Source organism: Alphaproteobacteria bacterium, assembly GCA_024244705.1.
In the GTDB taxonomy this organism is placed as follows: domain Bacteria; phylum Pseudomonadota; class Alphaproteobacteria; order JAAEOK01; family JAAEOK01; genus JAAEOK01.
Genome location: JAAEOK010000112.1, coordinates 1 through 115,343 on the forward strand (window position 1 = coordinate 1; position 115,343 = coordinate 115,343).

The following is a 115,343-nucleotide window of genomic DNA, read 5'->3' on the forward strand; positions in this document are numbered from 1 at the left end:
AAGAGCAAACCGAGGCTCAACCCGGCACAGACGATGATGATCAGGATTGCAAGCAACGGCGCGGCGAAGAGCAGCCATCTGTCATACGGAACCCGCCCGATCGCCAATCCGCCCATCAGCACCACCGAGGTCGGCGTAAACAGCTCGACCATGCCGCTGGCCGACTGGAACGCGGTGACGACCAGGGAACGGTTGACTTCCGACACGTCGGCTAGATCAACCAGGATCGGCATCGTCAGTACGGCAAGGCCACTCGAGGAGGGGATCAAGTTGGCAAAGATCAGCTCGAATCCAAAGACGACATTGATGAAGACAATGTGGGGCAAACCGAAGATCCCTTCCTCTGCCCAGAACAGCAACGTGTCCGTCACATGGCCGTTGTCGAGGACGACGAGGACGGCGCGCGCCAGACAGACGATCAAGGCAACCGGCAGAACATCCTTTGCACCATCGACGAAAGTGCTGACGAATTCTTCCTCGCCGAGCCGAGCGACCACGCCAACGACGATTGCGGCGACAAGAAACAGGCCCGTCAACTCGGCCATCCACCAGCCGCCGACCGAAACTCCCCAAATCAAGACGGCGAAGCTGAGCGCGAAGACAACCAGCACGGCGCGGCGCGTCGGCGTGAATTCAATCACCTCCGCGTCATCGGGCTTTTCGCCAACGAAAAACGCGATATTGGCTTCCCGCCGGTTCGCCACCAAAGATCGCTCCGGATCCCGGCGGACCCGCTCGGCATAGCGCATGACATAGACCGAGGCCACGGCCCAGCACGCGATCAGGATCGCCAAACGAAGCGCAAGCCCATCGGTCAGCGGGACTTCGGCAATGTCGGAGGCGATGAGCGTGGAGAATGGGTTCACGGTCGAGCCAAGATTGCCGATACCGGCGCCGACCAGAAGCACCGCGACCCCGGTCAGAGCGTCGTATCCGGCGGCGATCATCACCGGTACGATCAGCATATAGAAGGCAAAGGACTCTTCGGCGAATCCGAATAGCGAACCGGCGGCGGCGAACAGCGCCATCAAAATCGGAATCATCCATTTTTCTCGACCCTCGAGGCGGTTAATCGCCCTTTCGATGACCGCAGTGATGGCACCGGTTCGTGCGATGACGCCCAGGTACCCACCCATGACGAGGATGTATAGCGCTATATCGATCGCTTGGGCTTCGTAGCCCAGCGGCTTGTAGAAGCCGCCGACGGGGGCCAAGATGACATCGAGAATCCCTTGCGGCTCGGGCTCCACGCTCCTATAGGTCCCGGGAATGGGAAGGCTATGATTATGGATGTCCGGATCGGTTCGGTCGTATAGACCGGCCGGAACGATCCATGTGAGACCGGCCGCGACGACAATGAGGACAAGCAGAATCGTGTAGGTCGTCGGACACCTGAATCGGATCCGCGCCTTCGCTGCTTGAGTGTCACTCATCTTTCGTTCGGATTTATTGACAATTGATGCCTCAGTATGCCGCGCAGATTTGCGAAGACTAATCCTTTTTGACATTCTGCCACTTTGGGTTCGGAATTATCGACGGTGCTAGAAACATCTGACACTAGGCGGGCAACCGCCCCGCTTGGCGGGTCTTTCATACCTTCATGCCGGGCGTCTGCCGGATACAATACCCGAGAGGGAAAGAAGGCAGGCACGACCAATGCCGTGTTATCAGCGCCCGGCGCCAGGGCTGTCCCTTGGCGTGGCCTGATAAGCCAAAGCATTGGAGCTATCCATGCAGAGAACCCATGAAACGCGGCGAGATCTTCTCGCCCTGAGCGGCGCTGTCATAGCGGCGCCAATTGCAGCGACCGCCCCCGCATCAGCCGGCAGCGACCCTATCTTGCCAATGATCGACAACACGTATCGCCTCCAGGCGCGAACGCAAATGCTCTGGCAGAAGGCGGTGAGTCTGCGGGCGGTTGTTGACACGCATCCCGAAAATCCCGGCCTTATGCCGCCCGCAGTCTACCCAGGTGAGACGGCGGATTGGATAAGGACTACCGTGAACCCGATCTGGAACAGGTTTGGCCTTAACCGCGCCTATGACGAGGCGAACGCCGCCGACACCGTGGCACGGCAAGCTTTCACCGACATGTGGAAGGTCGAGCCTCGGACGATTGAGGGCGCGATCGCCAAGTTGAAGGTCGCGGCGCATGTCGTCCACGGAAAACTTATGGATGGCGAACTGCCGCTGGACAGCCTTCACCCGGAGCTTTGGGTAAACGAGGTGTCCCGCGATCTTGCCGACCAGGCCATAAGCGAACTGGAAGCCGTGTGGAGGGTGTCATGACCCTCACTACGGACATTGACGCCTTCATTGCCCCGCTCACGGACATAGAGCGGACATAGAGCAGATACGAATTTGTTCAAAAATATGCTCCATCATAAATACCTGTTTTAATTATCAAAATTGGTGCGCCCGGCAGGATTTGAACCTGCGACCTACGGATTAGAAGTCCGTCGCTCTATCCAGCTGAGCTACGGGCGCATTGAACGGTCGTCGCCGTCATCGGTCGGCCGCCGCCGATCAACCCGGCGGCCGGTTCCAGCGGAAATTCGCGGCATAGCTCTTAGGTTGAATGCGGCGCTCGTGGGGCTCTTCGACCTCGTAGGCGATGCCGCGCCGTTCGGCATAGGCGACGGCCTCGTCCCTGGTCTCGAATGATAGCCGCCACTGCCGGTTCATGTCGTCGGAGCTTGTCCAACCCATAAGCGGGTCCCGCGTCTTCCGCGACTGCGGCAGGCTCTCGAGCAGCCATCTGTGGGTTTTGGCCCGTCCCGATTGCATGGCCGTCTTGGTGGGCTGATAAATCCGTGCCTTCATGTGTCGAACCTTCGTTCTCGGTCTGGTCGGGGCGCCCGGATTCGAACCGGGGGCCTCCTGCTCCCAAAGCAGGCGCGCTACCAGGCTGCGCCACGCCCCGATGGGCGGAAAATATGCATTTCGGGGTGCCCTGGCAACACATGCCTAGTATCGCCCATTTTGCGGCCATCGGCCATGCGGTTGAATGTAACGTCAGCCTGACTTACTTGATCGCGACTTCGCTTCAACATGGGAACCGGGATGGCCAGCCGAACACTCAATCTCAACGATGACCTTTACGATTATCTCGTCGCCGTATCGGTCCGGGAACACGCGGCGCAGGCGGCGCTTCGCGATGCCACCGTCGGCATGCGCGGCGAGATCATGCAGATTTCCCCGGAGCAAGGTTAAATCATGGCGCTTCTGGCCGAAATGATCGGCGCCCGCCGGGCACTCGAAATCGGTACCTATACCGGCTACAGCGCGCTTTCGGTTGCGCTGGCGCTGCCCCACGACGGCCAATTGATCGCCTGCGATATCAGCGACGAATACACCCGCGTCGGCCGCCCCTTCTGGGATCAAGCCGACGTGGCCCACAAGATCGACCTTCGTCTCGGCCCCGCCCTCACGACCCTCGACGAGCTGGTCGCGAATGACGAGATCGCCAAATTCGATTTCGCCTTCATCGATGCCGACAAGACCAACTACGACGCCTATTACGAGCGCTGCCTGACGCTGGTTCGGCCGGGCGGCCTCATCCTGGTCGACAACGTGTTGTGGAGCGGCGACGTCATCGACAGCGAAAAGCAGGATGAAGATACGGTTGCCATTCGTGCGTTGAATGAGAAACTGAAATCCGACGAGCGCGTTTCGCTCAGCTTGTTGCCGGTTGGCGACGGCCTGACCCTGGCCCTGAAGCGCTGAACCCCTCCTTCAGTCCGAAAAGATTCCGTGGGCGACGCGATCGCCCGGCGCGATGCCGAGCCGTGAGACCGTACCGCCATTGACCTCGAGAACGGCGCGAACCGGGCCGTCCGATGGAATCGTCGCCAGCGAATGGGGAACCGCCCGCTCGACGATATTCACGATTCGCCCGTCGCCTCCGATGAACAGTAGGTCCAAGGGAATGTAGGTGTTTTTCATCCACATCGCGACCGACCGCGGCGCACCATAGTCGAACAGCATACCGCCATCCTTCGGCAAGGATTGCCGGAACATGAGCCCCTGCATCTTTTGTGCCGGCGTGGTCGCGACCTCGACGGTGAAATCGACCTTGCCCGCCGCGGTCTCGATCGTCAGTGGCGTCAGCCCCGGATCGCTGCCCGACTGGGCCCATCCCATTTCGGACCACGCCTGCAGGACGAACAACAGAACGATGACTTTGGCGACTGCCAGCACGTCCAGGCGCATCGAAATTGTACTCGTAGGCGGCAACATATCCTCCGTTATTCCCGGGCATCATGACAATTGCAAGGCGGATGACGCACTCGCCGATGACCGGTCGAGGTTTCGCGCACTCTTCTCGGCGAGATCGCGGATTTCATGTCTAATCGGCCCGACACGGGGCGGATCGGACAATGTCGTAAACCAGTGTTGAGGCGGATTCCGGCCCGCGCTGCGCGACCAGCTCAGTTCACGCAACACGGATTCGGCAGCCGCCGGCAGGCGATCGGGGATTTCTCGTCCGTTGAGGATTCCCCAAATACCCGACCAGCATCTTCCGACCGACCAAGGATTGTAACCCCCGCCGCCGAGCACGAGCAGTCGGGAGGTCAGCGACTGCACGGCACGTACCACGTCCCACAGCGCTTTATTGGAAAGCGCGAGGCGGCTCAGCGGGTCATCCGCCAAGCCGTCCGCACCGGCCTGCAGAATAATGGCGTCGGGCCCGAAACCGGCAAGTGCCGGCATCACGATTTCGTCGCGCAAGAGCGCGAGCTCGTCGTCGTGAAACCCTTCGGGCACCGGCAAATTGATTGCTCCACCGTCACCCATGCGGCGCGATACCTGCCCGGTGTGTGGCCACCGCCCCGCTTCATGGATCGAAATCGTCAGCACGCGCGGGTCGTCAATCAATGCGTCCTCGACGCCGTCGCAATGGTGGGCATCGACATCGACATAGGCGACACGCCCATGGCCGTCGTCTAACAACGCTAGGATTCCCAATACCGGCTCGTTGAAATAACAGAACCCGCTCGCCCTGTCGGGCCGACCGTGGTGCGTGCCGCCGGCGGGGCTATGGACGACCCCGCCGGCCCGCAACATCGTCACCGCGGCCAGGGTCGCACCGCAGGCCGTGGCCGGGCGGCTGAAGACTTGTCCAAAGATCGGGTTTCCGTTGGCACCGATGTGATACCGGCGGCGGGCTTCAGTGCTGATCCTCTGGGTCCGTTCAGTTTCCTGGAGCGCCCGGATATAGGCCGGATCGTGAAATCGTCGCAACTGGTCGGGCGTCGCCTGAGGGCTATCGACATACTGATCGGCCTCGAGCCAACCGAGCGCGCGACACAGATCGACGACCGTGGACATCCGCGGAATCGCCAGCGGATGCTTTCCGCCGTAGCGTGAGCGCCGGTAGATCTCGCTGCCGATGAAACGGGGATATTGTCGAAACGGTACGCCGGTCAAACCGCGCAGCCTTGCCAAAGCGACCGCCAAATTCCATACTCCGGCCCAACCCCGGGGGGAGCCGCATGGAGCGGCTGAGAGGTTCCAATTCCGGAACGACCCCTCGAACCTGATCCGGTTAGAGCCGGCGGAGGGACGGGAACCATGCCGCAAGAATCAGTATCCAAGCCCATAACCGTTCTCGTTCATGGGGCACGAATCGATTATGGCGGATCCGCGCTGTTTGATAACCTCGATTTTACGTTGTCCGGCGGTCGCTGGACCAGCATTCTCGGGCCAAGCGGGGTCGGCAAGACGACTTTGCTGCGACTGATCGCCGGCCTGACTGATTTCGATTCCGAACAAGCGGTGACCTGCGACGATGGTCGGCCGCTCCACGGGCGGGTCGCCTACATGGCGCAGCAAGACCTCTTGCTGCCATGGCTGACTGCAATTCAAAACATCCTTCTCGGGCCATCGCTACGCGGCCAACGGTCCGCGCCGTCCCGGGAACGCGCTCGAAACCTTCTCGAACAAGTCGGCCTGAGCCATAAGGGGGACGCATTGCCGGCCGAGCTTTCCGGCGGGCAACGACAGCGTATCGCCCTGGCCCGCACGCTATTGGAGGATCGCCCGGTGGTGCTGATGGACGAGCCGTTTTCTTCGCTCGACGCGCTGACCCGCCTGCGCCTCCAGGATATCGCCGCGCGGCTGCTTCGGGGGCGGACCGTTCTTTTGGTCACCCACGATCCACTCGAAGCACTGCGTTTATCGGATGAAATCCAGATCATGAGTGGCGAACCGGCGACGATTACCGATGCACCCATTCCGCCTGGAATGCCGCCCCGAGCGGTCGACGATCGCGACATCGTTGCCCGGCATGTGGCGCTGCTGCGTCAGCTCCAATCCGAGGCGAAGAAGGCGGCATGACCGCCATGCTCCGTGTCTTGGTCATTGGCGTCGGGCTTATCGCCTTGTGGGCGGTGGCGGTCCTCATCGCGCGCCCGCCGCCATACATCATGCCGGGTCCGATTGAGGTCGCAGTCGCATTGTTCGAGCACGCGGAAACGATCTCTTACAATGCGGCCATAACATTGATCGAAATTCTTCTCGGGCTGTCGCTGGGCATCATCCTCGGCATCGCCAGCGCCTTGGTGATGGCATATTTCCGCCCGGCCCGCCGATGGCTGATGCCGGTGCTGGTCATCAGTCAGGCGCTTCCGGTCTTCGCCCTGGCACCGCTGCTTGTCCTGTGGCTGGGCTATGGCTTGGGTTCGAAGGTCGCGATGGCGACATTGATAATATTCTTTCCGGTCACGGCCACCTTCTTCGATGGTCTTCGGCGCACCGACCAGGGCTGGCTCGACCTGGCCCGGATCATGAACGGGTCACGCCTCGCCATTCTGCGGCGGGTCCGCATCCCGGCCGCCCTCCCCGCCTTCGGCGCCGGGCTCCGGGTCGCCGCCGCGGTCGCGCCGATCGGCGCTGTCGTCGGGGAGTGGGTCGGCTCCAGTGCCGGGCTCGGATACCTCATGTTGCATGCCAACGCCCGACTTCAGATCGACCTCATGTTCGCCGCCCTGGTCGTGCTCGGCGCGCTCGCCGTCACCCTCTATTACGTCATCGACATCGCGATGAACCGGCTCGTCTACTGGCAGCCGGAAACCGACGTCACGGAAATCGGATAAGGCTCTAACCTCATGAAAAAATCACTACGCCTGTTCTCATCCGCCGCCGCAATCGTCGCGCTCTTGGTCGCGCCCGCTCACGCCGCGGAAAAATTTGCGGTCATGCTCGATTGGTTCATAAACCCGGACCATGCGCCACTGTTCGTCGCTCTCGAGAAAGGCTATTTCGAGGAAGCCGGACTGGAGGTCGAGTTCGTCGAACCGGCCGACCCCAACGATCCGCCGAAACTCGTTGCCGCCGGCAAGGCCGATTTGGCGGTCTCCTACCAGCCCCAGCTCCATATTCAGATCAATGAAGGCTTGCCATTGGTGCGGGTCGGCACGCTGGTGGCCACCCCCCTCAGCACCCTGCTCGTCCGCGCCGACGGCCCAGTTGCCAACCTCGCCGACCTCAATGGCAGGAAGGTCGGATTCTCGATCGGAGGATTCGAGGACGCGATCCTGAAAGTCATGCTGGAACAAGCGGGCCTGAGCCTCGACGACGTGGAATTGGTGAACGTCAATTTCTCGCTCTCGCCGTCACTGCTTTCCGGCCAGGTCGACGCGGTAATCGGCGCGTTCCGGAACTTCGAACTCAATCAGATGGACATCGTCGGCGTACCGGGGAAGGCATTCTATCCCGAGGAGAACGGCGTGCCGCCCTACGACGAGCTGATCCTGGTTGCCAACTCCGACCGCCGCGACGACCCGAGCGTGTCGGCCTTCGTGCGCGCCGTCGAACGGGGTGTACAGTTTCTCATCAACCATCCCGATCAAAGCTGGACGCTTTTCGTTTCCGGCGACCGGGAATCTCTAGACGACGAACTCAACCGGCGAGCCTGGCGCGATACACTTCCCCGATTCGCATTGCGGCCGGCGGCATTCGACAACCGGCGCTATGAGATCTTTGGCGAATTCCTCAAGGCGCACGGACTCATCACCGAAACGCCCCCGGTCGCGACCTATGCGATCGAGCCCCGCTAAGTGCTGCCGCCAAACGCCGGCGCCCGTCGAAGCGGCGCTTGTTATTGGATGCTGCTCCTGTTGAAATGGCCTGTTGCCGTCACTAGCCTTGATTTCCTCGGGTACGGAGATTCCGCCAATGTCGATTAAGAAGATCCTTGTCCATCTCGCCGCCGACGCCAGTCATCTTGAACGCATGAAGGTGGCGATGGAGCTTGCGCGTCGGAACGATGCGCATGTCGAGGCGATTTTCTTCGTGAAACCGGTCGGCATGCCGGGTGAAATCACCGGCCGCGGCGCATCGGCCGCCTATATCGGCGCAACCGTCAGGGAAGCCCGCCGACGCGCGGAAGAATTGGAAAAGGAGTTCGTCGATACCTGCAAGCGGGACAAACTGAGCTACGAATGGAGCGTCGAGGAAGGCGACCCGGCGGAGGTCATCGAGGAGCACGTACACTTGGCCGATCTGGCCGTCGTAACCCAGGTCAAGCCCGACTATATCGACGAAGTCTTCTACCCGCCCATTCCGGATAAGATAACGACGCGAGCGGGCTGTCCGGTCCTTGTCTTGCCCGAAGACTGGACCTATTCGGAATTCGGCAAAAACGTGCTGGTCGCATGGAAAAGTTCACGCGAGGCGACGCGTGCGCTTCGCGAATCGCTGCCAATCCTTCACACCGCGGAAAAGGTCACGATTCTCACGATCGGCCCCAAGTCGACTCATTCACTGCCGATAAAGGAGGCGCAGGAATATTTGAGCCGCCACGGCATTGATGCGGAAACGCGAATCGATTTCCACGATAAAAGCCATTTTGGCGAGATCATGCTCAGCCACGCGCAGGAACTTGGCGCCGACTTGCTGGTCATGGGCGCCTATGGCCAGTCCCGGCTCAAGGAAATGCTGACCGGCGGCACGACCCGTCACGTGATGGGACACATGACCCTTCCCGTGCTGATGTCGCACTAGAAATCCTGGCGCTTAGCCAAACCAGATCAGCGTTACCAGCACGAAGATCGGGATCAGGATCAATACGCTCCAACCCATATAGCCGAAGAAACTCGGCATCTTGATTCCCGACTGTTCGGCAATCGACCGCACCATAAAGTTGGGCGCATTGCCGATATAGGTGTTGGCACCCATGAAGACGGCGCCGGCCGAGATGGCCAGGAGCGTCGAAGCCATTGGGCCCATGAGCGCTTGTGGATCGCCCCCGGCCGTGTTGAAGAAGACAAGATAGGTCGGCGCATTATCGAGGAAGCTCGACAAGATGCCGGTCGCCCAGAAATACATTTCGTCGACCGGTTGCCCATCCTCCGAGACCAACGAAATTATCGGCTCCAGGGCGCCCGCGGTGCCGGCGCGAAGTATCGCAATGGCGGGGATGATGGTTAGAAAAATGCCGGCAAAGAGTTTTGCGACCTCGACGATGGGGAACCAACTGAAGCCGTTCGCTTCGCGGCTCTCGAGACTGGTAACTTTCCACGAAACGAACGCAATGCCGACCAGGAGCAAATCTCGCGCCAGATTCTGAAGTTCGACGTGGACGTGAAAGACCTCGAACTCGATGTGCGGCCGCCAAACACCGCTCATCAGGACCGCGGCAATGATACCGCCGATCAGAATGATATTGAATTTACCTTCGAGGCCAAGTTTTTCGCCCGATTCGTCAGCCGCAGGGAGCCCGCCCTCCCGCCTGTAAAGAAAGCTGTCGAGCACGTAGAAGATCGCCAATAGCACGACCGCCACGAATACCATCGGCAGAAACATGTGCGTCGTCGGCCAGAAAAAATCGACCCCCTTTAGGAAACCGAGAAACAAAGGCGGATCGCCCAGCGGGGTCAATGATCCGCCGATATTGGCGACGAGAAAAATAAAGAAAACGACGACATGGACTTTGCTCTTACGTCCCTCGTTGGCTCGCAAGACCGGCCGGATCAGGAGCATCGCCGCTCCCGTTGTCCCCATCCAGCTTGCGATCACCGTACCGATGAGAAGGATCATCGTGTTTACGGCGGGCGTTCCGCGCAGCGTCCCGGTCAGGCGGACACCACCGGCAACGGTGAACAGCGACAACAGCAAAATGATAAAGGGCAGGTATTCGAGAAGCAGGACGTGGAGCACCTCGAACAGGGCGAGTTGGTATCCGAACACCAAGGTGAATGGGACCAGAAAGGCGAGCCCCCAGAAGGCCGAGATTTTGCCAAAATGGCGATGCCAAAACGTCGGTGCGACGAGCGGAAAGACCGCGATCGAGAGCAGGATACCGATGAACGGAACGACCCACAGCAGACCGAGCAATCCGCCCTCTAGGTGGGGGGCGCCGCCTTCGGCCGCGACGGCCGACAGCGGAATAAATGTAACGACGGCCGCCACGAGCAGACCGGCAACGATGCATCTTCGATCGGTCATGGTTCGCCGGTCTCTCCCCTGGTCGATTCTACGATCCGAACCGGATCTCGGACTTTCCCCGTAATCAAGGGTTAACATGATTGCCGCGCCCCCGCCAAGAGCCCGGTCGAACGAATTTCAACCGCCGAGGAAAAGCCGCGCGACATCGGCATTATCGAGTAGATCGGAGCCCGGTCCGGCGAGCGCGACCTGGCCCGATACCATGACGTAGCCGATGTCGGCAAACCCCAAACCCTTCTTGGCGTTCTGTTCGACCATGATGATCGTTTTGCCGTCGCGTTCCCGCAACTCCGCGAGGATGTCGAAGACCATGTCGATGTAGCGGGGCTCGAGACCGATCGAAGGCTCGTCGATCAACAGGATTTGTGGGTCCATGACCAGGGCCCGTGAGATTTCCAGCAGGCGCCGCTCGCCGCCGGAAAGGACGCGCGCCGGCTGGTGCCGTCGGCGCGCCAGCCGGTCGTACTTTGCCAACACTTTCTCGGCTGCCGCCTTGACCGCCTGCCGGTCCGGCAGGAGGTAGCCGCCCATCCACAGATTCTCTTCCACCGTCATATCGGGGAAGACGGAATTGTCCTGCAGGACATAGGCGATACCGGCCTGGCGCAATTTAGCATTGGGCGAAAGTGCTGTGACCTCCTCGCCGGCCACCGATATTCGCCCCCCAAATATCCGCGTGAAGCCGTAGATCGAGTGTAAGACCGTCGATTTGCCGGCCCCGTTCGGTCCGATCAGGCAGAGTGCCTGTCCGGCCCCGACTTGAAGGTCTACGGAGTGGAGGACTTCCATACGGCCATAGCCGGCGACGAGCCCATCGATCGTAATGAGGGCTTGACCGTCGACGAGGGCGGCCAGAGCTTCCGGCGTCGGCGCGTCCCGCGCCAGTTCGGCCGCTGCCCGTGCCACGTCGTCGACGGCAAGCACCGTATCGACGTCGCCCTCGCCATATCCACGATTGCCCTCGAGCCCGCCCATCACTGAACCCCAAGATAGGCGTCGAGCACGCGCTGGTCGTTCTTGATCTCTGCCGGGCTGCCCTCGGCTAGTAGCTCGCCATGGGCGAGGCAGTAGATATGGCTCGCGAGGTTCATGATAACGCGCATGTTATGCTCGATGACAAACAAGGTGATCCCGAGTTCGCGGTTGGCCCGCTTCAGGCGATCGATCAATCCATTGATGAGCGTCGGGTTGATTCCGGCGGTGGGCTCGTCGAGCATCAGCATCCTGGGGCCGTTTATCAGCGCCATAGCGAACTCGAGAAGCTTCTGCTGGCCAAAGGACAGATCGCCCGCGCGTAAATGGCGCTTGGCGAAGAGCCCGACAAATGACAAGAGGTCCTCTGCCCGCTCGATATCCTCATCGCCGACCCGGCCGACCATGGTGCGCAGCGAGGCCGAACTCTGCGGGATGCTGATCAGCATATTGTCGAGGCAGGTCATGCGGCGGTAGATGCGTGTCTGCTGATAGGTGCGCAGCAATCCGCGTCGCGCGACATCGGCAACGCGCAGCCGGGTGATTTCCTCGCCGAGAAACTGGATCGACCCTGCGTCGACCGGATGGGTGCCGACGATCGAATTGAAAAGAGTGGTCTTGCCCGACCCGTTGGGCCCTATCAGGCCGACAATCTGTCCCTCGCCGACCGACAGCGAAATGTCCTTGTTGGCGACGACCCCGCCGAACGCCTTCGACACGTCACGGACATCGAGCAGGCCGGTCATGAGCTCTCTTCCTCGACCCGGTGGCCAAAGGTCTCGGGCCAGCGCTCGCGCGCCCAGCCAAGGACCCCTTCCGGGAAAAAGATCACGATGGCGACGATGAAGCCGCCGAGCGCCACCCGCTGCCAGCCGAGCAAGTGGGTCCAAGTCAATTCCTGCACCAAGAGGAAAATAGCGGCGCCAATGACCGGACCCCAGAGCGTCCCCTTCCCGCCGAGAATAGCCATCAGCACCATCCATACGCCAAGCGTCGGGCCGGCGAACGCCGTATCGCGGGGATCGATGAACCGCTGCTGATTGCCGAAGAGCCCGCCGGCCACGGCCAGGAAAGTGGCCGCGATACACCACGCCACAATCTTGTATTGTGTCGTCGGCAGGCCCATCGATTCGGCCTTGTCCTCGTCGTCCCGGATCGCATTGGCGGCGAGTCCGAAGCGCGCAGCCAGGAGCCAGCGCAGCAACAGGAAACAGGTGACGGCCAACGCAAAGAACGCGTAATAGAGGAACGTGTTGCCGGCATCGATCGGACCCGGGAACCCCGGCGTCAACATCCCCGAACCGGCGCCAACATATTCCCATGCTCCGGCGATTTCTCCGGCCGCGATTCCCAGGCCCAGCGTAGCGATGGCGAAATAGTGACCGCGCAAGCGGAGGATTCCATACCCGAGCACGGCGGCAACGACGACCGCGATGACGATCGACATTGCGATGCCGGAGAATAGTCCTTCGAGATAGGCAAATCCGAAATCGCGCTGGGCGATAGCGGTGCCATACGCGCCGATACCGAAGAACAGGATATTGCCGAACGAATTGTACCCCATCTGTCCGCCGAGAAGGTCCCAGGTCAGGGCCAAGACAACCATCATCCAAAGCATGGAAAATTGAACGACATAGGCCGGCGCGACGAACGGCACGGCAAGACCGATGCCAGCGACCGTCAGCGGAAGGATGATATCGCTCGCCAGCGCCTTCACTTCAGGTACTGGCGTTTGCGAGCGGCCCACAGGCTACGCAGGACAAGAATAACGACGAGGAGCGAGAATACGAAGGCGAGCCGAAATTCCGAGCCGAACACGAAGTCGACGAAGTTCTCCGCCGTGCCTAGACCGAGCGCGGCGGCGATAACACCCGGCAAGTTGCCGAGCCCGGCGACGATCACGATCATGAATGAACGAACCGTATAGGCCAGCCCGTTGAAGGCCTGAATCACCCACGTCATCGCTACCAGACTGCCGGCGACGCCGCAAATCGCCGCATTCAAGCTGTAGCTCAGGGCGTAGACGCGGTCGGTATCGACACCCATGATCCGTGCGGCACGGGCATTCTGCGCGGTGGCTCTGACGGCTTGGCCGATCCGCGAATAGCGGAGGAACAGGAACAGGGTGACCGCGACCAATATGGTGATCGAAAAGGAAACCAACTTGATCCCGGCCACGGTAACGTCGCCGCCCAGGAGCAGCAGCGTCCCGAGCCCGGTATCAACCGATTCGGGATCGGCGCCGAACACTTGGTTCATCAATTGTTGCAAGAAGATACTGATACCGAACGTGGCGAGCAGGGATATGAACAGATCCCGGTCAACGATACGGAATATCGCCAATCGATAGATCAGCCAGCCGACCACGAACAAGACGACGGCCGCCGCAGGAATGCCGAAGAAGGGGTTGAACCCGGCCTTCGCCAACGCCACGGTGACGAAACCACCCAGCATCACGAATTCGCCTTGGGTGATATTGATTATGTTCATGACCCCCCAAACCAGGGCCATGCCATAGGCCGCCAGTGCAAAAATCGCACCGAACAGAATTCCATCGATGAGCAATTGCAGCGCGAAATGAGGCGCGACAACGAGGATGTCGATATTGCTCATGTCAAGTCCGGACCGGGCGGCCTTCCAATGACCGCCCGGTTACCCAAATCGGAGCCTATCGGTCTTTCCAAGCTGGGCGCGGATATCGCAACTTGGATGACGCCCACTTGGTTGGCGCGACGACCATGAATTCGCCGTCCTGAACCTGGTACAGCACCATCGGCTTGGCGACGTTCTTGCCGGTCTCGTCAAAATCGATGTTGCCATAGAAGGTTTGCATACTGGTCTCGGCAAGGGCGTCACGCACCGCTATGGGATTGAGCGAGCCTGCTCTTTCGAAGGCATCGACGAAAGTTAGGACCGCGGCCGTCGACTCTGCCGCCTGATAAGGCGGTGCATAGCCGTATTCCGCCTCGAAGGCCTGGGCGTAATCCTCGGCGGTGCCGAACCAATCGTCCTTGTAGGACAGCGCGCGGTCCCACTGCGATGCACATAGCGTGTCCTCGGCCGCGGCGCCGAACTTGCCGATGATGTCGGCCGAATCGCAATGCGTCAGCGCAAGCAATGGCACATCGACCTGCATTTCCTGGATCTGTTTGACCGCCAGCGTGGCGCCTTTGGCGTGGCCGGAAACGACAAGAACATCCGGCTTGAGGGCCTTTACCTTGGTCAAGGTTGCCGACATGTCGTTGAGTTCGGGCGGCAGTTTGTCGTCGATCACGATCTGCATGCCGAAGCGATTGGCGTCGTCCATGACGCCGGCGCGCACGTCCTGGGAGAACGGATCGTTTTCGAACGCCATCGCAACTTTCAGCGACGATGGATCGCGACCTTCCGCTTCGGCCTTTTCCGCCGCCAAGGCGATCGCACTGGCCAGATACTGCTCCGACGTGGACAACACGGCGAATAGGTATTTGTAGCCATTGTTGAACAACGACCGCGATGCCCCGTTGCCTTCGACCATCGGGATTTTGTGTTGCTCGGTTACCGGCGCGATCGCTTTCGTCAGTCCGGAACTGTAGGGACCGAGGACAAACTTGACGCCGTCCTGGTTGATCAATCGTTCAGTCAATTGCGCACCGCGGGCCGGCGTCGATTCATCGTCGTAATATATGACCTCCAAATCATAGGTCTTGTCGCCGACCTTGACGCCGCCGCCCTCATTGATGCGCTTGATCGCCAGATTGTATCCCTTTTGGGTATGGGCGCCGTTGGTCGAGTATTTGCCCGTCTCGGAGACGGCCGCGCCGAGCACAATCGTGCCATCGGCCGCCATCGCCGTTTGGAAGCCCGAAACCACAAGGACAGTGAGGGCTCCGGCTACTATGCTCACTTTTCTAGGTGTAACCATCCTGTTCCTCCATCGGGTTTGAATCCCGGACTGCGCGCACGGGTCGATTCCCCAGTGATCCGTGCACCATATCGTAGGAAATCATCGTCGGATCGCATTATGTTCTACCCCGAGTCTTCGCCCGGGGCCACCGTCCCGCGATAATTTCCGCCGATCCAAACGAATCACGGCCGGCGGTCGGTAGCCGGATTGGATCAAGCTTCCCGCCGCCCGTGGCTTGCCCAACCGCATCGGCCCCGGTAGGTTCAATTCGATGGCTTGAGTTTGACACAGGTTGCGGAAATGGAAATCACCGGCGAGTACCGGATTGGCGTGTTGCGGCAACGGGTTTGGGAGGGTCTGAACGACCCGGAGGTGTTGAAACAATGCATCCCCGGCTGCGAGGAGATCAGCAAGACGTCGGATACCGAAATGAGCGCTCGCGTTCGCGCCAAGGTCGGCCCGGTCAGCACCAAGTTCTCGGGAACCGTAATCCTTTCGAACCTTAAACCGCCGGAAAGCTACACCATATCCGGCGAAGGCAAAGGTGGTGCCGCGGGTTTCGCAAAGGGCTCCGCCGATGTTGCCTTGGAAGAAGACGACGGCGACACGATCCTCCGCTATACCGCTACCGCCCAAGTCGGCGGCAAATTGGCCCAAATCGGCTCGCGATTGATCCAGGGCACGGCCGACAAGATGGCCAATGAGTTTTTCGCCAAATTTTCCGAGGTGGTGACCGCGGGCGCCGCGCCTGCTGCGGCGACCGATGTCGAGGCGGAGCAAGCGCCGCCCCAATTGGCCGACGCCCCACGCCGCGGCCTCAGCCCGGCGGTATGGATCGGCGGTGTGGTCGGCATCGTGATCCTGGTGTTGCTGATCTTCGGTTGACGCCCGGCCGGTGATCGGGCGGCGGTGCCGGCCTTGTCTCGAATCGCACGGTGCCATAGGGCGGACGCCTCGAAACACCGCCCTTGACGCCTCTGCTAACGCCTTTAGACTTCGGGTCATAGTGGAACGCGCGCCGCCAGAAGCTGCGCGCCGAATATGGGAGGAAATCGATGTCGGTCACCGTATCGATGACGGTGAACGGCAAGGCCATCTCGGCGGAAGTCGAGGCTCGCACCTTGCTCGTTCAATTGTTGCGCGATGAACTCGAATTGACCGGAACGCACGTCGGTTGCGACACCAGCCAGTGCGGCGCATGTGTCGTTCACGTCGACGGCAAATCGATCAAGAGCTGTACCGTCCTGGCCGCCCAATGCGACGGCGCAGAGGTGACCACGATCGAAGCTCTGGCGACCGGCGACACGCTTCACCCGATGCAGGAAGCGTTCAGAACGAACCATGGCCTGCAATGCGGGTTCTGTACGCCCGGCATGGTGATGAGCGCCCTGGATTTGGTGGCGAACAACCCCGATCCCTCGGAAAGCGAGGTGCGCGACTGGCTGGAAGGCAACATTTGCCGCTGCACCGGCTACCACAACATCGTCAAATCGATCCTCGATGGCGCAAAGGCGATGAGGAGTTAGGATCATGCATGAACATGCAATCGGATTGCCGGTCACGCGCAAAGAGGATTTTCGCTTCCTGACCGGACACGGCACCTATACCGACGATATCAACCGCCCCAACCAGGTCTACGCGTACATCCTCCGCTCCCCCCATGCCCATGCGGCGATCAAGAGTATAGACACGAGCGCGGCCAGCGCGGCGCCCGGCGTCATCGCAATCTTTACCGGCGCCGATTGGGATGCCGGCGGCGTGCCTTGCGGTTGGCAGGTGAACAGCAAGGACGGCTCGCCGATGAATGAGCCGCCACACTATCCGCTATGCAAGGATCGCGTCCGTCACGTCGGCGATCAAGTCGCGTTGGTCATCGCCGAATCCCTGCCCCAGGCCAAGGACGCCGCGGAGTTGATCGTCGTCGATTACGAGGAATTGCCGGTCGTCATCGACATGGAAAAAGCGATCGCCGGGGACTCGAACCTGGTCTGGGACGAGGCACCGAACAACCTTTGTTACGATTGGGAGATCGGCGACGAGGCCGAGATCGACGCTGCCATCGCCGGGGCCGCCCAGGTCGCCGAGGTCGAAATCGTCAATAATCGATTGATTGCAAACGCGGTCGAGCCGCGGGCGGCGATTGGCGAATACGCCCGCGGTACGGGACAATATACGCTTCATACCACGAGCCAGAACCCGCACGTCATCCGATTGCTGATGGGTGCGTTCGTCCTGCAATTGCCCGAACACAAGCTCCGCGTCGTGGCTCCCGATGTCGGCGGAGGTTTCGGCTCCAAGATCTTCCACTATGCCGAGGAGGCGCTGGTCACCTGGGCCGCGCCCAAGGTCGGGCGCCCGATCAAGTGGACCGCCGAACGAAACGAATCCTTCATCTCGGACGCCCACGGCCGCGATCACGTCACGCGCGGCAAGTTGGCGCTCGATGCGGACGGCAATTTCGTCGCCATGAAGATCAGCACCATCGCGAACATGGGCGCCTATTTGTCGACCTTCTCGACCTGTGTGCCGACCTATCTCTATGCCACGCTGCTGGCCGGCAACTACACTACGCCGCAGATCCATTGCAATGTCCGCGCCGTGTTTACCAACACGGTCCCCGTTGACGCCTACCGCGGCGCCGGGCGGCCGGAGGCGACATATGTCGTCGAGCGCCTGGTCAACGAGGCATCCCGGATCACCGGCATCGATCCGGTCGAGATCCGGCGACGGAATTATATCAAGGCCGATCAGTTCCCTTATCAGACGCCGGTCGCGCTTATGTACGACATTGGCAATTACGAGCCGACTATGAGCAAGGCCATCGCCGCGGCGGACTATGCCGGCTTCGAGGCCCGTCGCGCCGAAGCAGCGCAGCGCGGCATGCTGCGAGGCATCGGTGTTGCCAGCTATATCGAGGCCTGTGGCATTGCACCGTCGCAGGTCGTCGGGTCGCTTGGCGCGCGGGCCGGGCTGTACGAATGCGCCAAGGTTCGGGTGCACCCGACGGGATCGGTCACCGTGTTCACCGGGTCCCACGCCCATGGCCAGGGCCACGAGACGACCTTTTCCCAAATCGTTGCCGATCGGCTTGGCATCCCCTTCGAAAATGTCGACATCGTCCACGGCGATACCGACAAGATACCGTTCGGGATGGGCACCTACGGCTCCCGCTCTTTGGCGGTTGGGGGCTCTGCGATCTACAATGCGATCGACAAGATCATCGCGAAAGCGACGGTGATCGCGGCCCATCTGCTGGAAGCGTCGGAGCAGGACGTCGAATTCGTCGACGGTCAGTTCCGCGTCGCCGGCACCGACAAGACATTGGGGCTCGGTGACGTGTCGCTGGCGGCTTACGTCCCTCACAACTTCCCCGAGGAACTCGAGCCGGGACTTGAAGAACAGGCGTTCTACGATCCGGCGAACTTTACCTATCCGGCGGGGACCCACATCTGCGAATTGGAGATCGACCCCGATACCGGCGAAGTCGAGATCGTCAGCTTCGTGGCCGCCGACGACTTTGGCCGCATTATCAATCCGATGATCGTCGACGGGCAGGTCCATGGCGGTCTGGCCCAGGGCATTGGCCAGGCGCTGCTCGAAGGCTGCGTCTACGATCAGGATGGCCAGCTTCTCACCGGTTCGTACATGGACTACACCATGCCGCGAGCCGACAACTTGCCGGCCTTTCAGGTCGAGACCAGTGTCACCGAGTGCACCCACAATCCGTTGGGCGTGAAAGGCTGCGGCGAGGCCGGTGCGATTGGCGCTCCGGCCGCAACCATGAATGCGATTCTCAATGCCTTGTCGCCCCTGGGAATCACCGACCTGGCGATGCCGGCGACACCACATCGGATATGGCAGGCAATTCGCAGCGCGACGCCGGCCGCCGCCGCCGAATAGGCGGAGCGAGGGAGAACGGACGATGTATGATTTTCAATACCACAAACCGAGCGATCTGGCGGCGGCGGCAAGCCTGTTCGGGCAGGCGGAGGATGGCCTGCTGATGGCCGGCGGACAGACCTTGATCCCGACCCTCAAGCAGCGGCTTGCACAACCGAGCGACGTTATCGATCTCGGTGCAATCGACGGCTTGGACGGAATCACTCAAGATGGCAATACCATCGTCGTCGGCGCAATGACCACACACGCCGAGGTCGCCGGCTCAGATATCGTCGCCGGTTCGATTCCCGCGCTCGCTGATCTCGCCGAAGCAATCGGCGACCCGCAGGTGCGGAACCGAGGTACCATGGGCGGGTCGATCGCGAACAACGACCCGGCCGCCGACTACCCCGCGGGGCTGGTCGGCCTGGGGGCGACGATCACCACCACCAATCGCCAGATTGCCGCCGATGATTTCTTTACCGGCATGTTCGAGACGGCGCTCGATGGCGGTGAGATTATCACTTCGGTTTCGTTTCCGATTCCGACCCGGGCGGCCTATATGAAATTGCCGAATCCTGCTTCCCGCTATGCCATTGTGGGAGTCTTCGTGGCCCAATCGGACGACGGCGTCAGGGTCGCCGTGACCGGTGCCGGTCCGTGCGTGTTCCGGGTCGCCGAAATGGAATCGGCGTTGGCGTCGAATTTCTCTGCCGACGCGGTCGCGAATATCGAGATCTCGCAAGACGGGTTGAATTCGGACATCCATGCCGGCCGCGACTACCGGGCCGCCATGGTCACCGTGATGGCAAAGCGGGCGGTGGCCAAAATAGGCTGACCGTCGGCACATTCGGACCTTGCTAGAGGGGCGATCCCACGCCATCTAAAAAGTGGGTTCGCCCCTTGATTCTTGCACTTCCGAAAGAACGGTCAATCGGCCATGCGACTACCGGATGACATCGGCGCAACCAAGCAGCTTCTCCAGGAGGGCGACTATATAGCCGACCGGTCGTTGGCGACCGCCGTATTCCTGGCGCTAAGTCTTGAACGCCCGCTGTTCCTCGAGGGCGAGGCGGGAGTCGGCAAGACGATGGTCGCGACCGTGCTCGCGGAGACCCTGGGCCGCCGGCTGCTGCGGCTGCAATGCTATGAAGGCCTCGACGTCGCTTCGGCCGTCTACGAATGGAATTATTCGCGCCAGATGATCGAAATCCGGCTCGCTGAAGTGGCCGGCGACGTCGATCGCGAACGACTAGGCAAGGACATATTTTCGCAGGAATTTCTTATCGAGCGCCCCCTGCTCCAGGCCCTTGAACCGCACGACGGCGGACCACCGGTGCTGCTCATCGATGAACTTGACCGCGCCGACGAACCGTTCGAGGCGTATCTGCTCGAGGTCCTGGCGGACTTTCAAATCTCGATCCCGGAAATTGGCACGATCAAGGCCGATCGGCCGCCGATCGTCATCATCACGTCGAACCGTACACGCGAAATTCACGACGCACTCAAACGACGTTGCTTTTATTACTGGGTCGACTATCCGACCGCCGAGCGCGAGCTCGAAATACTCAGACTCAAGGCGCCCAACGCCGATATCGCACTGAGCCGACAGGTGGTCGGTTTCATACAAAAGCTACGCGGCATGGACTTGTTCAAGCTGCCCGGCATCGCTGAGACGATCGACTGGACGAACGCGCTGACCCAATTGGACGCCTTGGCCCTCAATCCTGAAACGATCAACGATACCCTCGGCACCCTGCTGAAGTACCAGGATGACATCGCCAAGATCCGGGGTAGCGAAGCCGCCAAGATTCTGGACCAGGTCAATATGGAACTGGCGGCGGAACGCAAAGGGTGAGCGAGCGCCTCGACAACGAAAGCGCCGAGGGCGGCAAGCTCGTCGCCAATTTGATGCATTTTGCACGCGCATTGCGCGCGGCCGGTCTACCGATCGGTCCGGGACGCGTCCTCGACGCGGTGCGCGCGGTAGAAACCGTCGGCATCACCAATCGGCAAGATTTCTATTGGACCCTCCACGCGGTGTTCGTAAATCGCCACAGCCAGCGTGAGTTGTTCGATCAAACCTTTCACCTGTTCTGGAAAAATCCGCAAATCCTCGAAAAAATGATGTCTCTGATTCTGCCGGAAATCCGCGGAACCGAAGACGCCGACGCGCGTGATCGCGCGAGCCGCCGGGTGATCGAGGCGCTTCACGGTGGCAGTGAACCCGAGCTCGACCCTGCGGACGAATACGAGGTCGAATTCGACGCGGCACTCACCTATTCGCCTGCGGAAATGCTGCAACGGATGGACTTCGAGGAAATGTCGGCGGCTGAAATCGAAGCGGCGAAAGCGGCAATCCGCCGCATGCGCTTGCCACTCCACCAGGTCGCGACGCGGCGATTCCGGCGCGACCCGTCGGGGCCGCGGATCAACATGCGCGATACCCTGCGATCGGCCATGCGTTCCGGCGGCAGCAGCATCCCCTTGATCCGCAAGCGCCAGCGCCAGCGGCCGCCCGAACTGGTCGTTCTGTGCGACATCTCGGGCTCCATGAGCCGATACTCGCGCATGCTGCTTCATTTCATGCATGCCCTGACCAACGACCGGGACCGGGTCCACACACTGCTCTTCGGCACCCGGTTGACCAACGTCACGCACTATCTGCGCGAAAAGGACGTCGATGTTGCGCTGGATCGAATCGGCGAGGTTGTCGAGGATTGGTCCGGCGGAACCCGGATTGGGCACTGCCTTCATGAATTCAACCGCGACTGGTCGCGCCGCGTCCTGGCCCAGGGTGCGGTGCTCTTGTTCATCAGCGACGGTCTCGACCGCGACCCCAGCTCCGGCCTGGAAGCGGAAATGGAGCGCCTGCATAAGTCATGCCGCACCCTGATTTGGCTCAATCCCCTGCTCCGTTACGAAGGGTTTGAGCCACGCGCGGCGGGGATACGGGCGATTTTGCCGCATGTTGACCAATTCCGTCCGGTGCATAATTTGGAATCTTTGGAGCAATTGACCAAAGTCCTAGGCGAGCCGGTTTCGCGGCGTGCCGAAGGCGTCACGCAATGGCAGCGGAAAGCAGCATGAATCAGGAACGCCATGACACGCTCGATCAAGCCGCGGCCTGGCATGACGCCGGTCATGGCGTGGCCTTGGCGACCGTCGTCAAGACTTGGGGGTCGTCGCCGCGGCCCGTGGGGAGCCAATTGGCCGTCAATGATCGCGGCGATTTCGAGGGCTCGGTTTCGGGCGGATGCATCGAGGGGGCGGTGGTGCTCGCGGCGCTCGACGTAATCCGGGACGGCGAGGCTCGGCGGCTCGATTTCGGCGTTACCAATGAACAGGCATGGGAGGTCGGCCTGGCCTGCGGCGGCAAAATTGAGATCTATGTCGAGCGGCTGGAATGAGACGCGCCATCCTTGACGAAATACGCCGCGCACGGGACGAAAAGCGTGCCGTAGCGCTCGTCACAAACTTAAAGTCAAATCAGCAATATACTAAATATCTTATTGATTTAAAAAAAAATAACTCGGACATAGAATCGTATTTGGAAGCGGCATTCCGGTCCGATAGTGGCGGCGTATTTGCCGGCGAAGACGGCGACAATTTCGTTCAAATCATCAATCCTCCCCTGCGCCTGGTGTTGATCGGCGCGGTTCATATTGCCCAGGCCCTGGCGTCCATTGGCGCAGTGGCCGGTTACGACGTGACCATCATCGATCCACGGCAATCGTTTGCCAGCGATGCCCGTTTTCCCAACGTTCAGATTTGCACCGACTGGCCGGACGACGCGCTTAACGCCCTCGACTTGGACCACCGTACGGCCATCGCGGTTTTGTCTCACGACCCCAAATTGGACGACCCGGCGCTATCGGTCGCCCTCAAATCACCCTGTTTCTATATTGGCGCTCTCGGCAGCAAGCGCACTCACGCGGCCCGCGTCGAACGACTGATCGAGGCCGGGTTGAGTGATGATGATATCTCCAGGATACGCGGCCCTATCGGGCTGGATATCGGCGCCAAAACGCCTGCCGAAATCGCTGTTGCGATCATCGCCGAAGTCACGCGAGCCTTGCGCCGGGAGGGCTCGCCTTGAAGTTCGACGATATTTCCCTCGACGACGCCTTGGGCACCATCCTTGCTCATAGCCACCGCCTTGGTGACCGTGTGCTCAAGAAAGGCCACGTTCTGTGCGGCGACGACATTACACAGTTGAGCCGCGCCGGTGTTTCCCGAGTTATCGCGGCCAAACTCGAGGATGGGGATGTTGGCGAAGACGAAGCAGCCGCTCGCCTCGCCTCTGCGATCGGCGAGCCCGGCCTCAAACCGACGGCGCCCTTTACCGGGCGCTGCAATCTGGTGTCCGAAGGCGCCGGACTACTGGTCGTCGATCGCGACGGACTCGACCGGTTCAACCGGGTCGACGAATCGATTACGGTCGCGACTCTCCCGCCATATTCGAAGATTCGCGCGCGCCAGATGGTCGCAACCGTGAAGATCATTCCCTTCGCCGTTCGGAGCGACGCCCTGGAACGCTGTCTCGAGATCACCACCGAGAGCCAGCCGCTTATTCGCCGGCAGCCCTATATTTCCCATCGCATCGGCCTGATCCAGAGCCGTCTGTCCGGGTCGCAGGATAAGCTCCTCGATAAGACGCTCGACGTCCTGACGGCACGTGTGAAATCGCTCGGCGCAACGATCGAGGAGGAAATTCGATGCCGGCACAACGGTGCCGACGTCGATGAATCGGTGCGCATGCTGTTGCACAAAGGGTGCACGATGATCCTCATCGCGGGGGCGTCTGCCATCGTCGATCGTCGGGACATCGTGCCGGCCTCCATCGAACGGGTCGGCGGCACGATCGAGCATTTCGGGATGCCCGTGGACCCCGGCAACCTGCTACTGCTTGCCCACCTCGGCGATGTTCCCGTTATCGGACTCCCGGGCTGCGCCCGGTCGCCAAAGTTTAATGGTCTCGACATCGTACTCGAACGACTGTGCGCGGGATTGCCCATTACCGGGCGCGATATCATGGATCTCGGGGCCGGTGGCCTGCTGAAAGAAATGGCCGATCGGCCGCAGCCGAGAGAGAACCTCCCCTTAGAAACGGGTTCGGAAATGCCGCGCGTGGCCGCGGTGGTCCTGGCGGCGGGCCAATCGCGCCGAATGGGCGAGATCAACAAACTGCTCGCCGAAATCGACGGCACGCCGATGGTTGCCCGCGTGGTCGACACCGCGTCCGCCAGTGACGCCGACCCCATCGTCGTTGTTGTTGGCCACGAGGCCGAGTTGGTCCGATCTGTGCTTGGCGGGCGTAGTCTGCGCTACATTGAGAACCCCGATTTCGCCGACGGCCTCAGTTCCTCGCTTCGTGCCGGCATAGGCGCATTGCCCGATGATGTCGCCGCCGCATTGATCTGTCTGGGCGATATGCCCCGCCTTACCGCCCCCCAATTGAACCGGCTGATCGCCGCCTACGATCCGATGGAAGGGCGCGCGATCTGTGTCCCCACTTATCGCGGCAAGCGTGGCAACCCGGTGCTCTGGGACCGGCGATTCTTTGCCGACATGGTGGCGCTATCCGGCGATGTCGGCGCGCGCCATCTGATCGGCGCCAATGCCGAGGTCGTGGTCGAGGTCGAAATGGACGATGACGCAGTTCTGATTGATGTCGATTCGCCGGCCGCGCTGACCGCACTCGGCAAGACAGATCGACGTTAGAACGTCATGCGTTCTCTTCGGTTTGGGGCCGCGCCGGATGATCGAGCAAATTTGAAGACAGCGAGCGCTGCAGGAACTGTAGAATCACTTTGACCGCGCCGTGATCGTAGAGATCGTTGTGATCTGCCTGTTTGATAAAGACCCCTTCCTTTGGTTCCTGCGCCGCCTCGAATAGACGGCGTCCGAGTTCCACCGGCACAACCGAATCATGTTCGCCGTGAAAAATCAGGATTGGCACTTCGAGCCGCCCAATCTTGGACGCCGAATCGAACCGGTCGGCGACCAACCAGTCGGTCGGGTAAATCGGAAACCGTTTGCGGGCCACGCCGACAAGGGATGAAAACGGCGCCTCGAGAACGAGCGCCCGGGCCTGGCGTTCGATCGCCATCTGAACGGCGACCGCGCTGCCAAGAGATTCCCCGTAGAGTATGACCGATTCCGCTTCGAAGCCCGTTGCGGCAAGGAGATCGAGCGCAGCCCGCGCATCGGCGTAAAGGCCTTCCTCGCTCGGCGCGCCGCCGTTGCCGCCATATCCTCTGTACTCGGCCAAGAAGACGCCATATTCGGCATCGATAAAGGGACGCACCTTGGCGGCGCGATGGCCGATATGCCCGGCGTTGCCATGGAAAAATACGATCACCGGAGCATCGCGGTCGGCCGGGGGTTTGAACCAGCCGTACAAGTCGATGCCATCCTCTGTCCGGTACGCGACCTCCTCCATATCGGTGGCGCCGAATTCGGCACGCGAAGGCTCGCCCGTGCTGGGCACATAGATGAACTTGCGCTGGAGCAGATACAACGCCGTACCCACCACGACATAGACGACCAGCGCCGTCGTAATGATTGATTTCAACAAGCCGCCTCTCCGGTCGCGCGCCGACGGCGGGAAAATGCGGATGCCGAGCCCTTACCCTGACCTACGACTTCAACTAGCATGCGGCCATGAACGACGTCTCCGTTACGGCGCCTCGGCGACCGACGATTCGCCAAATTCGGCTGTTCACGGGTATCGTCCTGTTCGTCTATGTGACGACCCATTTCCTCAATCATGCCCTCGGTTTGATCTCGCTTGACGCGCTTGACGCCGGCCGCCGCGTGTTCATTGCCGTATGGCGGAATCCGGTGGGGACGATCCTGCTCTATGGGTCGCTCATCGTCCACTTCGCGCTCGCCTTGCAGGCGATCTACGCCCGCCGTCGGCTGAATCTGAGGGCGTACGAGTGGGTGCAGCTGCTGCTTGGACTTTCGGTACCGTTCATCCTCGCGCTCCATGTATTCGGCACAAGAATGGCGCACGAGGTTTACGGGGTCGATGACAACTATGTCTACGCGCTCCTCGTGCAATGGCATTTCTCGCCTCAGATCGGGATCCAACAAATCGTCCTCTTTGCGATCGCTTGGATCCACGGTTGCATGGGCCTTCACTTTTACTTTCGTTTGAAGCGTCACTATGCGCCGCTCCTGCCCTATTTGTTCGCCGGCACGCTTTTGGTCCCGACTTTGGGGCTTCTCGGTGTCGGCGTCGCCGCCGACCAAGTCACAACTCTAGCACAGGATCAAGAATGGCTGGATCGGACCCTCGACAACCTAAACCCTCCGGGAGCCGAGGGCGTTCAATTCGTATACGACAGCGCGGCCATAGTGTGGGGTGTTGTCATCGTTTTCCTGGCGCTGGTGATGATCCTGCGCGCTTTGCGCCGGTGGCAGGAACGCCGCAAAGGCCTCATTCGAATCACCTATCCTGGGAATCGCAAAGTCGAGATTGCGAGCGGTCCGACGCTGCTCGAGATTAGCCGCCAGCACGATATACCCCACGCTTCGGTTTGTGGCGGGCGGGGCCGGTGCTCGACCTGCCGGGTCAGGATTGGAAACGGCCTCGATCAGTTGGAACCTCCGGCTTCTACCGAGGTCGCCGTGCTGGAGCGGGTCGGCGCGCCACCGAATGTTCGACTGGCCTGCCAGACGCGCCCGACCACCGATATCGAAATCACGCCATTGTTACCGCCAACCGCCGGTCCGCGTGCCGCACGGAGCAGGTCGGCGTATCTCCAGGGCGGCGAACGCGAAATCCTCATCCTGTTCGCGGTCTTCGCGCCTTCACCCGTTTCGCCGAGCACAAGCTCCCATATGACGTGGTTTTCGTCCTCAACCGCTACTTTGCCGCCATGGGAACGGCGATCGAAGATGCCGGCGGTCATGTCGATAAATTCATCGGCGACGGCGTGATGGCGCTGTTCGGAATTGAAGCCGATATCGAAACGGCGGCACGGCAGTCGTTCACCGCGATGCACAATATGGCCGCCAATCTAGGGGAGCTGAACCAGCTTCTCTCCTCCGACCTGGTGGAGCCATTGCGGATTGGGATCGGCGTTCATGCCGGGACCGTCATTGTCGGCGAAATGGGATACAAGCACGCCGTGTCGCTGACCGCGATCGGCGACGCCGCAAATACGGCAAGCCGACTCGAAGCGCTGACCAAGGAACTCGGAGGCCAGGCGGTGATCTCCCAAAAGGTCGTCGATTATTCGGGTTTCGACCTGACGGTTTCAGCAGTTCATGAGGTTTCGATCCGTGGGCGTCGAGAACCCATGCGCGTGCACGCCATCGAGGACGCCACCCAACTCAATGTAATGAGCGCAGCGACCGCCGCGCCGTAGCGTCGGCGGATCAGCTCTGCTGGTTGCTGCTCCTGAACGCCTCTATTTTTTCCTCGAGCTCGTCGTATTCCTCGCAGCCGAAGAATCCGCAGGCATCATCCAGCACTTCGAGCCGTTCCTCGGCGGCGGCCAAATCTCCCTGTTCGAGGTAAAGCTCGCCAAGATACTCGTTGGCGCCCTTGTGTTCCGGATCGACTTCCAAGGCGCGCAGGTAATAGGTCTTCGCGATCTCGTACTGGCCCAATTTGCGATGGCTGTAGCCGAGGTAATTGAGCGCGTCCGCGCTCGTCGGGTCACTTTCGACGATTTCCTCGAGCGTAGGGACGGCCTGGCCGTAATCCCCGGCATCGACCGCTTGCGCTGCCTTATCGAGAGGGCTGTCGGGGCGCGAACGGGCCGTGTCGGCCGCCCACGAGAAACTGCTCCCCGCAACCAATAGAATAGCTAACAGTGGGACAGCAACCGGCGTCTTCAAAATGCCCATTGTCAACTCCCTGGTTCCAATCACCCCAATTATGACCAATTTGGCGATGCCGTGAGTGCACATTTTCGTGAATCGGGCAGTGGCGTCGTCCGCTTTGCCGCGAAGATCAACAACTTAGCGCTTGAGCGGGCTTATAAATACGTTGCCGCCATGCAGGATTGCGCCTTCGCGGGCCAGTCGTCCGCCGACTACCATATCGCGAAGTCGGGCATAGGCCATGCGGCCATCGACGGTTCGCGGCAGAACGCCCGGCTTGACGAGCAGGATCTCGTCCGGTGGCAGTCGCATCGCCGATTTCACCGCGGCCGAAATGTCGTCCGAGATTTGACGCATCTGATCGCGAGCCTCGCCGGCCTTATGCGAAACCTCGGCAACCACAACCAAAGACTCCGAACCATCCTGTTCAAGCTCGTCGGCCGGCCGGCCGATCGCCGCCAAAGCCTCAACGTTTTGCACGTCTTCCGCCGCTTCCTCGACTTGGCGCGGCAGCAGGCTGCGATGCGCTAGCCGAATGATTTCATGATCGCGACCGAGCACGAACAAACGCCCGTCGCTATCAAAATAGCCGAGGTCGCCAGTATGGAACTCGCCATCAACCTGTTTATCACCGGTTAGGGCGGGTTGATCGAAATACGATTCAAAGAGCATCTCGCCGCCAACGACAATTTCACCGATCTCACCAACAGTCCGGTCGGTGCCGTCGGGACGAGCAACTCGGACCGCAATCCCGGGGATTGCCTTACCACTGTCGATTATGCCATTTCGGTCGGCCTCGATATCACCGCCGTCGCCGATTGCGACCGCCCCCACCGTTTCGACCAAACCATAGGCGGGTCGGACCACGTCTTCGAGCCCAAACCTCGTTTCGAAATCACGCATGGTCGTCGCACGTGACGGCTCGCCGTACGACACCACCATTCGCAACGAATCGATCTCGATTCTTTCCCAAAACCGAGCACCGGCGAGAATTTTCAAAAAAGAGTCATTGCAAATCATCAGTGTCGGTTCGTGTTCGGCCACGGCGCGCAGCCATCTCTCGGGAGCACGCTCCGGAAGTTGCCGGTGAATTACGCGGCACCCGACGACGAGGGGCAAGAAGACGAACCAAGCCAACGCCTTGCCATCGAATAGGGGGAATTGGGCAGCGATCGTATCGGCGGTTGAAACTTCAAGATGGTCCGCCGTGGCGTTGCACCACGCGATGATCTGGCGCTGCTTGAAAGTCACGCCATGGGTCCCACCATCGGTGCCGGGAGAAAGCACCAAGACCGCGAAATCATCGCGCGACGGAATGACGTCGCTGACACGAAGCGATTGGGTTTCGTTAAGTATTTCGCCCGGAGTCCGGACGCGAATTCGGCTATGCACCCGGCCATTTTCCTGATTGAGGGCCGGCAACAGGCGCTCGCTCGCGACGGCGAGCTCGGCACGAACATCGCGCAGACGGCGAATCGTGGCCGGCGCCGGCAACTCCGGATTGACTACCACCGGGGCCGCGCCGAGCATTTGAATAGCCACGATGTAGCGAATGAGCTCGGGACCGGAATCGAGGACGAGTGCGCACCTGCCGCCACGGTCGACGCCTCGAACGAACAGATTTTTTGCTATCCGCCGGGCGTCGGCCAACAGTTCTCCGTAGGTCAGCGTGCCATCTTCGAAATTGAAGGCCACCCGATCCGGCGTCTCGAGCGCGTGATGCTCGAGAGCCTCTATAAGCGTATCGTATGGATAGGTTCGATCATCCTCGACGACGCGTCGGCGCGCTCGAACGAGGGGTTGTCGGTGGATCGTTTCCGATGTCAATGCGAAGCCATCTGTTAAATCTTGGGCTCGAGTTCCGATATGGCGTGTTGCTTACCCGAGTTCCGATTTCGGGACAAGGCAACAATGGCTTGGTTGCCATTTTGATGCAAAATGACAATCGTGAGTCATTTATTTCCGTTTCTTGCCCGGCCGAGTGGCCGATTAGGCTCCAAGCACGGGATCGGTTGGTTCGAAACCGTATCCTACCAGATCGATCGGCAGGACATTTTTTTGGGATCGCCGAGAACCGGCGAAGCGGCGGCCGAGTGCCGCGCCTGGCGCGAATCGGGCCCTGGGGCAGGCATTCAGCCCACTGACCGCCGCGGATTTTGACGCTCAACCGGTCTGAACGCACAAAACTCACGTATTCGCCATTGCTACAAAGTCAGTCTGGCATTAGTTCCCTAATCCCGATCGCGATTCAGCGATTGCCGCCGGTTCAAGCAATCAGGAGCTTCCATGTCCGTAAAGCGATTCGGCATCGGTCAATCGGTCGTTCGCCGCGAAGACGAGCGTTTCCTGACCGGACGGGGCCGATACCTCGATGACATCAACTTCGATGGCCAACTCTATGCTCATGTGCTGCGCTCGCCCCACGCCCATGCCGAAATCAGGGATATCGACCATTCGGCGGCCGCCGGGTTGGCGGGTGTCGCCGCCATCCTGACCGGCGCAGACCTCGAACTCGACGGCATCGGCGTCATTCCGACGGGCAGTTCGGTGACATGCCGCGACGGCAATCCCAACTTCGTCCCGCCGCGCCCAGCCTTGGCACAGGGTCGTGTCCGCCATGTCGGTGAAGCTGTCGCCGTGGTCTTGGCCGACTCTTTTGAAACGGCCCGCGACGCAGCCGAGCAAATCGCCGTCGACTATGCCGAGCTCCCACCAGTGGTGGCGACGGATTCGGCGATGGCGGAGGACGCGCCGCGCATCTATGACGGCGCTCCGTCCAATCTGTGCCTGGACTGGGAGAAGGGTGATCGCGAGGCAACCGACGCCGCGTTCGAAACCGCCAAGCGAACGGTTTCGCTCGAATTGGTCAACAGCCGCGTCATCGTCAACCCGATCGAGCCGCGCGGCTGCCTTGGTATCTGGGACGATGACTCCGATTCATTCACCCTCTACAACGCGGGACAGTCCGGGCACGGTATTCGCCGCATGCTGGCGTCGGATGTCTTCAAAATCCCGCTCGAACGGCTGCGAGTGATTTCTCCGGATGTCGGCGGAGGCTTCGGGACCAAGAACTTCGTCTATCCGGAACAGGTCCTGGTGCTGTGGGCGGCGCGGCGGCTGGGACGGCCAATCAAATGGATCGCCGAGCGAACGGAAGGCTTTGTCAGCGACACCCAGGGCCGCGATCACGTCATGCGGGCCGAATTGGCGATCGCCTCCGATGGCCGATTTGGCGCCCTGCGGATTTCGACAATCGCGAATATCGGCGCCTACGTATCGACATTCGGCGCGGCGATCCCGACCTCACCCGTCGCCGTGGTCCTCGGCGGCGTCTATGACATCCCGGCGGTCTACTACAATGTGCGCGGCGTATTCACCAATACCGTCCCGGTCGACGCCTATCGCGGCGCCGGCCGTCCCGAGGCCTCATACGCCATCGAACGGCTGGTCGATATGGCGGCCATGGAACTTGGGGTCGACCCGATCGAGTTGCGGCGGCGAAATTTTGTTAGCCCCGACAAGATGCCCTATACCACCGCTATGGGCAGCACGATCGATTGCGGCGATTTCGAGAAGGTTCTCGATCGGGCAATCGACGAGGCGGATCTCGTCGGCTATCCCGAACGGCGGCGGATGTCGGCACAGGCAGGCCGCATGCGGGGAATCGGTATTGCGTGCTATTTTGAAGCGACGCTCGGCATGCCCAACGAGAAAAAGGAAATTGTGTTCGAAGAAGACGGCGGGGTCGCTGTGCTGGCGGGCACCATGTCCAACGGCCAAGGGCACGAGACGACCTATGCCCAGATCATCCACGACCGGCTGGGCATACCAATCGAGGCCATCCGCTTTGTGCAGGGTGATACCGGGCTTGTTTCGACCGGCGGCGGGCATGGCGGCTCGCGCTCAATGGAAACCGGGGGCAATGCATTGTTTGCAGCGGCGGCGGTCGAAAGCAAGGCCAGGGAGATCGCCGCGTTTCATTTCGAGACCGTCGCGTCGGATGTGGAGCTTGTCGATGGCGTATGCCGCGTGGTTGGGACCGATCTTGCGATCGGCCTGCGTGACCTCGCCGCGCTGGCACGCGACCCGAGCCGGATACCGGCGGACATGGAACCCGGCCTCGACTCTATCGGGACCTATGAACGGCAAGCCAATACCTATCCCAACGGCTGCCATATTGCCGAGATCGAAATCGATCGGGAATCGGGCGTGCCGCGTCTTCTGCGATACACCGTCGTCGACGATTTCGGCACTTTGCTCAATCCGCTGATCGTGACCGGTCAAATCCACGGCGGTGTCGTTCAGGGCATTGGACAAGCGTTGCTGGAGCGAACCGCGTACGACGGATCGACCGGGCAGCTCCTGTCGGGCTCGTTCATGGATTACTGCATGCCACGGGCGGACGACCTTCCCGCCATCGATGTGAGCTTTCGACCCGTGCCGACGGCTCTCAATGCGCTTGGTGTCAAAGGCTGCGGTGAGGCCGGCTGTATCGGCGCCCTTCCTGCCACGATCAATGCGGTCGTCGATGCGCTTCGTCCCTTGGGTGTCCGTCACATCGATATGCCGGCAACGCCGGAACGGATATGGCTGGCGGTCAGGGAGGTCCCTGCCACCGGCCGCACAACGGCCTGATCATGGCCGAAATTCGTCGGTGACTCGACTTGCCTGCGTTTTCGATTTGGCCCGGTATGCGTGACGGCTCGGCCATCGATTGGGGAGCTGGGCCCGGCCGCAGAATCGGCGGAACTCAAAGGCTTGTCTCGCCAACATAGGCGTGCTGCCATAATCACCGTCCAAAATGGCGAGGCTCTCCATTTCCAACCAATCTCTTACCGCTCGCGATTACGGGACCGTTGTGATCTTGATCTGCCTGCTGATCGGCTATCGGCTGATCACGCCAGAAATGATCGAATCCGGCGGCGATGCGCTGGCCAAATGGTGGCTCGCCAGGCGTGCCAGCGACACGTCCTTTGCCGTAATGGGCAACGACCATCACAGCGCGCGGTTCGGCATCAATCTGGTCACCTATCTTGTCCAACAAGCGTTCGGCACGCACCCCGTGGTCTACTACGTCCCCGCCTATCTGATGTCGGCGGTCGAGGTCGTCTTTCTCTACCTGATCTGTCGCCGAGTCACCGGGATATGGCCCGCTGCGGTCGCCGTTATCGGCCTGATACTCCATCCATTGATGATTCGAAACGGTGCGCAATTGCTGCCCGGCGTTTTCAGCGGCGCCTACATTATGGGTGCGCTCTTTTTCCTCGCCATGTGCTTCGACGCAAAAGCCGAAAAAATCGCTCTCTATCGGACGGTGTCGGCGCTGTTTTTTTTCGCCGCCTATCTGTCAAAGGTGCCCAATCTTTTCTTCTTGCCGGCCCTCGTGCTGGGCGTGTGGGGCATCCGCCGCGAACGTCGCGACGTCTTGTGGTTCCTCGGGCTCTTGCTCGTTCTTGCTGCGCTGGAATGGAGCTTCTACGTATTCGTCAAGGGCCACTTCTATGGTCGCCTCGTCTCACTTCACGGTCACTACAACGGCGTCATCAAGTTCGTCGCCAATCAGCTGCCCGATGAGTATCTAACGCTCAATTGGCTGGACCTTTTGAAGTACCGCTACGCGCCGAAATTCATGGGCGGTGAAACGGTCGCCTATATCTTCTACGCGGCACTGGGCTGCGCGGTCTATTTGGTCGCGCGCGCGCCGCCTGGGTTCGGTCCAGGCATTGCTCGGCTACACCCTGCTCAGCTACGCGTTTATCAACGGGATCGCCATCAAGGGTTTTGATCCCTTAATCCCGACCCAGGCCTTCCTGCCCCGATATCTCGCGGTCCTGGTGCCGTTGTCGGTCGCCACAATTGTTCTGACGGCAGCCGATCTTGGCACCTTGGTCGGGTCCTCGTTACCTTCCACACGCCGCCGCAACTTCCCGGCAATCGGTCGAAATTTCGCAGCCATTTCGATTGGCCTCGTAATCGCTGTTCTCTTTCTCAAGTCCAACCAGGATGCCTATGTGTTCGATCGCCAGAGCCATCCGTTCCAAATCGTCGATCGCTATCAGGAAATTGTCGAGGAGGGCATGAGAGATTGCGCGCTCTTCGTCGCCCTCGATCACAAGAGCGAAAACGCGCTCCGCTTCGGATTCCTGTACGACTACACAAATTTGATTAAGGCGGAACGCGCGGTCACGGACCCGCACGCGGCGGGGATCGCTACGGAGTGCTTGGAGCGCTATCCCGATTGGCCAGCTTATCTTGCCAGCCAAGAAAATAGCGCAGTGGTCGACGTCATCGTGGCCTATCGAGAAGACATGCCTGAAGGCGATCGTTTTACGATCGAAGAAAGACGAATACCGATCTCCTATCTGACCACCACGTTGGGAGCTGTTTCGTCTAAATAGCCTGCGCGACCGCGAGCCACCGTGTCGCGCGACCCATTCTTGTCCTCGGCCCGGCGTTTGCGCTACCGTGCCAACCGCGAGCCCTCATTGTTTATACCGTGCGACACCGATCAATCCCGGAATAGGAATCCCCAAGCATGGCCGCCCCAATCCGTCCGCTGAAGCGGGCAGAGCAACTCGCCGCCGCGAGCCGCTATGACGAGGCGGCCGAGATTTGTCGAAAAGTCCTGTCGATCGCCCCCAATCGGGTTCCCGCCCTGGTCTATCTTGGCCAGATTTGCGAGACTACCGGTGCGATCGACGAATCCGCGGCCTTGTTCGACCGTGCCCTTGCGCTTCAACCAAGTGACCCGATCCGCTTTCGGCGGGCGACCCTGCTACCGGTGGTGGCTGACACGCCGCAAGTCTTGCACGCCGCACGCGCCGAAATGTGGGAGAGACTGGAAAGAATTAGCCAATCCCCGTTTTCGATTCCCAATCCGTTTCCCGCCGTGGGCCGGCTCGTTCCTCATTTGGCCTATCAAGGGGAGAACGACCGCGAGATCATGGTCAAGTTGTGCGACATTTTCAGACGTGCCACGCCGATGCTCAATCGTATCGCGCCTCACTGCCAGCCGCCGAATAGGCCGGCGCCCGGGTCGCGCATAAAGGTCGGTTTCGTCTCTCGTTTGCTCTACGACCAGACCGTGGGCAATCTGCTGGAAGGAATCGTCGCCGGGCTGTCGCGAGAAAAGTTCGAGGTGTCGGTCTTCACGGCGGACAAAGGCCCGGATCCGGTGCATGCGCGCATCCGCGATACCGCCGATCATGTCCACATTCTGCCCGAAGGCCTAAACGCGGCCCAGCAATTGATCGCCAGTGCCGCCCAGGATGTCCTGATATTCGCGGGTATCGGGATGGATGCTTACCTCTATTTCCTTGGATTCGCGCGTTTGGCGCCGGTGCAGTGCGTCACCTGGGGTCATCCCGTTACGACCGGCCTGTCGACCATGGACTATTTCATCTCATCCGTGGATATGGAGCCGGAAGGTGCCGAGGATCATTACAGCGAAAGATTGGTCCGGCTTCGCCGGCCATCGATTTGCTACACCCTACCCCGCCCCGCCACCGACGGGCCGACGCGCGCAGAGCTCGGGCTGGACCCGGATTCTACCCTATATGTCTGTCTCCAGACCGTATCGAAGATGCATCCCGAGTTCGACGACATGATGGCCGGGGTTTTGCGCGAGGATCCCGCGGGTCGCGTTGTCCTGATGCGCGATCGTATCGACAGCCGACACCAGCGCCTCTGCCGCCGCCTTGCGTCGAACATGGGTGAAACCTTTGAACGGGTGTCGTTTGTGCCACGCCAAAAGCGGGACCGTTTCATCGCGCTGCTGGGACGCGCCGACGTCATTCTCGATCCCCTGCATTTCGGCGGCGGCCAAACCAGCCTCGAAGCGATTGCGGTTGGCGCTTCTATCGTGACCCTGCCGGGACGGTTCCGGCGCAATCGGATCACCTATGCCTATCTGAACTGGGCCGGGGTCACCGACACCGTCGCGCGGGATCGGGACGATTATGTTCGTATCGCCGCGCAACTCGGTCGCGCCCCTGAGCGCCGACGGGACATACGCGATCGCATTCTCGCCGGGCGGCGCCATGTCTTCGACAGTCGGACGCCGGTCGACGAACTGGAGGCGTTCCTCGATGCCGCGGTGCGCGGCGGCCCGGACGCTGTTTCCGCGATCGAAGCCTAGGACGTGAACTCATAGGCGCGTAGCGACAGCCTGATTGCGGCGAGTTTGATAAAGGCGAGGAAGTTCTCCGCCAGCTTGGCGTAGCGGGTCGCGATCCACCTGCAATGCTTGATGCGATTGAAGAACCGCTCCACGTGGTTGCGGTCTCGATTAAGATGCGGGCTGAAGCAGATCGGGTTTTTTCGGTTTCGTTTGGGCGGGATGTTTGCCCACGCTCCACGTCGCCGAACGAGACCTCTGATTGCATCCGTGTCGTACGCTCTGTCGGCGAGCAGCATGCCGTTACAGCGATGCGGCCGAGCCCCGCCCGCCGGAGCGCGTCGAGCGCTTGAGCTATTTGAGGAGTCCGCGCACAGCACGCTCGCCAGACCCAAGAAAAAGAGCTACGAAGAGAAACAACTAACTTATTAACGAGGGAGCCGAGGCTTCAGACCAGCGTGTCGGCTGCTCTGTGGAATCAACTGAGGGACTGAATGACAAAGCGAGGCCACTGCCTGTGCGGAAAAACACGTTGGGAGTATCAAGGCGAGGTAACATGGGCCTGCTACTGTCATTGCGACGATTGCCGCCGCAATTGTGCTGCACCGGTGGTCGCGTGGCTCGGCGTGCCCGTCAAGAAATTCAGATGGTTGGGAGAGGCGCCGAAAACCCTCGAAAGTTCTAAAGGAGTAAGGAGGCACTTCTGCGAGACCTGCGGTTCCCCGATGGGATTTGAAGCGGATCATTACTCGGGCGGGATGCACCTTTACGCCGCTTCTTTGGAAGATCCCTACGATTTCGAACCGAGGTTCCACGTAAACTATGAAAGCAAGCTTCCCTGGCTTCAAATCAATGATGATCTTCCAAAGTATGAAGGCACGTTGCTTCAGGCACCGGAAGACCTAAGGGACTATGAACCAAAAAAATAGGCGTGGATCGACATGGAGAAAGGACTTTCTCTGCGACGCCTGCGTTGAACGGCCGGTGGTTGGTCGCAAAGTGGAGTTCCGTTCCAGGCACTTATACCAAATTGCACTGATATTGACTCATCTCATGGGAGCAAATCGGGTCATCCGGGCAGGCGCGGTGTGAAGCGCGATGCCGAGCATCGGGCGAGCGCCGCAACGCACACGGGGAACCGATTTGCCCCACCGCAGGCCGCGGTCTTTTGTCCGCTCACGTCGTTGCGAGCCGCTTGTGGTGGGTCGGCACCACGGCGCAGCCCGCGCCTGGTGAGCGGTCAAACCAGCCGCCTGATTGGTGTCCAGCCCCTGGGGGTCACTCCAGAGATGGGTTAATATCAGTGCAACTTGGTATTATACCCCGAGCTCCGGCCCGCACGAAATTGTCTTGGATCGGGGACTAAGCGGGCATTTTCCTGAGTGGGATCAGCGGTTCGCGTTTATGAGTACGCGGCCTAGTACACAAAGTGCTCTGGACAGGGCCTTCGTTACGGCGTGGGTTGGGTCCGTTCGACCGCACGCCACGTCGTCACCAACGACGCCAGCATGACCAAAGCAGTGGCAAAGAAGACGGCCCCGAAATCGCCAGTCATCGCGAACACGGTGCTGCAAACCGCCATGCCGATCGTGCCGCCCATCAACTGGGCGGTCAGGTTAATGCCGCCGGCCTGGCCCTGTTTGGCGTTCGGCACGGCGTTCATCACGGCGCGCTGAGACGGGACGAAGAGAAACGCCATTGTCCCGCCCCAGATAACAAGACCGGGGACCAATGGCGCGTAGTCGTTCCATGCCACGGCGATCCCGAGCCACATTAGGGCCACCGTCGAGACGGCCATCGCGGCGAGCAAAAGAATGCGCGATCCGAACTTGTCGGCGAGCTTTCCCGCGACCGGCGCAAGAAACGGATTCGGGATCACCGACACCACCAGGGCGAGGCCAGCAACCAACGGATCCATATCCAATACTTCCTGCAGGTACAGCGCGCCGAATATAATCACGCCCATCTTGCTGAACTGACCCGAGAAGACACCGAAATTGCACGCCGTGAACGTGCCGTTACGAAACAGGTCGACTTCGATCAGGGGTGATTTCGCTCGCCGCTCGTGAATGACGAATACAAACAGCAAGAGCGCTCCACCGGCGAGCAGGGCGAGTATCAGCGGCTGCGACCATCCCCATTCGGGCCCTTGCATGATGCCGAACACCAACATCGTGAGACCGCCGACCAACGTCACAAGCCCGCCACGGTCGATCGTCGTGGCTTTCTCCTCGCGGGGCGGGTTCTTCCATGCAGCCAGGACGACCAGCATGACGACGATTACGATCGGAAGATTGACCCAGAATATCCAGCGCCATGAAAGCGTATCGGTTAGCAGCCCGCCGACGAATGGGCCAAGCGACATGAACACGGTTCCGATTGCGCCATAGATACCCAGCGCCATGCCCCGTTCCTCGGGCCGAAAGACGATCGTGATCATGGCCATTGAGGCGGGAAAAATGACCGCGGCGCCAAGGCCCTGCACGGACCGGGCGGCCACCAGCCATGCGCCACTCCCGGCGAATCCCGAGACCAGCGAGGCCAAGCCGAATGTCGCCGCACCGATGAGGAAGAGGATCTTGAGGCCGATGATGTCGCCGAACTTGCCGGCCAGCGCGGCGAAGCATGCGAAGACCAGAAGATAGGAATTGACGACCCAATGGGCGACGACCAGCGACATGCCGAGATCGCCGCGCATGGTCGGCAGCGCGACGCCGACCACGGTCTCATCGAGCAGGATGAGACCGATGACGCCGCCCATCGCCGCCAGAATCCACCACTTCGCATGCCGATCGTCGATGGCGATCAAGGCTCACATGTCTCCATCGCAACTCGAGAGATCGGCCCTGCCCAGCTTCAGCGCCTTATGCGCCCTAGCGGCGACAATCCGAAGGCATACCAAGAACCAGCGGATGGCCGCCCGCCCTTTCCCGATCACACCGACATATCACTTGTCGTCGATCGGAAAAGGCGAGCGGCCCGCGACTCACGGAATCGTTAGGTCGCCTACTATCCGCCTAGCCCGACCGCTAAATGCAGCGGTATGGCGGGCCGGCTTTGTTCATGACCGCCGCATATTCCTTGAAAATCTTGATGACTTTCGCGGTCCTCGGGGTTTCCTTCGCAACCTCGTCCCAGAACTTCTGGGCCTCGTCCTCGACGACCTGCCATTCGTCATCGGGGATGCTGGTCAGCTGCAATTTCGTACCCTGGGTGCGGAGATGCGCCTCGCCACCCCAATACCAATGCTGCCGGTAGTAGTGCGAGCTGTCCATGCAAAGGCGGAACAGCACCTGTAGATGTTCAGGCAGCGCATCCCATTTTTCGGAATTCGCGAAATAGGACCCGGCCCAGGCACCGGAGATATTGTTGGTGAGGAAGTAATTGGTCACATCCGCCCAGCCGACCGTGTAGTCCTCGGTAATGCCGGACCACGCGATGCCGTCCAGCTCACCGGTCTGAACCGCGACCTCGATATCCTCCCATGGCAGGGTGACCGGGACGACGCCGAAGCGCTGAAGAAACTTTCCGGCGGTCGGGAACGTGAATACGCGTTTGCCCTCCAGATCCTTCAAGCTGCGGATTGGATCGACCGTATTGAAGTGGCACGGGTCCCAGGCACCGGCGCTCAGCCAGGTGACGTTTTCCACCTCGCCATAGGCCTCTTCCCAAATCTCCTTCAATCCGTATTGATGGAACAGTACCGGCACATCGAGCGAATACCGTGTCGCGAACGGGAAATACCCGCCGAACACCGATACGTCGACCGGTGCCGCGATCGAATCGTCATCGCTCTGGACGGCATCGATGGTTCCGCGCTGCATCGCCCGGAACAATTCTCCCGTCGGCACGAGTTGATCGGCGAAGAACAGCTCGATGACCATATCGCCGTTGGCCGCCTTGTTGAACGCGTCGATCGAAGGCTTGATGACATGCTCGGCGAGCGCGGGACCGGCATAGGTCTGCAAGCGCCATTTGATCTGGCTTTGGGCCTTCACATAAGGCGCGCTCAACGTCGACGCGGCCACCGCGCCGGCCGTCGCTACACCGGCTCCCTTAAGAAAATCGCGTCTCTTCGTCATTCAACGTCTCCCTCTCATGGTGTGTGGGTTATCTTCCAACCGAATGGCGTAATTTTGGCCTCACCGATCCAACGCTGTACTCTCTGTTCTTGCTTTCGGACTTTGCCACGAATTTGCATCGGGACTCAAAGCCGGATTGCAACTTTCCGGTCTCATTTCCCATAGTACAGATTTGGCAGCCACAGGGCTATCTCGGGAAAGATCATGACAATCGCCAAACCGATCGCCATGACGAATACGAAAGGAATGATCGACCGATAGATATCACCCAACGTGACCTCTGGCGGAGCCATCGCCCGCATCAAGAATAGATTGTAGCCGAAGGGCGGGGTCATGTAGGCGATCTGGCAGGTAATCGTGTAGAGCACGCCATACCAGATCAGGTCGAAGCCGAGCAGCCCGACCAACGGTACATAGAGCGGAGCGACGATCACGAGCATGGCCGTATCGTCGAGAAACATGCCCATCAGGATGAAGGATAGCTGCATCAGGATGAGGATTTCCCAGGGTCCGAGATCCAGCCGGTCGACAAACAGCGATTCGATCGCTTTTGCCGCCCCGAGACCATCGAATACCGCGCCGAAGCAAAGCGCCGCCAGAATAATCCACATGAACATGCAGGAGATGCTCAAGGTCTTGCGGACGGTTTCTTCCAAGACATGTCGGGTCAGTCGCCTTTTGGCGATCGCGGCAACCGTGGCGGCGATGGCACCGACGGCCGAACTCTCGACGAGGCTGGTCACGCCCATCAAAAACAGACCGGTCATCGAGAAGAAAATGAACAGCGGGGTGAGTCCAGCCTTGAGCAGTCGAAACTTCTCCCCCCAGGTTATTTCCTTCCGCTCTTCCTCGGACAGCGGCGGTCCAAGCTCGGGCTGGAGCTTGCACCGAACCGCGATATAGAGAATGAAGAGGCCGGCCATCATCAGGCCCGGCAATGCACCGGCGAGCCACAGCTGGCCAACGGGCTGCCGCGCGATCATGCCATAGAGGACCAGCACGACGCTCGGCGGAACCAGGATGCCCAGCGAACTGCCCGCCTGAATAACGCCCGTCACCATGATCTTGTCGTAGCCGCGACGCAGAAGTTCGGGCAGCGCGATCGTCGCGCCGATCGCCATGCCGGCGACGCTCAACCCGTTCATCGCCGAGATGGCGACCATGAGACCGATCGTCCCGATGGCGAGGCCGCCGTTGAGCGGGCCCATCCAGACATGGAACATCCGGTAGAGGTCCTCGGCGATCCCCGACTCGGACAGCATGTAGCCCATATAGATGAACAGCGGCAGGGTCAGCAACGGATACCATTTCATCAGCTTCATGGCCGCGCTGAACGCCATTTCCGATCCGCCGTCGCCCCACAGCAGGAGCGCGGCGGCAACGGCCACGAAGCCAATGGCGCCGAACACGCGCTGCCCGGTCAGCAGCATGACCATCATCGTCGAGAACATGGTCAGCGCGATGAATTCGTAACTCATGGCAGCGGCTTCCCGATCGCGGACCGCACATTTCGGATAAGGGTCGCAATGACCTGCAGCAACATGAGCGCGACCGCGACGGTCATGATGATCTTGATCGGCGCCATCCGCGGCGACCACGACGAATAGCTGGTTTCTCCGTATTTGACGGCATATTCGGCGCTCGAATAACCGCCATAGAGCAGGAACACGAGATAGAAGATCAGGAACAGGACGGTTACCGCATCGACCGCGGCCTTGGTCCGGTCGGACCAACGCCCATAGAGCAGGTCCATGCGGACATGGGAATCGAGCTGCATCGAATAGCCGCCGCCCAAGAGGTAATAGGCGACCATCGTGAACTGGGCCATTTCGAGCGTCCACAGGGCGGGAACGAAGAAATTCTTGGTGATGGTCGAGTACAGCAGGATGCCCATCATGGCGAAGATGAGATACATGGCGGCGCGGCCAACGACCCGGTTGATGGCATCCACGCCACGCACGTAAGTTTGCATCGCTTTCAGCAAATTCTTGCCCCCTGTCGCGCCCCGGGCATTCCTCGACGGCTCGGAAAACGACCCTCCGCGCACGGCGAAAGCCGACGCTTGCTCTCCATCGCGGAGCATGAAACACGCATCGCTGGCGATTGTAAATGACGCCGTCGGGACGCCCTTGAACCGGATTGCCGATTGGCGCCGAAAGGCATCGCTCGGTGCGGATAGGTCGACCGGAACATCGATCGATGGCGGCGGAGTTGGCGACCCCAGCGGGACTCGAACCCGCGTTGCCGGCGTGAAAGGCCGGTGTCCTAGGCCTCTAGACGATGGGGTCGTAAGGGCGCGAAAAGTGTCTAATCGGTTCCGCCCGGAAAATCAACGCGCCTGATACGATCGCCGACCCCTATCGAGGGACTCAGGCGGTTTCGGCCGCGTCCTCGATGATCAGCTGGACCCCGTCGCGGCCCTGCCAGGTGTCGGCGCGCAGGTGGCCGGCGACGTGGAGCGTGCCGCCGCGGGCGTCGAGCAACGCTTGGCCGAGCGCCGTCCCCACCGAGCGGAAGGCGATTCCCTTGAGTTGGCCGCCGCTGTCATCGCTCAGCGTGCAGCGAACGTGGTCCTGGCCGACGACGTCGGCGAAGGCGAGGCGCGCCACCGGCACGACAAAGCGCGGCTCCGGATTGCCGGCGCCAAACGGACCCGCCTGAGCCAATATCGCCAGCAAGCCGGGCGAAGCGCCCCGCGTCGTCACCGCGCTATCGATGCCGAGCGAGGGGACGATTCCTTTGGCTTCGATTTCCCCGCCGACCCGCTCGTTGAGAAAGGCGCGAAGCTTTTCGACTCCGCTCGCGGTCACCGTGAACCCGGCCGCCATCGCGTGCCCGCCCCCATTGACCAGAAGGCCGGATTGACCGGCGGCGATGATCGCCGCGCCGAGGTCGACACCGCGCACCGAGCGGCCCGACCCGCGTCCGATACCGTCATCGATTCCGACCACGCAAGCCGGGCGATTGAAGCGCTCGCGCAAGCGGCCGGCGACAATACCGACCACGCCGGGATGCCACCCGGTCGCGGCAACGAGGATGCAAGGATCCGCCGCATAGGTGCTCTCGGCCGAGGCACCCGCCTCCTCCAACACCTGCTGCTCGATCGCGCGGCGCTCCGAATTGAAGACGTCGAGCCGCTCGGCGATCGCCCGCGCCTCGGCCGGGTCGTCGGAGATCAACAGTCGGGCGCCAAGATCGGCCTGCCCGACCCGTCCCCCGGCATTGATCCGCGGCCCCAGAATATAGCCGACATGAAACGTCCCCGGCACCTCGTCGATTCGGCCCACGTCGGCCAGCGCGGAGAGCCCGATATTGCCCCGCTTCGCCAGCACCTTGAGCCCCTGCGCCACGAAGGCGCGGTTCAGGCCCTGCAGCGGTACCACATCGCACACCGTGCCCAAGGCCACCAAGTCGAGCCACCGCCGCAAATCGGGCTCTGGGCGCGCATCGTACCAGCCGGCCTCGCGCAGGCGGCGATTGAGTGCGACAATGAACAGGAACGTTACGCCGACCGCCGCCAGGTAGCCGTGGCCGCCATCCTCGTCGAGCCGGTTTGGATTGACCACGGCGGCGGCCGCCGGCAGTTTCGGCTCCGCGACATGGTGATCGAGCACGATGACATCGATCCCCGCCTCGGCGGCACCGGCCAGAGCGTCGAAGGCGGTGATACCGCAATCGACCGTGATCACGACAGCGATACCCTCCTCCCGAAGGGCGAGCAAAGCCGGCAAATTCGGACCGTAGCCCTCGGTCAGCCGGTCGGGAATGTAGATCCGGAGGTCGAGGCCGATGGCGGCGGCGAACCGCTTCAGCAAGGCCGAAGATGTCGCGCCATCGACGTCGTAATCGCCGAAAACAGCCACCTGCTCGCCACGCTGCAGGGCCTGCAACACGCGTTCCACCGCGGTTTCCATGTCGCGGAACCGCAACGGATCGGGAAGCAGGTCGCGGAGCGTCGGGTTTAGGTAGTCGCGCGCCGATTCCACGTCGACGCCCCGCGCCGCCAGGACGCGGCCGACGATCTCAGGCACCGACAGCCGCTGCGTCAGCGCCAGGGCCAGCCGCTCATCGTCGAGCCGGGAACGCCACTCTTTGCCGCCAAAGGACCGCGAAACGCCGAGTACGCATTCCGATTTTCCAGCCGCCATCGCGGTCAGCCGATGACGTCGGCATAGACGGTCTTGCGGGTAAAGTCGTGCCGCGAGGAAAGTTGCCGTACTGTGCCCGTCGACGATCGCATGACGATGGAATTGGTCATGCCGCCATTGCTCGACCTCCGGACACCGCGCAGCATGGTACCGTCAGTAACGCCGGTGGCGGCAAACATCACGTCGCCCGAGGCCAGATCCAGCAGATTGTATTTGCGGTCCAAATCCTCGAGGCCCCAATGCGCGGCGCGCGCCTTCTCATCGTTGTTGCGAAAGATCAGACGGGCCTGCATTTGCCCACCGATGCAGCGCAAGGCCGCGGCCGCCAACACGCCCTCCGGGGCGCCACCACTACCGAGATATATGTCGACGCCGCTTTCGGCCATTGAAGTCGCGATAACCCCGCTGACGTCGCCGTCGGAGATCAGCTGGATGCGGGCACCCGACGCGCGCACCTTGGCGATGAGTTCGGCATGCCGCGGCCGATCGAGGATGCAAGCCACCACATCGGACACCTCGATACCCTTCGCACGGGCGAGGTTATCGAGGTTCTCCGCCGGTTCGGCGTCAATATCAACGAGGTCATCGGGCAGTCCGCCGCCGACAGCAATTTTTTCCATATAGACATCCGGCGCATGGAGAAAACCGCCGTCGCCGGCCATCGCGATCACGGCGAGCGCGTTGGGCCCGCCCTTGGCGGTGATCGTCGTCCCCTCCAGCGGATCCAGCGCAATGTCGATCTTGGGACCGTTGCCGGTGCCTACTTTCTCGCCGATATAAAGCATCGGCGCCTCATCGCGCTCGCCTTCGCCGATCACCACGGTGCCGTCGATCTGCAGCACGCTGAGTGCCCTTCGCATCGCATCAACGGCGGCCTGGTCGGCGGCCATTTCGTCGCCACGTCCCATCAGACGCGACGCCGCGAGGGCAGCCGCCTCGGTCACCCGCACGGCCTCGAGGGCCAAATTCCGATCGATCGGCGTGGTGTCGTGGCTCATGCTGGGTCCGCTCCCTCTAGCGTAGGCTCTATTCGAATCATGCGCGGCGGTTCGACGACGCTGTCAAGTCTGGCGATGCGATCCAGGGCACGGGACATGGATGCCTCCTGCGTATCGTGGGTCGTCAACACCACGCTGACCACATCGCCGGGATTGCGACCGCGCTGGAGCATACCTTCCATGGATACGTTCTCGTCGCGAAATGTGGCCGCGATATCGGCGATCACGCCGGGCTGATCGATGACCGTAAAGCGGACGTAATAGGGGCCGACATGGTCTTCCATGCGCGCCGTCGGGATTGGCTTGAGTCGGTTTGCCGGCACGGCGAATGCCGGCACCCTGCGGCCGCGGGCAATATCGATAAGATCGGCCACAACTGCCGACGAGGTCGGGCCGCCACCGGCACCACGGCCCTCGTAGACCGTGCTGCCGACGAGATCGCCTTCCGCTACGATGGCATTGAAGACGCCGTCGACATATGCGACCGGCGAATCGAGCCCGACCATGCACGGGTGAACGCGCTGCTCGACCCCATTAGGAGTCAGCCGCGCCGTCGCCAGCAATTTTATTCGGTAACCGAGTTCGGCCGCGAACTCGATGTCATCGATCGAGACATGACGTATGCCTTCGACATGGACCGCCGAAAAATTGACTTCGGCACCAAAGGCTAGGCTGGTCAGAAGTGCCAGTTTGTGCGCCGCGTCGACGCCGTCGACATCGAAACTTGGATCCGTCTCGGCGTAGCCCAGCTGCTGCGCTTCCTCAAGCACCTCGGCAAAGGCACGTCCGGTCTCGCGCATATTCGAGAGGATATAGTTCGAGGTTCCGTTCAGGATTCCGAACACCCGCGACAAATTGTTGGCCGCCAAACCTTCCCTCATCGCCTTGACGATCGGTATGCCCCCGGCAACGGCGGCCTCGAACGCGAGTGCGACGCCGGCCGCATCGGCACGGTGGGCCAGATCGTTGCCGTGATGGGCGAGCAGCGCCTTGTTGGCGGTCACGACATGGCGGCCACTAGTGATGGCCGCCTCGATCATCGCCTTGGCAACGCCATCGGCACCGCCGATCAGCTCGACCACGAGATCGGCGTCGGCCTCTTTCGCCATCGCCACCGGATCGTCGAACCATGGATAGGGTGAAATGTCGATTGGGCGGTTTCGATTGCGATCGCGGGCGGCAACGGCGGTGATTTCGAGGGCATGACCGCTTCGCGCCTCGAACAAAGCGCCATGCCGCTGAACCGCGGCGACGACCGCGGCACCGACCGTTCCCAGGCCCGCGACGGCGATCTTGAAGGGTGTGCTCATGACGCCAGGACCTCGGGACCGGCTCTGCCGGGTCCGTGTCCATCTTTGAAGAAGCTCTTGATATTGCGAACGGCCTGACGAATACGGTGCTCGTTCTCGACGAGCGCGATACGCAGATACCCTTCACCGTATTCGCCGAAACCAATTCCCGGCGACACCGCAACATTGGCTTCACTCAGCAGGCGTTTGGCGAAGTTCATTGAACCATGATCGGCGTATCGCGGCGGCACCGGCACCCAAGCGAACATCGTCGCACGCGGACATGGCACCTCCCAGCCAGCCGACCTGAGTCCCTCGATCAATGCGTCGCGCCGTCGACGATACATCCCACGGGTGTCCTCGACACAGTCTTGCGGACCGTTGAGGGCCGCCGTCGCGGCAACTTGGATCGGCGCAAAAATACCGTAGTCGACATAAGACTTTACCCGGGCCAAGGCGGCGATGACATCTCGATTGCCGACCGTGCAGCCGACGCGCCAACCCGGCATCGAATAGGTCTTGCTCAACGAGCTGAATTCGACGGCGATATCCTTCGCGCCGGGCACCTGCAGAATCGATGGTGGCGGTTCGACGTCATAGTAGAGTTCGGCGTAGGCCACGTCGGAGATGATGTAGATGCTGTGTTTCCGGCAAAAATCGACGATCTCGCCGTAAAAATCCAGGCTCGCCAGATGTCCGGTCGGGTTGGCCGGGAAATTGACCAGAAGCGCCAACGGCGATGGCACGGAATGGCGCACGGCGCGTTCCAGTTCGCGCATATAGTCATGCGTGTCGGTCAGCGGAATATGGCGAATCGCCGCGCCCGCAAGCATGAACCCGAAGGTGTGGATGGGATAGGTCGGATTTGGCGCGATGACGACATCACCCGGGCTGGTGATCGCCTGCGCCAGATTTACCACACCTTCCTTGGAACCGATGTTGACGATAACTTCGCGCTCGGGATCGAGATCGACCCCGAACCTGCGGGCATAGTAGCCGGCCAACGCGCGGCGGAGGCCGACAATTCCGCGTGAGGTCGAATAGCGGTGGGTCCGCGGATCGGCCACAGTCTCGACCAATTTCTCCACCACATGCGCGGGCGCCGGTCGATCGGGATTGCCCATGCCGAAATCAATGATATCGCGACCGGCTGCTCTTGCGTCCGCCTTCATGGCGTTGACCTCCGCCAGAACGTACGGGGGCAGACGCTTGATCCGGTAAAATTCCTTTTGCATGGGCCTGGAAATGCAATGAGGTGCGCAACGCGACGGCCGCGGTCATGCCGTCACGTCGGATATCTAACGCGCCAGAGGCGACTATTCGAGATAAATTTCGACCCGCCGGTTGCCGGCCTCACCGGCCGGCATATTTTCCATATAGACGGGCTGCGTGTCGGCTACCGCCGTTACAACCATCACCTCAATGGGGACACCTTGGCGCCGCAGCGCATCCGCGACCGCATTGGCGCGCAACCACGAGATCTCCAAATTGGCACGATCGTGTTCGACAGACCGCATATCGCCGGTGCGCATGCTGGCGTGGCCGATGAGGCGCACCCGCGCCTGACGCGCCGCGCGCGCTTGTGCGATCTGGCGAATCTTCTCCATCTCGGACGGCGTGACCGATGACGAGTTGTTGCCGAAATAGATCACCGTCGCCGGCAACGGAACGCCGGACGGCGGTGCCCCTTGGCTATCGATTGGATAGACAACGACCGACGCAGTGCCCGAACTGGGCGGCGGCGGGGTCAGGGTCAATACCGGCGCCGCCGATGGCGTCTGCGTCGGCATCGGCGGCGATGCGGGAATAGCCGCGGTCTGCGTCGTCGTCGCCGGCGCGGTCGGTGTTCCGACAGCCGGCGCGGTTGGTGTCGCAATCGCCACTGGAGCCGGTGGCGGCGCCGTGATCGAGGTCTCCGTGGTCTGCACCGGAGCCGGCGGCGGCGGCGCGGTAACAATCGGCGAAACCGAACCGGCGATCATCGGGCCGGGTTCGACCGCAGCCGTATTCGCCGGCACCTGAACCGTTGCCCCAGTGCCCTGAACGGGTGCCGTTGCTTGGACCTCGGCCGCCGTTACTGCGACTTCGGTCTCTACGAAATTGGGCGTTTCGACGATCGTTTCCGTCGCCGACACGTTGGCGATCTGAACCGGGGTTGGCGGCGGCGGCTTAGCGCCGGCCGCCGTCGACGATTTCAGTGGCGCCTCATTATAACGCGCATTGGCGCGATCCGACCGCAGGCCCTCTTCGAGCGCGGCCGAGTCAGTCATTGTCGACAAATCGGGACGCTCCGGCACCTCCGCCAGGTTCGGATAATCGGTATCACCCTCGGCGGCGGGTGGCGGGTCGCCTTCGAACCAAGCACAACTGGCCACCATCGCTGCGATCGCAATCGCCGCGATCCGGCATGGGCCGCGGCGCTTGACAATAATATTGCAGTGCAGCATTTTGTGTCGCGACATGTTGGCTCCGCCGTTATTTTTGAGATCGACCGGTTCGCCCGGCTATTGCTTTGCGGTCCTTCACACTTGGCCCGGCGTCAACGAAAACGCAAATCATGCGAGTCCGCGCCTTGTTTGCCGATAAGGCTCTAAATCCTAAGTATATCGAGAACATAGGGACGGGACCATAAAGGATTACGCGATGGTCGATCAACAAGCGAATAATGACGAATTGGGGAACTTGGCGGATCGCGCGACGATCATCGCCGACATTGCCGAACGAAGCCAGCGCCTGGTCAACGATTTCCTGACCCGGCAGGCGAAGGATGGTTTCGCTCCGGGCATGGGGGATCCGCTCAGCATCGGCAACGCCTTCATGGAAATGACGGCACGGATGGTCACTAATCCGGCCAAGCTGGTCGAAGCGCAAATGTCGCTGTGGAACGATTATCTGACGCTATGGCAAGCAACCACGGCCCGGTTTCTCGGCCAGCAGTCGGCGCCGACCGCCGAGCCGTCGATGGAGGATCGCCGGTTCAAGGATGACGCCTGGACCGAGAACCAATTGTTCGACTTCATCAAGCAGTCCTATCTGTTGAGTGCCCGGTGGATGCAGTCGACGGTGGCCGATGTCGACGGACTCGACGATCAAACTCGAAAGAAGGTCGATTTCTACACGCGGCAATTCGTCGACGCCCTCGCGCCCAGCAATTTCGTCATGACCAATCCGGCGGTGCTGAGGGAAACCATCGATTCGCGCGGTGAAAATCTGCTCAAGGGCCTGTCCAATCTGCTCGAAGATCTGGAGCGCGGCAAGGGCCAGCTCCACATTCGCATGACTGATTTCGACGCCTTCGAAGTCGGCGAGAATATCGCGACGACGCCCGGCAAGGTCGTCTATCAGAACGACCTCATGCAGTTGATCCAATACACGCCAACCACGGAAAAAGTATCGAAGACACCGCTGTTGATCATTCCGCCGTGGATCAACAAATTCTATATCCTGGATTTGCGACCGAAGAACTCCTTCATCAAGTGGGCGGTCGAGCAGGGTCTGACGGTTTTCTGCATCTCCTGGGTCAACCCCGACGAGCAACTGGCCCAGAAGACGTTCGAAGACTACATGATCGAGGGACCGCTGGCTGCGCTCGACGCGATCGAGAAGGCAACCGGCGAAAAACAGGCCAACGTCATTGGCTATTGCCTCGGCGGAACGCTTCTGGCCGCAACTCTTGCCTACATGACAAGCAAACGCGACGACCGGATCAAGAGCGCCACCTATTTCGTCACTCTGACCGACTTCGCGGATTCGGGCGAACTCACGGTCTTCATCGACGAGGAACAGATTGCGGCGCTCGAGCAGCGGATGGACGAGAAGGGCTACCTCGACGGCAGCGCGATGGCGACGACGTTCAACATGCTGCGCGCCAACGATCTGATCTGGTCCTTCGTCGTCAATAACTACCTTATGGGCAAGGACCCGTTCCCGTTCGACCTCCTCTATTGGAACGCCGATTCCACCCGCATGCCGGCGGCCATGCACAGTTTCTACCTGCGCAACATGTACCAAAAAAACCTGTTACGGGAACCGGGCGGAATCGAGCTCGCCGGGACACCGATCGATCTGCACGAGATCAAGACGCCAAGCTTCCTGCTTTCAACCCAGGAAGATCATATTGCGCCGTGGGAAGCGACCTACGCCGCGACCCAGATCTACGCCGGACCTGTCAAGTTCGTGTTGTCGGGGTCGGGCCATATCGCGGGCGTCGTCAATCCCCCGGCGGCGCAGAAATATGGCTATTGGACCAACGCCAAACTTCCGGGCTCGCCGGATGCGTGGCTCAAGGGCGCAAAGCATCACGACGGGTCGTGGTGGCCCGAGTGGATCCGATGGCTCAAGAAAAACCGCGGTGCGCAGGTCCCGGCGCGGGTACCGGGAGACGGCAAGCTGAAGCCGATCGAGGACGCCCCCGGCTCATTCGTAAAAGTCCGGGTGATGGCCGACGAACCGCAAGCCGAATAAGGGGCAGCGGCTATATCGCCGCGCTAATCCGAACCAACCGGTCGCGCAACGCGCTGCGCCAGATAGGCCTCCGCCAAAGCGGCGTAATGGCTGGCATTGTAGGAAAAATCGGCGATTTCGTCGGCGCGCAGGTCGCGGACGTGGCGGGCCGGCGTGCCGGCCCACAATTGCCCCGATCGCACAACCTTGCCCGGCGTCACCACCGCTCCCGCCGCGACCATGGCATCGGTCTCGACTACGGCCTTGTCCATGACCACCGCCCGCATGCCGATGAAGGCGCCGTCGCCGATCGTGCAGGCGTGAATTAGCGCCAAGTGCCCGATCGTGACGTTGTCTCCGATCGTGGTCGGATCGCCGCCGTCGCCATAGCGGTCGTGATTGACATGCACGATCGTGCCGTCCTGCAGGTTCGTGTTGCAGCCGATGCGAATGCTGTTGAGATCGCCGCGAACGACGACGCCGAACCAGAGGCCGCTGCGTTCTCCGACCACGACGTCGCCGATAATCGTCGCCGTATCGGCGACGAAGGCGGTCTCCGAGATGGCGGGTTCGACGCCGCTGAACGGTAGTATCAATCCGGCCATGACTTAAGGGAAAAGCGGTTCCTGGTCCAAAGCCGTGGTTTCGTCCAACCCGCACATGAGGTTCATGTTCTGCACCGCCTGACCCGAAGCCCCTTTGACCAAATTGTCGATCGCGGAAATCAGGATCGCCCGGCCCGGCACGCGATCGGCGAACACACCGATCAGACAATGGTTGGACCCACGCACATGGCGGGTCGCGGGCGCCACCCCGATCGGCAATACGCGGACGAAGGGCTCGTCGACATAGCGCCCGACGAGAGTGGCGTGGAGATCGTCGGCGGTTACGGTGGCGCCGAGCCGGACATAGATGGTCGACAGAATACCGCGGTTCATCGGCATTAAATGAGGTGTGAAGTTCACCGTAACGGAAGTTCTCGCCGCCGCCGACAGCTCCTGCTCGATCTCGGGCATATGGCGGTGGTTGGCGACGCCGTAGGCGTGGATACCCTCACTGACCTCGGCAAACAGCGTGCCTTCCTTGGCTGCACGGCCGGCGCCCGTCACCCCCGATTTGGCGTCGATAATGATGTCGTCCGTATCGATCAGTCCTGCGGCGAGAAGCGGCACCAACGGCAGTTGTGCGGATGTCGGATAGCATCCGGGATTGGCCACAAGCCGCGAATTGCGGATTTCATCTCGACGCAATTCGGTCAGCCCATAGACCGCATCGGCCTGAAGTTCTGGCGCGCGGTGCGCGTGCCCATACCATTGCGCATAGGTTTCTACGTCGGTGAGCCTGAAATCCGCCGACAGATCGACGATTTTCAAGGCCTTGGGGAGGCCGGCGATGATCTCTTGCGTGGTGCCATGGGGAAGACAACAGAATGCGACATCGACCGCCGACCAATCCGGCGCGTCGACCGAGACCAGCGACGGCAGCCCCAGCCCGCCAAGATGCGGAAACACCTCGCCGATATCCTTTCCGGCGTGACGGTCGGCCGTCATGGCGACGATTTCGAATGACGGATGACGAGCGAGAAGACGCACCAATTCGGCGCCGGTGTAGCCGCTGGCGCCGAGAATACCCGTCTTCATCCTGTTGGAGGTCATGGCGCGCCCCTTTTCCGCTGTTCCATATCAGATTGTCCGGACCGTCGAAAGGCTGTCCATAGGGACGGCCCAAAATGCAAAGGGCCCGCCAAACGGCGGGCCCTCGTTACGAGGCAAATGCGCCTCAGCCGTTCTAACGCTTGGAAAACTGGAAGCTACGTCGCGCTTTGCGCTTGCCGTACTTCTTGCGCTCCACAACGCGGGCGTCCCGGGTCAGGAACCCGCCTTTTTTGAGGACCGGCCGCAGAGACGGCTCGCAATAGGTGAGCGCCCGACTGATGCCGTGACGTACCGCCCCGGCCTGGCCGGACAGGCCGCCGCCGCGAACCGTGCATGTCACGTCGTACTGGTCGGTCCGCCCGGCGACCTGAAAAGGCTGATTGATGATCATTCTCAGAACCGGGCGGGCAAAATATTGCTCGATATCCCGTCCGTTGATCGAGATGCGACCGCTGCCCGGCTTTATCCAAACCCTGGCGACCGCGTCCTTTCGCTTACCCGTGGAATAGGCGCGCCCTTGGGCATCGACCTTTGGTTCCGGCACCGCGGCCGGCTCCGGCGGCGGTGCCACCTGCTCCGGCATGACGTCGGCGAGAGTTGCGTTTTCGTCGGCCATGGTCAACGGCTCCTTGAATTCTTTGGATTCATCGCGGCGAGATCGAGCGATTCCGGTTGCTGCGCTTCGTGCGGATGGTCCGGGCCGACATAGACCCTCAAATTCTTGAATTGCTGGCTGCCCAGCGGTCCACGCGGCAACATGCGCTGGACGGCCTTGAGGACAAGCCGCTCGGGATGTTTTCCGTCACGAATGCTGGCGAGCGTTCTTTCCTTGATGCCGCCCGGATAGCCCGTGTGCCAATAGATCTTTTCGTCTCTCTCCTTGTTGCCGGTCAGGGCGACCTTCTCGGCATTGACGACGATCACGTTGTCGCCGCAGTCGATATGCGGGGTGTAGTACGGTTTGTGTTTGCCGCGCAGACGGAATGCGACGACCGAGGCCAAACGCCCGAGTATCATGTTCTCGGCGTCGACCAGGAGCCACTTTTTTTCCACGTCCGCCGGCTTTGCGGAATAGGTCTTCATCTCGGTCCCATCATATGCCTGATTGTCCGCGACCGCGCTGGATCGGTCGACGGGCGCGGAGTATGCCACGGCAATCTCACCTGTCAATGCCGAAAAAGCCCTATTTATGAACAAATTACGGTAGAGGTATTATAATACCTCGCATACATGGCCGCGACGATCGTGGCGCCCGGATCAGGTCGACGGCCGGGCGTAGGTCCCGGTTGCGTGGGCGACCGGATCGCGGCTCCCCTCCTCATAGAGATAAACCTGAAGAAAGACGAGACGCCGGCCCATGCGAACCACGGTGGCCTCGGCGGTCACCTCCCTGCCCTGCGTCGCGCGGAGGAAGGCGATATTGAAATTGCTGGTGACCGCAGACAGCGCCGCGCTGTCTTGGCCGAGGATGGCGGCGTACATCGCGATATCGGCGAGCGCCATGAGCGAGGGACCGCTTACCGTCGCGCCGGGTCGCGTGATGAGGTCGCGCTGAGGCAGCCGGAGTGATGCCGTGCCGGGACCGATCGAGACCACCTCGATCGCCATCGCGACCGCGAGCGGGATGCTGCCGTCGATCAATGTGCGAAAATCGGCGGCCGAGAAGCCCACGCGGTCGCTACGCTCGCTCATCGGTGTTCCTTCGGGAATCTAGCAGGAGGCCGAAGGCGACGAATCAACATCCGGAAGGCGACTGGTCTCATCAACTACGGCCTCGGTATCGCGCAGGAATTGACGTTTACGTAAAGGTAAATTACGGTCCCATGCTACCATCACCTCAATTTCACCGAAAGACCTGTCATGTCCGTGCTCCTATTCGAAAAACGAGACCGCATTGCGTTTCTCACACTCAATCGCCCGGCTGCCCTCAACGCCATCAATCCCGAACTTCATGAACGTCTATGCGCGGCTTGGGATGATATTGCCGGCGACGACGGCATCGATGTCGCCATCATTACCGGGGCCGGCGACGATGCCTTTTGCGCCGGCGCCGATCTCAAGGAATTCGTGCCGCCGCTCATGGGCTGTGACCCGACCGCAATTCGCGACCTGGTCCCGCTCGGGCTGGGCGGGCTTACCCGCGGCCTACACTGGATGGCGAAGCCGGTCATCGCCGCGGTCAATGGCTGGGCGCTGTCGGGCGGATTCGAAACCGCGCTCGCCGCCGACATTCGGATCGCATCGGAAAACGCAAAATTCGGCTCCTTCGAGGCGCGACGCGGCTTCCATCACGGCGACGGCGGCATTCCGCGGCTGGTCAATTCCTGCGGCCTGAGTTTCGCGATGGAAATGCTTCTAACCGCCGAGCCGATCGATGCCGAACGAGCCCGGCAGGTGAACCTGGTTTCGCGTGTGGTTCCACACCGCAAGCTGATGGAGGAAGCCGAGCTCGTTGCGCGCCAGATCCTAAGGAACGATCAAGTCGCCGTGCGCTCTGCCAAAGCGACCATTCTCGACATGATCGGCCGTTCGCTCGACGACCAACTGAGGCTGGAGGCGATCAACGGTTATACGTGCATGTCCGATGCCGAGCGCGTGAGGCCGCTGCTCGAAGCATTCTACAGCAAGACGGACAAAGGCCGGGCCGGCCGCAACGCTACCCCACTCTAGCAGGAGGCAATCAATGACCGTTCATGTCGAGAAAAACGGATTTGTCACGACCATCATCAATGACCGGCCCGAAGCGCGGAATGCCGTCGATCCCGAGTCCGCGGACGCATTGGTCGATGCATTTCTCGCTTTCGAAGCCGATGCGGAATCGCGCGTCGCCGTTTTCCATGGAGCGCATGGCGCATTCTGCGCCGGTTGGGATCTCAAATATGCCGCATCCCTGGACAATATCGACGAACCCATTAGCGAATTGCGCTTTCCCGACGACGGATCCACGCCTCCGCGTGGGCCGCTGGGACCGTCGCGCCTCGACCTGAGCAAACCGGTGATCGCCGCCGTGGCAGGCCCGGCGGTCGCCGGCGGCATGGAGCTGGCTCTTTGGTGCGACATCCGGGTCATGGAACAAGACGCCTATTTCGGCGTCTATTGTCGGCGCTGGGGGGTGCCGCTGATCGACGGCGGCACCGTGCGGCTGCCACGGATCATCGGCCAAGGACGGGCGCTTGAGATTATCATGACCGGGCGTAAGGTCCCGGCCGAGGAATGCTACCGGATCGGGCTCTGCGAGAAAGTCGTCCCGAACGGCGAATCGCGCAGCACGGCGGAGGCAATGGCCCATGAAATTGCCCGCTTCCCTCCCGAGTGTGTGCGTGCCGACCGGGCGTCGGCCTATCGCAGTTTCGCGCTACCGGTCGATCAGGCCCTGCGCGCGGAATTCAAGAACGGACTGGCCTGCCTCAAGAGCGAAGGTGTGAGCGGCGCCGATCGGTTCGCGTCCGGCCACGGTCGGCATGGCAGTTTCGATGACATATGAAATCATCGACTGGCGCGACAGGTCGGTTTTCATGACCTCCAAACTTTGACAGTATGGGACGGCCGTTGACCGCGGACACGGCTGTGTTCATGCGAGGAACCGACGATGGCAGAACTTGCACAAATGAATACTGATCCGCCGGTGCTTCTCCGCCTTGACCGAGACGGCATCTGCACGTTGACACTCAATCGGCCGGAAGCGCGAAATGCCCTTTCCGAGGAGTTGATCGATGCGCTGCAGGGCGAATTTGATGCCATCGCCAGCGACGAGTCGGTGAGAGCCGTCGTCCTCGCCGCGAATGGCCCGGCATTTTGTGCCGGGCATGACATGCGGCAAATGCGGGCCCATCCGACGATGGACTATTATGAAGCGTTGTTTGCCAAGTCCAGCCGCTTGATGATGTCGATACTTCGCCTTCCCCAACCGGTGATCGCCCGGGTCCATGGAACGGCGACCGCGGCGGGAAGTCAGCTGGTCGGAACCTGCGACCTTGCCGTCGCCACAGAGTCCGTGCGGATAGCGACACCCGGCGTGAACATCGGCTTGTTTTGCTCGACACCAATGGTCGCGGTCAGCCGGAACGTCGGACGCAAGAGAGCGATGGAAATGCTGATTACCGGCGCCCCAATTACCGCTCGGGAAGCCGAGCGTTTCGGTCTCGTCAATCGTGTTGTCGACGACAGCGAGTTGGATGCCTCGATCGCGGAATTGTGCAGGGCGATCACCTCCAAATCGGCGATGGTGATGCGGATCGGCAAGGAAGCATTCTACCGTCAGCTCGAGATGGGGGTCGAAGATGCCTATTCCTACACCGCGGCGGTGATGGCGAAGAACATGATGGCCGACGACGCCGTCGAAGGGATTGACGCGTTTATTGCCAAGCGTCAGCCGGTCTGGAAGGACCGGTAAACCGAGTACGGCACGGCACCCTCCTTGCGAAAACCACCCGCCGTCATCTCCGGCAAAGTTCCGGTAATATCCAAGCGTCGAACCGCAGCAACGACTCCGACGCGGGCAGACAAAGGCGCCGCGTTGCGCGCCGAAGCCATCGCCGCATATCGAGACGGTAGCGACCGCGTGGCCGAGGCCGGTCTTCAGCATATCCTGAGCTCCGCCGCAAACGATTTGGCGGTCCTGGAGGCGGCGTTGAAAATTGCCATCGAACGCCACAGAATCGCGGACGCCGTATCGCTGGCCCGTCGCGCTGTCACCGTCGCGCCAGAGCGCGGCGATATTCACAATACGCTCGGCGCCGCGCTGCTCGCCGCAAAAGAGGCCGACGAGGCGGTTACGGCCTTGACCCGCGCGGTCGAGTTGACGCCGAATTCCGGCGACGCCTGGTTCAATTTGGGTTGCGCACAGCAGGCGCTTGGCGACAAGGCGGCGGCGTTGAAATCCTACCGAAAGGCTCAAGAGCTTGAACCTGAAAAAATTACTATAATAAATAATTTAGGGGTTATTCTTCGTGAATTAGGTGAAATAGAGGAGTCGGCTCTCTGTTTTGAAAACGCGCGCAAGATCGCGCCGCAGGATGTTCGAATCCTGCGCAATCTGGCGCACTCCTACCGCCTGTGCGGCCGCATGGATGACGCGCTCCGCCACCTCGATCAAGCCGTGGCCATCGATCCCGACAATGCGGGAGCGCGCTTCAGCCGTGCCACCACCCTGCTGATGAGCGGAGACTACGGTCGCGGCTGGGATGAGTATGAATGGTGTTGGCAGGCCGAGGGCGGGAAGCCTCGCTCCCTGCCGCAACCGCGGTGGGATGGATTGCCGGATCGGGCGCAGACCCTATTGCTTTACCATGACCAAGGCTACGGCGACACGATCCAGTTTTCACGTTTCATTGCCCAGGCACGCGAACGTATGGGCCGCGTCATCGTGGAATGTCCCGAACGCTTGGCAAAGCTCATGCGCACGGTTGATGGGGTCGACGAGGTCGTGACCTCGACAAAGAATCTCTCTTTCGACACCCATTCCCCCATCATCAGCCTGGGCCGCCTGATCGACGCCCGCCTCGAAACGGTTGGCACTGGGGTTCCCTATATGCGCGCCGACACGGCACAGATCCAGGAATGGGCGAGCCGCCTCCGTGAACCTGGCATGAGGGTCGGGCTGGTATGGGCTGGCAACCCTCGCCAACCGCGCGATCGTGTCCGTTCGACCGAATTGGCCGCGCTGGCGCCGCTCGGAACGGTGAAGTCGGTGTCGTTATACATTCTGCAGAAGGAGCCGGGCCCGGGCCGGAAGGATCTGCAAAACCCGCCGCCCGGCCTCAACCTCATCGATCTCGGCAAGGATGTCGGCGATTTCGCCACGACCGCCGCGTTGATCCATCGTCTCGACCTCCTCATAACGGTCGATACGGTCACCGCGCACCTGGCCGGCGCCATCGGTTGTCCGGTGTGGACGTTGCTGAGCCGCGAGGCGGATTGGCGGTGGCTGGTGGATCGTGCCGATAGTCCATGGTATCCCACCATGCGCCTATTCCGGCAAGAACAGTTTGGCGATTGGTCCGCAGTCATGGAGGAAGTTCGATCGGCACTGGAAGAGTTGGCACGAGGGTATCGTTCCCTATGAGCGGTCATGACAGCTATGAGGACGCGGCCCTGCGCGAGGTCTTGGCCAAAGTGCAAACGATCGCCATGGTCGGCGCCAGCCCGGACTGGAACCGGCCGAGTTATTTCGCCATGAAATATCTACAAACCAAGGGCTTTCGCGTCATACCGGTCAATCCCAAAGCGGCCGGCCAGGAAATTCTCGACGAACCGGTATATGCCGCGTTGAAGGATATTCCCGGTCCGGTCGACATGGTCGACATCTTTCGCAATTCCGCCGCCGCCGGGCCGATAACCGACGACGCGATCGAGATCGGCGCCAAGGTGGTCTGGATGCAGCTCGGTGTGCGCAATGACGAGGCGGCGGAGCGCGCCGAAAAGGCCGGCGTCACCGTGATCATGAACCGCTGCCCGAAGATCGAATACGGGCGTCTCCACGGCGAGCTGAGTTGGAGCGGGATCAATTCGGGCATCATCACCAGCAAACGTCGCAAGGTGCGATTGGCATGACCGACAACACTTCCAAGTTCGGTTTCGAGACCCGGTCCGTGCACGCAGGCACGCCGCCGGAACCGGTGACCGGCGCCCGCAACATGCCGATTTTCCAGACCACGGCCTATGTCTTCGATGACGTCGATCACGCCGCCTCTTTGTTCAATCTCCAAACGTTCGGCTACATCTACAGCCGTCTCACCAACCCGACCGTTTCCGCCCTCGAGGAACGAGTGGCCAGCCTCGAAGATGGACGGGGATGCGTCGCCGTCGCTTCCGGACATGCCGCCCAGCTGCTGCTTTTCCATACGCTGCTGGAGACCGGCGATCACTTTGTCGCATCGGGGAATCTCTATGGCGGGTCAATTACCCAGTTCACCCACGCCTTCCGCAAATTCGGCTGGCACAGCACGCTCGTCGATCCCCGCGACCCCGACAATTTTCGGCGCGCCCTCAAGCCGGAAAGCAAGGCGATATTCATCGAGAACCTGGCCAATCCCGGCGGAATCGTGGTCGATATCGAGGCCGTCGCCGCGGTCGCCAGGGCGGCCGGTCTGCCCTTGATCGTGGACAACACGATGGCCACGCCATTTCTCTGTCGGCCATTCGAATGGGGCGCCGATCTCATCGTACACTCGATGACCAAATTCCTCGGTGGGCACGGGACATCGATGGGCGGCGCGGTGGTGGAATCCGGTCGCTTCGATTGGGCCGCCAACGACAAGTTCAAGGCGATGGTCGAGCCCGATCCCGCCTATCACGGCCTCCGCTTTCACGAAACATTTGGCGATTTCGGCTTCACCATGAAGGCGCGCGCGGTGGGTCTGCGTGATCTCGGTCCGACGTTGTCGCCGACCAACGCGTTCCTGATATTGACCGGGATCGAGACGCTTCCATTGCGCATGCAGCGTCATGTCGAGAATGCTCAACGGGTCGCCGAATTTCTCGAGGCGCACGATGCCGTCGACTGGGTCTCCTATGCCGGGCTCAAGAGCAGTCCTTACTACGAGCTTGCCAAGAAATATCTCCCAGCCGGCGCCGGCTCGGTTTTTACATTTGGTGTCAAGGGCGGCTACGACGCGGGGATCAAGGTCGTCGAGGCTTGCAACCTCCTTTCGCACCTGGCGAATGTCGGCGACACGCGAAGCCTGATACTTCATCCCGCGTCGACGACGCATCGCCAACTCGCGGAGTCGCAACGCATCGCCGCTGGGGCCGGTCCCGACGTGGTGCGGCTGTCGATCGGTATCGAGACCGCGGCCGACATCATCGACGATCTCGATCAGGCCATGGTGGCCTCACAGGGAGCCTAATCCGATTCACCGGGCGGCCGCGTTTCCGCCTCGACCCAGGCAAGGTAATCGGTGTGCCCGTTTTCGATCGGCAGCGCGATGATGCATGGGCATTGATAGCTGTGGCGTACCGTGGCGCGGTCGACCAGCGCATCGACCAGATCGCGCCGCGTGCGGGCCAGCAAGACGACCTCGTCGCGATTTCTGATCTCACCTTGCCAACGATAAATGGAATGACATCCGTCGATCAGGTTGACCCCCGACGCCAGCCGTGCGCCGACAAGGTCGGCCGCGATCGACTTCGCCTCGGCCAGCGATCCGACTGTCATGTAAACGGTGCACAGATTCATTAACCTTTTCCTTTGAAAATTGCCTCCACGCATTTGGCAAAATTGACTTTTTAGTCTATCATCTCCTTGGGTGTCCCAGTGATGGGAGAAGGTCATGGTTGAGGTAGCGTTGCGTGCCGAATCGGCGCGCGAGCAAGTACGTGTCCGGTTGACGACGCCACAGCGCCGTTGGCTTGAGAGGGGACTTGAAGAACCAGGTGGTAAGTTGCCGTTATTCGATGATAAAGGGCAGCGCTATGATGCACGAATGATTCGTAGCGCGATCGAACGCGGCTACGCGGAACCTTGGTTCTCGAACCCGATCAAGCCCGACTGGTTGGTTTGCCGCTTGACGGAGAGGGGGCGTGCGGCGCTGGACCGGTAGGGCCGGCCCGGACCGTATCAAACGGCCCCGCCAGGCAGCGCCTACTGCTCGCTTTGTAGCCGTTCGACAAAGGCGAGCAGATCTTCGATGTCAGTCACGGAAATCGTGAAGGCCGCGGCGCCCAGCGTAGAACCTTGCTCGTTGTCAATTTCCTCGATGCGAACGAACACCGGGTGCGGTCGGCGCGCATAGAAGGTCCCAAATCGCTCATCGTAGTCGGCCATTCCGACCAACAACCGGAAAGAGGGCGTGCTGTCGATTCCGCCGTACGGGTTGATGTCGCCGACGACGTGGCATCGCGTGCAGTGTTGAGCCGCCAGCTTGCGGCCGGCCTCGGCGTCGCCTTCCGCCGCCGCATCGAACGGCGGGAAAAACAATATCGTCAACAAAATCACGACGGGAATACGTCGAAGACCGTTCATGGCCACAGACTATCCCAAACCGTTGTGGCCGCAAACATGGTGGCTGCCCAGCTCCACCGAGGCGAGCCAAGGGCCTTTGTGCGACGCTTACTCGGCGACCATTGCCGGCTGGAGTGCCGCAGACAGGGCGTTGGCGACGACCTGGCCGACAATTTCGTGGCCGGCCTTGGACCAATGTCCGTCGCAGGGAAGAAAATACCGATCCGTGTCCGGTTCGACGGCCGTCATCGCCGTCAGGCCATCAATGAAATATACGTTCGGATTGTCGGCCGCCAGCGAGCGCAACATTCGGCTCGATGAAGCCTCATCGGTTTCGATCGCCGCCCGGCGAAAATCCCGTGTCGTCGGAATCGAAAATATGATCACCGGCATACCGTTGCGGGCGGCTGCCCGCTTGGCGATTCGCCCAAGAAAATGGTGTGCTGCTTGGAGCTGGTGCGGTTCGGCGTCGTAATAGCCGGAAAAACCCGACTCGTCGAATTCGCGCTCTTCCAGCAGTGTCATGGCGTACATCACGGCGCCGTAGGTGTAGGTGAAATCGCGTCCGAAATTCGCGATAAACTGGAAGATCCCGAGGTCTTTGTATTGCCAGTCCCGGAACGTGATTTCGCCCGGTGGCTCGTCGACCGGATGGAAAACCTCATATTTCCCATCGCCGGAGGCACGAAAATAAGGCCGATAGCGGTATGCGTAAGAGTTTCTTTTGGCCTCCCAAACCTCCGGGTCGTTGTCGCTGTAATCATTGTCGGGCAAGAAGAAAATGACGACCGCATCATGGTCGTACGTGTCGGCGAAGTGCTCGTATATGAGATAGTATTGGACCGGTCCGACATGGCCCGCGGCGCCAAAATTCAAGAAATCGAAGCCTTGGCTTTCGACGATGGTGTCGAACCGGTCTTCCTGCACCACGCCGTAGCCTTCCAGAAAAGAATCGCCGAGGCCGAATACGGTTGGAATTCCATGCCTCGGTAGGTTCCAGGAATCGTCGCGGGCGCCAACTTCATTCGACGCATAGACGACCGAATAACAGGATCGTCGATCGCTACCTTGGGCATCGGCTTTGTGCCATGCGCCCCAAGGATGATTTTCTGTGCGCCACGAATCGGCGGGCGGCACATCGGCGCGCGTCGCCCAAATTACCGGGCGATACTTGACCGGTACCAAACCGAATTCAAAAACGATGGCAGCAGCGATCTCGGCAATCAGTAGGAAAATGACAATGATCAGCGCCGCCGTTCCAGCAAGCCTGAACATCGTCCCGTCATGTCGCCGCTAAAAAGTTCTCCCCAAACAGCATTATGCCCCCAATCTACACCCAACTTGGCCGCCTTGGATCATGTTCGACGGTCGTTCTTGGGCGAGAACTCGCGGACGCATTCGACCCACGCTCGCGTCCGATTTCGCCACAGAGTTTATGCCAATTTACGGTAGAATAAAAGGCCCGGCATACTCCACCGCAGCACCCATCAAAGATTGTGGTGGCATTGGGGCCGCGACCGGTCACCAACGAAAACGACATCATGCCGCCGAACAGCTCCGGCTCCGCCGCCGTGATGATCGAGGGTTGACTCGCCTTTACGATGCCAATCAGGCGCGATAAATCGTCAATTAGCTGCATCCGCCCACAAAACCGTTGATCGGCGCCCTTGCGGTGACCATCATGGCCGAAATTGTGGAAAGGAACCGGACCTGACCTGGATCAAGGTAACGACACCGGTTACGGTCCAAGAGTCACCGAACAATGGTCAGAATCCTAAATATTACGCTCAACGGCCGACCGCGCGCCGACGCCGTCGGCGATAATGTCCTGCTGCTCGACTATTTGCGCGAGCAGGTCGCCCTGACGGGAACGAAGACCGGCTGCGACGGCGGCGAATGCGGTGCCTGCACGGTCTTGATCGACGATCGCCCGGTGTTCTCGTGCCTCCGTCTCGCCGCGACCTGCGAGGGAACCAAGATCGACACCATCGAGGCACTCGCCGATGGCGGGCGTCTGTCGGCGATCCAGCGCGGGTTTCATGAAAAACTGGGAGCCCAATGCGGCTATTGCACGCCCGGTCTCATCATGGCCTCGGAGGGATTGCTGCGCCACAATGCGGCGCCGAGCGAGGCGGAAATCCGTGAGGCGTTGGGTAGCAACATTTGCCGCTGCACCGGTTACGTGAAAATTATCGAGGCGGTGCAATACGCCGCCGGTCTTATCGCGGATGGAGATCGGCCATGACCGAAGTCGCTCCCGTCAAGTCGATCGGCGGCTATGTTCCCATGGTCGACGGGCCCGACAAAGTCTCGGGCAGGGCCAAATATACCGCCGACTTTGTCCAGCCCGAAACGATGGCCGGCCGCATATTCCGCAGCCCATACGCTCACGCCGAAATCCTCGAAGTCGACATCTCGGAAGCAGCCAAGGTGCCGGGCGTTCGCGCCATCGTGACCGGTGCCGATTGCGACCAAACATTCGGCGTTCTGCCGATCGCACGCAGCGAATACCCGATGGCGCGGGACCGTGTCCGTTACAAGGGCGAACCGGTGGCGGCCGTCGCCGCCGATAACGACGCCGCCGCGCTCGAGGCGATTCGACGGATCCATATGAAGGTCAAGGAACTGCCAGCCTATTATACGGTCCGCGACGCTCTGTCCGAACAGGCGGTCGACCTTCACGATCATCGTCCCGGAAATATCGAGCGCGACGTATTTTTCGAGCTCGGCGATATCGAGGGCGGGTTCGCCGACGCCGACCTCGTGCGGGAACAGAATTACCATTGCGCCGAGGTGTGCCAGAACCAGATGGAGATGCACGCCGCCTGGGCCGAATATGACGCGGCGCGGGACCGCATGACGGTCTATGCCAGTACCCAGGTGCCGTTCTACGTCCATCTCATGCTGGCTCGCACCCTCGATATGGACAAATCCAAGATCCGCGTCGTCAAACCCCATATCGGAGGCGGCTTCGGCTGTCGGACCGAAACTCTGAACGTCGAGTTGATTACCGCCCTGTTGGCCCGCAAGACCGGCGGCCGGGTCCGTACCGTGGTCAACCGTGAGGAGACATTCATCACCCACCGCGGCCGGCCGGAAACCGAGATCCGCCTGAAAATGGGGATGAACCGCGAGGGACGTGTGACCGCGGTCGATTGTGAGACCTATCAGCGTGGCGGCGCCCACAGCGGCTACGGCATCGTCACCATCCTCTATTCCGGTTCGATGCTCTACGCGATCTATGACCTTCACAATGTCAAGTACGTCGGCAAGCGCGTCCTGACCAACACGCCGCCGTGCGGCGCGTTCCGCGGCCATGGCACGGTCAATATCCGGTTCGCTTTCGAGAGCCTGCTCGATTCGATGGCCGACGAACTGGGCCTCGACCCGATGGCGGTGCGGCGCGCCAACTACCTGACGGCGCCGACCTTCACCGACAACGATCTGATGGTCAACAGCTATGGGCTGCCGGAATGCGTCGATGGCGTCGAGGAAGCCAGCGGGTGGAAAAAGAGGAAAGGGAAATTGGCGCCGGGCAAGGGCCTGGGCATGGCTTGCTCCCACTATATCAGCGGCGCGTCCAAGCCCGTCAATTGGACCGGCGAGCCGCACGCCACCATCAAGTTGAAGCTCGACTGGGATGGTTCGATCGTGCTTCTCACCGGCGCCGCCGAGATCGGTCAGGGGTCGTCGACCGTGCTCGTCCAGACCGTCGCCGATGTCCTCGGACTCGACATGGCACGGGTCCGAATCGTGGCCGCCGACAGCGAGGTGACGCCGAAGGATAATGGGTCCTATTCGTCGCGGGTGACCTTCATGGTCTGCAACGCGGCGATCGAGGCCGCCGAGAAGCTCAAACGGATCATGGTCGAGGCGGCGGCACGCAAGCTCGAGGCCCAGCCCGAGGATATCGAATGCCTGGGCGAGGTCTATCGGGCGGGACAACAGGATGCGGGGATCGATTTCGACGATGTGGTAACCGAAGCGCTGCGCGATATCGGTACGATCACCGTGACGGGCAACTACAACACCATCCCGGAATCCCACGGCGGGCGCAAATACCGGGGTGCGGCGATCGGCGGAACGATGGCTTACAGCTATGCCGCCCAGGTCGTCGAAGTTTCGGTCGATGAGGATACCGGCCAAGTGACCGTCGACAACGTGTGGGTCGCGCACGATTGCGGCAAAGCGCTTAACCGGCTCACCGTCGAGGGTCAAGTCCAAGGTTCGGTGTGGATGGGCATGGGCCAGGCGATGAGCGAGGAGACCGGCTATTACGACGGGCTCCTCGTCACCGGCAACATGCTCGACTACCGCGTCCCGACAATTCAGGACTCGCCCCCGATTCACGTTCAAATCGTCGAGGCGCACGACCCGCATGGACCCTTTGGCGCGAAAGAGGCCGGAGAAGGCTCGTTGGCCGGGTTCCTCCCGGCGCTCACCAACGCCATCGCGGACGCGATTGGCGTGCGTTTCACGGACCTGCCGGTGACGCCGGATCGGGTTTTCGCGGCATTGGAAAAGCGGCAACGCGCGGCCAAGCGCAAGGCCGCAACCGCGGCCGATAGCTGATGGACGTCCTTCCCGATTTCACAATTCTGCGGCCGACCACCATCGATGAAGCGGTCGCGGCGCGGACGCAGCACCCGGACGCGCGCCTTCTCGGCGGCGGTACCGATTTGGTTGTCAACATTCGCCGCGGCATCGAGGCGCCACCGGTCCTGATCGAGATGATGGCGATCGATTCCTTGCGATCGATCTCGACCGCTGATGATGAATTGGCCGTGGGCGCATCGGTCCGGCTGAGCGAGCTCGCCGATCACGAAGACGTTTTGTCGAACTATCCGGTCGTTGCCCAGGCAGCGCATTCGATTGCCGGCCCCACCCACCGCGAGATGGGTACGGTTGGCGGCAATATCTGTCTCGATACCCGGTGCATTTTCTACAATCAGAGCGAATGGTGGCGGACCGCCAATCGGCATTGCCTGAAGACCACCGGCGACATGTGCCATGTCGCGCCGAAAAGCCGCGGCGTGTGCTTCGCGACCTTCAGCGGCGACCTCGCCCCCGCTTTCCTCGTTCTTGATGCCGAGGTCGACCTCATGGGTCCGGAAGGGATGCGTACCTTGCCCTTGAAAGAGCTTTACACCGGATATGCCAAACAGGACGGGTCAACCGGCGACGGTCGCAATTATCTCAGCCTTCGGGCGGGCGAGATCGTCACCGCGGTGCGCGCCAAGCGCATCCCCGGCCACAAATCGGCCTATGATAAGATCCGCATCCGGCGGTCGATCGAATACCCGGTGGCGGGTGTCGCCGTCGCCTTGCGGCGGGACGAATCGATTCTCAAGGATCTCCGTATCGCCTTCACCGGGACCAATCCACGGCCTGTCCCGCTCGACGGCACCGATGCGCTGTGTGGTGGGGCACTCGACGAAACGGTTCTGGAAGCGCTCGACGATCTTGTTCGCGACCAGGTCATGGCGATGAAGACGACCTTCACGCCCGGTCACTACCGGCGCCGTGTCGCCAACGTGCTGGCCCGGCGGCTGGTGACGCACCTATTCGATGCAGCCTAATCGCAACTCGAAAGAACGCAGTTCACGCTAGGTGCCGCCGGGAATGCAGACGGCACCGGAAGGCGGACGTCCCGATTGGCATTCCGCGAGCATATCGAACCCGTTTTCGGCGACCGGATTGATCACCCGCCCGTGCCACGCCCCGTCATCATCGACCAACATTTCGAGAAAACCGAAACGGTCGCGAGTCATGACCGCCGCCCGCACGCCGTCGACATCGGCGGTCATATCCGGCGCCAGCTCGAGCTTCGGAAGGCCAATGCCGCCATTGCCGACGAAAATTTGGGGCGGGCGCGTATCATCTTCGAATGTCAGCGCCTGAAACACGTGGATATGCCCGCTTAGCACGAGATCAATTTCAGCCGAAAGGTGACCGCCGGAGGCGCTACTCAAAGCGCGCTGCAGGGTTTGGTTTATCACGAGAAATTTGCCGGAGACCGCGTCGCTTCCACGATCATCGCCGCGCAGTCCCCAAAGTGGTCGGTGCGTGACCAGCCAAGCCGGGTCTTTATCGGCAAGACTTTGCACCTTGATGAACTCCTCCGTGTAGTGATCGCGGTACAGGACCCCTTGATCGCACGCATTGGCGCTGTCGACCATGAGGAGATCGAGACCACTCAGATCGATCCGATAAGGCTCGACGAATCGAATAGGGCTCGTTTCACTCTCGGGCGTGCAGCTTTGTTCCGACATCGCGCCTCCGATAAGTGGGGAGCCGGGACCGAGCAAATAAAACCACCCAGGACCCGCCCGACTGCACAGTTCATGATTGCCGCGCGAGGCGACCAGCGGTGTCACCGATAGGAGATCGGCGGCCGGCACGAAGAAATCGTCCCGCCAGTCCGGCCAATTGTCCCAATCGTCGCTTCCCGATACGTTCTGGCTGATATACGGGCCCGGCTGCCGGCAGCCATACTTCGCCGGCACGCCGTCTCCCGCATCATAGACCCAGTGGGCCACGCCATCGATCGTGACCCTGCCCGGCGTGCCGCGATAATTGTAATCGCCGACATGGATCAATAGATCCGGCTGGCGTCCGGCGGCCCATCCGGCCATGGCGCCAAACGGCCACGCCGCGGCCCGATCGCAATCTTGGCCGCCATCATCGTAACAACCCGTGTCGCCGAAAATGACGATGTGTCTCGGCCGCTGCTTGACGATCGGGAGCGCGCGGCCGCTCTGTCCAACACGTCCGGCGACACCGTACTCATAGATCGCCTCGCATACCTTGATTGGGAAGGTCGCCGCGTGCGGATTCTTGCGTTCCGTGGTCGCGGCGTTCCGATCCGCGATCGAAATGACCGGACAGGAAGCGTTCGCGTCGACGATGAGGCGAACGAGCGGCACGGTTGAACCCGTTGGCGTCGGGACGAGGATGATATATGCCGACTCAACCGCGTCGACGGAGGCATCGCTCGGTGAACCACCCACCATCCCGCAGCCGAGGAGAATCGAGGCCGAAAGAACAACCACGCCAAGATTTCGGAGATTTGCGACTGCCCTTCGCACGACGTGGTCCCCTTCGATTCAATATAGGCTGAAGTGGCGGCAACGAGGCCGACATTCGACCTCGCTCGCTTCGCCCATGAATGAACTGAAATAGAATGGTCGGAGAGGCCGGATTTGAACCGACGACCCCCACACCCCCAGTGTGGTGCGCTACCAGACTGCGCTACTCTCCGGGCCACCATTCAACAACGGGCACCGCCCGCGATGCGCACTCTAATGCGGGCCCGTGACGATGACAATACGATCGCGAAGGTGGATTATTCTTCGGCGCGGAGCAATTTACGAACTTCGACCAATTCCTTCAAAAGCGCCTTCAACTCGCGACGCAGCTTAGGATCGATGTCGCGGCCGGCATCTTCGACGGGGCGATTTCGCGCCTCCCGAACCGGAGGCGGCACGTTGGGACCGGTCCGTTGGCCGGCTACTCTGGGCCCGCTTTTTACCCCGCCCTCGCGCAAGAGCCGCTGCACGCCCTTGATCGTATAACCCTCGGTGTATAGCAACTCGCGAATGCGGCGCAGCAGGTCGACGTCCTCGGGTCTATAATAACGCCGGCCACCACCGCGTTTGAGCGGCCGGACCTGGGCGAATTTGGTCTCCCAGAACCTCAATACGTGCTGGGGAACATCGAGCACCGTAGCAACTTCGCTGATGGTCCGAAATGCGCCTGGCGATTTGCCGTCGCGTCGATTGCTGACACTACTCTCCGCGATTTGTCCCATCCCTATATCGCCACCGGTTCAGAGCTTGCTCCCTGGCCCTGATTGATCCGGTCCTTCAGCACGTGCGAAGCCCGGAACACGAGAACCCGACGGGGCAGAATCGGCACTTCTTCCCCGGTCTTCGGGTTGCGACCCATGCGTTCGCCCTTCTCGCGTACCGAAAAGCTGCCAAACGACGAGATCTTGACCCCCTCGCCGCGGGTCAGCGCCGTCGCAATTTCCTCAAGCACGTATTCGACCAGCTCAGCCGAATCGTTCCGCGACAGGCCAACCTCTTGGTAGACAGCTTCACTCAAGTCCGCGCGCGTGACTGTGTTGCCGGTCATGGCGCCCTCTCTCCCCTAGATGACCCTGCTAGAAGCGTACTCTGATCGGATTAATCCGTCAATTCCAAAGGGATATGGGCGCTTCTTAAGCTCTTGTTCGAATCCTGGGATCGGTATTTCCTCCGGGTAGGCCCTCGTCACCGCGGTGACAAGACGAAACTCAACTAAAATTACTCTTTTATGGCAGCGAATTAGCGCAGTTTATTGAAGTCTGGATTTACCGATACATGGCGAATCTACCATCTTATAAGACTTGACCCCCACGAGAGCCCGCCGCCGATGGCCTCGATCAAGACGAGATCACCCTGTTTGATCCGGCCGTCATGGGCGGCCTCTGACAGGGCCAACGGAATCGACGCCGCCGACGTATTGGCATGACGGTCGACCGTCGTCACGACATTGTCGGGCGATAGATTGAGCTTTCTGACCGTGCCGTCGATAATACGTTTGTTGGCTTGGTGGGGTACCAGCCAGTCGACGTCGGCCGGAGTGAGGTTGTTGGCTTCCAGTGCTTCGTGCACGACTTTGGCCAATTTTTCCACCGCATGGCGGAACACCTCGCGCCCGACCATGCGGACGTGACCGGTTTGCTGATTGAGCGAAACTCCGCCATTTACCTCCAACAGATCACGATATCGGCCATCGGTATGAAGGTGGGTCGACAGGATCCCGCGTTGCCGGGCGTCGCCGTTGGTTTTTTGTGCCTTGATAACGACTGCTCCGGCGCCGTCACCGAACAGGACACAGGTATTACGGTCGTTCCAGTCCAGAATCCGGGAAAACGTTTCGGCGCCAATAACCAAGGCATGCTTCGACTGTCCGACTCGAACGAAATTATCGGCCACGGCCAGGCCATAAACAAAGCCCGCACAAACAGCCTGCACATCGAAGGCCGCGCCGGAGGTCGCGCCGAGCTTGGCCTGAACCTCCGCGGCCGTCGCCGGGAAGGTGCGATCGGGGGTCGTGGTCGCGACCACGATGAGATCGATGTCGCCGATATCCAGCTCGGCGCGTTGCAATGCCTGTGTGGCCGCCGCTACCGCAAGATCCGAGGTCACCTCGTCATCGGCCGCAATGCATCGCTGGCGAATTCCGGTGCGTTCGACGATCCATTCGTTCGTCGTATCCACGCGTTTGGCCAATTCCTCGTTCGTAACGACACGTTCCGGAAGATAGGCGCCGACACCGCAAATGAGTGAACGATACATGCTCACACCGTCGCCGCACGAACGCCCGTTGCCGGCGGCAACAGGCTTGCAAAATCTTCGATGGCACGCTCGACAAATCCGTACCGAGCCATGTCGACCGCGACGCCAATGGCGGTCGCGAAGCCAAACGCGTCGGAACCGCCATGGCTTTTGACCGCGATCCCGTTGATGCCGAGAAAGACGGCGCCGTTGTAACGCCGGGGATCGATCCGCTTTCTCAATTTACGGAATGCGCCGCTGGCAAATAAATATCCGATCCGAGCCAAGATGGAACTCCTGAACGCCTCGCGCAGGAATGCGTTCAACAGCTTACCAGTTCCTTCCGCAGTCTTGATCGCAATATTTCCCGACCAGCCATCGGTTACGACGACGTCAACCGTGCCGCTGGCGATGTCAACGCCTTCGACGAAACCATGGAATCCAATTGGGAGATTCGACTGGCGCAGGACGCTTGCCGCGTCGCGCACCGCCTCATGGCCCTTTTGGTCCTCGGTTCCCACATTGAGCAATCCAACCGTCGGCTTTTCGATCCCAAAGACCGTCCGAGCGAAGACTTCTCCCAATATGGCGAACTGGACCAGGTTCTCCGCATCGCAGGTCAGGTTCGCCCCAAGATCAAGCATAATGCTCTCGCCGCGGCGGGTCGGGACGAACCCCGCCATGGCGGGGCGGTCGATTCCCGGAAGCGCCCGCAAGACAATCTTGGTAAAGGCAAGCAATGCCCCGGTGTTCCCGCCCGAAACGACACCGGCCGCGTTGCCTAGTTTCACTTCCTCGATAGCGAGTCGCATGCTTGATCGTTTGCCCGCCCGGAGCGCGGCCGACGGTTTGTCTTCAGGCGAAATCACGTCGAGGGTATGACGGACTTCGACCGCGTCCCGCAGGACTTTGTGCTCGTCCAGCAACGGCACGATTTGTGCCTCGTCACCGACCAGGATAAAGCCAACATCCGGAAATCGCTTACGCGCGATCAACGCGCCCCTGATCACCGCCTCAGGCGCATGATCGCCACCCATCGCGTCAAGGGCAATGGTCAGTTTCCCTGTCAAGGGTTCGACCTTTAGCGGGGGAATCGGGTCAGACGCCCGCTATCTCCACAACCTCGCGACCATCGTAGTGGCCGCAAGCACCACATACATGGTGCGGCCGCTTGAGTTCCCCGCAATTTGCACACTCGGCGTAAGCGCCGGGCTTCAAGGCATCGTGGGCTCTCCGCATGTCGCGACGCGACTTCGAAATCTTCTTCTTTGGAACTGCCATAGCTTTTTACTTTCTTCATCGTGGCCGCCTACACGCGTTGTTCTCTTAGACAAATTACGCGCTTGCGGCAAGCAGGTTACCGATCGTCATTTTTCCGGCGGAGCCCTTCGAGGGCCACAAAAGGCCCGGATTTCGTCGAATCTTCGGCATCGGCAATCCATCGTGGATCAACCTCCGCGCCGGCTGACCGCGGGTACGGATCAAGGGCACAAGCGAGCTGTTGTACGACTTCCTCGCCGAGGTCGATGCGGTCTTCGATAATCAATTCCGGCGGGTCCGTATCGTCTCCGCATTCCCCCATGGCCTCAACTTCCGCGCCATTGCGGGCATAGACCGTTTCGAAATCACTCTCAACGATCATATCCACCGGTTGGAGCGTCACGACACATTCTTGCACGACCTCGGCCCTGAGATTTCCGGAAACCAGAAAAACATCCTTGACCGGGCCGTTCCGCACCGTGATATCCGCCTCGAGTGCCCGAATATCCTCCAAGCCGAGCCGCGCGGAGATGGCGGCGCATTCTCGCCGCTCCGCCCGCAGATGCGCGGAAGTCGCGATTTCTGTCATTCCGGATAGATCGAGGACGTGCGAAAACTCGAGCGCCCGCGAATCTTGCGTCGGTGCCATGGCTGTGCCTGCTGGGATGTCCAATTCTTGCCGCTCGGCGGAAGCGGCGCGCACATTAGGGACGATGCTCGGCATGGTCAACTAGATTTCCGGATCCGCGTCGAGGTCACGGAACCGAGCGAATTCAGCGCTGCCGTCAAGTATGTCACCGTCACCGAGATCGGCAAGGTGTGCCGCCTGAAAACGAACATAATCGGCCATTATCGCAACGACGGCGTCATCCGGCGCGATGCCGCGGTAGAGATTGCGCGACAGCGCCGCCGCCAAATCGTCCGCCCGTGGCGAGCCGAGCGCCGCCTGATAGGCTGCAATTCGCCCGTAAAGCGCCTTCGCCATTGTTTTCACCCTTCGCCCGACGGCCAAATCGCCGACGCCCAGTTCTCGGAGGTTTTCGTCCATGTCCGCGAACATGGTATCGAACAGAGCCTGACCCACGAGCTTGCCCCGCCCATGGGCGCTGCGGAGGCGATGGAGGATCAAGAAGACATGCAGCGCGATCATGTCGAACCGGCCATCCAAGGTGTCCGGGACACCGCCGGAGCGATAGAACGTCCCCCGGCGCGCCTGACCGACCGCCGCCATGTAAAGCATCCGAGCCGCTTTGCGGTTGGCGCCGCCGGTTCGCAATTTACCGATCACGGGTAACACAGGCTAATTCCCCTCGGGCATCGGTTGACACACCGGACGGAGCAGTGCCATCTTTCGTCCACGGTGGTGGGCCGGGACGACGCGATTCCGGTTTGAATTGCGGCGATATAACCAAGGTTTTCACGGAACTATGTCTGACACGTGGGTAAATCCGCTGCGATGGCTGGTGGTGCTCTTTCTGATCGCCGCCCTGAGCGCCTGTGCGACCCGCGTTTCCAACCACGGCAACAAGCCGGACCCCGATAAACTCGCCCAGATCGAGCCGGGTGTCCAGAGCAAGGCCCAGGTCAAGAACATGCTCGGTTCGCCGTCTTCGGTCGGCGCCTTCGAAAAGAATACATGGTACTACATCAGCCAGGTCGGCGAACGCAGCTGGTTCTTCCCCGAAGAGGCCACCGAACGTGAGGTGGTGATGATCCGCTTCGATGATGTCGGTCAGGTTGCAAGCATCGAGCAGTTGGACCTCGAGGACGGTCAGGAGGTCGATATTGTCGACCGCGAAACTCCGACCCAAGGCCAGCAGCTGACCTTCCTGCAACAAATGTGGCAGGCGCTCATCGGCGGCCCGGGTCTCTTCTCCGGCGGCAGCGCGGGCGAAAGCCCGCTCTAACCTCTTCGGTTTCCGTCCCGTTTAGGCGTCGGCGGTGCCGACGGCGGCACCCGCGTGCTGGTCGCGCGACGCGTGCGCCACTAAACCGACGCCAGCACCGCCAACAGCAGAATCGCCACGATGTTGGTAATCTTGATCATCGGGTTGATGGCCGGCCCCGCCGTGTCCTTGTAGGGGTCACCGACCGTATCGCCGGTAACGGCGGCCATATGGGCCTCCGATCCCTTTCCTCCGCAATGACCGTCCTCAATGTATTTCTTGGCATTGTCCCAGGCGCCGCCGCCGGAGGTCATCGATATCGCCACGAAAAGTCCGGTAACGATGGTTCCGAGCAACATTGCGCCGAGGGTCGTAAAGGCCGCGCCCTGCCCGGCCGCGGCGGCGATCACGAAGTAGACGATGACCGGAGCCAGGACCGGCAGCAACGAAGGCACGATCATTTCCTTGATTGCCGCCTTCGTCAGCAGATCGACAGCGCGACCGTATTCGGGTTTCGCGGTGCCTTCCATAATCCCGGGGATTTCCTTGAATTGACGGCGCACTTCGACGACCACTTGTCCCCCTGCACGGCCGACAGCCATCATTCCCATCGAGCCAAACAGGTAAGGCAGCAGGCCGCCAATGAAGAGACCGATGACGACGAAGGGGTTTTGCAAGGTGAAATCGACTTCAACGGTGGGGAAGTAATGGTGAAGGTCCTCGGTATAGGCGGCGAAGAGAACCAACGCCGCTAGCCCGGCGGATCCGATAGCGTAACCCTTTGTCACTGCCTTCGTCGTATTACCGACCGCATCGAGCGCGTCGGTTGTCTTGCGCACGTCCTCCGGCAACTCGGCCATTTCGGCAATGCCGCCGGCGTTGTCCGTCACCGGCCCATAGGCGTCGAGGGCGACGACCATGCCGGCCAACGCCAACATCGTCGTCGCGGCCACGGCCAGGCCGAACAGCCCGGCGTTGACGTAGGCGACGATTATGCCGGCCGAAATCACCAATACCGGTAGCGCGGTCGCTTCCATCGATACCGCCAAGCCCTGAATGATATTGGTCGCGTGCCCGGTATTCGACGATTCCGCGACACTCTTAACCGGTCGGTGGTTGGTGCCGGTATAGTACTCGGTGATCCACACGATCAGGCCGGTGACGACCAAGCCGGCAATCGAGCAAATGAGGAGATTGAAGCCCGTAAATGTGACCCCCCCGGCCGTATATTCGGTTCCGAAACCGAGGAACGGCAGCGTAATGATGGCGATGAGGATCGCTGAGACAACGGCGCTGACGATAAAGCCCTTGTACAATGCCCCCATGATGTTCTCGCTGGGACCAAGACGGACGGCAAATGTCGCAACCACCGAGGCGATGATACATACGGCGCCAATAACCAGTGGGTAGAGCATCATCTCGGCCATGACATCGCCGGTGAAGAAAATGGCCGCGAGCAACATGGTCGCAACAACGGTGACGGCATAGGTCTCGAACAAATCAGCGGCCATGCCGGCGCAATCACCGACGTTGTCTCCAACGTTGTCGGCGATGACCGCGGCGTTGCGTGGGTCGTCTTCGGGAATGCCGGCTTCGATCTTGCCGACGAGATCCGCTCCGACATCGGCCCCCTTGGTGAATATGCCGCCGCCGAGACGGGCAAAAATCGAAATCAGCGACGCGCCAAAGCTGAGCGCTACCAGCGCTTCGAGCAACCGTCGGGTTTCGACCCCAAAGGCGAGAAGAATGAGGTAGTAAATCGCGACCCCCAGCAATCCGAGGCCAACCACCAACATGCCGGTGATCGCCCCGGATTTGAAGGCAATGTCGAGCGCCGGTTCGAGGCCGTTACGGGCGGCATGCGCCGTCCGCACATTGGCGCGAACCGACACATACATGCCGATATACCCGGCGGCGGCAGAGAGAACCGCGCCGATCGCAAATCCGATCGCGACGTTGAATCCGAGGAATGCCAGTAAGATGAGACAGACGATGATACCGACAATACCGATGGTCATGTATTGCCGGTTCAGATAGGCGCGCGCGCCTTCTTGAATGGCGGCGGCAATTTCCTGCATACGCTCGGAACCGGCATCGGCAGACAGAACGCTCCTGCTCGCCCACCAGCCATAGCCAAGGGCCAGGAGCCCGCAGAGGATCACCAGAATATAGAGAAACACCATTTTTTGAGGTCCTTGGTCGATGTCCAAACACAGGAGCCGCGCGGCGCGCCCCGTTTTGCAATTGGGGTCCCAACCGGCGGCGGTCAGAAAGTCGCGCGGAAAATGCCAGAATCCTCGCTGCAACGCAACAACGGGGTCAAATCAGTTTGGAACGGCGAAATCGCCTTCAAAAATGCCGGTATCCGCCGCCGTCAATCTCGATCATCCGACCGTCGTGGCCGCGAACCTTGACCTCGGGTTCGGCCAAAAAACAGCCGATTTCCGTAATCGCGGTTCCAAGCTTCTCGGCAATGCCAAGTATCCCGCTGGTTTCCGATTCGGGTGCCGCAAACAGCAGCTCATAATCGTCACCGCCGGTGATCGCGAGCCGAGTCAAGCCGTCATCGGCGGCGATTTGCCGCTTCGCGGCAGCGGAAACCGGAACGCGGTCCAGCCAGATCTCCGCGCCGACGCCCGACGCGCTGGCCACGTGCCGGAGATCGGCAACCAAGCCATCGGAAACGTCGATCATGGCATGGACCATGCCGGCGAGGTGAAGGCCGAGGGCCACTCGCGGCCGGGGTAGCAAATAACGGTCGATCAGCGGTGCGACGTCGGGATTGTCGGCAGCCATGCCAGCCCGAAGCGCGCGGAGACCGAGGGCGGCGTCACCGATGGTTCCTGAAACGTAAATCCGGTCGTCTGTCCTAGCTCCGTTCCGCTTAACCGCCAGGCCCCGTTGGCATGTACCAAATGCGGTAATGGATATCGTAAGCGGCCCCGGTGTCGCGACCGTGTCGCCACCGATCAGCGACAGCTCGAACATCTCCTGGTCGACGGCCAACCCGGCGGCGAACTCCGCTATCCAGTCCTCGGATATGCTGTGCGGTAGCGCAAGTCCCAACGTGTAGGCCACGGGCTGCGCCGCCATCGCGGCGAGATCCGATAGGTTAACGCGGAGCGCCTTACGCGCCACGCCGCCGGCTTTGTCCTCGCGGCGGAAATGGACGCCTTCGACCAAGACATCGGTGGTTATGACCACTTCTTCATCGGCATCGGCGCTGAGCACAGCGGCATCGTCGAGTAAATTGAACGCGCCCCAATACTCCGCGGCCAAGGGGGCGAAGTACCGCGCGATCAGTCCGAATTCGTCGCTGCCATCATTCTCGGCCATCGCATTGGCCCTCAAATTCCTCCCGACGCAGGGTGCGAGCCATCCGATCAAGCACGCCGTTTACAAGTCCCAGTTCCTTGCCGTCAAAAAACGACCGCGCGATATCCACATACTCCGAAATCACCACGCGGGCCGGAACATCGAGACGGTTGCGAAGCTCGTAGCCGCCGAGGCGAAGCATCGCCTTGAGTACCCGGTCAAGGCGATGAAGCGGCCATTCCGGCGCGAGTACGTCACCGATTATCCGGTCAAGATCCGCACAATCGGCCGACGCATTACGGACCAGCTCATCGAAGTACGAACGATCGGCATCCGCCCTCGGGGCGCCGTCCAGGTCACCCCCGAGGCGGTACTGCGCGAATTCGCCGACCACCTTATCAACCGAAAGATCGGTCATATCGAGTTGATAGAGCGCCTGAATCGCCGCCAGACGGGCCATACTGCGTGCGCCGGCGACTGTTGCCTCGTTTCGTCGGACGTTCATTCGACACCAAGGCGGCGGCGGAGCGCGATCATGTCGAGGCAGGCGGTGGCGCCACTTCCGCCCTTGTCCATTTTTTCGACCGATGCCCGCGTCCACGCCTGTTCCCTGTCCTCTACGGTCAGAATTCCATAGCCAATCGCGAGGCCATGTCGAACCGCGAGATCTTGAAGGCCCCGTGCGCTCTCGCCGCAGACGTAGTCATAATGGCTGGTCTCCCCGCGGATGACGCATCCCAGAGCAACGTAGCCATCGTAAGAAATCGGGCCGCGACTGAGGTGGGCCATCCGGATGGCGGCTGGGATTTCGAAGGCGCCCGGCACCGCAATACGATCGTGGGTAGCGCCCGACCGTTCCAAGGCGGCGACAGCGCCCCGCGCCAACTCATCGGCGATGTCTTCATAAAAGCGTGATTCGACGATGAGAATGTTCGTCCGATCGCTCACGAGGTCACCTCCGGCGACGTGATCGGCCGCCGCTCGACAATTCGCAACCCGTAGCCCTCGAGACCAATGACCGTGCGGTTGGAATTGGTCAACAAGATCATGTCGTGGACACCGCTATCCAGGAGAATCTGTGCGCCCACGCCGTAGTCGCGAAGCTCCCGGTCTCCGCCCTCACCCGCAGCCGCAGACTTCCCAGCGACGCGGTCGGAAAGGCTGGTCGCTCGAGGTTCCCGGATGACGACCACGACCCCATTTCCCTTCTCGCCGATCATCTCCATCGAGGCCTGGAGGTCGGCGGCGCCGGATCGTCTCTCGCCAAGCACATCGCCGAGCACATTCAGGGCATGCATGCGAACGAGTGTCGGTTGACCGTCGTCGATTTCGCCCTTGATAAGCGCCAGGTGCTCCGCATAGGCGACCGTGTTCTTGTAGACGATCATACGCCACTCGCCGCCATACCGGCTGGTGAACGGGCGTTCGGCGATCCGTTCCACGATGCGGTCATTGCGCCGGCGATACGCAATCAAATCCGCGATCGTTGCAATCTTAAGGCTGTGTTGTGCCGCGAAGCCGACAAGGTCAGGGAGCCGGGCCATGGTCCCATCGTCGTTCATCACCTCGCAAATCACCGCCGCCGGTCTCAGACCGGCAAGTCTCGCTATATCGACCGATGCTTCGGTGTGCCCCGCGCGCACGAGAACACCGCCATCGCGCGCGACCAATGGAAATACGTGGCCCGGGCTCACGATGTCCTCGCGACCACTATTGGGGTCGGTCGCGATCGAGATGGTCCGCGCACGGTCGGGGGCGGATATCCCGGTCGTTATCCCGTCGCGGGCCTCGATCGAAACGGTAAACGCGGTCTGGTGGCGCGAGAGATTATCGTGCGTCATCAAGGAAATGCCGAGATGTTCGACACGGTCTCGGGTCAGCGCGAGGCAAATCAGGCCGCGCCCGTATTTGGCCATGAAATTTATCGCCTCGGGTGTTGCCATTTGCGCCGGAACAATCAGGTCCCCTTCGTTCTCGCGCGCCTCGTCATCGACGAGAATGATCATGCGGCCATTGCGTGCTTCGTCGATGATCTCTTCGATAGGCGATAGGTATGTTCGGTCCGATTCGTTCACGACTGCTCCCTCAGGCGGGCAACGTATCGCGCCAGCATGTCGATTTCTACGTTCACCGGTTGCCCCTCGGTCAATGTTCCCAATGTCGTATGCTCTTGCGTAAAGGGGATGACATTGGTGTCGAAACGGTCGGCCGTCACACCGTTTACCGTCAGTGAAACGCCGTCTATCGCAACCGAGCCCTTCTCCGCAATGTATTTCGCCAGTCCGGTGTGAACCTGAAACACATAGCGGCAGCTAGTCCCGTCGGGTGCTATCGAAACCACGGCAGCGACACCGTCGACGTGGCCGCTGACAATATGACCGCCCATTTCGTCACCCAACCGCAACGCACGTTCCAGATTGACCCGAGAGCCGGCAGTCCAGTTCCCGAGCGTAGTACGCGCTAGGGTCTCGTTGGAGGCATCGACGACGAACCAGTCCGGTCCCTTGTCGACCACGGTCAGGCATACGCCCGAGCACGAGATCGAGGCGCCAAGGGCGACGGTCTCGGTTTCGTAGCCGGTCTCGATGGTGAGACGGAGACCGCCCTCCCCCAATCCGTCGACCGCACGTACGCAGCCAACATCGGTGACAATGCCTGTGAACATGCCGGCTAACCTAGTGGCGGGCGCGGTAGGTTTCCAGAATATCGTTGCCCACGACTTCCACAGCCCGCCGCTCGAAGGTAGGTGCATCGGCGATATCCGCGAGGGCGAGTTCCGAAACGATCGGCCGGCCGCCTTGTCCGAACATGCGGGGCGCGCGAAACAAAGCCAATTCGTCGACCACGCCAGCTTTCACAAAAGCAGTGGCAATACCGGCGCCGCCTTCGACGAGCAGACGGGTTATTCCCCGGTTGGCGAGCAGCGACAACACCCCATCGACAACCGCCGAATCGTCTTCGGCACCAGCCAGCGGAATGACCTCCGCACCGACTTCCGCCAACCGCGCGTGCCATTCGGTCTCCTCACCAGGCGCGGTAAAAACCCAGGTAGGCACACGCGACGCACTCTCGACCAAAGCAAGACTTGGCTCCATGCGGCGACGCCGGTCGACGACGATGCGGATCGGCGAGCGGTCTTCCAATCCCGGAAGGCGGCAGGTCAGCATCGGATTGTCGGTCACCGCGGTCTCGCTACCGATCAGAATGGCGTCGTGGACGGCCCGCAGGTGATGGGCACGGCGGCGTGCCGGCTCGCCCGTAATCCATTTGCTTTGGCCGGTTTGGGCCGCGATTCTGCCGTCGAGGGTCGTCGCGGCCTTCAATGTTACCATCGGCCGGCCCCGTTCGATGCGGCTGAAAAAACCGGCATTCAGATCGACCGCAGCCTCGCGGCGCACTCCCATTTCAACTTGGATACCAGCTTGGCGCAGCATATTGGCGCCCCCGCCCGCCACACGAGGATCGGGATCCTCGGCCGCGACCACGGCCCGGGCGATCCCGGCATCGACCAATGCCTCGGCACAAGGAGGGGTGCGGCCGTGGTGGGCGCACGGCTCCAGCGTGACATAGGCGGTGGCGCCCCTGGCTTGGCCCCTCGCCCGGGCCAACGCCTCGGTCTCGGCATGCGGCCGGCCTGTGGGTTGAGTCCAACCGCGGCCGACGATACGCCGACCGGTAACGACGACGCAGCCAACAGCGGGATTCGGTGATACACGACCGAGACCGCGTGCGGCAAGCCGCAGCGCCAGTTCCATGAAATCGGCATCCGACACTCTAGGATTCGTCCCCGCCGAGCTTGCCGATGAAGTCCTCGAAATCCTTGGCCTCGCGGAAATTGCGATAGACCGATGCGAAACGGACATAGGCGACCTGATCGACATTGGCCAAAGCGTCCATGATCATTTCGCCGACAACAGAAGAGGGTATCTCGTTTTCGCCGGAACTTTCCAGGCGCCGAACGATCCCATTCACCATACGTTCGATCCGCTCGTCATCGACCGGCCGTTTGCGCAATGCTACGCGCACAGACCGAATAAGCTTGTCGCGGTCGAACGGCGCGCGCTGTCCATTCTTTTTGATGATTACCAGGTCTCGAAGCTGGACCCGCTCGAATGTCGTGAACCGCGACCCGCATGCGGGACAAAACCGTCTCCGACGAATCGCTGCGCCATCTTCAGTGGGTCGCGAATCCTTGACCTGCGTATCTTCGTTGCCGCAAAAAGGACAGCGCATGCCTCTCCCTCTCCGTACGCGACCGGCGATGCCGGTTTAATCGATTCCACGCCGCAAATGGTCAGCCTGATTTGCCCATTTGCAAACGCACTCCTTTTGGTCCCGCCCCGATTCACGGAGCATGGCGTTAGTCACCAGGTGCCGCCGCCGCGGCAATTGAATCGAGCTTATCGACTCGGCGTGCATGACGGCCGCCTTCAAATTCAGTTTCAAGGAACGCCCGCAGGCAGCGCTTGGCCGTGTCGAGATCGGTGAAACGTGATCCAAGTGCGAGCACATTTGCGTCATTGTGCCGCCGCGCCAAGCGGGCTGCCTCCTCTGTATAACAGGGTGCCGCACGGATCCCGCGATGACGATTGGCGGCCATGCTGATTCCGATGCCGCTGCCGCAAACGAGAACGCCCCGACGCGCCCGACCGTCATGTATTGCTGCCGCCAGCGCATCGGCAAAATCCGGGTAATCGACGCTGTCTTCACTATTCGCACCGAGATCGAGGACTTCATAGCCCAGCGAACTCAGCTCATGGCCGATGTCGCATTTCAGCCCGTAGCCCGCATGATCGGACGCGATTGCGATGATATCGGTGGTCATGGGCCGAAACTAGTGTCCTCACCGTCAAGACGGGGTTCATAAGGTAGCGCGATTGGACTTACCATATATCGCGGCGCAATGCCATCGAGACACTACTTCTGCCATGCCCTTTGGCCAATCGACCGCGGCAATGCTTCCCGAGATGACGAGTATTGATCGCCTGCGCCCGACCCCAAGACAGACAAGCCAAAACCCAAGAAATCAGCCGAATTAGAACTTTAAAGGGCGAGTATATCGATCTTTCCCGCCGCCCCGTCTTTTGTTGCGCGGGCTAGGTTCTCTTGCCAAACAGGCCAATGCAGATCTCCAGAAGATCACCGGGACCACAAATATCTTGAATACACTAAGAATATATAGAGTAAGAAAGAAGAACCTCGCAAAGTATTATTGACACTGCACTCCGGCGGTGTAAAGTGCGCCGCTGATACTAAAAAGAATGTGGATGGCTAAGAAATGAGTGAAGAAAACACTGCGCGTGTGCAATTGTTGACAATGACGGCGCAGGTTGCCGCGTCGTATTTCGGCAACAATGTCGTCCCCGCAACGCAAATCCCCGAGGTCATCAAATCGGTCTATGGCTCCTTGGCTTCGCTGGATGGGCAGTCCGATGGCACGGGACAATCAAGCCAGAAACCGGCCGTCCCGATCCGCCGCTCGGTGACGCCGGACTTCGTCATCTGCCTCGAGGACGGCAAGAAGCTGAAAATGCTGAAGCGGCACTTGCGTACTACCTATGGCCTGACGCCCGAGGAATACCGGGTAAAATGGGGACTGCCCCCGGACTATCCGATGGTGGCCCCCAATTATGCCAAACAGCGGTCCAACTTCGCCAAGAAGATTGGCCTCGGCCGGAAGCCGCGGACGACGAAGCGGCGCCGGAAAAAGTAGCGAGTTTTTGTTTGGTCGGACGGGCGGCGGAAATACACGGTCCGGTTCTCGCACCCAATTCGACGTCACAACAAGTCATAGAAAAAGGCCCGGCGAGAAATCTCGCCGGGCCTTTCGTATTTAGACCAGATAAGTCGATTTACATCTGGTTGTATTTGCCGCTTTCCCAAATGTACCAGACATATTCGGGGTTCATGACATCACCCTTTTCGTCAAAGGTGATTGGACCGATAACGGTCTCATAGGTCTTACCCGATTTCATCACTTCGGCAATCTTTTCGGCGTCAAAGGACCCGGCCTCGGTGGCGGCATCCGCCCAGACCTGAAACGCCGCATAGGTGTAGAGCGTATAGCCCTCGGGCTCGTAATTGTCGGCCCGGAACCGTTCGACGACAGCGAGCGCTCCGTCCTTGGCGCGCGGATCCGGCTGGAAGGTCATCAGAGTTCCGTGTCCGGCGTCGCCGGTAATCTTCCAGTACTCATCGGTAACCAGCGCATCGCCGGAAACGAGCTGCGGCTTATAGCCTTGCTCATGGGCCTGCCGAATGATCAGACCGGCCTCCGTGTGGTAGCCGCCGACATAGATTGCATCGATATTGGCGGCCTTCATCTTGGTCACGAGCGCCGAGTAATCCTTTTCGCCGGCGGTATAGGCCTCATACATGGCCTCGTTGACACCATTGCGGTTCAGATTGAGCTTGGTCTCGTCGGCCAGGCCTTTGCCGTAGGCGGTCTTGTCATGAAGGATGGCGACTTTCTTGCCCTTGAACTTGTCGGCCAAGTACATGCCAGCGGTAATGCCTTGGTAGTCGTCACGGCCACAGACGCGCAGCGTCGTGTTCCAGCCTTTCTCGGCAGCATCCTCGGTGTAGGCAGGATTCGTCGAGGCCGGAGAAACCTGGAGGATGCCTTCCTCGGCATAGACCGCCGAAGCGGGGATCGAAGAGCCGGAGCAGAAATGACCGGCCATGAAGACGACGCCCTTGCCGACCATGTCGTTGGCAACCGCGACCGCTTGCTTGGGGTCGCAGGCATCGTCACCGATGCTCAACGAAAGCTGTTCGCCATTGACGCCACCGGCGGCATTGATGTCATTGACCGCCATTTCCGCGCCGCGCTGCATTTGCTCGCCGAACGACGCGTACTGACCGGTCATGGGCCCCGCGGTCGCAACTTCTACGTCGGCCTGGGCCGCCGCGGCGCCCAGAGCCGTCGCCGCTGCCGCGGCAAGAATTGTGAGTTTAAAGCTAGCCATAGGATTACTTCTCCCTGTTGGAAAAAAACCGGGTCGACATTACCCGGTCGAGCCGACTGCCCCCGTGCAAGAGGCAGGATTAAGGCGGTTGACGTCATTGTAGCACGCAGCAACCGCGCAGCAAGACTCCGATACGGACCGGTCCCCGCTACACATCGCCGCGCCCTCAACCACGCTTCCGCCATGAAAGTGGCGTCGATTGCACGTACAACCAAGGATATTGCCGCACCATCTGGCGGACCCGAGTCAATCGGTAGCCAAACAGACAAATCGCTGTCAGCACCGCCGTACATACGACGAATCCGGATATCGAAAGCAATTCGCCATCAAACAAAGAATAGGCGAAAAAACGATTGGCCAAACCAAGCAGGGCCGAATAGGGAAATGCCTGCGAAATCGGCCGCCAGGTCAGGGCAAGACCCTGCCCTGTCATGAAGGCGGCGAAACCGAGCAGGATGACCGTTAGACCGACAAAAACGGTGACCGAGGAGCCGAGAAGACTTTCCATCCCGCTACCTGCCCGAGCTAAACTTTTGCATGTCCGCCCTCGAGATAGGCCGACCGGACTTCGTCGTTGGCCAACAATTCGTTACCGGTCCCGGTCATGAGGATTTTGCCATTCGCCATCACATAGCCACGGTGGGCGAGGCGAAGCGCGTGAAAGGCATTCTGCTCGACCAGGAACACGGTTACGCCCTGCTCACGGTTTACCTCTTCGATGACCTGGAAAATTTGTTTCACGATGAGCGGCGCCAGACCCAACGAGGGCTCGTCGAGCAGCAAAAGCCGCGGCCGGCTCATCAGGGCGCGTCCGATGGCGAGCATTTGCTGTTCGCCGCCCGACAATGTCCCGCCACGCTGACCTTGCCGCTCCCTGAGAATGGGAAACAAGCTAAACACGCGCTCGAGATCGAAATCGTAATGCTCCAAGTCGGCGGTCAGCGCGCCCATCTGGAGGTTCTCGAGTACGGTCATGCGTGGAAAAATGCGCCGTCCCTCGGGCGACTGGGCAATGCCCATATGGACAATTTCGAAGGTCGGACGGCGGGTAATTTCTATGCCCTCGAAAACAACCGCGCCTTCCCGCGCTTGCGGGTTTCCGCAAATCGTCATCAGCGTCGTCGACTTGCCAGCACCGTTGGCGCCGATCAGGGTTACGATCTCGCCGGCATTGACCTCGAGGTCGATGCCGCGAAGGGCCTCGATGTTGCCGTAGAAAGTATGAATGCCGGACAGGGACAGCATCTTCTAGCCCTCATCCTGCGGTGGCGGAGTGATGTTGGCCATGATCTCGGGGGGCAGTTCCTTGTCCTCTTCTTCGCCAAGATAGGCGCGAATGACGTTCGGATCATGCCGAACTTGCTCCGGCGATCCATCGGAGATTTTCTTGCCATAATCGAGCACAACGATGTGATCCGAGATTTCCATCACCACACTCATATCGTGCTCAATCAACAGCACGCCGATTTCATGTTCATCACGGATATAGATCAACAGCTCGTTCAGCTCGCCTGATTCCCGCGGATTCAGGCCGGCCGCCGGTTCGTCCAGACAAAGCATGACCGGTTCGGTACACATGGCACGGGCGATCTCCAGCCGTCGCTGCGCGCCATAGGGTAAATTTCCGGCGTTCCAGTCGGCACGGTCGGTCAGTCGCACGCGGTCTAGCCAGTACTTCGCCAGTTCGACCGCGTCGTGCTCCGCGCTGCGGTACACCGGCAGGCCAAATAGGCCCAACAAGGTGTAGCCCGAAGCCCGCATCAGCTTGTTGTGTTGCGCGACGACCAGGTTCTCCAGAGCCGTCATCTGCGAGAACAGGCGTATGTTCTGGAACGTTCTCGCCACACCCGCCTTTTGCGAAATGCGGAATCCCTCGCTCTGTTCGAGAAGGATACGTCCATGCTGCGGATGATGAAGCGAAAGACGCCCCACCGTTGGCCGATAGAACCCTGTCAGGCAATTGAACACCGTCGTCTTGCCGGCACCGTTCGGTCCGATTATCGCGGTGATTTCCCGGTCCTTGGCCCGGAACGAAACGTCGTCGATCGCCACCAAGCCGCCGAAGCGCATGGTCAAGTGCTCGACATCTAGCAAGATGTTGCCGTCCCCGGACAAACCGGCACTTTCCGCCGCCGGCACGCTCACGGGCCGCCTCCACCGCCGGGCGACCCATGCCCATGAAGTCGCAGCGTGGGTTCGCGGTGGGCGAGCAATCCGCTTGGTCGCCACAGCATAATCAGCACCATTCCACCACCAAACGCCAACATGCGATATTGCTGCAGCTCGCGAAACAATTCCGGCATGCCGATCAATACGACGGCGGCAACGACGACTCCCAATTGACTACCCATCCCGCCCAGCACAACGATCGCGAGGATCACGGCCGATTCGATAAACGTGAAGCTTTCCGGGCTGATAAATCCCTGCCGCGTGGCGAAGAAAGAACCGGCAAAGCCGCCGAACATGGCGCCGATGCCAAACGCGGTGAGCTTGGTGTTGGTTGGATTGATGCCCAGGGACCGGCATGCGATCTCGTCTTCCCGAAGCGCCTCCCAAGCGCGACCGATCGGCAGCCTGCGAATACGGATGGTAAACAGATTCACCACCATCGCCAGTGCGATGATGATGTAATAGAGATAGATGACCCGGTCTATGGGGCTGTAGGTGAGGCCAAAAAACTCGTGGAATGTGACGTCGCCCTCGGCCGCCTTTTTTGAAAACGTAAGACCGAAAAGAGACGGGCGCGGGATACCGGAGATGCCATCCGGACCGTTGGTGAATTCATACCAATTGAGCAAAATGATGCGAACGATTTCGCCGAATCCTAACGTCACGATTGCCAGATAATCGCCACGCAGCCGAAGGACGGGAAAACCCAACAAAACGCCGAAGCTCGCGGCAAAGAAACCGGCCAGCGGTAAGCATATCCAAAAATTAAAGTCAAAATACTGGGCCAGCAACGCGAAGCTATAGGCGCCGACGGCATAAAACGCCACATACCCGAGATCGAGGAGACCGGCGAGGCCAACAACGATATTCAGGCCCCAGCCCAACATGACGTAAGTCATCACAAGCGTGCCGATGTCGACCACCCTGCGATCGGCGAAGGGCATGAATGGCAGCGCCAAGGCAAATAGAAAAATCAGCGGACCAATGTATTTCGCATAATGCTGAACCGCGGCGCCGATATGATCGAGCCGTTCTTCCATGTTTTCGCTGTCGCCGCGCCGGTCGTTTAGCCGCGATAAGGCGCGGATCGCGAATATTACCGCGACGACGACGATCATCCACGCCACGATTGGATCGTTGAAGGGTCGAAGCTTGGCCAAGCCGGCAGCCACTTCCGGGTCCAGGAAATACTTGGATAGCAGTATGAGGACCAAATACGCGGCAACCACGGCGCTGCCGACGAGGACCATGAAGGGGCGGTTTTCGCGGAGGCCGATCAATGCCAATCGACCGAGAAATCCGAACACGCCTGCCGTGAGGACATCGACAAATCGGGTGGCCAATTCCATGCCGCCGGGCACGTCCTTGATATGGAAGCCGACGAGCGGAAACGCCAACGCGCAGATGACAAACGCGGTGAGACCCGCTTCCTTCAACGCCGCCGCGGAATCAAAGCGCCGATGACCGGGCAGAGCGAGTTCGGCCATGGCTCAAACCTTCTCCATCTCGGGTTTGCCAAGTAGTCCGGTCGGCCGGAAGATCAGAATCAGCACCAGCACACCAAATGCAGCGACGTCTTTGTACTCGACGGTGAAATAGCCCGACCAGAACGTTTCGATCAGACCGATCAACAGACCCCCGAGCATGGCGCCCGGCAGCGAGCCGATACCGCCGAGGACCGCGGCCGTGAACGCCTTGAGGCCGGCCAGGAACCCGATAAAGAAGTCGATCACGCCCCAATAGAGAACAGCCATCATGCCGGCGACCGCGGCCAAGCCGGCGCCCATGACGAAGGTCAACGATATCGTGCGGTCGACATTGACGCCGACCAGCGCCGCCATGCCGCGATCCTGTTCGCAGGCCCGCTGTGCCCTGCCCAAGGGCGATCGCGCGATCATCAAAGAGAACGCGATCATCAGGCAAACCGTCAGCACGATAATGAAGACCTGCAAATAGCTCATCTGAACGACAAACCCGGTGTCGGATTCAACGATCGCGAAGCCGCCCGAGAATACCGGCGGCAACGGCTTGTTCCGCGCGCCCTGCAACAACTGCACGTAATTCTGGAAAAAAATCGACATACCGATGGCGGAGATCAGGGCAGCCAACCGCGGAGACCCGCGCAGGGGCCGGTAGGCCACCCGTTCCAAGGACCAACCGTAAATCGACGCAAACAGCATCGAGAACAGCAATACGATGATCAGCGCCAACGGCAACCAAGCATCGATACCGATCAGAAGGAACATGATGATCGAGCAGAAGGCGCCGATCATGTAGATCTCGCCGTGCGCGAAATTGATCATTCCGATGATCCCGTAGACCATCGTGTAGCCGATGGCGATCAACCCATAGATCATGCCCAGGGTGACGCCATTGATAAGTTGCTGCAGGAAATACTCCATGCGCCCCTTTGGACCTACGCCGCTATGCTGCCGTACGGCGGTGGGAAGGTGCCGCTCGGCCTCCCCATAGGGAGCGGATGCCAAAACCAATTATTCGTTCGGTAAGCGCGACTTTGTCCGCGTTTGGCAGGCCTCACTGAACGCTCTCCACACCCTGTTCTTTGCCGGGTTCCCGTGGCGCACGGAATTTTGACGCGCCCGGCCCGTTATTGTGTCAGCGGCGAGACATAGCGCAGCCGCCTATAGGCGGCAAGTAAAATTGCGCCAACGAATCGGTGATACCGGAAACGATCGTCAGTGTCGTTCGACGGCGACGTTTTCGGGCGATTTGTGATTGACGCAGATGAGCGCGGTATCCGTCTGACGCAAGGGATCGCCAGTGAGGCCGCAGCGATGCGGGGCATCGGGTACGATATCGAGATCGCGTTCCAAATAACTACAGGTGCGGCACACTCCGAATTGTTTGCAGCCTTGTTTCGCATTGAGGCGGCCAAGCAACCGGTTGAGCCCGTCGACCAACGACGATTCGAGATTGTTCGGAAGATCCGCCGTCAACTCGTTGATTCTCTTAAGAGGATCGGCCTTCAACAACTCTTCGCCAGAGTCCGTCAATTCCAAACACGTGACCCGTCGATCGGTATCGCAAGGCACCTTATGGACGTAGCCTTTGGATGCCAAGGCGATCAACGTCTGCGACGCCGTCCCCCGTGTCGTGTTCAGAAACTGGGCCAGCCCGCCCGGGGTCCGGGAAATCCGGTTGGCGCGGCTGAGAAATCGCAATGCCTCCCACTGCGCTGGATTTAGCCCGACATCGAATTCGAGCTGCCGAGTCGTACGGCTGATACGATCAATCAGCTCTGCGACGCAGCTCCCGTAACACTTACCCTCAGAGAAATCCATGGCACGCCATTAAATATATTAGCGACTCGATATTATTCTTGCGTTCCCGCGTGAGTGCCGTTATAGTAGCGACTCGAAACTAAATCGTGCGGTCACACCAGCAGTCCGCAGATGAAATGAAGCGAATGGGTGAAAAAATCAATGGCTTCCAAATCGACTTCCTCCGATCGCGGCAATCAGCGTTTCATTTCCACCTTGATGAAGGCGCCGCTACTTGAGCGGGAGCACGAGTATGACCTGTCTCGGCGGTGGCGTGAGGAAGGCGATGAAAAGGCGCTGGATGAACTCGTGGTTAGCCATGGCCGTCTGGTGGTGAGGATCGCTTGGCGCTTTCGCGGCAGCGGACTTCCGATCGATGACCTGATTCAGGAAGGAAATTCTGGTTTGCTCGATGCCGCCGACCGGTTCGACCCTGAACGCCTGGTACGTTTTTCGACCTACGCGACGTGGTGGATCGTGGCGGCAATTCAAAACTACATTCTACGCAATTCCTCCGTTGTTCGAGTCGCGACGACGCCGACCCAGCGCCGGCTATTCTTCAATCTGCGCCGCGCGCGCGCGAAGATGCAGGCTTCTCAGGACGGGTTTACGTCGACCGATCGTGAGGCGCTCGCCGAAGAACTTGGCGTCAACGTCACCGACGTCGAGAAAATGGAGGCCCATCTATCACGGCCCGACCAATCGCTGAACACGCCGATCGGAGAGGATGACGGCGCGACCTTGCAGGACTTTTTCACTGCCGATGGCCCGTCGCCGGAGGATATTGCTCTGGATCACGAGCAAAGCCAGGCCCAGCGCAAATGGATCGATCAGGCGCTCGACAAATTGTCGCCGCGGGAGCAGGAAATCATCCAACAGCGATTTCTCTCCGACAAGAAGGCTACCCTGGCAGAGATCGGCGAGTCTTTCGGTGTAAGCAAGGAACGGATTCGTCAGATCGAAAGCAAAGCGCTGTCAAAGATGGGAACGATTCTCACAGACATCGTACATGATCGCCGGGATATCGCCGGTCACTGACGGCGATCGGACTTGTCCGTATTTCCAGGCGCGAGACCTATGCGGCGGTGCGGGAACGGCGAACCGGTGCGGCGGTGTGCGATCCGACATCGGACCAGAAATCCTCGAGACAGTGCAGCCGTGCGTTGACTTCCGTCAACTCCTGCTCGGTCATTTCTCTCGCGAGACGGACACTATGACGATCGAAGACCTCGGCCAAGCGTCGGCAAAGATCCATGCCGTCATCGGAGAGGCGCACCCGGACCGAGCGGCGATCGCGCGGTGAGCGCTGCTGGGTGACATACCCGGCCTCGATCATCTTCTTCATGTTGTATGTGACATTGGTGCCCATGTAGCAGCCGCGCTGCGTCAACTCGCCGACCGTCAATTCGTCATCGCCAATGTTATAGAGAATTAGACATTGGACGCTGTTGATGTCGTCAACCCCGAGACGGTCGAGTTCTTCCTTCACGACATCCAGAAAATGCCGGTAGAGTCGCTCGATCAACGCAACTGTTTCCAGGTAAACCGGTCTCACTGAACGTCCTCGCTTGGATTCGGCTAGGTAGGAGACCGTGTTAGCGCGAATAGATTTAAATTTCATTTAATCTCCGGGATCACCCTGAAGCATCTTGAAAATGCCCGAGAAATCGGTGCCCCTTTCGCCACTGCCGGAAAACTCTTCATACAGATCGCGGGCATGACGGCCGAGCGGTGTCGCGGCTCCCTCGCTTTGCGCCGCATCCTGCGCCAACCGCAAATCCTTGAGCATCATATCGGCCGTGAATCCGGCTTCGTAATCACGATTAGCAGGCGAAGTCGGCACCGGCCCCGGGACCGGACAATAGGTCGTCAGAGACCAGCACTGGCCCGACGATGTCGAGCTGACGTCGAACAATTTCTGTCGGTCGAGGCCGAGCCGATCGGCCAGCGCGAATGCCTCGCAGACCGCGATCATCGACACGCCAAGAACCATGTTGTTGCAGATCTTTGCGGCCTGGCCATTGCCGGCGCCGCCACAATGAACCACTGTCTTGCCCATGATCTCGAAAAGTGGCCGTGCCATCTCGAAGGCCTCGTCACTGCCGCCAACCATGAATGTCAGGGTCCCCGCAGAAGCACCGCCGACACCGCCCGAGACTGGCGCATCCAGCATTGCGAACCCAGCTTTCTCGGCATCGGCATTGGTCTCGCGCGCAGCGGCAACGTCGATTGTCGAGCAATCGATCAAAAGCGTCCCGGCTGTGGCGGCCTGCAGCACGCCGTCCGCGCCACAATAGACGGACCGGACGTGCTTGCCGGCCGGCAACATCGTTACGACTACATCGACCTCACTCGCCGCATCGGCGATGCTGCCGGCGCCGGTGCCGCCGAGGCCGGTGAACGTCTCCACGGTGTCCGCGGCAAGATCGAACCCCTTCACGTCATGGCCCGCCGTCAACAGATTGGCGGCCATCGGCCCGCCCATATTGCCGAGGCCGATAAAGCCGATTGTCGTCATTGCGTTCCTCCTCGCGCCGGCGCGGCGCTTAGTCAAAAGTCAAATCGTCGGCGCCAAGCGGTGCAAAATAGGCGTCAAGTTCATCGTCAGTAACATCGTCAGCGGAGGCATGCCGCCACTGCGGAGCGTTGTCCTTATCGATGATGACCGCCCGCACACCCTCGAAAAAATCGTGATCGGCCATGCACCGTTGGCTGAGGCGGTATTCCATGACCATCACGTCCTCAAATTCCATCGCCGCGCCCTCGCGAAGCTGTCGAAAGGCGACACGCAGGCTCATCGGCGATTTACGCCCCAAGACGACCAACGTTTTTGCCGCCCAATCGCCCGCGTCCGCCGCCAGTGCAGAGATAATATCGGCCACCGAACCGAGGCCGAAGAAACGATCGATATCCGCACGTTGTTCCGCCAGTGTCGAAGGTCCCGGATCCTCGGCCATGGCATCAAGAACCTCGTCGACGCCCTTGTCGTCGCCCGTCGGCCCGAGCGCGTCGATCAAGCGTTCGAGTTCGGACCATGGAATGTAGTGCGACGCGATGCCCGCGTATAAGCAATCCGCCGCGTTGAGGCGCGCGCCGGCCAGTCCGAGATACATGCCAATCGCACCGGGACATTGCGGCAGGAAATCGCCACCGCCGACATCGGGGAACAAACCAATTCCGGTTTCGGGCATGGCGAACAAGGTGCGCTCTGTCACTACTCGGTGACTGCCGTGGACCGAGACACCGACTCCGCCGCCCATCGTGATGCCGTCCATCAGAGCGATATAGGGCTTGGGAAAGCGGTATATTTGACGATTGAGGCGATACTCATCGCGATAGAAGTCGGCGCGATAGGTGCTCGTCCCATCGTTACGCGCGTCATAGAGCGCACGTACGTCTCCACCCGCGCAAAACGCCCGGTCCCCGGCCCCCAGGATCGCGACCGCGCCGATGTCCGGATCCGTGGCCCAATTCGCCAACGTGTCGGCCATGGCTTCGATCATCGATGCGGTCAGCGCGTTCAGCGCTCGCGGGCGATTGAGGCGGATTACCCCGAGCCCGTCGTCCCGGTCGAACAAGATTTCTGGTTCATCGCCGGTCGGTTGGGCCATCGCGCTATCCCTGCAAAATCTTGCGGGCAATGATCAATCGCATGATTTCGTTGGTGCCCTCGAGTATCTGGTGAACACGCGTGTCGCGTACGAAACGCTCAATCGGATATTCGCGCATATAGCCATAGCCACCGTGCAACTGGAGGGCCTCGTTGCACACTCGGAAACCGATATCGGTCGCCAACCGCTTGGCCATCGCACAATGCAAGGTGGCATTCGAATCCTTGTCGTCCAGCGACTGCGCCGCGCGATGGACCATCAAGCGCGCCGCATCGAGCTCGGTCGCCATATCGGCGAGGCGGAATTGGAGGGCTTGGAAATCGGCGAGTTTGTGGCCGAACTGCTGCCGCTCGCCCATATGTTGGCGGGCCGCCTCCAGGCACGCCCGCGCCGCCCCTATCGAGCACGCGGCAATATTGATCCGTCCGCCGTCGAGGCCGGCCATCGCGATCTTGAAGCCGTCGCCTTCTTCGCCGACGCGATTGGTAATCGGGACTCGGCAATCCTCCAATATCACCGCCGCGGTGGGCTGACTATTCCAGCCCATCTTCTTTTCCTGCTTTCCGAAGCTAAGGCCCGGCGTGTCCTTTTCTATAACGATCGTGGAAACGCCGCCCGGTCCATCGCCGCCGGTCCGACACATGACAACGTAGACATCGCTGGTCGAGCCGCCCGAAATAAAGGCCTTGGTCCCGTTCAACACATAATGGTTGCCGTCGCGTTCAGCCCGTGTGCGCAAGGACCCGGCATCGGAACCGGCGCCCGGTTCGGTCAAGCAATAGCTGGCAAAATGCTCCATCGAAGTAAGTTTCGGCAGCCATTGCCGGCGCTGGTCGATATTGCCGAATCCATCGATCATCCAGCACGCCATATTGTGGATCGAGATATAGGCGGCCGTCGAAGTGCATCCGGCGGACAACTCCTCGAAGATAATCGCGGCATCTAGGCGGCCGAGCCCCGCTCCGCCGACATCATCGCCGACATAGATGCCGCCAAAGCCGATATCGGCGGCCGCCCGCAGAGCATCGACCGGAAATACCTTCTCCTCGTCCCACGTCGCGGCATGCGGCGCCATCTCGTTTACAGCGAAATTGCGCGCCAAATCCTGGAAGGCGCGTTGCTCTTCTGATAGCGTGAAGTCCATGAATTTATAGCCCGGTCGGCGTGGCTGGCGTGCGGATCATAGCCGCGCCGCACCGGCTGTCAATCGCCCGCCACCATTGTCTGGAGCCGGCTGGCGCCTTAGTATCGAGTTGCGCCAATTGTTATGGATCGAGGCAATGGCAAAGAGCGGATCAAAAGTCGAGCCCTTCCTACGACCGGCGGCGATACCGTCGCACGCGGCGACCCATGGGCAATATCCTCAGGTTCGTCTGCGGCGCAATCGCCGTGACGCCTGGACCCGTCGTCTGGTGGCCGAGAACAGGTTGTCCGTCAGCGATCTGATTTGGCCGCTTTTCGTACACGATGGGTCCGAGGACGAAGTTCCGGTGGCGTCAATGCCCGGCGTCGCCCGGCTGTCTATCGCCCGGGCGGTTAAGGCCGCCGAGCACGCCGCCGCGCTCGGCATACCCGCGATTGCCGTTTTCCCGGTTATCGATCCCGAACTAAAGAGCCCCGACGGAGAAGAGGCTTGCGACCCGAACAATTTGGTCTGTCGCGCGGTTCGCGCCATTGCCGAGCGCGGGCTCGATCTCGGCATTATTTGTGATGCCGCCCTCGACCCGTTCACCAGCCACGGTCACGATGGACTGATCCGAGGAGACTATGTCGTCAACGATGAGACGGTCGAGGTTCTGTGCCGGCAATCGCTTGTTCAGGCCGCTGCTGGATGCACCGTCATCGCGCCGTCGGACATGATGGACGGACGCGTCGGCGCGATCAGGAAGGCGCTGGACGAAAACGGGTACGAGGCCGTCCGCATCCTTGCCTATTCAGCCAAATACGCGTCCGCCTTCTACGGACCGTTTCGCGATGCGGTCGGCTCGACGTTAAATCTTGGCGGCGGCGACAAACGCACCTACCAAATGGACCCGGCCAACGGAGATGAAGCATTGCGCGAAATCGCCCTCGACCTCGCGGAGGGAGCGGATATGGTCATGGTCAAACCGGGCATGCCCTATCTCGACATCATTCGCCGCATCAAGGACACCTTCGCGGTTCCAACCCTTGCCTACCAGGTCAGCGGCGAATACGCGATGCTGCGGGCTGCGGCCGACAATGGCTGGCTCGACGGCGAACGCGTGGTGATGGAGAGCCTGATCGCTTTCAAGCGCGCCGGCGCCGACGCAGTATTGACTTATGCCGCAGCCGACGTCGCGGAACGGCTGCGCGCGGCGGGCGATGTAAGAAACGATCGCTGAATCACTTCGTGCCCGCCATTTTCTGTCGGCGACCAGATCAGATTCCGCCGGCCACCTTTTTCGCCACCTTCGCCAACATGTCGACGGCGGTTGCGACTTTGTTGATCGTCTCGGCGAAGTCCGCCAGATCCTGCCGCGCCTTCTTCAGTTCCTCTACAGACGTTTCCAGCTCCGCAATTGCCGCCTCATATTCAACCGTGTTCGCGCCGATCTGATGGGCCGCCAACTTTTCCGAAGCCTCCAACGCCTGGTCATAGACCACTTCGATCTGCTGACGGCGATCGGGGTCGGTTTCGGCTTGGTATTCCGCACGAAGTTGATTGATCAATTCTCTGCGTGACGCCATATCGCCCTCCGCTTCCTAAGATCCTGCGAAGACGGCCGCCGCCGCCGCCAAATCCTCTACCCGTTTGGCGAACGCCCTTATACTGGCGAAGGAAACGTCGCCGGTCTGTAGGGCGGTAACCATTTTGCCGTGGGCCGCGACCATATCCATCGCCGCATCGGCGATCGGCGGATACACCGTATTGGTTTCGCGGATCGTCGTGCCCGCCAGACGCAGCGCTTCCGAGCCGACGAAGCGATCACCTGGCTGGACCTTGCCCTCAAGGGCTTTGCCTGCGTTCTTCTCGAGCTGAAACGCGCGCGCATCCATATATTCGGGTACCGGGCCGTCCTTATTGAACTCGCCCGCGAATAAGTCCCCAAGCTTGGCGATCTGAGGATCGGTGGCCGGCACGATTTGTTTCAGCGCCTCCGCCGCCTGACGATCGATCCACAAACCACCAATGCCGACAATGATCTTACCGATGGAATCGAGTTGGTCGTCGCTGAGCACCTGGTTCTCGTCGAGCGAGCGCACCGACGCGGTGAACTTGCCACCCGCCTTCTGCAATGTCGCCGCCTCGTTGGCATCGACCAGGGCGAGAAGCAGCGCGCCGTATTCCTGGATCGTCTTCGCCGCCTTGACCCGAGCCGCAACGTCCCGTTCATTGAAGGGACCATCGAAGTCGATCTTGTCCTTATCGGGGGTAAGAGCGAGGTCGTACATATTGACTTGGGCAACTCGCGCGGGCAGCGCTTCGACGACTCCCGCCGTGACCGTCCCGAACGAATTGGAGGCAAGGCTGAATTGTCGAACGGCATCGCGCTGTTCGACGGATAGGCCACAGGCGCCCAACGCCAGCACCATGCCGGACAACGCCAACATCCGGCCGAGTTTGCAATCGGCCGACCGCTGGCGGGCGCGGCGCCCGTACCCTTGGGTGAACGATAATGCCATCAAGTTTCCTTTCTTGGGGAAACCCGACGACCCCCATGTTGACGCTTGTTATCCTCGATGTCGAAATTCCATCCGACAACCGAAGCCTAGACAGCGCCCGAGAAAGCGTCAACGTCAAAGCGGTCCCCGTCAGGCGGTTACCCCCGCTGTACACATTTGCTTCGATTCTTGGGGGCCCAATGGTCCAACATTAGACAATGTCAGAAATGGTTACATCCCTAGACCACTAGTGCCGATCGAAAGGCCGAACAGTTGTGGCATGGAAGGCAGTCGAGAATGACCGATACGCTCATCATTTCCGCCGCGGATTCTGGATATTTCGCATTGTTGAAGGGCCTTATTCTATCGATCCGGGAAAAGAACGAAGGGCGAACTACACCGATCAAGATTATGAACCTTGGACTAACTCCCGACCAGGTTGACTGGCTCGCGGGGCAAAACGCCGGTGTCGTGGAAACCGATTGGGCGATCGATTTCCCGGGACGCGATGAATGTCCCAACACTTTCAAAGCGCAGGTCAACCGTCCGTTCTTGCCCCAACTGTTCCCCGAGCATGAGTCTCTAATTTGGCTGGACGCCGATATCTGGGTTCAAACATGGGATGCGATCAAATGGTTTACGATGGCCGCCAAGCAAGACTTCTTGGCTGTCGTACCGGAGATCGATCGGTCGTACAGATACACTTTCCACAAGCCCAACGAATCTGGCTTCATACCAAGTCTTTATGCGGGCGTGTTTGGTGAAGAAGAACGTCAGACCGGCCTTCTTCCGACGCTCAATGTCGGCGCATTCTCGATGTCGGCCGCCAGCGACTTTTGGCCACTATGGCAGCAAACCCTTGATCGCGTCTTATCAAAATCGACCACTTTCCTCGCCGAACAAGCGGCATTCAATTTCGCCGTCTACAAATACCGCCCCACCCGCTATCAATTTCTCCCTACCATCTATAATTGGATGTGCAATCAATCGACGCCGCGATTTCGCAAAGAAATGTTTGTCGAGCCATCGCCGCCGTTTCAGCCGATATCGATGATGCACCTATCCTTCAAAGCCAAGCTTGACGAAACAATTGAAGTTCAATGCGATGACGGACCTCGAAAAATGTCGCTCCGATACAGGCAGGGTCAATACTGATGACATGCGTCGCCTGGCAGGCCAATAGAGCTCTGCCTGAGTTAAATAGTCATTCTTCACGGACGAGTACGGCGTCGGTCAGTCGCCCGAAGATGCCGCCTCTTCGGCGACCTCACGGTGATATTTGCGCCGAATATCGGCGAGATCGACCGTCGGCGACGGCAACTCCATCCCAATCCCTTCGAGTGTGTCGCAAATGATCCGGGCGACGGCGAGATTGCGAAACCATTTCCGATTCGCCGGGATCACGAACCAGGGTGCATGAGTGGTCGAGCATTTCGACAGCGCGTCCTCGAACGCGGCCCTGTAGTCGTCCCAGTAGTCCCGCTCGGTGTAGTCGGATTCGCTGATCTTCCAGTTTTTCGATTTGTCGTCGAGCCGGTTTTTGAATCGATCGAGCTGTTCTTCCTTGCTGATGTGAAGGAAGAACTTGAGGACATGGGTGCCATTGTTCGCCAGCAACCGCTCGAATTCGTTGATCGTCCGGTAGCGCTTCGACCAGGTCTCCTTTGGCACGAGGTCATGAACTCGCGCGACAAGGACATCTTCGTAGTGGGAGCGATTAAAAACCGCAATATGTCCCTTTTCCGGCACGTGGGGATGAATGCGCCAAAGAAAATCGTGTTCACGTTCTGCGGCGGATGGCTGCTTGAAACCGGTGACCGTGCATCCCTGCGGATTCATGCCGCTGATGACATGGTTGACCGTCCCGTCCTTGCCGCCGGCGTCGAGCGCCTGGAGAACGATGAGCACGGAACGCTTGTTCTCGGCGTAGAGCAGGAACTGCAGAGCCGCCAATCGTTGACGGTCCTTCTCTATCATGCGCTCGGCGGATTTGCGCGACACCCCCTTCTCACTGAAATCGGGGTCAATCCTGCCGAGGTTAACCTTTGTTCCCGGCGGAACGATAAAGGTCTTCGAGTAGTTCATGACTTCACCCCTGGTGGAGGCCGCTGTGACTATCGAGTGGTCGCTTGAGGGTAGTGAGAAATGCGGCCTGATGGGCGTGCCGCCGGTCCAGCATCCCGAGCAAGGCGAGTTTGACGGCGTCCTGAAACAGCATCCACACGATGTTGTAGGCCCACACCCAACCGATCAGCGCCCACGAAACCGGTGACATGAGCCAACCAAAAGCGCTGATGAAGACCGCAAAGACTTGCGTTGCAACGATGGCGGCAAACAGCTTCGGGCTCGGATGCGGCGGTTTCCAGAAGGCATGTGGCGTACGAGTCAGGAACAGCATCAGGTGACCGCCGGCGACAAGCTGGAGGAACATCATCGTCTGAAGTTGATCTCGAGGGAGCCCGTAAATGCTGTCGCCCACATAGAGCAGCCCAAAGCTTTGAACGACCGCGAGTAGGCCAAGGATGGTCGAAACCACCAGCGTACGATGCATATCCCAGCGAACCGGCTTGGGGTCGACTTCCGCGTTGTCGAACGCGATGGTCATGATCGGGATGTCGTCGAGCAGGGCGAGGGCGATGATCATGACCGCCGTGAGCGGAAAAAAATCGTAGTAGACCGTTGCCAGGACGACAAAGAACATGATGTCGATCGTCATCGCGATCCGATACAGCGTATAGCTCATCATCCGGCGAAAGATTCGACGCGCCTCCTCTAGGCCATCAATGATCACCGACAATCCAGGGGCGGTTAGGATCAGAGCAGCGGCAGCACGCGCCGCATCGGTCGCCCCGGAGACCGCAATGCCGACGTCAGCTTGCTTCAGGGCAGGCGCATCATTGACGCCGTCGCCGGTCATGCCTGTGATATGCCCGCTTTCCTGGAGCGCCTTGACGACCGCGAACTTGTGCTCCGGGAAGACCTCGGCGAAGCCATCGGCTGCGGCAACCTTCGCGGCAGCATCGGGCGGGATTTGAACCGAGCCGGCGGTGCTTGGGAACAAATCTGTTGCCGGCACGATGTTCTTGCCCATGCCGAGTTGATCCGCGATTTGGCGCGCGATTGCGACGTTGTCGCCCGTGACCATCTTGACCGCGACGCCGTAGTCATGAGCCCGGGAGATGGTTTCTTTGGAGTCGACGCGCGGCGGATCGTAGAGCGGCAGTAGGCCGAGAAACTTCCATGTCTTCTTGTCCTCGGACCGTGCGACGCCCAACGTTCGATACCCCTCGCCGGCGAGATCCTGGATATGCGATTCGATCTTGCCGCGATCGTCTTTGTCCAACTTCGCGAGATCCAGGATTACTTGTGGCGCACCCTTGGTGACGGTGAAGCTCCCGCCGGTCGAATTGGCGATCGAGGCTTGGGTGCGTTTGCTGACAGGGTCGAAAGGTACGAAATCCGTCTGAGTATACTGCTTGAGCGTTTCCGGATCGGCCAGCCCGCCAATGACGGCAAGATCGATCGGATCGGCATCCTCGCTCTTCGAGGCGAGGGCGCCGGCGAGAACCACATCCTGTGACCGAGCGTCGGCCCATGGCTGGGTGTCGCCGAGCGTCAGTTTGTTTTGAGTCAGCGTGCCGGTTTTGTCGGAGCAGAGGATGTCGATGCCGGCGAGTTCCTCGATCGACTCGAGGCGCGAGACGATGGCCCTTTTCTTCGCCAGCATCTGCGCACCCAAGGCCATTGTCACCGAAAGTACTGCGGGCATCGCGACCGGGACCGAAGCGACCAGGAGGATCAGAACGAACTCGGCAAGCTTGAACAACTGGTCTCGATCGAAGTTGCCTCGCATAAGAAGAAGTTGGTCGATGACCAGGATCACCGCGAGCGCCAGGGCGACGACAATAAGAAAATCGCCGATACGGAGCACGGCCTTTTGGAAGTGAGAAACGGTTCCGGCCTTCTGCACGAGCTTTGCGGTGCGACCGAAAAAAGTATCGCCGCCGGTCGCGGTAGCCACCGCAATCATCTCACCTTCCTTGACAATCGACCCCGAATAGGCGTCGTCCCCGACGGATTTCGATACCGGGAGGGATTCGCCGGTTAGCGCGGCCTGGTCGATGCTCAAATAGCCGCCTTGCAGAAGTAGACAGTCCGCGGGGACGACGTCGCCCAAACGCAGGCGGACGATATCGCCGGGAACCAGGTCGCGCGCCTCGATCTCACCCCAATCACCGTCGCGTAACGCGCGGGCCTTGAGTGCGAGAGAATTCTTCAATGCATCGAGCGCGTTAGTTGCCTGATGTTCCTCCCAAAATCCGAGGCCGGCATTGAACAGGAGCAACGCCAGAATAATGACGAAATCACCCCAGTCCTGAACGATCAAAGCCATCAGTGCGGCCGCTTCGATCATCCAGGGAATTGGTGCCCAGAAGAATGGCCGGAGAGTTTGGAGAAGGCTCTTCTTCACCTCTTGAAGTGCGTTGGGCCCGTATTTTGCAAGCCGCTCCGCGGCTTCCGAAGCGGTCAACCCAGTGCTCGGATCGGCGCTTAGTCGCGTCAGCGTGTCAGTAACAGATGGTTTCTCTTCGCCTTGTGCCTTGGTCGCCATGCTGGAGCATCCATATCGGGTGACGAAAGACTACACTAGAGCACTATGTGTTCATGTGGAAACATTCTGCCGGAGGCATTTTTCGCCATGACCAGAAAAGCGCCGCGGAGCATATCCGGCATACGGTCGAGGCGGTCGACGCCGTCATGGCGAAACAGGCCCCGGCCCGACCGGGTTGCGTTTGGGCGGGCCTCCGCGTCGTTGCCGCCCTCACCCGATGCTTCGGCATCGCGTTTCGGACGGCGCCTCGCGGGCCGCCGCCCTCAAATCGCAACAGAATTGATTCGACGTGAACACATAGCGCTCTAACCCCATCGCCCGGAAAACCGCATCGTCCAGAACGAAATCCTGACCATTCCAATTTGGCTGGGATTCCCATGTGGAACTCTCTCGACTTGTTGGCGGGAAGCCGGATCGAGTTCTTGAAGCCCTCGGCAGGCGGCGAACTTGAACGCGGTCGATCCATTGGCCGGAAAGACTGGTGACAGCGGCCAGGTTGGTATCCGTGGCCAGCAACTCGGTCTCGAACCGACCCATCTGGCTGGTTGATCCACGCCCACGCGAATCCGCCTTGCCGCCGACGATCCAGCGCATCGCCGAATCGCGCCCAAGCCGGTCAGCGTCATTCACGTCCTCGTATCCGGCCAGACGACCATAGACGAATTGGCGAAGCAGACCGACGACGCCGTGTCAGCCGTTCTTGCCCGTTCGCCCTTCGGCCAGGACCTTACTCACCAATGCGGTTCGGATCCTTACGATATCGCTCCGGATAGCCTACTCGGCCGAGTTTGACGGGATTGGCGCATCCTTCGCGCGAAGGAATTAGCGTCAACAGCGATTGCGTCGCGCCGATAGGCGCCAGACTCACCCTCCACTGCCGCCCGACATGGTGAGCAATAGGCCAATCGATCATTGCGATGCCTTTCCCATATTCGCGATCGGGCCGCGCATCAGCCAGACGCACAAGGCCGATCCAAGCAATGCTACCAGGGACGCCATGACCATGACGTCGTCGAAAGTGTCGTCGAGGACGCCGATCAGCGTGGCCTTGATTGTTTCGGCGTCCGCCGCCGTGAACTGGGCCAGGGCCTGTTTGACATCGGCGGCCGAGCCATGGGCGAGCTCATGGATCAGACCGAGTTGATCGGCCGGCCCCGAATGCACGGTCGCGACGACGGCGGCAACCGCCGCGTGCTCGACATGGGCCGTCACCAGCCCGCCGGCGACGATGCCCATCGTGCAGCCGAAGTAGAGACAGGTGTTGATCGTGCCCGACCCCTGGCCGGCGTCTCCGTCGGGCAATACGCGGAGACCAACACGCGGCAACAGAGGCATCGTCAGGCCGAATCCGGCGCCGACGAGCAGTAATACCCACCAAAAATCGCCGTAGGCCGATTGGTCGGTCGTGTAATGAAGAAGCCAGAGGCCGACCACCAAGAAGGCCATGCCGATGACGGTCGGCCATCGAAAACTATATGGGGCGAGGAGCCGGGGTGCCAAAATCGATAATGCAAACATCATCGCCGTCAGCGGCAACAACGACAAACCGGCATTGATCGGCGAAAGATGCATGGTGCCGGGCGCCTGAACGAACAAATTGTAAAAGTAGAGAAAGGCAGTCATCACGAAGCCGACGATGGACATGCCTGCGGTCGCGGCGACAAATCGGGGCTTCGTGAAGTAGCGGAAATTTATCAGCGGATCCGCTGCGTGCCGTTCTGCAATGGCGAACGCCGCCGCGGCAACGATCGCAACCGACAGCGTCGATAATGTGTCGAATGACCACCACCCGGCCACATGGGCGTTGGTGAGGCCATAGGCAAGGGTCGCGAGCGTCACGACCAAGAACACCACACCGAGATTATCCAGCTTGGCGTCGCGATGCGTTTCTTTTGGGATGATCGCCGCTTTTCCGACTCGCCAGGCGAGCCCGAGGGCAAACGACAACAAGATGATATCGAAGACAAAAATTGCCCGCCATCCGATATATGCCGTCAGCAGTCCACCGGTGATTGGCCCGATGCCGAACCCGAGTGCGACCATGCCACCCCACAGGCCGACAACTGTCGCGCGCTTCGCCTCGGGCGTCGTCACACTCAAGATCGCGACCGGCGTGGCAAATATCGAAGCCGCGCCGATTCCCTGCAATATTCGCCCGAACAGCATCAGCACCGTTTCAGTTGCCAGCACGGCAGCCGCCGAGCCGATCGCGAAAGTGGCCAGCCCGAGGGTGAAAATTCGGAGTTTGCCGAAAATATCCGCGCACCGTCCGACGACGGCGACAAGCGACGCGCAGGCAAGCATGTAGGCGCTAACGACCCATTGCAGGGCCTCGGCTCCCATAACCAGGTCGCGCTTGATCTCGGGGATGGCCGTTACCACGGCCGTGGTGTTGAAGGCGACGACAAGCGTCCCGAGGCAGGCCATGAACAGAACCAGCCTGCTCCCAGGCCGATCGGTTTTCGGCTCTAACTTTTCAGCCATTGGGTATAGTCCAAACAGGGTTTTCGTGGGCACTGTAACATTCCGCGCACACCAAAAAGAGAAGGCCATGAACGGTCATCGGGATTCCGTTCAAAGGCTTCCGAAAAATGCCTCTGCACATCGATCATGCCAGGGTACCGTATCGCCGGAACCGTGAAATCCAACGTGGCCGCCATGTCGCGACAACAACAAGCGCACGTTGGGTGTGCGCGACCAATCCCCTTCAAGATAGGCGTTCGGTGAGATCCAGGGGTCATCGAGAGCATGTACAATCAAAGTCGGAATCGCAATTCCGTCGATGAATTCCCGGGATGAACATTGCCGGTAATAGTGGTCCGCGCTGTCGAACCCGTTGCGCGGCGCAATGAAACGATCGTCAAACTGATAGACGGATTTGGCGCCCTCTATGGTCCTGCGCTCATCTTCGCTAAGTTCGGCGCCGGCGGCCGTCGCCTCCTCCTTCATCCGGTTCAAAATGTAATCGTGATAGAGCCGATTGCGCGGCCGGCGCATGGTGCGAGACGCCGCGCACAGATCGAGCGGAACCGAAATCGCCACGGCGCCGCGCAATCTCGCCGCCATCCCGGCCTCGCCCAGATGCTTCAAGAGCACGTTGCCGCCCAAGGAATAGCCGAGGGCGACAATTCCGGCCGGCTCGTCGATCTGCTCGAAGACGGCGGCGATGTCCTCGCTCTTGCCCGCGTGATATTGCCCCCGGCAGGTTGGGCGTGCCGGCGCCGACCCGCGGAGATTGAGCCGCACGACCGGGTAACCGTGCCGCAGCAAGTGATGGGCGGTGACTCGGACATGAATGCTGTCCTCGCAACCGGTCAGGCCGTGGATCAGAATAGCGATCGGTTTCCCCGGGGATTCTAGGCCGGGTCGATGGAGCGCGCCGATCAATCGGTCACCGTCCGCCATGGCGAATTGGATCCTTTCCAACGGCCAGGGCGAGAGATCGGCGTCGGTTTGCGTCAATATGTTTCGCAACGTTTGAAGGTCGCCGCCGAACCACGGCAGACGCGGCCGAAATGGCGGAAAGAACTGATCGTCATCGGTCCTCACTCCGTCGCCCGTAGCCAATCGCCGACCAGACCGATCTGCCGGTCATCCATCACCATCGGCGTGTGCCCGCATCCCGCAATCTCCTCTATTTGGGCCATTGGCCCCCGCACCGCCATTTCCGCCGCCGTTTCCGGCAACAGAAGGTCCGACGTCTCGCCGCGCAAGACCAGGACCGGACAGCGAATGGCGTCCCATACCGGCCACAGGTCGATGTCGTCGATCGGCCCGGTATTAAACGCCTCGGCGATGCCCGGGTCATAGTGCAACGTCAGCGATCCATCATCGCGGCGGCGCATGCCGTGGTCGGCAAGGTGGCGCCATTGGGCGTCCGTCAAAGGTCCAAACGGGGCCGCGACGTCACGCAAATAGGCTTCGACTTCACCAATGTCGGCGAAGGTTGGATCGGTACCAACGTAGAAGGAAATGCGCAGCAAAGCCGCCTTTGGAATGAAGGGTCCGACGTCGACAAGCACCAGCCGTCGTATCGGCGAGTTGGGCTGCATCGCCATGAACATGCCGATAAGGCCGCCCATCGACGTTCCGACCCAGTCGACCTGCTCTCGGTTCAGGCGCGCGATGAGCGCTGTCATATCGGTCAGATATTGCGGATAGCCATAGGCGGATTTATCACCCAGCCAATCGCTTTTGCCGCGCCCCACGACATCCGGACAAGCGGTCCGAAAGTCCTTCGAAAGCGCGCCCGCCAAGGCATCGAAATCACGCCCGTTGCGGGTCAAGCCGTGGACACAGATAAGTGTCTTCTCGGCCAGTTCCGAACCCCACTCGGTGTAAGCCACGCGATGGAAACCCGTTTTGTTTAGCGATTTATAACTGTGTGTTTTCATAATTTTATGAATATTATTTAATCCTATTTCTCATATATATATGCGCCCATGCTTGGACCGTTTGCCCGTCGATACGGCGTGCAGCCCGGCGCCATGATCGGTTGCGGTGACTCGGTCGTCCCGGCCGGGAATGCACAGGTAGACCGGCAACCGGCTTACATCAAGCGGCTTTCGCTTGAATTCGCCTCGACGCCGCGTATTGTCTCGCGGCATCTCTGAGGACCGAATGATCCCGATGTCCAATAATCTTTACAGCTTGTTTGAAAGCCGTTTCCCGGCCGATCGCACGGCGCCCTTTGTCGAGACGGTTGATGGCAAGATCTACACCTATCACGACCTCGAGGTCACGTCGGCACGGTATGCCAACTTGCTGCGGTCCTTGGGTGTCGCGAAGGGGGACCGGGTCGCGGTGCAGGTCGAAAAATCGGCGGAAAATGTCTTCCTTTACCTCGCCTGTCTGCGGGCCGGTGCCGCGTTGCTGCCACTCAACACGGCCTACCAAAAGACCGAGCTCGCCTACTTCCTCGGCGATGCCGCGCCGCGCGTCTTCGTCTGCCAGCCCGATCGTCTTTCGGAGGCCCAAGCGATAGCGGGCGAACACGAGGTGCCCCATGTGATAACGCTGGGTCGGCGCGGCGACGGCAGTCTGGCCCAAGACACCGCGACCTTGGCCGACACTTTTGAAACCGTTGCCACCGACGCCGACGACCTGGCCGCGATTCTGTATACGTCCGGGACCACGGGGCGCTCGAAGGGCGCCATGTTAAGTCATCGCAACCTGTCTTCGAACGGAATCACTTTGCATCGGCTTTGGGGATTCCGGGAGAGCGACGTACTGCTCCACGTGCTGCCCATATTCCATACCCATGGTCTGTTCGTCGGGCTCAATTGCGTCCTCCTCAACGGCAGCTCGATGCTGTTCCTCGAGAGATTCGATATCGACGAGGTCATCCGCCTGCTGCCGCGCGCGACGGTCTTTATGGGCGTACCGACATTCTATACGCGCCTCTTGGCTCGTGAAGACTTCGGCTTGCCGTCCTGCCGCTCGATGCGGCTGTTCATATCCGGTTCGGCACCGCTTCTCGAAGAGACCTTCAAGGATTTCGCCGCCCGTACCGGCCATGAAATCCTCGAACGCTACGGGATGACCGAAACCGGAATGAATACCTCGAACCCGCTCGACGGCCGTCGCGTCGCCGGGACAGTGGGGCCGCCCCTGCCCGGTGTCGACGTCAGGATAAGCGACGATAAAGGTGCCGAGATCGAGCCCGGCGGGATCGGCGTGCTTGAGGTGCGCGGTCCCAACGTATTCTCCGGCTATTGGCAGATGCCGGAAAAGACCAAACAGGAATTCCGTGACGACGGATACTTTATCACCGGTGACCTGTCGCGGGTTGACGCCGACGGCTATATCCATATCGTCGGACGTTCAAAGGACCTCATTATATCCGGCGGCTTCAACGTCTATCCGAAGGAGGTCGAGGGCTTCATCGATGCCATCGACGGCGTAGACGAATCGGCGGTCATTGGTTTGGCCCACCCCGATTTTGGCGAGGCCGTGGCGGCGGTAGTCACGCTCAGGGACGGCGCCGACGGCCTTGGTGAGGCGGACATTATCGCCCAGCTGAAAGACGAGGTCGCGCGGTTCAAGGTGCCGAAAAGAATTTTTCTCGTCGATGAGCTGCCTCGCAACACAATGGGCAAGGTGCAGAAAAACGTCCTACGGCAGCGCTATGAGAGTACGTTTGCCAATGGCGGTTGATACGCCTCCATTGTCGATAACCACACCACCGTCGGTCGCCAAGATGCTGGTTGGCGACGGGTCCGCGCGGCGAGAACGTGCCGGCCTGGGCGTCGGCCGCTAAAGGGCGGAAATCCGCTGTGCGAAAATGGCTGTATCGAATTCTCGGATTCCTAATATTTGGTTTAGCCGCGATTTCCGTCCTGGTGGTCGGCGGCTATTGGTGGTTGACCACCTCGGTATCCGACTACAACGATTCGGTCGAACTTGACGGCCTGACCGCGACCGTCGAGGTCATCCGCGACCAGCGCACGATACCGCATATCTTCGCCTCCAGCTCCGAAGACGCGTTCTTCGCCCTTGGTTACATCCACGCCCAGGATCGCCTGTGGCAAATGGAGATGATCCGCCGGCTCGGACAAGGCCGAGTCGCCGAGATCGCCGGCGAAGCAGGCGTGGGTATCGACAAGCTGATCCGCACGCTCGATTTCTACCGGCTCGCCGAGCAAACAGTCGACCTGCTGGCCCCCGACAGTCGGGCGGTGCTGATGTCCTACAGCGCCGGAGTCAATGCCTACCTGGAGGCGCGCGGGGGTTCGCTGCCCCCGGATTTTTTGGTCGCCGGGGTCGATCCCGAACCATGGCGGCCGGCGGACTCGATTGTATGGGGCAAATTGATGACCCTGCAATTGAGCGGCAATTGGTTCAAGGAACGGCTCCGCCTCCTGCTGAGCGGGCACTTGGATGCGGCGCAGCTCCGCGACCTGTGGCCAGACAACTCAAAGAACAGTCCAACGACGCTTACTTCGCTGAGCGATCTACACCGTGAGGTCGCCGCTCTTGCCGGCACCGCACCTCTTCCGGCGTTGGCCGGCGCACCCGGGTTCTCGAACGAGTGGGTCGTCGACGGCGACCGAACGGCGACCGGATTTCCGCTTCTCGCCAACGATCCCCATCTCGGTTACCAGGCCCCCAACCTGTGGTACCTGGCGCGCCTGGAAGCGCCGGGATTGAGTGTTGTCGGGGCGACCGTCCCCGGTGTTCCGATCGTGCTTTTGGGACACAACAATCACATCGCATGGGGATTGACCACGACCGAAAGCGATGTCTCTGACCTCTTCATTGAACGGGTGGTCCCTGAAGCACCGGACATGTATGAGACGCCGCGCGGGCCGATGAGGTTCGAGACCCGCGAGGAGATTATCGAGGTCCGAGGTGGCGATCCGATCACCTGGACAGTTCGCAGCAGCCGTCACGGGCCGGTGGTCTCCGATCTTTGGGTCGACGATGGCCAGCTACCCATCGGCGACAATGTTTTGGCATTGAAGGCCGCGTTTCTCCAGCCCGGCGATCTGACCGCTCAGGCCATGCTAAGGCTCAATCGAGCAATCGGATGGAAACCGGCGCTGGAGGCCCTACGCGATTACGCGGTACCGCAGCAAAACTTCGTCTATGCCGATATCGCAGGAAACATTGGTATTATCACGCCGGGGCTGGTGCCGATTCGGCGCCGCGGCGACGGTTGGCTGCCGGTACCCGGCTGGACCGACGATTACGCATGGGACGGATACATCCCCTACGATCAGTTGCCGCAAAGCTTCAATCCCTCGTCGGGCCGAATCGTCAACGCCAACAACGCCATCGTGCCGCCGTCTTACCCCTATTTTCTCGGACGCGACTGGGAGAACAAGTACCGCGCCGAAAGGATCGATGAGTTGCTTGACGGTGCCGGGCCCTATGACACCAACCTTTTCATCGACATGCAGGCCGACAACCTGTCCGGTGCCGCGCGCCAACTTCTGCCTTTGATGCTGGCGCCCAAGGCCCTAGGCGACAGGGCTGATGGGGCTAGGGCCCTGCTTTCCAATTGGGACTACAGCATGTTTCGCGACCAAGCCGAGCCGTTGATATTCACGGCCTGGCTTCGCGAACTCAACCGTGCGCTTTACGCCGACGAACTTGGCGATCTCTTCGAAAGTTACTGGGGACTGCGCGCGGAGGTCGTATTCCATATCTTGAGTGACGCGGGTCAATGGTGCGACGACATAACGACTGCCGGAACAGAAGACTGCGATTCGCGCATCGCCTTGGCGCTCGATCGCGCCATCGCCAGGCTTGCGGCCGAATACGGCGATGACCCACTCGAGTGGTTCTGGGCAATTCCGCACCGAGCCGAATTCAAGAACCGCGTCCTCGACGTGATCCCGCTGATCCGAGACCTCGCCAATTTGGCCATCGCGGTCGATGGCGGCACCTACACGATCAACCGAAATTCGTCGAGCATCGGCAACGATAAGGCGCCTTTCGCCGCCGTCCACGGCGCCGGATATCGAGCGATTTACGATCTCTCCGATCTCTCCCAATCGCTCTTTATTCAGGCGACCGGGCAGTCCGGCAATCCGCTTTCGCCGTTCTACGACAGTTTCCTCGTATCGTGGCGCGACTTTCGCTATCTCAAGATTGCGGGGGACCGGGATTCGCTAGCTGCGGATGCGCTCGGCGTGCTAACGCTCACGTCGAAACCATAGGCTTCGCAAGCCATGTCAGTGTCATTCGAGGACATAAGGAAGGCCGCCGAGCTGCTGCAAGGTCAAATCGTCGCGACACCGACCGTCGCGTCGCGGACGCTATCGGATATCACCGGAGCGGAGTTGTCGCTCAAATTCGAGAACCTCCAATACACCGGGTCATTCAAGGACCGCGGGGCGCTGGTCAAGCTTTCGTCGCTGTCGGCGGCCGAACGGGAGCGCGGAATTATTGCCGTATCAGCGGGCAATCATGCCCAAGGCGTCGCCTATCATGCCGGACGCCTCGGTATTCCGGCGACAATTGTCATGCCGCGTGCGACGCCGTTCAATAAGGTTCGCTCGGTACACCGGTTCGGCGCTTGTACGGCACTCCATGGCGATGGATTGAGTGAGGCGGCGGAAGAGGCCCACCGCCGGGAAAAGGCTGACAAACTTGCGTTCATCCATCCATTCGACGACGAGCAAATCATTGCCGGACAGGGCACCGTCGCCCTGGAGATGCTTGCGACGGCGCCGGACCTCGATGTAGTCGTCGTCCCGGTCGGCGGCGGCGGGCTGATCTCCGGATGTGCGATCGCGGCCAAGGCGATCAAACCGACGATCGAAGTCATCGGCGTCGAATCGGAGCTCTATCCATGCATGTTCCAAGCCGTACACGGGTTGGAACTCAAAGCCTCGGGGCATTCGATCGCCGAAGGAATCGCCGTTAAGAGCCCAGGCAAACTTACCCGAGCAATTGTCGAATCGCTGGTCGACGATCTTCTGCTGGTCGGTGAAAGCGCCCTCGAGGATGCCGTCCAACTACTGATCGAAATAGAGAAGACCGTGGCCGAAGGCGCCGGCGGTGCCGCGCTCGCCGCGATTCGCGCAAACCCCGAGCGGTTCGCGGGACGCAAGGTCGGCTTGATCATTTCAGGCGGAAACATCGATGCCCGTCTGTTGTCGAACATCCTGGTTCGCGGCCTCGTGCGCGACGGTCGGTTGGTCAAGATAAGAGTGGAAATCTCCGACCAGCCCGGTGCTCTGGCCCAGGTGTCCGAGATTTTAGGAAAATTGGGTGGCAATATCGTTGAGGTTTATCATCAACGAATGTTTTACGATGTGCCCGTGAAACTCGCCGAACTCGATGTCGTTGTCGAGACTCGGGATATCGAGCATGCCCAGGCGATCGTTTCCGCGTTGGAAGAAGAAGGCTATCCGACGCGCATGATGAAGGCCACCGAAGCGGAAGGGACCTAGGCGGAATGACGGCGACGACCTCGGATCAGAAGCACCGCATACCCGATGTGAAGACCTTCGATGGCGTGCTCGACATGATCGGCAACACCCCGGTGGTCGAATTGAATCGTCTCGATACCGGTCCTTGCCGCCTTTTCGCCAAGCTCGAAAGCCAGAATCCCGGAGGATCGATCAAGGATCGTATCGGCCTCTATATGATCGAGGCCGCCGAACGCGAGGGACGGATCGGACCAGGCGGCACTTTGATCGAAGCGACTGCGGGCAATACGGGGCTGGGCTTGGCACTGGTCGCGGCACAAAAGGGCTATCGACTGCTCATCGTCGTCCCGGACAAGATGAGCCAGGAAAAGATATTTAATCTTAAGGCGATGGGCGCCGAAGTTGTCCTGACCCGCTCCGACGTCGGCAAGGGTCATCCGGAATATTATCAAGATCGGGCGGAGCAACTTGCCAAGGACACGCCGGGCGGCGTCTTCATCAATCAATTCGGCAACCCAGCCAATCCCCAGGCGCACTACGAAACGACCGGGCCGGAAATCTGGGTGCAAATGGACCATGACGTCGACGCGATTGTATGCGGCGTCGGTTCGGGCGGCACGATCACCGGACTGAGCCGGTTTTTTGCGGATGTTTCACCCAACACCGAAATGATTCTGGCCGACCCGGAGGGATCGATCCTGGCGTCCTACGTCACCACCGGCGAGATACCCAACGATGTCGGATCGTGGCTTGTCGAAGGAATCGGCGAGGACTTCGTGCCCCCGGTCAGCGACTTTTCCCGGGTCAGTCGTACTTATACGATCGGCGATAAGGAAGCCTTCTTGACCGCGCGCGAGTTGCTGCGCGCCGAAGGCATCCTGGCCGGCTCGTCCACCGGCACGCTATTGGCGGCCGCGCTCCGATATTGCCGCGAGCAATCCTCGCCCAAGCGAGTGCTGACGTTCGTTTGCGACAGCGGAAACAAGTATCTGTCGAAGATGTACAACGACTTCTGGATGATAGATCAGGGATTTATCGACCTCGAGCAGCACGGTGACCTTCGTGATCTGATCGCCCGCAAATACGAGGAACACGCGGTCGTCACCGTCGGCCCCGACGAATCTCTACTCGGCGCGCTGGGGCGGATGAAGCTCTATGACGTATCCCAACTACCTGTGGTCGACGACGAGGATGTCGTCGGCATCATCGACGAGGAAGACATCCTGCTGGCGGTTTATGGTCATGACGACCAATTTCAAGCTCCGGTGCGCGAGGCCATGACCCGCAATCTTTCATTCGTCGGACCGACGACGGCCGCCGAAGAGCTGTTGTCGATATTTCGTCAAGGCATGGTTGCTATCGTGAAGGATGGTGAAAGATTTCTCGGTCTCATCACGCGCATGGATTTGCTCAATCACCTGCGCCGCCGAATGGGATGAAGATCGGAGCGATGCCGGACACGGCGAAACACACGGCTCGGATTTTCGGTACGACAGAGACGATGGCCAGCATGCGGAGATCGAGGCGTGGAGGACGGTAAGCATGCCGGCCTGCTGGCCGGGTACGATGCGGCGGGCTTTTACTGCGAGCTATGCGGGACCGGCGATTCGCCGCCCGTGCACACCGCGGCCATTCGAGCCTGTCTCGATGCAATGGATTTTGGCGAGCTGCAACGTCGGGCGGAGGACGTTGCCCGAGAGCTCTATAACTTCGGCATCACCTTCACGGTCTACACGGACCGCGAGGCGATCGACCGGATCCTGCCATTTGACGTGATTCCGCGCGTGCTCGCCAACGATGAGTTCGCCCGCATCGAAGCTGGCGTTATTCAACGTGTTGCGACGCTAAACGCCTTTCTCCACGATATCTATCACGATGCGAAAGTCGTCAACGACGGCGTCGTGCCGAAGGAATTGATTTACGGCAATCCCAATTATCGCGCGGCGATGGTGGGGATCGATGTCCCCTGCAACACCTATGTCCACATTTGCGGCACTGACCTCGTGCGCGGCGCCGACGGCGAGTTTCTCGTCCTTGAGGACAACGCGCGGACGCCGTCTGGCGTGTCATACGTCGTCGAAAACCGCCACATGATGCAGCGCGCTTTCCCCGATTTGATGGGCGACATGGAGGTCCGTCCGGTTGAGGATTACGGCCAAAGGCTGCATGACGCCATGGTCGAGGTAGGCCCGGCAGGAATCGGTTCGCCGATGGTCGTTCTGCTATCGCCGGGAACATTCAACTCCGCTTATTCGGAGCACATTTTCCTCGCCCGGGAAATGGGCGTCCCCCTGGTCGAAGGCCAGGATCTGATCGTCGCGAATGATCGAGTGTTCATGAAAACGACCGCCGGACCGACCGCGGTCGACGTCATATATCGACGGATCGACGATGATTTCCTCGACCCACGTGCTTTCCGCCCGGACAGCATGCTCGGCGTCCCCGGGTTATTCGATTGCTATCGCAAAGGCAACGTCACGATCGCCAACGCGGTTGGGACCGGAGTGGCCGACAACAAAGCGGTGTATGCCTATATGCCGCGCCTGACCAAATACTACCTGGACCAGGAACCGATCTTACCCAACGTTCAGACCAATATCTGCGCCGAGCCCGACGCGCTCGCATTCACTCTTGATCACCTCGATGAGTTGGTCATCAAGCCGGTCAACGAATCGGGTGGATACGGCATGCTCGTCGGGCCCCATGCGACGCGGGCGGAGATCGAGGAATTTCGCGCCAAACTTCTTGGCGATCCAGGCAACTATATCAGCCAACCGGTGGTCAGCCTGTCGGTGTCGCCGACCTTGGCCGAGACGGCCATCGAACCGCGGCACGTCGACCTACGTCCGTTCGCCATCACCGGCCGCGATACGTGGGTATTGCCTGGCGGCTTGACCCGCGTCGCACTGCGCAAAGGCTCGCTGGTCGTCAATTCCTCCCAAGGTGGCGGATCCAAGGATACCTGGGTGCTGTCATGAAACCCGGCGAACCGGGTACCGAGCTACTGGCGCGTTATGCGGAATCAATTTTCTGGCTGGCCCGATATGTCGAGCGGGCGGAAAACCTGGCTCGTATCCTCGATGTCCAGGAGAGCTTCTCGCGCGACACGCCGGGGGCCAAGAATTGGTTTTCCATTGTTCAGCTTTACGCCGACGAAGGGCGGTACTTCGAGCATCATAGCGAGGCCAGCGCGGCCGGCGTCATCGACTTCTATGTCATGAACTTGGAAAACCCGTCATCGATCATCTCGACCATTCGAATGGCGCGGGAAAACGCGCGTACCTTGCGTCCGCTGATCAGCACGGAAATGTGGACGCACCTCAATGTCTTCTACAATCAGCTTCGAGGAACCGCGTCATCGCGCATGGCGTTATCGGAGTTGTCACGCCTGTGCGCCGTCATCAAGGAAAATTGCCAGACCCATACCGGCATCACCGAAGGCACGTTCTTCCGCGACCAAGGATGGCTGTTTTATGAATTGGGCCGTGCGATCGAGAGGGCCGACCAGACGACCCGCGTCGTCGACATAAAATACCACCTCTTGCTCCCCCAACGGGATGAAGTCGGCCGTATCCTAGATATAAATCAGTGGCATACCTTGCTCCGGTCGCTTGCCGGATACCACGCCTATCGACGCCATTATCCGAGTGGCATGAGTGCCAAGAGTGTCGTCGAGTTCCTGCTTCTGAATCCGGAATTTCCACGTTCTCTCGC

General features: G+C 60.4%; 107 protein-coding genes, 4 tRNA genes, 3 pseudogenes and 1 riboswitch (1 of these 115 running past the window's edge). Of the genes and pseudogenes, 43 read left to right on the forward strand and 71 right to left on the reverse strand.

The window, feature by feature from the left end; translation table 11 throughout:
- A partial coding sequence (locus GY791_20175) for a YfcC family protein (GenBank protein MCP4330718.1) occupies window positions 1-1,433 on the reverse strand: 1,433 nt, incomplete at its 3' end.
- Window positions 1,434-1,845: 412 nt separating this feature from the next.
- Here GY791_20175 and GY791_20180 point away from each other — a divergent pair.
- Window positions 1,846-2,289 (forward strand): hypothetical protein, encoded by a 444-nt coding sequence (locus GY791_20180; GenBank protein ID MCP4330719.1) that lies wholly within the window; start codon window positions 1,846-1,848, stop codon window positions 2,287-2,289.
- A 121-nt stretch (window positions 2,290-2,410) separates the two neighbouring features.
- On the opposite strand, the gene GY791_20185 is transcribed toward GY791_20180, so the two are convergent.
- The 3 genes from GY791_20185 to GY791_20195 form a co-directional block, all read right to left on the reverse strand.
- Window positions 2,411-2,487 (reverse strand) — tRNA-Arg (locus GY791_20185).
- Between the two features lie 39 nt (window positions 2,488-2,526).
- Complete coding sequence (locus GY791_20190; protein MCP4330720.1) at window positions 2,527-2,823, reverse strand: ETC complex I subunit; 297 nt, start codon at window positions 2,821-2,823, stop codon at window positions 2,527-2,529.
- A 23-nt stretch (window positions 2,824-2,846) separates the two neighbouring features.
- Window positions 2,847-2,923 (reverse strand) — tRNA-Pro (locus GY791_20195).
- A 140-nt stretch (window positions 2,924-3,063) separates the two neighbouring features.
- Between GY791_20195 and GY791_20200 the strand changes: the two are divergent.
- Window positions 3,064-3,726 (forward strand): annotated as a pseudogene (locus GY791_20200) (SAM-dependent methyltransferase).
- 9 nt (window positions 3,727-3,735) lie between these two features.
- Here the strand turns inward: GY791_20200 and GY791_20205 are convergent.
- Window positions 3,736-4,212, reverse strand: a complete 477-nt coding sequence (locus GY791_20205) for a DUF192 domain-containing protein (protein MCP4330721.1) — start codon at window positions 4,210-4,212, stop codon at window positions 3,736-3,738.
- Window positions 4,213-4,260: 48 nt separating this feature from the next.
- Complete coding sequence (locus GY791_20210; GenBank protein MCP4330722.1) at window positions 4,261-5,331, reverse strand: acetoin utilization protein AcuC; 1,071 nt, start codon at window positions 5,329-5,331, stop codon at window positions 4,261-4,263.
- Between the two features lie 143 nt (window positions 5,332-5,474).
- Window positions 5,475-5,583, forward strand: a riboswitch (TPP riboswitch).
- On the opposite strand from GY791_20210, the gene GY791_20215 reads away from it, so the two are divergent.
- From GY791_20215 to GY791_20230, 4 genes are all read left to right on the forward strand, one after another.
- Window positions 5,575-6,339 carry an ABC transporter ATP-binding protein gene (locus GY791_20215; protein MCP4330723.1) on the forward strand — a complete coding sequence of 255 codons (765 nt, stop codon included), beginning with the start codon at window positions 5,575-5,577 and terminating at the stop codon, window positions 6,337-6,339. It overlaps the preceding riboswitch by 9 nt.
- Entirely contained in the window at window positions 6,336-7,097 is a 762-nt protein-coding gene (locus GY791_20220) for an ABC transporter permease (GenBank protein MCP4330724.1), read from the forward strand. Before GY791_20215 ends, GY791_20220 begins: the two co-directional genes overlap by 4 nt.
- A 12-nt stretch (window positions 7,098-7,109) precedes the next feature.
- Window positions 7,110-8,060 carry an ABC transporter substrate-binding protein gene (locus GY791_20225; GenBank protein MCP4330725.1) on the forward strand — a complete coding sequence of 317 codons (951 nt, stop codon included), beginning with the start codon at window positions 7,110-7,112 and terminating at the stop codon, window positions 8,058-8,060.
- A 118-nt stretch (window positions 8,061-8,178) separates the two neighbouring features.
- Window positions 8,179-9,006, forward strand: coding sequence for a universal stress protein (locus GY791_20230; protein ID MCP4330726.1), 828 nt, complete (start codon window positions 8,179-8,181; stop codon window positions 9,004-9,006).
- A gap of 12 nt (window positions 9,007-9,018) precedes the next feature.
- Here GY791_20230 and GY791_20235 read toward each other — a convergent pair whose 3' ends face one another.
- From GY791_20235 to GY791_20260, 6 genes are all read right to left on the reverse strand, one after another.
- Window positions 9,019-10,449 carry a sodium:proton antiporter gene (locus GY791_20235; protein ID MCP4330727.1) on the reverse strand — a complete coding sequence of 477 codons (1,431 nt, stop codon included), beginning with the start codon at window positions 10,447-10,449 and terminating at the stop codon, window positions 9,019-9,021.
- A 117-nt stretch (window positions 10,450-10,566) separates the two neighbouring features.
- On the reverse strand, window positions 10,567-11,424 hold the full coding sequence (locus tag GY791_20240; GenBank protein ID MCP4330728.1) for an ABC transporter ATP-binding protein: 858 nt from the start codon (window positions 11,422-11,424) through the stop codon (window positions 10,567-10,569).
- Window positions 11,424-12,167, reverse strand: coding sequence for an ABC transporter ATP-binding protein (locus GY791_20245; GenBank protein ID MCP4330729.1), 744 nt, complete (start codon window positions 12,165-12,167; stop codon window positions 11,424-11,426). Before GY791_20245 ends, GY791_20240 begins: the two co-directional genes overlap by 1 nt.
- A complete protein-coding gene (locus tag GY791_20250; protein MCP4330730.1) occupies window positions 12,164-13,039 on the reverse strand; it encodes a branched-chain amino acid ABC transporter permease in 876 nt (291 codons plus the stop codon). The genes GY791_20245 and GY791_20250 overlap by 4 nt, the downstream gene beginning before the upstream one ends.
- Before the next feature lie 95 nt (window positions 13,040-13,134).
- Complete coding sequence (locus GY791_20255; GenBank protein MCP4330731.1) at window positions 13,135-14,025, reverse strand: branched-chain amino acid ABC transporter permease; 891 nt, start codon at window positions 14,023-14,025, stop codon at window positions 13,135-13,137.
- Window positions 14,026-14,089: 64 nt separating this feature from the next.
- A complete protein-coding gene (locus GY791_20260; GenBank protein ID MCP4330732.1) occupies window positions 14,090-15,325 on the reverse strand; it encodes an amino acid ABC transporter substrate-binding protein in 1,236 nt (411 codons plus the stop codon).
- A 282-nt stretch (window positions 15,326-15,607) separates the two neighbouring features.
- On the opposite strand from GY791_20260, the gene GY791_20265 reads away from it, so the two are divergent.
- The 9 genes from GY791_20265 (at window position 15,608) to GY791_20305 (ending at window position 24,910) form a co-directional block, all read left to right on the forward strand.
- Window positions 15,608-16,192, forward strand: a complete 585-nt coding sequence (locus tag GY791_20265; GenBank protein MCP4330733.1) for a carbon monoxide dehydrogenase subunit G — start codon at window positions 15,608-15,610, stop codon at window positions 16,190-16,192.
- A gap of 170 nt (window positions 16,193-16,362) precedes the next feature.
- A complete protein-coding gene (locus GY791_20270) occupies window positions 16,363-16,833 on the forward strand; it encodes a (2Fe-2S)-binding protein (protein ID MCP4330734.1) in 471 nt (156 codons plus the stop codon).
- Between the two features lie 4 nt (window positions 16,834-16,837).
- Window positions 16,838-19,207, forward strand: coding sequence for a xanthine dehydrogenase family protein molybdopterin-binding subunit (locus tag GY791_20275; GenBank protein ID MCP4330735.1), 2,370 nt, complete (start codon window positions 16,838-16,840; stop codon window positions 19,205-19,207).
- A 22-nt stretch (window positions 19,208-19,229) separates the two neighbouring features.
- Window positions 19,230-20,024 (forward strand): xanthine dehydrogenase family protein subunit M, encoded by a 795-nt coding sequence (locus GY791_20280; protein MCP4330736.1) that lies wholly within the window; start codon window positions 19,230-19,232, stop codon window positions 20,022-20,024.
- Window positions 20,025-20,126: 102 nt separating this feature from the next.
- Window positions 20,127-21,044: a MoxR family ATPase gene (locus GY791_20285; protein MCP4330737.1), complete on the forward strand. Its 918-nt coding sequence runs from the start codon at window positions 20,127-20,129 to the stop codon at window positions 21,042-21,044.
- 53 nt (window positions 21,045-21,097) lie between these two features.
- The gene (locus tag GY791_20290; GenBank protein MCP4330738.1) at window positions 21,098-22,276 is read left to right on the forward strand and encodes a VWA domain-containing protein; all 1,179 of its coding nucleotides are present in this window, start codon (window positions 21,098-21,100) and stop codon (window positions 22,274-22,276) included.
- Window positions 22,273-22,596, forward strand: a complete 324-nt coding sequence (locus GY791_20295; protein MCP4330739.1) for an XdhC family protein — start codon at window positions 22,273-22,275, stop codon at window positions 22,594-22,596. The genes GY791_20290 and GY791_20295 overlap by 4 nt, the downstream gene beginning before the upstream one ends.
- Window positions 22,593-23,285 (forward strand): XdhC/CoxF family protein, encoded by a 693-nt coding sequence (locus GY791_20300; protein ID MCP4330740.1) that lies wholly within the window; start codon window positions 22,593-22,595, stop codon window positions 23,283-23,285. Before GY791_20295 ends, GY791_20300 begins: the two co-directional genes overlap by 4 nt.
- Complete coding sequence (locus GY791_20305; protein ID MCP4330741.1) at window positions 23,282-24,910, forward strand: NTP transferase domain-containing protein; 1,629 nt, start codon at window positions 23,282-23,284, stop codon at window positions 24,908-24,910. The genes GY791_20300 and GY791_20305 overlap by 4 nt, the downstream gene beginning before the upstream one ends.
- Before the next feature lie 4 nt (window positions 24,911-24,914).
- Here GY791_20305 and GY791_20310 read toward each other — a convergent pair whose 3' ends face one another.
- Window positions 24,915-25,766: an alpha/beta hydrolase gene (locus GY791_20310; protein ID MCP4330742.1), complete on the reverse strand. Its 852-nt coding sequence runs from the start codon at window positions 25,764-25,766 to the stop codon at window positions 24,915-24,917.
- Between the two features lie 86 nt (window positions 25,767-25,852).
- Between GY791_20310 and GY791_20315 the strand changes: the two genes are divergently transcribed.
- Both GY791_20315 and GY791_20320 read left to right on the forward strand, forming a co-directional pair.
- Complete coding sequence (locus GY791_20315; protein ID MCP4330743.1) at window positions 25,853-27,136, forward strand: (2Fe-2S)-binding protein; 1,284 nt, start codon at window positions 25,853-25,855, stop codon at window positions 27,134-27,136.
- Window positions 26,752-27,567 (forward strand): adenylate/guanylate cyclase domain-containing protein, encoded by an 816-nt coding sequence (locus GY791_20320; GenBank protein MCP4330744.1) that lies wholly within the window; start codon window positions 26,752-26,754, stop codon window positions 27,565-27,567. The genes GY791_20315 and GY791_20320 overlap by 385 nt, the downstream gene beginning before the upstream one ends.
- Window positions 27,568-27,577: 10 nt before the next feature.
- Here the strand turns inward: GY791_20320 and GY791_20325 are convergent, their stop codons facing one another.
- Both GY791_20325 and GY791_20330 read right to left on the reverse strand, forming a co-directional pair.
- Window positions 27,578-28,051: a tetratricopeptide repeat protein gene (locus GY791_20325; GenBank protein MCP4330745.1), complete on the reverse strand. Its 474-nt coding sequence runs from the start codon at window positions 28,049-28,051 to the stop codon at window positions 27,578-27,580.
- A gap of 114 nt (window positions 28,052-28,165) precedes the next feature.
- Complete coding sequence (locus GY791_20330; GenBank protein MCP4330746.1) at window positions 28,166-29,854, reverse strand: acyl--CoA ligase; 1,689 nt, start codon at window positions 29,852-29,854, stop codon at window positions 28,166-28,168.
- A gap of 459 nt (window positions 29,855-30,313) precedes the next feature.
- Here GY791_20330 and GY791_20335 point away from each other — a divergent pair, with 459 nt between their 5' ends.
- From GY791_20335 to GY791_20350, 4 genes are all read left to right on the forward strand, one after another.
- A complete protein-coding gene (locus GY791_20335; GenBank protein MCP4330747.1) occupies window positions 30,314-32,662 on the forward strand; it encodes a xanthine dehydrogenase family protein molybdopterin-binding subunit in 2,349 nt (782 codons plus the stop codon).
- Between the two features lie 223 nt (window positions 32,663-32,885).
- Window positions 32,886-33,812 carry a glycosyltransferase family 39 protein gene (locus GY791_20340; GenBank protein MCP4330748.1) on the forward strand — a complete coding sequence of 309 codons (927 nt, stop codon included), beginning with the start codon at window positions 32,886-32,888 and terminating at the stop codon, window positions 33,810-33,812.
- Window positions 33,751-34,425 (forward strand): hypothetical protein, encoded by a 675-nt coding sequence (locus tag GY791_20345; protein ID MCP4330749.1) that lies wholly within the window; start codon window positions 33,751-33,753, stop codon window positions 34,423-34,425. Before GY791_20340 ends, GY791_20345 begins: the two co-directional genes overlap by 62 nt.
- A gap of 137 nt (window positions 34,426-34,562) precedes the next feature.
- Complete coding sequence (locus GY791_20350) at window positions 34,563-36,164, forward strand: tetratricopeptide repeat protein (protein MCP4330750.1); 1,602 nt, start codon at window positions 34,563-34,565, stop codon at window positions 36,162-36,164.
- Here the strand turns inward: GY791_20350 and GY791_20355 are convergent.
- Window positions 36,161-36,442 (reverse strand): annotated as a pseudogene (locus GY791_20355) (transposase). The gene GY791_20350 and the pseudogene GY791_20355 sit on opposite strands and share 4 nt — an antisense overlap.
- Window positions 36,443-36,637: 195 nt before the next feature.
- Here GY791_20355 and GY791_20360 point away from each other — a divergent pair.
- On the forward strand, window positions 36,638-37,072 hold the full coding sequence (locus GY791_20360) for a GFA family protein (GenBank protein MCP4330751.1): 435 nt from the start codon (window positions 36,638-36,640) through the stop codon (window positions 37,070-37,072).
- Window positions 37,073-37,593: 521 nt separating this feature from the next.
- Here GY791_20360 and GY791_20365 read toward each other — a convergent pair.
- The 10 genes from GY791_20365 to GY791_20410 all read right to left on the reverse strand — a co-directional run bounded on the left by GY791_20365 (window position 37,594) and on the right by GY791_20410 (window position 49,122).
- Window positions 37,594-38,952 (reverse strand): MFS transporter, encoded by a 1,359-nt coding sequence (locus GY791_20365; GenBank protein ID MCP4330752.1) that lies wholly within the window; start codon window positions 38,950-38,952, stop codon window positions 37,594-37,596.
- A 220-nt stretch (window positions 38,953-39,172) separates the two neighbouring features.
- Complete coding sequence (locus GY791_20370) at window positions 39,173-40,225, reverse strand: twin-arginine translocation signal domain-containing protein (protein ID MCP4330753.1); 1,053 nt, start codon at window positions 40,223-40,225, stop codon at window positions 39,173-39,175.
- A 152-nt stretch (window positions 40,226-40,377) separates the two neighbouring features.
- Window positions 40,378-41,703: a TRAP transporter large permease subunit gene (locus GY791_20375; protein ID MCP4330754.1), complete on the reverse strand. Its 1,326-nt coding sequence runs from the start codon at window positions 41,701-41,703 to the stop codon at window positions 40,378-40,380.
- Window positions 41,700-42,197 (reverse strand): TRAP transporter small permease subunit, encoded by a 498-nt coding sequence (locus GY791_20380; protein MCP4330755.1) that lies wholly within the window; start codon window positions 42,195-42,197, stop codon window positions 41,700-41,702. Before GY791_20380 ends, GY791_20375 begins: the two co-directional genes overlap by 4 nt.
- Window positions 42,198-42,437: 240 nt before the next feature.
- A tRNA-Glu gene (locus GY791_20385) sits at window positions 42,438-42,513 on the reverse strand.
- An 81-nt stretch (window positions 42,514-42,594) separates the two neighbouring features.
- Window positions 42,595-44,373, reverse strand: a complete 1,779-nt coding sequence (recJ, locus tag GY791_20390; protein MCP4330756.1) for a single-stranded-DNA-specific exonuclease RecJ — start codon at window positions 44,371-44,373, stop codon at window positions 42,595-42,597.
- Between the two features lie 5 nt (window positions 44,374-44,378).
- A complete protein-coding gene (gene glpX / locus GY791_20395; protein MCP4330757.1) occupies window positions 44,379-45,350 on the reverse strand; it encodes a class II fructose-bisphosphatase in 972 nt (323 codons plus the stop codon).
- 17 nt (window positions 45,351-45,367) lie between these two features.
- The gene (locus tag GY791_20400; GenBank protein MCP4330758.1) at window positions 45,368-46,681 is read right to left on the reverse strand and encodes a homoserine dehydrogenase; all 1,314 of its coding nucleotides are present in this window, start codon (window positions 46,679-46,681) and stop codon (window positions 45,368-45,370) included.
- Complete coding sequence (locus GY791_20405; protein ID MCP4330759.1) at window positions 46,678-47,895, reverse strand: LL-diaminopimelate aminotransferase; 1,218 nt, start codon at window positions 47,893-47,895, stop codon at window positions 46,678-46,680. Before GY791_20405 ends, GY791_20400 begins: the two co-directional genes overlap by 4 nt.
- An 81-nt stretch (window positions 47,896-47,976) precedes the next feature.
- Window positions 47,977-49,122, reverse strand: a complete 1,146-nt coding sequence (locus GY791_20410; protein MCP4330760.1) for an OmpA family protein — start codon at window positions 49,120-49,122, stop codon at window positions 47,977-47,979.
- Between the two features lie 181 nt (window positions 49,123-49,303).
- Between GY791_20410 and phaC the strand changes: the two genes are divergently transcribed.
- Window positions 49,304-51,124, forward strand: a complete 1,821-nt coding sequence (phaC, locus tag GY791_20415; protein MCP4330761.1) for a class I poly(R)-hydroxyalkanoic acid synthase — start codon at window positions 49,304-49,306, stop codon at window positions 51,122-51,124.
- A gap of 23 nt (window positions 51,125-51,147) precedes the next feature.
- On the opposite strand, the gene GY791_20420 is transcribed toward phaC, so the two are convergent.
- The 5 genes from GY791_20420 to GY791_20440 form a co-directional block, all read right to left on the reverse strand.
- On the reverse strand, window positions 51,148-51,708 hold the full coding sequence (locus GY791_20420; GenBank protein MCP4330762.1) for a gamma carbonic anhydrase family protein: 561 nt from the start codon (window positions 51,706-51,708) through the stop codon (window positions 51,148-51,150).
- Window positions 51,709-51,711: 3 nt separating this feature from the next.
- A complete protein-coding gene (locus GY791_20425) occupies window positions 51,712-52,758 on the reverse strand; it encodes an N-acetyl-gamma-glutamyl-phosphate reductase (protein MCP4330763.1) in 1,047 nt (348 codons plus the stop codon).
- Window positions 52,759-52,891: 133 nt separating this feature from the next.
- The gene (gene rpsI / locus GY791_20430; GenBank protein ID MCP4330764.1) at window positions 52,892-53,341 is read right to left on the reverse strand and encodes a 30S ribosomal protein S9; all 450 of its coding nucleotides are present in this window, start codon (window positions 53,339-53,341) and stop codon (window positions 52,892-52,894) included.
- 35 nt (window positions 53,342-53,376) lie between these two features.
- On the reverse strand, window positions 53,377-53,841 hold the full coding sequence (rplM, locus tag GY791_20435; protein ID MCP4330765.1) for a 50S ribosomal protein L13: 465 nt from the start codon (window positions 53,839-53,841) through the stop codon (window positions 53,377-53,379).
- A 174-nt stretch (window positions 53,842-54,015) separates the two neighbouring features.
- Window positions 54,016-54,450 carry a PaaI family thioesterase gene (locus GY791_20440; GenBank protein MCP4330766.1) on the reverse strand — a complete coding sequence of 145 codons (435 nt, stop codon included), beginning with the start codon at window positions 54,448-54,450 and terminating at the stop codon, window positions 54,016-54,018.
- A 168-nt stretch (window positions 54,451-54,618) separates the two neighbouring features.
- Between GY791_20440 and GY791_20445 the strand changes: the two genes are divergently transcribed.
- The 5 genes and pseudogenes from GY791_20445 to GY791_20465 all read left to right on the forward strand — a co-directional run bounded on the left by GY791_20445 (window position 54,619) and on the right by GY791_20465 (window position 60,605).
- Complete coding sequence (locus GY791_20445; GenBank protein MCP4330767.1) at window positions 54,619-55,428, forward strand: enoyl-CoA hydratase/isomerase family protein; 810 nt, start codon at window positions 54,619-54,621, stop codon at window positions 55,426-55,428.
- A gap of 13 nt (window positions 55,429-55,441) precedes the next feature.
- Window positions 55,442-56,242: a crotonase/enoyl-CoA hydratase family protein gene (locus GY791_20450; protein MCP4330768.1), complete on the forward strand. Its 801-nt coding sequence runs from the start codon at window positions 55,442-55,444 to the stop codon at window positions 56,240-56,242.
- 123 nt (window positions 56,243-56,365) lie between these two features.
- The gene (locus GY791_20455) at window positions 56,366-57,151 is read left to right on the forward strand and encodes an enoyl-CoA hydratase (protein ID MCP4330769.1); all 786 of its coding nucleotides are present in this window, start codon (window positions 56,366-56,368) and stop codon (window positions 57,149-57,151) included.
- A gap of 123 nt (window positions 57,152-57,274) precedes the next feature.
- Complete coding sequence (locus GY791_20460; GenBank protein ID MCP4330770.1) at window positions 57,275-58,822, forward strand: tetratricopeptide repeat protein; 1,548 nt, start codon at window positions 57,275-57,277, stop codon at window positions 58,820-58,822.
- A pseudogene (locus GY791_20465) lies at window positions 58,819-60,605 on the forward strand (O-acetylhomoserine aminocarboxypropyltransferase). Before GY791_20460 ends, GY791_20465 begins: the two are co-directional and overlap by 4 nt.
- On the opposite strand, the gene GY791_20470 reads toward GY791_20465, so the two are convergent.
- Window positions 60,602-60,934, reverse strand: coding sequence for a divalent-cation tolerance protein CutA (locus GY791_20470; protein ID MCP4330771.1), 333 nt, complete (start codon window positions 60,932-60,934; stop codon window positions 60,602-60,604). The pseudogene GY791_20465 and the gene GY791_20470 overlap by 4 nt on opposite strands.
- Before the next feature lie 94 nt (window positions 60,935-61,028).
- On the opposite strand from GY791_20470, the gene GY791_20475 reads away from it, so the two are divergent.
- Window positions 61,029-61,298 carry a hypothetical protein gene (locus GY791_20475; protein ID MCP4330772.1) on the forward strand — a complete coding sequence of 90 codons (270 nt, stop codon included), beginning with the start codon at window positions 61,029-61,031 and terminating at the stop codon, window positions 61,296-61,298.
- Window positions 61,299-61,339: 41 nt separating this feature from the next.
- On the opposite strand, the gene GY791_20480 is transcribed toward GY791_20475, so the two are convergent.
- Window positions 61,340-61,720 carry a hypothetical protein gene (locus GY791_20480; protein ID MCP4330773.1) on the reverse strand — a complete coding sequence of 127 codons (381 nt, stop codon included), beginning with the start codon at window positions 61,718-61,720 and terminating at the stop codon, window positions 61,340-61,342.
- A gap of 87 nt (window positions 61,721-61,807) precedes the next feature.
- Entirely contained in the window at window positions 61,808-62,974 is a 1,167-nt protein-coding gene (locus tag GY791_20485; GenBank protein ID MCP4330774.1) for an SGNH/GDSL hydrolase family protein, read from the reverse strand.
- A 487-nt stretch (window positions 62,975-63,461) separates the two neighbouring features.
- Between GY791_20485 and GY791_20490 the strand changes: the two genes are divergently transcribed.
- Genes GY791_20490 through hcrB form a run of 3 tightly spaced genes read left to right on the forward strand, consistent with a single transcriptional unit; the run spans window position 63,462 to window position 67,278 of the window.
- A complete protein-coding gene (locus tag GY791_20490; GenBank protein ID MCP4330775.1) occupies window positions 63,462-63,944 on the forward strand; it encodes a 2Fe-2S iron-sulfur cluster binding domain-containing protein in 483 nt (160 codons plus the stop codon).
- A 41-nt stretch (window positions 63,945-63,985) separates the two neighbouring features.
- Entirely contained in the window at window positions 63,986-66,271 is a 2,286-nt protein-coding gene (gene hcrA / locus GY791_20495) for a 4-hydroxybenzoyl-CoA reductase subunit alpha (GenBank protein MCP4330776.1), read from the forward strand.
- Window positions 66,271-67,278, forward strand: a complete 1,008-nt coding sequence (gene hcrB, locus GY791_20500; protein ID MCP4330777.1) for a 4-hydroxybenzoyl-CoA reductase subunit beta — start codon at window positions 66,271-66,273, stop codon at window positions 67,276-67,278. The genes hcrA and hcrB overlap by 1 nt, the downstream gene beginning before the upstream one ends.
- 27 nt (window positions 67,279-67,305) lie before the next feature.
- On the opposite strand, the gene GY791_20505 is transcribed toward hcrB, so the two are convergent.
- The 9 genes from GY791_20505 to GY791_20545 all read right to left on the reverse strand — a co-directional run bounded on the left by GY791_20505 (window position 67,306) and on the right by GY791_20545 (window position 73,522).
- The gene (locus GY791_20505; GenBank protein ID MCP4330778.1) at window positions 67,306-68,625 is read right to left on the reverse strand and encodes a hypothetical protein; all 1,320 of its coding nucleotides are present in this window, start codon (window positions 68,623-68,625) and stop codon (window positions 67,306-67,308) included.
- 258 nt (window positions 68,626-68,883) lie between these two features.
- Window positions 68,884-68,960 (reverse strand) — tRNA-Pro (locus GY791_20510).
- Between the two features lie 84 nt (window positions 68,961-69,044).
- Window positions 69,045-69,509 (reverse strand): MerR family transcriptional regulator, encoded by a 465-nt coding sequence (locus GY791_20515; protein ID MCP4330779.1) that lies wholly within the window; start codon window positions 69,507-69,509, stop codon window positions 69,045-69,047.
- A gap of 2 nt (window positions 69,510-69,511) precedes the next feature.
- On the reverse strand, window positions 69,512-69,835 hold the full coding sequence (locus tag GY791_20520; protein MCP4330780.1) for an integration host factor subunit alpha: 324 nt from the start codon (window positions 69,833-69,835) through the stop codon (window positions 69,512-69,514).
- Between the two features lie 236 nt (window positions 69,836-70,071).
- The gene (locus GY791_20525; GenBank protein MCP4330781.1) at window positions 70,072-71,043 is read right to left on the reverse strand and encodes a ketoacyl-ACP synthase III; all 972 of its coding nucleotides are present in this window, start codon (window positions 71,041-71,043) and stop codon (window positions 70,072-70,074) included.
- 2 nt (window positions 71,044-71,045) lie between these two features.
- Window positions 71,046-72,092 carry a phosphate acyltransferase PlsX gene (gene plsX / locus GY791_20530; GenBank protein ID MCP4330782.1) on the reverse strand — a complete coding sequence of 349 codons (1,047 nt, stop codon included), beginning with the start codon at window positions 72,090-72,092 and terminating at the stop codon, window positions 71,046-71,048.
- Window positions 72,093-72,120: 28 nt separating this feature from the next.
- On the reverse strand, window positions 72,121-72,303 hold the full coding sequence (gene rpmF / locus GY791_20535; protein ID MCP4330783.1) for a 50S ribosomal protein L32: 183 nt from the start codon (window positions 72,301-72,303) through the stop codon (window positions 72,121-72,123).
- Window positions 72,304-72,379: 76 nt separating this feature from the next.
- Entirely contained in the window at window positions 72,380-72,931 is a 552-nt protein-coding gene (locus GY791_20540) for a DUF177 domain-containing protein (protein MCP4330784.1), read from the reverse strand.
- A gap of 81 nt (window positions 72,932-73,012) precedes the next feature.
- Entirely contained in the window at window positions 73,013-73,522 is a 510-nt protein-coding gene (locus GY791_20545; protein ID MCP4330785.1) for a hypothetical protein, read from the reverse strand.
- A 187-nt stretch (window positions 73,523-73,709) separates the two neighbouring features.
- Between GY791_20545 and GY791_20550 the strand changes: the two genes are divergently transcribed.
- Window positions 73,710-74,189: an outer membrane protein assembly factor BamE gene (locus GY791_20550; GenBank protein MCP4330786.1), complete on the forward strand. Its 480-nt coding sequence runs from the start codon at window positions 73,710-73,712 to the stop codon at window positions 74,187-74,189.
- An 80-nt stretch (window positions 74,190-74,269) separates the two neighbouring features.
- Here GY791_20550 and GY791_20555 read toward each other — a convergent pair whose 3' ends face one another.
- From GY791_20555 to rpiB, 9 genes are all read right to left on the reverse strand, one after another.
- A complete protein-coding gene (locus tag GY791_20555) occupies window positions 74,270-76,351 on the reverse strand; it encodes a sodium-translocating pyrophosphatase (protein MCP4330787.1) in 2,082 nt (693 codons plus the stop codon).
- 166 nt (window positions 76,352-76,517) lie between these two features.
- On the reverse strand, window positions 76,518-77,504 hold the full coding sequence (thiL, locus tag GY791_20560) for a thiamine-phosphate kinase (protein MCP4330788.1): 987 nt from the start codon (window positions 77,502-77,504) through the stop codon (window positions 76,518-76,520).
- The gene (gene nusB / locus GY791_20565; protein ID MCP4330789.1) at window positions 77,491-77,988 is read right to left on the reverse strand and encodes a transcription antitermination factor NusB; all 498 of its coding nucleotides are present in this window, start codon (window positions 77,986-77,988) and stop codon (window positions 77,491-77,493) included. The genes thiL and nusB overlap by 14 nt, the downstream gene beginning before the upstream one ends.
- Window positions 77,985-78,431, reverse strand: a complete 447-nt coding sequence (locus tag GY791_20570; GenBank protein ID MCP4330790.1) for a 6,7-dimethyl-8-ribityllumazine synthase — start codon at window positions 78,429-78,431, stop codon at window positions 77,985-77,987. Before GY791_20570 ends, nusB begins: the two co-directional genes overlap by 4 nt.
- On the reverse strand, window positions 78,428-79,489 hold the full coding sequence (gene ribB / locus GY791_20575; protein ID MCP4330791.1) for a 3,4-dihydroxy-2-butanone-4-phosphate synthase: 1,062 nt from the start codon (window positions 79,487-79,489) through the stop codon (window positions 78,428-78,430). The genes GY791_20570 and ribB overlap by 4 nt, the downstream gene beginning before the upstream one ends.
- Before the next feature lie 65 nt (window positions 79,490-79,554).
- Window positions 79,555-80,148 carry a riboflavin synthase gene (locus GY791_20580; protein ID MCP4330792.1) on the reverse strand — a complete coding sequence of 198 codons (594 nt, stop codon included), beginning with the start codon at window positions 80,146-80,148 and terminating at the stop codon, window positions 79,555-79,557.
- Window positions 80,149-80,158: 10 nt separating this feature from the next.
- Entirely contained in the window at window positions 80,159-81,238 is a 1,080-nt protein-coding gene (gene ribD, locus GY791_20585; GenBank protein MCP4330793.1) for a bifunctional diaminohydroxyphosphoribosylaminopyrimidine deaminase/5-amino-6-(5-phosphoribosylamino)uracil reductase RibD, read from the reverse strand.
- A 19-nt stretch (window positions 81,239-81,257) separates the two neighbouring features.
- Window positions 81,258-81,716 carry a transcriptional repressor NrdR gene (gene nrdR / locus GY791_20590; GenBank protein MCP4330794.1) on the reverse strand — a complete coding sequence of 153 codons (459 nt, stop codon included), beginning with the start codon at window positions 81,714-81,716 and terminating at the stop codon, window positions 81,258-81,260.
- A gap of 127 nt (window positions 81,717-81,843) precedes the next feature.
- The gene (gene rpiB / locus GY791_20595) at window positions 81,844-82,308 is read right to left on the reverse strand and encodes a ribose 5-phosphate isomerase B (GenBank protein MCP4330795.1); all 465 of its coding nucleotides are present in this window, start codon (window positions 82,306-82,308) and stop codon (window positions 81,844-81,846) included.
- A gap of 453 nt (window positions 82,309-82,761) precedes the next feature.
- Between rpiB and GY791_20600 the strand changes: the two genes are divergently transcribed.
- Window positions 82,762-83,196 carry a MucR family transcriptional regulator gene (locus tag GY791_20600; protein MCP4330796.1) on the forward strand — a complete coding sequence of 145 codons (435 nt, stop codon included), beginning with the start codon at window positions 82,762-82,764 and terminating at the stop codon, window positions 83,194-83,196.
- Between the two features lie 139 nt (window positions 83,197-83,335).
- Here GY791_20600 and GY791_20605 read toward each other — a convergent pair whose 3' ends face one another.
- The 7 genes from GY791_20605 to GY791_20635 form a co-directional block, all read right to left on the reverse strand.
- Complete coding sequence (locus GY791_20605) at window positions 83,336-84,451, reverse strand: branched-chain amino acid ABC transporter substrate-binding protein (protein MCP4330797.1); 1,116 nt, start codon at window positions 84,449-84,451, stop codon at window positions 83,336-83,338.
- 166 nt (window positions 84,452-84,617) lie between these two features.
- A complete protein-coding gene (locus tag GY791_20610) occupies window positions 84,618-84,959 on the reverse strand; it encodes a hypothetical protein (protein MCP4330798.1) in 342 nt (113 codons plus the stop codon).
- Between the two features lie 17 nt (window positions 84,960-84,976).
- Window positions 84,977-85,696: an ABC transporter ATP-binding protein gene (locus GY791_20615; protein MCP4330799.1), complete on the reverse strand. Its 720-nt coding sequence runs from the start codon at window positions 85,694-85,696 to the stop codon at window positions 84,977-84,979.
- 3 nt (window positions 85,697-85,699) lie between these two features.
- Complete coding sequence (locus GY791_20620) at window positions 85,700-86,521, reverse strand: ATP-binding cassette domain-containing protein (GenBank protein ID MCP4330800.1); 822 nt, start codon at window positions 86,519-86,521, stop codon at window positions 85,700-85,702.
- A gap of 71 nt (window positions 86,522-86,592) precedes the next feature.
- Entirely contained in the window at window positions 86,593-88,107 is a 1,515-nt protein-coding gene (gene livM / locus GY791_20625; protein MCP4330801.1) for a high-affinity branched-chain amino acid ABC transporter permease LivM, read from the reverse strand.
- Between the two features lie 3 nt (window positions 88,108-88,110).
- Window positions 88,111-89,022, reverse strand: a complete 912-nt coding sequence (locus GY791_20630; GenBank protein ID MCP4330802.1) for a branched-chain amino acid ABC transporter permease LivH — start codon at window positions 89,020-89,022, stop codon at window positions 88,111-88,113.
- A gap of 294 nt (window positions 89,023-89,316) precedes the next feature.
- A complete protein-coding gene (locus GY791_20635) occupies window positions 89,317-89,922 on the reverse strand; it encodes a MarR family transcriptional regulator (GenBank protein MCP4330803.1) in 606 nt (201 codons plus the stop codon).
- A gap of 141 nt (window positions 89,923-90,063) precedes the next feature.
- Between GY791_20635 and GY791_20640 the strand changes: the two genes are divergently transcribed.
- Window positions 90,064-90,939: an RNA polymerase factor sigma-32 gene (locus tag GY791_20640; GenBank protein MCP4330804.1), complete on the forward strand. Its 876-nt coding sequence runs from the start codon at window positions 90,064-90,066 to the stop codon at window positions 90,937-90,939.
- A gap of 37 nt (window positions 90,940-90,976) precedes the next feature.
- On the opposite strand, the gene GY791_20645 is transcribed toward GY791_20640, so the two are convergent.
- From GY791_20645 to GY791_20660, 4 genes are all read right to left on the reverse strand, one after another.
- The gene (locus GY791_20645; protein ID MCP4330805.1) at window positions 90,977-91,456 is read right to left on the reverse strand and encodes a winged helix DNA-binding protein; all 480 of its coding nucleotides are present in this window, start codon (window positions 91,454-91,456) and stop codon (window positions 90,977-90,979) included.
- Window positions 91,457-91,522: 66 nt separating this feature from the next.
- Entirely contained in the window at window positions 91,523-92,419 is an 897-nt protein-coding gene (mmsB, locus tag GY791_20650; protein MCP4330806.1) for a 3-hydroxyisobutyrate dehydrogenase, read from the reverse strand.
- 28 nt (window positions 92,420-92,447) lie between these two features.
- A complete protein-coding gene (locus GY791_20655; GenBank protein MCP4330807.1) occupies window positions 92,448-93,512 on the reverse strand; it encodes an enoyl-CoA hydratase/isomerase family protein in 1,065 nt (354 codons plus the stop codon).
- Window positions 93,513-93,516: 4 nt separating this feature from the next.
- Entirely contained in the window at window positions 93,517-94,656 is a 1,140-nt protein-coding gene (locus GY791_20660; protein ID MCP4330808.1) for an acyl-CoA dehydrogenase, read from the reverse strand.
- 136 nt (window positions 94,657-94,792) lie between these two features.
- Here GY791_20660 and hemB point away from each other — a divergent pair, with 136 nt between their 5' ends.
- Window positions 94,793-95,875 carry a porphobilinogen synthase gene (gene hemB, locus GY791_20665; GenBank protein MCP4330809.1) on the forward strand — a complete coding sequence of 361 codons (1,083 nt, stop codon included), beginning with the start codon at window positions 94,793-94,795 and terminating at the stop codon, window positions 95,873-95,875.
- A 37-nt stretch (window positions 95,876-95,912) separates the two neighbouring features.
- Here the strand turns inward: hemB and GY791_20670 are convergent, their stop codons facing one another.
- Both GY791_20670 and GY791_20675 read right to left on the reverse strand, forming a co-directional pair.
- Entirely contained in the window at window positions 95,913-96,221 is a 309-nt protein-coding gene (locus tag GY791_20670) for a hypothetical protein (protein MCP4330810.1), read from the reverse strand.
- 15 nt (window positions 96,222-96,236) lie between these two features.
- Window positions 96,237-97,157 (reverse strand): hypothetical protein, encoded by a 921-nt coding sequence (locus GY791_20675; GenBank protein MCP4330811.1) that lies wholly within the window; start codon window positions 97,155-97,157, stop codon window positions 96,237-96,239.
- Between the two features lie 276 nt (window positions 97,158-97,433).
- Here GY791_20675 and GY791_20680 point away from each other — a divergent pair, with 276 nt between their 5' ends.
- A complete protein-coding gene (locus tag GY791_20680) occupies window positions 97,434-98,291 on the forward strand; it encodes a hypothetical protein (protein ID MCP4330812.1) in 858 nt (285 codons plus the stop codon).
- Window positions 98,292-98,369: 78 nt separating this feature from the next.
- Here GY791_20680 and GY791_20685 read toward each other — a convergent pair whose 3' ends face one another.
- The 6 genes from GY791_20685 to GY791_20710 form a co-directional block, all read right to left on the reverse strand.
- Window positions 98,370-99,221 carry a polyphosphate kinase 2 family protein gene (locus GY791_20685; GenBank protein MCP4330813.1) on the reverse strand — a complete coding sequence of 284 codons (852 nt, stop codon included), beginning with the start codon at window positions 99,219-99,221 and terminating at the stop codon, window positions 98,370-98,372.
- A gap of 4 nt (window positions 99,222-99,225) precedes the next feature.
- The gene (locus GY791_20690) at window positions 99,226-101,748 is read right to left on the reverse strand and encodes a plasma-membrane proton-efflux P-type ATPase (protein MCP4330814.1); all 2,523 of its coding nucleotides are present in this window, start codon (window positions 101,746-101,748) and stop codon (window positions 99,226-99,228) included.
- Between the two features lie 210 nt (window positions 101,749-101,958).
- Entirely contained in the window at window positions 101,959-102,423 is a 465-nt protein-coding gene (locus GY791_20695) for a hypothetical protein (protein ID MCP4330815.1), read from the reverse strand.
- A 234-nt stretch (window positions 102,424-102,657) separates the two neighbouring features.
- Window positions 102,658-104,232, reverse strand: a complete 1,575-nt coding sequence (locus tag GY791_20700; protein MCP4330816.1) for an MFS transporter — start codon at window positions 104,230-104,232, stop codon at window positions 102,658-102,660.
- 90 nt (window positions 104,233-104,322) lie between these two features.
- Window positions 104,323-105,297 carry an alpha/beta fold hydrolase gene (locus GY791_20705; protein MCP4330817.1) on the reverse strand — a complete coding sequence of 325 codons (975 nt, stop codon included), beginning with the start codon at window positions 105,295-105,297 and terminating at the stop codon, window positions 104,323-104,325.
- On the reverse strand, window positions 105,294-106,142 hold the full coding sequence (locus GY791_20710) for an alpha/beta hydrolase (protein MCP4330818.1): 849 nt from the start codon (window positions 106,140-106,142) through the stop codon (window positions 105,294-105,296). Before GY791_20710 ends, GY791_20705 begins: the two co-directional genes overlap by 4 nt.
- A 235-nt stretch (window positions 106,143-106,377) precedes the next feature.
- On the opposite strand from GY791_20710, the gene GY791_20715 reads away from it, so the two are divergent.
- From GY791_20715 to GY791_20740, 6 genes are all read left to right on the forward strand, one after another.
- Entirely contained in the window at window positions 106,378-107,904 is a 1,527-nt protein-coding gene (locus GY791_20715; protein ID MCP4330819.1) for a malonyl-CoA synthase, read from the forward strand.
- Between the two features lie 119 nt (window positions 107,905-108,023).
- Window positions 108,024-110,411 (forward strand): penicillin acylase family protein, encoded by a 2,388-nt coding sequence (locus GY791_20720; GenBank protein ID MCP4330820.1) that lies wholly within the window; start codon window positions 108,024-108,026, stop codon window positions 110,409-110,411.
- 12 nt (window positions 110,412-110,423) lie between these two features.
- Entirely contained in the window at window positions 110,424-111,650 is a 1,227-nt protein-coding gene (locus GY791_20725) for a threonine ammonia-lyase (GenBank protein MCP4330821.1), read from the forward strand.
- Window positions 111,651-111,655: 5 nt separating this feature from the next.
- Window positions 111,656-113,068, forward strand: a complete 1,413-nt coding sequence (locus GY791_20730; protein ID MCP4330822.1) for a pyridoxal-phosphate dependent enzyme — start codon at window positions 111,656-111,658, stop codon at window positions 113,066-113,068.
- Between the two features lie 111 nt (window positions 113,069-113,179).
- On the forward strand, window positions 113,180-114,607 hold the full coding sequence (locus tag GY791_20735; protein ID MCP4330823.1) for a circularly permuted type 2 ATP-grasp protein: 1,428 nt from the start codon (window positions 113,180-113,182) through the stop codon (window positions 114,605-114,607).
- Window positions 114,604-115,343, forward strand: partial view of an alpha-E domain-containing protein gene (locus GY791_20740; protein MCP4330824.1) — the 5' portion only. Its footprint extends 256 nt past the window's final position; the window shows 740 of its 996 coding nt (coding positions 1-740); it begins with the start codon at window positions 114,604-114,606; its stop codon lies off the right edge, out of view. Before GY791_20735 ends, GY791_20740 begins: the two co-directional genes overlap by 4 nt.

Bases quoted from the DNA above. Each gene is read 5' to 3' on its own strand.
- GY791_20180 (MCP4330719.1), top strand. From the start codon at position 1,846: ATGATCGACAACACGTATCGCCTCCAGGCGCGAACGCAAATGCTCTGG.
- GY791_20190 (MCP4330720.1), bottom strand. From the start codon at position 2,823: ATGAAGGCACGGATTTATCAGCCCACCAAGACGGCCATGCAATCGGGA.
- GY791_20205 (MCP4330721.1), bottom strand. From the start codon at position 4,212: ATGCGCCTGGACGTGCTGGCAGTCGCCAAAGTCATCGTTCTGTTGTTC.
- GY791_20210 (MCP4330722.1), bottom strand. From the start codon at position 5,331: ATGTCCACGGTCGTCGATCTGTGTCGCGCGCTCGGTTGGCTCGAGGCC.
- GY791_20215 (MCP4330723.1), top strand. From the start codon at position 5,575: ATGCCGCAAGAATCAGTATCCAAGCCCATAACCGTTCTCGTTCATGGG.
- GY791_20220 (MCP4330724.1), top strand. From the start codon at position 6,336: ATGACCGCCATGCTCCGTGTCTTGGTCATTGGCGTCGGGCTTATCGCC.
- GY791_20225 (MCP4330725.1), top strand. From the start codon at position 7,110: ATGAAAAAATCACTACGCCTGTTCTCATCCGCCGCCGCAATCGTCGCG.
- GY791_20230 (MCP4330726.1), top strand. From the start codon at position 8,179: ATGTCGATTAAGAAGATCCTTGTCCATCTCGCCGCCGACGCCAGTCAT.
- GY791_20235 (MCP4330727.1), bottom strand. From the start codon at position 10,449: ATGACCGATCGAAGATGCATCGTTGCCGGTCTGCTCGTGGCGGCCGTC.
- GY791_20240 (MCP4330728.1), bottom strand. From the start codon at position 11,424: ATGGGCGGGCTCGAGGGCAATCGTGGATATGGCGAGGGCGACGTCGAT.
- GY791_20245 (MCP4330729.1), bottom strand. From the start codon at position 12,167: ATGACCGGCCTGCTCGATGTCCGTGACGTGTCGAAGGCGTTCGGCGGG.
- GY791_20250 (MCP4330730.1), bottom strand. From the start codon at position 13,039: ATGCTTTGGATGATGGTTGTCTTGGCCCTGACCTGGGACCTTCTCGGC.
- GY791_20260 (MCP4330732.1), bottom strand. From the start codon at position 15,325: ATGGTTACACCTAGAAAAGTGAGCATAGTAGCCGGAGCCCTCACTGTC.
- GY791_20265 (MCP4330733.1), top strand. From the start codon at position 15,608: ATGGAAATCACCGGCGAGTACCGGATTGGCGTGTTGCGGCAACGGGTT.
- GY791_20270 (MCP4330734.1), top strand. From the start codon at position 16,363: ATGTCGGTCACCGTATCGATGACGGTGAACGGCAAGGCCATCTCGGCG.
- GY791_20275 (MCP4330735.1), top strand. From the start codon at position 16,838: ATGCATGAACATGCAATCGGATTGCCGGTCACGCGCAAAGAGGATTTT.
- GY791_20280 (MCP4330736.1), top strand. From the start codon at position 19,230: ATGTATGATTTTCAATACCACAAACCGAGCGATCTGGCGGCGGCGGCA.
- GY791_20285 (MCP4330737.1), top strand. From the start codon at position 20,127: ATGCGACTACCGGATGACATCGGCGCAACCAAGCAGCTTCTCCAGGAG.
- GY791_20290 (MCP4330738.1), top strand. From the start codon at position 21,098: ATGCATTTTGCACGCGCATTGCGCGCGGCCGGTCTACCGATCGGTCCG.
- GY791_20295 (MCP4330739.1), top strand. From the start codon at position 22,273: ATGAATCAGGAACGCCATGACACGCTCGATCAAGCCGCGGCCTGGCAT.
- GY791_20300 (MCP4330740.1), top strand. From the start codon at position 22,593: ATGAGACGCGCCATCCTTGACGAAATACGCCGCGCACGGGACGAAAAG.
- GY791_20315 (MCP4330743.1), top strand. From the start codon at position 25,853: ATGAACGACGTCTCCGTTACGGCGCCTCGGCGACCGACGATTCGCCAA.
- GY791_20325 (MCP4330745.1), bottom strand. From the start codon at position 28,051: ATGGGCATTTTGAAGACGCCGGTTGCTGTCCCACTGTTAGCTATTCTA.
- GY791_20335 (MCP4330747.1), top strand. From the start codon at position 30,314: ATGTCCGTAAAGCGATTCGGCATCGGTCAATCGGTCGTTCGCCGCGAA.
- GY791_20350 (MCP4330750.1), top strand. From the start codon at position 34,563: ATGGCCGCCCCAATCCGTCCGCTGAAGCGGGCAGAGCAACTCGCCGCC.
- GY791_20360 (MCP4330751.1), top strand. From the start codon at position 36,638: ATGACAAAGCGAGGCCACTGCCTGTGCGGAAAAACACGTTGGGAGTAT.
- GY791_20370 (MCP4330753.1), bottom strand. From the start codon at position 40,225: ATGACGAAGAGACGCGATTTTCTTAAGGGAGCCGGTGTAGCGACGGCC.
- GY791_20375 (MCP4330754.1), bottom strand. From the start codon at position 41,703: ATGAGTTACGAATTCATCGCGCTGACCATGTTCTCGACGATGATGGTC.
- GY791_20380 (MCP4330755.1), bottom strand. From the start codon at position 42,197: ATGCAAACTTACGTGCGTGGCGTGGATGCCATCAACCGGGTCGTTGGC.
- recJ (MCP4330756.1), bottom strand. From the start codon at position 44,373: ATGGCGGCTGGAAAATCGGAATGCGTACTCGGCGTTTCGCGGTCCTTT.
- GY791_20400 (MCP4330758.1), bottom strand. From the start codon at position 46,681: ATGAGCACACCCTTCAAGATCGCCGTCGCGGGCCTGGGAACGGTCGGT.
- GY791_20405 (MCP4330759.1), bottom strand. From the start codon at position 47,895: ATGCAAAAGGAATTTTACCGGATCAAGCGTCTGCCCCCGTACGTTCTG.
- GY791_20410 (MCP4330760.1), bottom strand. From the start codon at position 49,122: ATGTCGCGACACAAAATGCTGCACTGCAATATTATTGTCAAGCGCCGC.
- phaC (MCP4330761.1), top strand. From the start codon at position 49,304: ATGGTCGATCAACAAGCGAATAATGACGAATTGGGGAACTTGGCGGAT.
- GY791_20420 (MCP4330762.1), bottom strand. From the start codon at position 51,708: ATGGCCGGATTGATACTACCGTTCAGCGGCGTCGAACCCGCCATCTCG.
- GY791_20425 (MCP4330763.1), bottom strand. From the start codon at position 52,758: ATGACCTCCAACAGGATGAAGACGGGTATTCTCGGCGCCAGCGGCTAC.
- rpsI (MCP4330764.1), bottom strand. From the start codon at position 53,341: ATGCCGGAGCAGGTGGCACCGCCGCCGGAGCCGGCCGCGGTGCCGGAA.
- rplM (MCP4330765.1), bottom strand. From the start codon at position 53,841: ATGAAGACCTATTCCGCAAAGCCGGCGGACGTGGAAAAAAAGTGGCTC.
- GY791_20440 (MCP4330766.1), bottom strand. From the start codon at position 54,450: ATGAGCGAGCGTAGCGACCGCGTGGGCTTCTCGGCCGCCGATTTTCGC.
- GY791_20445 (MCP4330767.1), top strand. From the start codon at position 54,619: ATGTCCGTGCTCCTATTCGAAAAACGAGACCGCATTGCGTTTCTCACA.
- GY791_20450 (MCP4330768.1), top strand. From the start codon at position 55,442: ATGACCGTTCATGTCGAGAAAAACGGATTTGTCACGACCATCATCAAT.
- GY791_20455 (MCP4330769.1), top strand. From the start codon at position 56,366: ATGAATACTGATCCGCCGGTGCTTCTCCGCCTTGACCGAGACGGCATC.
- GY791_20470 (MCP4330771.1), bottom strand. From the start codon at position 60,934: ATGAATCTGTGCACCGTTTACATGACAGTCGGATCGCTGGCCGAGGCG.
- GY791_20475 (MCP4330772.1), top strand. From the start codon at position 61,029: ATGGTTGAGGTAGCGTTGCGTGCCGAATCGGCGCGCGAGCAAGTACGT.
- GY791_20480 (MCP4330773.1), bottom strand. From the start codon at position 61,720: ATGAACGGTCTTCGACGTATTCCCGTCGTGATTTTGTTGACGATATTG.
- GY791_20485 (MCP4330774.1), bottom strand. From the start codon at position 62,974: ATGTTCAGGCTTGCTGGAACGGCGGCGCTGATCATTGTCATTTTCCTA.
- GY791_20490 (MCP4330775.1), top strand. From the start codon at position 63,462: ATGGTCAGAATCCTAAATATTACGCTCAACGGCCGACCGCGCGCCGAC.
- hcrA (MCP4330776.1), top strand. From the start codon at position 63,986: ATGGTCGACGGGCCCGACAAAGTCTCGGGCAGGGCCAAATATACCGCC.
- hcrB (MCP4330777.1), top strand. From the start codon at position 66,271: ATGGACGTCCTTCCCGATTTCACAATTCTGCGGCCGACCACCATCGAT.
- GY791_20515 (MCP4330779.1), bottom strand. From the start codon at position 69,509: ATGGGACAAATCGCGGAGAGTAGTGTCAGCAATCGACGCGACGGCAAA.
- GY791_20520 (MCP4330780.1), bottom strand. From the start codon at position 69,835: ATGACCGGCAACACAGTCACGCGCGCGGACTTGAGTGAAGCTGTCTAC.
- GY791_20525 (MCP4330781.1), bottom strand. From the start codon at position 71,043: ATGTATCGTTCACTCATTTGCGGTGTCGGCGCCTATCTTCCGGAACGT.
- rpmF (MCP4330783.1), bottom strand. From the start codon at position 72,303: ATGGCAGTTCCAAAGAAGAAGATTTCGAAGTCGCGTCGCGACATGCGG.
- GY791_20540 (MCP4330784.1), bottom strand. From the start codon at position 72,931: ATGGCACCGACGCAAGATTCGCGGGCGCTCGAGTTTTCGCACGTCCTC.
- GY791_20545 (MCP4330785.1), bottom strand. From the start codon at position 73,522: ATGCTTTACATGGCGGCGGTCGGTCAGGCGCGCCGGGGGACGTTCTAT.
- GY791_20550 (MCP4330786.1), top strand. From the start codon at position 73,710: ATGTCTGACACGTGGGTAAATCCGCTGCGATGGCTGGTGGTGCTCTTT.
- GY791_20555 (MCP4330787.1), bottom strand. From the start codon at position 76,351: ATGGTGTTTCTCTATATTCTGGTGATCCTCTGCGGGCTCCTGGCCCTT.
- thiL (MCP4330788.1), bottom strand. From the start codon at position 77,504: ATGGCCGAGAATGATGGCAGCGACGAATTCGGACTGATCGCGCGGTAC.
- nusB (MCP4330789.1), bottom strand. From the start codon at position 77,988: ATGAACGTCCGACGAAACGAGGCAACAGTCGCCGGCGCACGCAGTATG.
- ribB (MCP4330791.1), bottom strand. From the start codon at position 79,489: ATGATCATTCTCGTCGATGACGAGGCGCGCGAGAACGAAGGGGACCTG.
- GY791_20580 (MCP4330792.1), bottom strand. From the start codon at position 80,148: ATGTTCACAGGCATTGTCACCGATGTTGGCTGCGTACGTGCGGTCGAC.
- ribD (MCP4330793.1), bottom strand. From the start codon at position 81,238: ATGGAACTGGCGCTGCGGCTTGCCGCACGCGGTCTCGGTCGTGTATCA.
- nrdR (MCP4330794.1), bottom strand. From the start codon at position 81,716: ATGCGCTGTCCTTTTTGCGGCAACGAAGATACGCAGGTCAAGGATTCG.
- rpiB (MCP4330795.1), bottom strand. From the start codon at position 82,308: ATGACCACCGATATCATCGCAATCGCGTCCGATCATGCGGGCTACGGG.
- GY791_20600 (MCP4330796.1), top strand. From the start codon at position 82,762: ATGAGTGAAGAAAACACTGCGCGTGTGCAATTGTTGACAATGACGGCG.
- GY791_20605 (MCP4330797.1), bottom strand. From the start codon at position 84,451: ATGGCTAGCTTTAAACTCACAATTCTTGCCGCGGCAGCGGCGACGGCT.
- GY791_20610 (MCP4330798.1), bottom strand. From the start codon at position 84,959: ATGGAAAGTCTTCTCGGCTCCTCGGTCACCGTTTTTGTCGGTCTAACG.
- GY791_20615 (MCP4330799.1), bottom strand. From the start codon at position 85,696: ATGCTGTCCCTGTCCGGCATTCATACTTTCTACGGCAACATCGAGGCC.
- GY791_20620 (MCP4330800.1), bottom strand. From the start codon at position 86,521: ATGCGCTTCGGCGGCTTGGTGGCGATCGACGACGTTTCGTTCCGGGCC.
- livM (MCP4330801.1), bottom strand. From the start codon at position 88,107: ATGGCCGAACTCGCTCTGCCCGGTCATCGGCGCTTTGATTCCGCGGCG.
- GY791_20630 (MCP4330802.1), bottom strand. From the start codon at position 89,022: ATGGAGTATTTCCTGCAGCAACTTATCAATGGCGTCACCCTGGGCATG.
- GY791_20635 (MCP4330803.1), bottom strand. From the start codon at position 89,922: ATGGATTTCTCTGAGGGTAAGTGTTACGGGAGCTGCGTCGCAGAGCTG.
- GY791_20640 (MCP4330804.1), top strand. From the start codon at position 90,064: ATGGCTTCCAAATCGACTTCCTCCGATCGCGGCAATCAGCGTTTCATT.
- mmsB (MCP4330806.1), bottom strand. From the start codon at position 92,419: ATGACGACAATCGGCTTTATCGGCCTCGGCAATATGGGCGGGCCGATG.
- GY791_20655 (MCP4330807.1), bottom strand. From the start codon at position 93,512: ATGGCCCAACCGACCGGCGATGAACCAGAAATCTTGTTCGACCGGGAC.
- GY791_20660 (MCP4330808.1), bottom strand. From the start codon at position 94,656: ATGGACTTCACGCTATCAGAAGAGCAACGCGCCTTCCAGGATTTGGCG.
- hemB (MCP4330809.1), top strand. From the start codon at position 94,793: ATGGCAAAGAGCGGATCAAAAGTCGAGCCCTTCCTACGACCGGCGGCG.
- GY791_20670 (MCP4330810.1), bottom strand. From the start codon at position 96,221: ATGGCGTCACGCAGAGAATTGATCAATCAACTTCGTGCGGAATACCAA.
- GY791_20675 (MCP4330811.1), bottom strand. From the start codon at position 97,157: ATGGCATTATCGTTCACCCAAGGGTACGGGCGCCGCGCCCGCCAGCGG.
- GY791_20680 (MCP4330812.1), top strand. From the start codon at position 97,434: ATGACCGATACGCTCATCATTTCCGCCGCGGATTCTGGATATTTCGCA.
- GY791_20685 (MCP4330813.1), bottom strand. From the start codon at position 99,221: ATGAACTACTCGAAGACCTTTATCGTTCCGCCGGGAACAAAGGTTAAC.
- GY791_20690 (MCP4330814.1), bottom strand. From the start codon at position 101,748: ATGGCGACCAAGGCACAAGGCGAAGAGAAACCATCTGTTACTGACACG.
- GY791_20700 (MCP4330816.1), bottom strand. From the start codon at position 104,232: ATGGCTGAAAAGTTAGAGCCGAAAACCGATCGGCCTGGGAGCAGGCTG.
- GY791_20710 (MCP4330818.1), bottom strand. From the start codon at position 106,142: ATGAAAACACACAGTTATAAATCGCTAAACAAAACGGGTTTCCATCGC.
- GY791_20715 (MCP4330819.1), top strand. From the start codon at position 106,378: ATGTCCAATAATCTTTACAGCTTGTTTGAAAGCCGTTTCCCGGCCGAT.
- GY791_20725 (MCP4330821.1), top strand. From the start codon at position 110,424: ATGTCAGTGTCATTCGAGGACATAAGGAAGGCCGCCGAGCTGCTGCAA.
- GY791_20730 (MCP4330822.1), top strand. From the start codon at position 111,656: ATGACGGCGACGACCTCGGATCAGAAGCACCGCATACCCGATGTGAAG.